The organism is Sporosarcina sp. P17b, from assembly GCF_002743115.1.
GTDB lineage: Bacteria > Bacillota > Bacilli > Bacillales_A > Planococcaceae > Sporosarcina > Sporosarcina ureae_C.
The window spans coordinates 1-115,343 of record NZ_PDYP01000007.1 but is presented as its reverse complement, the minus strand read 5'-3'; the positions used below and the strand labels follow the sequence as shown (position 1 = coordinate 115,343).

102 protein-coding genes, 2 pseudogenes and 2 riboswitches (1 of these 106 running past the window's edge) are annotated in these 115,343 nt (G+C 38.9%); of the genes and pseudogenes, 57 read left to right on the top strand and 47 right to left on the bottom strand.

Annotation, left to right across the window (positions count from 1 at the left end; translation table 11 throughout):
* The 4 genes from CSV76_RS10315 to CSV76_RS10300 all read right to left on the bottom strand — a co-directional run.
* Positions 1–471, bottom strand: the 5' portion of a protein-coding gene (locus tag CSV76_RS10315; RefSeq protein ID WP_085427200.1) for an MFS transporter. Its footprint begins 702 nt before the window's first position; the window shows 471 of its 1,173 coding nt (coding positions 1–471); the start codon lies at positions 469–471; the stop codon falls past the left edge of the window.
* A gap of 96 nt (positions 472–567) precedes the next feature.
* On the bottom strand, positions 568–1,233 hold the full coding sequence (msrA, locus tag CSV76_RS10310) for a peptide-methionine (S)-S-oxide reductase MsrA (protein WP_233192366.1): 666 nt from the start codon (positions 1,231–1,233) through the stop codon (positions 568–570).
* Positions 1,234–1,323: 90 nt separating this feature from the next.
* Positions 1,324–1,878 (bottom strand): GNAT family N-acetyltransferase, encoded by a 555-nt coding sequence (locus tag CSV76_RS10305; RefSeq protein WP_099625520.1) that lies wholly within the window; start codon positions 1,876–1,878, stop codon positions 1,324–1,326.
* Positions 1,879–2,047: 169 nt separating this feature from the next.
* Positions 2,048–2,686: a pentapeptide repeat-containing protein gene (locus CSV76_RS10300; RefSeq protein WP_085427202.1), complete on the bottom strand. Its 639-nt coding sequence runs from the start codon at positions 2,684–2,686 to the stop codon at positions 2,048–2,050.
* An 81-nt stretch (positions 2,687–2,767) separates the two neighbouring features.
* Between CSV76_RS10300 and CSV76_RS10295 the strand changes: the two genes are divergently transcribed.
* Entirely contained in the window at positions 2,768–3,256 is a 489-nt protein-coding gene (locus CSV76_RS10295; protein ID WP_099625519.1) for a DinB family protein, read from the top strand.
* Positions 3,257–3,298: 42 nt separating this feature from the next.
* On the opposite strand, the gene ytvA is transcribed toward CSV76_RS10295, so the two are convergent.
* The 6 genes from ytvA to CSV76_RS10265 form a co-directional block, all read right to left on the bottom strand.
* Positions 3,299–4,039 carry a YtvA family blue-light photoreceptor gene (ytvA, locus tag CSV76_RS10290; protein WP_099625518.1) on the bottom strand — a complete coding sequence of 247 codons (741 nt, stop codon included), beginning with the start codon at positions 4,037–4,039 and terminating at the stop codon, positions 3,299–3,301.
* A 245-nt stretch (positions 4,040–4,284) separates the two neighbouring features.
* On the bottom strand, positions 4,285–5,217 hold the full coding sequence (locus CSV76_RS10285; protein ID WP_085427205.1) for an ABC transporter ATP-binding protein: 933 nt from the start codon (positions 5,215–5,217) through the stop codon (positions 4,285–4,287).
* Complete coding sequence (locus CSV76_RS10280; RefSeq protein WP_085427206.1) at positions 5,217–6,281, bottom strand: ABC transporter ATP-binding protein; 1,065 nt, start codon at positions 6,279–6,281, stop codon at positions 5,217–5,219. The genes CSV76_RS10285 and CSV76_RS10280 overlap by 1 nt, the downstream gene beginning before the upstream one ends.
* A gap of 15 nt (positions 6,282–6,296) precedes the next feature.
* Complete coding sequence (gene opp3C / locus CSV76_RS10275) at positions 6,297–7,322, bottom strand: oligopeptide ABC transporter permease (RefSeq protein WP_085427207.1); 1,026 nt, start codon at positions 7,320–7,322, stop codon at positions 6,297–6,299.
* Positions 7,322–8,254 carry an oligopeptide ABC transporter permease gene (gene opp3b, locus CSV76_RS10270; RefSeq protein WP_099625517.1) on the bottom strand — a complete coding sequence of 311 codons (933 nt, stop codon included), beginning with the start codon at positions 8,252–8,254 and terminating at the stop codon, positions 7,322–7,324. The genes opp3C and opp3b overlap by 1 nt, the downstream gene beginning before the upstream one ends.
* Positions 8,255–8,430: 176 nt before the next feature.
* On the bottom strand, positions 8,431–10,170 hold the full coding sequence (locus CSV76_RS10265) for a peptide ABC transporter substrate-binding protein (protein ID WP_099625516.1): 1,740 nt from the start codon (positions 10,168–10,170) through the stop codon (positions 8,431–8,433).
* 190 nt (positions 10,171–10,360) lie between these two features.
* Here CSV76_RS10265 and CSV76_RS10260 point away from each other — a divergent pair, with 190 nt between their 5' ends.
* Positions 10,361–10,705 carry a DUF3899 domain-containing protein gene (locus CSV76_RS10260; protein ID WP_085427210.1) on the top strand — a complete coding sequence of 115 codons (345 nt, stop codon included), beginning with the start codon at positions 10,361–10,363 and terminating at the stop codon, positions 10,703–10,705.
* Between the two features lie 115 nt (positions 10,706–10,820).
* Here the strand turns inward: CSV76_RS10260 and CSV76_RS10255 are convergent, their stop codons facing one another.
* On the bottom strand, positions 10,821–11,378 hold the full coding sequence (locus CSV76_RS10255; protein WP_085427211.1) for a YusW family protein: 558 nt from the start codon (positions 11,376–11,378) through the stop codon (positions 10,821–10,823).
* Between the two features lie 114 nt (positions 11,379–11,492).
* On the opposite strand from CSV76_RS10255, the gene CSV76_RS10250 reads away from it, so the two are divergent.
* Positions 11,493–12,392 carry a catalase gene (locus tag CSV76_RS10250; RefSeq protein WP_085427212.1) on the top strand — a complete coding sequence of 300 codons (900 nt, stop codon included), beginning with the start codon at positions 11,493–11,495 and terminating at the stop codon, positions 12,390–12,392.
* A 315-nt stretch (positions 12,393–12,707) separates the two neighbouring features.
* A complete protein-coding gene (locus CSV76_RS10245; protein ID WP_099625515.1) occupies positions 12,708–14,114 on the top strand; it encodes a purine-cytosine permease family protein in 1,407 nt (468 codons plus the stop codon).
* Positions 14,115–14,183: 69 nt separating this feature from the next.
* On the opposite strand, the gene CSV76_RS10240 is transcribed toward CSV76_RS10245, so the two are convergent.
* From CSV76_RS10240 to CSV76_RS10225, 4 genes are all read right to left on the bottom strand, one after another.
* Positions 14,184–15,608, bottom strand: coding sequence for a glycosyltransferase family 2 protein (locus CSV76_RS10240; protein ID WP_085427214.1), 1,425 nt, complete (start codon positions 15,606–15,608; stop codon positions 14,184–14,186).
* Between the two features lie 4 nt (positions 15,609–15,612).
* Positions 15,613–16,650, bottom strand: coding sequence for a HEAT repeat domain-containing protein (locus CSV76_RS10235; protein ID WP_099625514.1), 1,038 nt, complete (start codon positions 16,648–16,650; stop codon positions 15,613–15,615).
* Positions 16,643–17,488 (bottom strand): response regulator, encoded by an 846-nt coding sequence (locus tag CSV76_RS10230; RefSeq protein ID WP_085427216.1) that lies wholly within the window; start codon positions 17,486–17,488, stop codon positions 16,643–16,645. The genes CSV76_RS10235 and CSV76_RS10230 overlap by 8 nt, the downstream gene beginning before the upstream one ends.
* Before the next feature lie 202 nt (positions 17,489–17,690).
* The gene (locus CSV76_RS10225; RefSeq protein WP_085427217.1) at positions 17,691–18,776 is read right to left on the bottom strand and encodes a hypothetical protein; all 1,086 of its coding nucleotides are present in this window, start codon (positions 18,774–18,776) and stop codon (positions 17,691–17,693) included.
* A 216-nt stretch (positions 18,777–18,992) separates the two neighbouring features.
* Here CSV76_RS10225 and CSV76_RS10220 point away from each other — a divergent pair, with 216 nt between their 5' ends.
* Complete coding sequence (locus CSV76_RS10220) at positions 18,993–19,877, top strand: amidase (protein WP_099625513.1); 885 nt, start codon at positions 18,993–18,995, stop codon at positions 19,875–19,877.
* A gap of 73 nt (positions 19,878–19,950) precedes the next feature.
* On the opposite strand, the gene CSV76_RS10215 is transcribed toward CSV76_RS10220, so the two are convergent.
* Positions 19,951–20,463, bottom strand: a complete 513-nt coding sequence (locus tag CSV76_RS10215) for a flavin reductase family protein (protein WP_085427219.1) — start codon at positions 20,461–20,463, stop codon at positions 19,951–19,953.
* Positions 20,464–20,758: 295 nt separating this feature from the next.
* On the opposite strand from CSV76_RS10215, the gene CSV76_RS10210 reads away from it, so the two are divergent.
* From CSV76_RS10210 to CSV76_RS10200, 3 genes are all read left to right on the top strand, one after another.
* Positions 20,759–20,983, top strand: a complete 225-nt coding sequence (locus tag CSV76_RS10210; protein WP_085427220.1) for a hypothetical protein — start codon at positions 20,759–20,761, stop codon at positions 20,981–20,983.
* A 219-nt stretch (positions 20,984–21,202) separates the two neighbouring features.
* On the top strand, positions 21,203–22,036 hold the full coding sequence (locus CSV76_RS10205; protein WP_099625512.1) for a gluconate 2-dehydrogenase subunit 3 family protein: 834 nt from the start codon (positions 21,203–21,205) through the stop codon (positions 22,034–22,036).
* A gap of 17 nt (positions 22,037–22,053) precedes the next feature.
* Complete coding sequence (locus CSV76_RS10200; RefSeq protein ID WP_085427222.1) at positions 22,054–23,799, top strand: GMC family oxidoreductase; 1,746 nt, start codon at positions 22,054–22,056, stop codon at positions 23,797–23,799.
* Positions 23,800–23,896: 97 nt separating this feature from the next.
* On the opposite strand, the gene CSV76_RS10195 is transcribed toward CSV76_RS10200, so the two are convergent.
* Positions 23,897–25,333, bottom strand: coding sequence for an NAD(P)H-binding protein (locus tag CSV76_RS10195; protein ID WP_099625511.1), 1,437 nt, complete (start codon positions 25,331–25,333; stop codon positions 23,897–23,899).
* Between the two features lie 199 nt (positions 25,334–25,532).
* Between CSV76_RS10195 and CSV76_RS10190 the strand changes: the two genes are divergently transcribed.
* From CSV76_RS10190 to CSV76_RS10175, 4 genes are all read left to right on the top strand, one after another.
* Positions 25,533–26,093 carry a TetR/AcrR family transcriptional regulator gene (locus CSV76_RS10190; protein WP_085427224.1) on the top strand — a complete coding sequence of 187 codons (561 nt, stop codon included), beginning with the start codon at positions 25,533–25,535 and terminating at the stop codon, positions 26,091–26,093.
* Positions 26,094–26,154: 61 nt separating this feature from the next.
* Positions 26,155–26,619, top strand: a complete 465-nt coding sequence (locus CSV76_RS10185; RefSeq protein ID WP_085427225.1) for a GNAT family N-acetyltransferase — start codon at positions 26,155–26,157, stop codon at positions 26,617–26,619.
* The gene (locus tag CSV76_RS10180) at positions 26,616–27,962 is read left to right on the top strand and encodes an MATE family efflux transporter (protein ID WP_099625510.1); all 1,347 of its coding nucleotides are present in this window, start codon (positions 26,616–26,618) and stop codon (positions 27,960–27,962) included. Before CSV76_RS10185 ends, CSV76_RS10180 begins: the two co-directional genes overlap by 4 nt.
* Positions 27,963–28,059: 97 nt before the next feature.
* Positions 28,060–28,250, top strand: a riboswitch (cobalamin riboswitch).
* A 251-nt stretch (positions 28,251–28,501) separates the two neighbouring features.
* Positions 28,502–28,723 carry a hypothetical protein gene (locus tag CSV76_RS10175; RefSeq protein WP_085427227.1) on the top strand — a complete coding sequence of 74 codons (222 nt, stop codon included), beginning with the start codon at positions 28,502–28,504 and terminating at the stop codon, positions 28,721–28,723.
* 45 nt (positions 28,724–28,768) lie between these two features.
* Here the strand turns inward: CSV76_RS10175 and CSV76_RS10170 are convergent, their stop codons facing one another.
* From CSV76_RS10170 to CSV76_RS10135, 8 genes are all read right to left on the bottom strand, one after another.
* Entirely contained in the window at positions 28,769–30,712 is a 1,944-nt protein-coding gene (locus tag CSV76_RS10170; protein WP_099625509.1) for an ABC transporter permease, read from the bottom strand.
* A complete protein-coding gene (locus CSV76_RS10165) occupies positions 30,702–31,463 on the bottom strand; it encodes an ABC transporter ATP-binding protein (protein ID WP_085427229.1) in 762 nt (253 codons plus the stop codon). The genes CSV76_RS10170 and CSV76_RS10165 overlap by 11 nt, the downstream gene beginning before the upstream one ends.
* A 236-nt stretch (positions 31,464–31,699) precedes the next feature.
* Positions 31,700–32,707: a sensor histidine kinase gene (locus CSV76_RS10160; RefSeq protein ID WP_099625508.1), complete on the bottom strand. Its 1,008-nt coding sequence runs from the start codon at positions 32,705–32,707 to the stop codon at positions 31,700–31,702.
* Positions 32,704–33,393 (bottom strand): response regulator transcription factor, encoded by a 690-nt coding sequence (locus tag CSV76_RS10155; protein WP_085427231.1) that lies wholly within the window; start codon positions 33,391–33,393, stop codon positions 32,704–32,706. Before CSV76_RS10155 ends, CSV76_RS10160 begins: the two co-directional genes overlap by 4 nt.
* Positions 33,394–33,511: 118 nt before the next feature.
* The gene (locus CSV76_RS10150; RefSeq protein ID WP_099625507.1) at positions 33,512–34,291 is read right to left on the bottom strand and encodes a YqhG family protein; all 780 of its coding nucleotides are present in this window, start codon (positions 34,289–34,291) and stop codon (positions 33,512–33,514) included.
* A 13-nt stretch (positions 34,292–34,304) separates the two neighbouring features.
* Entirely contained in the window at positions 34,305–35,837 is a 1,533-nt protein-coding gene (locus tag CSV76_RS10145) for a DEAD/DEAH box helicase (RefSeq protein ID WP_199173053.1), read from the bottom strand.
* Between the two features lie 112 nt (positions 35,838–35,949).
* On the bottom strand, positions 35,950–37,392 hold the full coding sequence (locus CSV76_RS10140; protein WP_233204449.1) for a VWA domain-containing protein: 1,443 nt from the start codon (positions 37,390–37,392) through the stop codon (positions 35,950–35,952).
* Between the two features lie 14 nt (positions 37,393–37,406).
* Entirely contained in the window at positions 37,407–38,591 is a 1,185-nt protein-coding gene (locus tag CSV76_RS10135) for an AAA family ATPase (protein WP_099625505.1), read from the bottom strand.
* A 380-nt stretch (positions 38,592–38,971) separates the two neighbouring features.
* Here CSV76_RS10135 and CSV76_RS10130 point away from each other — a divergent pair, with 380 nt between their 5' ends.
* Complete coding sequence (locus CSV76_RS10130) at positions 38,972–39,253, top strand: amphi-Trp domain-containing protein (RefSeq protein ID WP_085427235.1); 282 nt, start codon at positions 38,972–38,974, stop codon at positions 39,251–39,253.
* Positions 39,254–39,360: 107 nt separating this feature from the next.
* Here the strand turns inward: CSV76_RS10130 and nadX are convergent, their stop codons facing one another.
* The gene (gene nadX / locus CSV76_RS10125) at positions 39,361–40,143 is read right to left on the bottom strand and encodes an aspartate dehydrogenase (RefSeq protein WP_085427236.1); all 783 of its coding nucleotides are present in this window, start codon (positions 40,141–40,143) and stop codon (positions 39,361–39,363) included.
* 146 nt (positions 40,144–40,289) lie between these two features.
* Between nadX and CSV76_RS10120 the strand changes: the two genes are divergently transcribed.
* The 3 genes from CSV76_RS10120 (at position 40,290) to CSV76_RS10110 (ending at position 42,643) form a co-directional block, all read left to right on the top strand.
* Positions 40,290–41,066, top strand: coding sequence for a DUF2935 domain-containing protein (locus CSV76_RS10120; RefSeq protein ID WP_085427237.1), 777 nt, complete (start codon positions 40,290–40,292; stop codon positions 41,064–41,066).
* Positions 41,067–41,193: 127 nt separating this feature from the next.
* Complete coding sequence (locus CSV76_RS10115; protein ID WP_085427238.1) at positions 41,194–41,703, top strand: sigma-70 family RNA polymerase sigma factor; 510 nt, start codon at positions 41,194–41,196, stop codon at positions 41,701–41,703.
* The gene (locus CSV76_RS10110) at positions 41,696–42,643 is read left to right on the top strand and encodes a hypothetical protein (RefSeq protein WP_099625504.1); all 948 of its coding nucleotides are present in this window, start codon (positions 41,696–41,698) and stop codon (positions 42,641–42,643) included. Before CSV76_RS10115 ends, CSV76_RS10110 begins: the two co-directional genes overlap by 8 nt.
* Positions 42,644–42,769: 126 nt before the next feature.
* Here CSV76_RS10110 and CSV76_RS10105 read toward each other — a convergent pair whose 3' ends face one another.
* Positions 42,770–43,183 carry a universal stress protein gene (locus CSV76_RS10105; protein WP_099625503.1) on the bottom strand — a complete coding sequence of 138 codons (414 nt, stop codon included), beginning with the start codon at positions 43,181–43,183 and terminating at the stop codon, positions 42,770–42,772.
* Between the two features lie 13 nt (positions 43,184–43,196).
* Positions 43,197–44,606 (bottom strand): SulP family inorganic anion transporter, encoded by a 1,410-nt coding sequence (locus CSV76_RS10100; RefSeq protein ID WP_099625502.1) that lies wholly within the window; start codon positions 44,604–44,606, stop codon positions 43,197–43,199.
* Positions 44,607–44,711: 105 nt separating this feature from the next.
* Here CSV76_RS10100 and CSV76_RS10095 point away from each other — a divergent pair, with 105 nt between their 5' ends.
* Complete coding sequence (locus tag CSV76_RS10095) at positions 44,712–45,272, top strand: recombinase family protein (RefSeq protein ID WP_158232661.1); 561 nt, start codon at positions 44,712–44,714, stop codon at positions 45,270–45,272.
* 25 nt (positions 45,273–45,297) lie between these two features.
* Here the strand turns inward: CSV76_RS10095 and CSV76_RS10090 are convergent, their stop codons facing one another.
* Positions 45,298–46,167 (bottom strand): YitT family protein, encoded by an 870-nt coding sequence (locus CSV76_RS10090; protein WP_099625543.1) that lies wholly within the window; start codon positions 46,165–46,167, stop codon positions 45,298–45,300.
* Positions 46,168–46,405: 238 nt separating this feature from the next.
* On the opposite strand from CSV76_RS10090, the gene CSV76_RS10085 reads away from it, so the two are divergent.
* Positions 46,406–48,091: a methyl-accepting chemotaxis protein gene (locus CSV76_RS10085; RefSeq protein ID WP_099625501.1), complete on the top strand. Its 1,686-nt coding sequence runs from the start codon at positions 46,406–46,408 to the stop codon at positions 48,089–48,091.
* Between the two features lie 119 nt (positions 48,092–48,210).
* On the opposite strand, the gene CSV76_RS10080 is transcribed toward CSV76_RS10085, so the two are convergent.
* On the bottom strand, positions 48,211–49,716 hold the full coding sequence (locus CSV76_RS10080; protein ID WP_099625500.1) for a multicopper oxidase family protein: 1,506 nt from the start codon (positions 49,714–49,716) through the stop codon (positions 48,211–48,213).
* A gap of 157 nt (positions 49,717–49,873) precedes the next feature.
* The gene (locus CSV76_RS10075; protein WP_085427245.1) at positions 49,874–50,446 is read right to left on the bottom strand and encodes an exonuclease domain-containing protein; all 573 of its coding nucleotides are present in this window, start codon (positions 50,444–50,446) and stop codon (positions 49,874–49,876) included.
* 188 nt (positions 50,447–50,634) lie between these two features.
* A riboswitch (TPP riboswitch) is annotated at positions 50,635–50,746 on the top strand.
* Between the two features lie 82 nt (positions 50,747–50,828).
* On the opposite strand from CSV76_RS10075, the gene CSV76_RS10070 reads away from it, so the two are divergent.
* From CSV76_RS10070 to CSV76_RS10060, 3 genes are read left to right on the top strand one after another with little or no spacing between them, the layout of a single operon-like run.
* Positions 50,829–51,398, top strand: coding sequence for an ECF transporter S component (locus CSV76_RS10070; protein ID WP_255396880.1), 570 nt, complete (start codon positions 50,829–50,831; stop codon positions 51,396–51,398).
* 21 nt (positions 51,399–51,419) lie between these two features.
* The gene (locus CSV76_RS10065) at positions 51,420–52,886 is read left to right on the top strand and encodes an ABC transporter ATP-binding protein (RefSeq protein ID WP_099625499.1); all 1,467 of its coding nucleotides are present in this window, start codon (positions 51,420–51,422) and stop codon (positions 52,884–52,886) included.
* Positions 52,864–53,649, top strand: coding sequence for an energy-coupling factor transporter transmembrane component T family protein (locus CSV76_RS10060; RefSeq protein WP_085427247.1), 786 nt, complete (start codon positions 52,864–52,866; stop codon positions 53,647–53,649). The genes CSV76_RS10065 and CSV76_RS10060 overlap by 23 nt, the downstream gene beginning before the upstream one ends.
* 161 nt (positions 53,650–53,810) lie before the next feature.
* Here the strand turns inward: CSV76_RS10060 and CSV76_RS10055 are convergent, their stop codons facing one another.
* The 11 genes and pseudogenes from CSV76_RS10055 to CSV76_RS10005 form a co-directional block, all read right to left on the bottom strand.
* The gene (locus CSV76_RS10055) at positions 53,811–54,221 is read right to left on the bottom strand and encodes a universal stress protein (protein WP_085429013.1); all 411 of its coding nucleotides are present in this window, start codon (positions 54,219–54,221) and stop codon (positions 53,811–53,813) included.
* Between the two features lie 275 nt (positions 54,222–54,496).
* Positions 54,497–54,910, bottom strand: a complete 414-nt coding sequence (locus tag CSV76_RS10050) for a universal stress protein (RefSeq protein WP_085427248.1) — start codon at positions 54,908–54,910, stop codon at positions 54,497–54,499.
* Positions 54,911–55,120: 210 nt separating this feature from the next.
* A complete protein-coding gene (locus CSV76_RS10045; protein ID WP_085427249.1) occupies positions 55,121–55,672 on the bottom strand; it encodes a biotin transporter BioY in 552 nt (183 codons plus the stop codon).
* 121 nt (positions 55,673–55,793) lie between these two features.
* Positions 55,794–58,424 (bottom strand): annotated as a pseudogene (acnA, locus tag CSV76_RS10040) (aconitate hydratase AcnA).
* 84 nt (positions 58,425–58,508) lie between these two features.
* Complete coding sequence (locus CSV76_RS10035; protein ID WP_085429014.1) at positions 58,509–59,891, bottom strand: SLC13 family permease; 1,383 nt, start codon at positions 59,889–59,891, stop codon at positions 58,509–58,511.
* 17 nt (positions 59,892–59,908) lie between these two features.
* Complete coding sequence (locus tag CSV76_RS10030) at positions 59,909–61,423, bottom strand: tripartite tricarboxylate transporter permease (RefSeq protein WP_099625498.1); 1,515 nt, start codon at positions 61,421–61,423, stop codon at positions 59,909–59,911.
* A 13-nt stretch (positions 61,424–61,436) separates the two neighbouring features.
* Positions 61,437–61,880 carry a tripartite tricarboxylate transporter TctB family protein gene (locus tag CSV76_RS10025; RefSeq protein ID WP_085427252.1) on the bottom strand — a complete coding sequence of 148 codons (444 nt, stop codon included), beginning with the start codon at positions 61,878–61,880 and terminating at the stop codon, positions 61,437–61,439.
* Between the two features lie 76 nt (positions 61,881–61,956).
* The gene (locus CSV76_RS10020) at positions 61,957–62,943 is read right to left on the bottom strand and encodes a tripartite tricarboxylate transporter substrate binding protein (protein WP_099625497.1); all 987 of its coding nucleotides are present in this window, start codon (positions 62,941–62,943) and stop codon (positions 61,957–61,959) included.
* 216 nt (positions 62,944–63,159) lie between these two features.
* On the bottom strand, positions 63,160–63,840 hold the full coding sequence (locus CSV76_RS10015) for a response regulator (protein WP_099625496.1): 681 nt from the start codon (positions 63,838–63,840) through the stop codon (positions 63,160–63,162).
* A complete protein-coding gene (locus tag CSV76_RS10010) occupies positions 63,837–65,444 on the bottom strand; it encodes a sensor histidine kinase (protein WP_099625495.1) in 1,608 nt (535 codons plus the stop codon). The genes CSV76_RS10015 and CSV76_RS10010 overlap by 4 nt, the downstream gene beginning before the upstream one ends.
* A 401-nt stretch (positions 65,445–65,845) precedes the next feature.
* A complete protein-coding gene (locus CSV76_RS10005; protein ID WP_085427256.1) occupies positions 65,846–66,448 on the bottom strand; it encodes a TetR/AcrR family transcriptional regulator in 603 nt (200 codons plus the stop codon).
* Positions 66,449–66,766: 318 nt separating this feature from the next.
* On the opposite strand from CSV76_RS10005, the gene CSV76_RS10000 reads away from it, so the two are divergent.
* Positions 66,767–68,020: a dicarboxylate/amino acid:cation symporter gene (locus CSV76_RS10000; RefSeq protein WP_099625494.1), complete on the top strand. Its 1,254-nt coding sequence runs from the start codon at positions 66,767–66,769 to the stop codon at positions 68,018–68,020.
* A 67-nt stretch (positions 68,021–68,087) separates the two neighbouring features.
* Here CSV76_RS10000 and CSV76_RS09995 read toward each other — a convergent pair whose 3' ends face one another.
* Together CSV76_RS09995 and CSV76_RS09990 are read right to left on the bottom strand one after the other, a co-directional pair.
* Positions 68,088–69,191, bottom strand: coding sequence for a threonine synthase (locus tag CSV76_RS09995; RefSeq protein ID WP_099625493.1), 1,104 nt, complete (start codon positions 69,189–69,191; stop codon positions 68,088–68,090).
* Between the two features lie 286 nt (positions 69,192–69,477).
* Complete coding sequence (locus CSV76_RS09990) at positions 69,478–70,044, bottom strand: DUF4256 domain-containing protein (RefSeq protein WP_085427259.1); 567 nt, start codon at positions 70,042–70,044, stop codon at positions 69,478–69,480.
* Between the two features lie 476 nt (positions 70,045–70,520).
* On the opposite strand from CSV76_RS09990, the gene CSV76_RS09985 reads away from it, so the two are divergent.
* Genes CSV76_RS09985 through CSV76_RS09965 form a run of 5 tightly spaced genes read left to right on the top strand, consistent with a single transcriptional unit; the run spans position 70,521 to position 77,450 of the window.
* The gene (locus CSV76_RS09985; protein ID WP_085427260.1) at positions 70,521–71,846 is read left to right on the top strand and encodes a hypothetical protein; all 1,326 of its coding nucleotides are present in this window, start codon (positions 70,521–70,523) and stop codon (positions 71,844–71,846) included.
* A 2-nt stretch (positions 71,847–71,848) separates the two neighbouring features.
* The gene (locus CSV76_RS09980; protein ID WP_099625492.1) at positions 71,849–73,093 is read left to right on the top strand and encodes a M20 family metallo-hydrolase; all 1,245 of its coding nucleotides are present in this window, start codon (positions 71,849–71,851) and stop codon (positions 73,091–73,093) included.
* A 33-nt stretch (positions 73,094–73,126) separates the two neighbouring features.
* On the top strand, positions 73,127–74,569 hold the full coding sequence (locus tag CSV76_RS09975) for a M20 family metallopeptidase (protein WP_085427262.1): 1,443 nt from the start codon (positions 73,127–73,129) through the stop codon (positions 74,567–74,569).
* 16 nt (positions 74,570–74,585) lie between these two features.
* Positions 74,586–76,112 (top strand): AbgT family transporter, encoded by a 1,527-nt coding sequence (locus tag CSV76_RS09970; RefSeq protein ID WP_085427263.1) that lies wholly within the window; start codon positions 74,586–74,588, stop codon positions 76,110–76,112.
* 42 nt (positions 76,113–76,154) lie between these two features.
* Positions 76,155–77,450: an amidohydrolase gene (locus tag CSV76_RS09965; RefSeq protein ID WP_085427264.1), complete on the top strand. Its 1,296-nt coding sequence runs from the start codon at positions 76,155–76,157 to the stop codon at positions 77,448–77,450.
* Positions 77,451–77,653: 203 nt separating this feature from the next.
* Here CSV76_RS09965 and CSV76_RS09960 read toward each other — a convergent pair whose 3' ends face one another.
* The gene (locus CSV76_RS09960) at positions 77,654–78,697 is read right to left on the bottom strand and encodes an IS30 family transposase (protein WP_369823321.1); all 1,044 of its coding nucleotides are present in this window, start codon (positions 78,695–78,697) and stop codon (positions 77,654–77,656) included.
* Positions 78,698–78,856: 159 nt separating this feature from the next.
* On the opposite strand from CSV76_RS09960, the gene CSV76_RS17300 reads away from it, so the two are divergent.
* The 24 genes and pseudogenes from CSV76_RS17300 (at position 78,857) to CSV76_RS09835 (ending at position 104,435) form a co-directional block, all read left to right on the top strand.
* Entirely contained in the window at positions 78,857–79,102 is a 246-nt protein-coding gene (locus tag CSV76_RS17300; RefSeq protein ID WP_099625491.1) for a hypothetical protein, read from the top strand.
* Positions 79,103–79,553: 451 nt separating this feature from the next.
* Positions 79,554–79,688 carry a hypothetical protein gene (locus CSV76_RS17845; protein ID WP_255396894.1) on the top strand — a complete coding sequence of 45 codons (135 nt, stop codon included), beginning with the start codon at positions 79,554–79,556 and terminating at the stop codon, positions 79,686–79,688.
* 1,294 nt (positions 79,689–80,982) lie between these two features.
* The gene (locus CSV76_RS09940) at positions 80,983–82,200 is read left to right on the top strand and encodes an MFS transporter (RefSeq protein WP_085427027.1); all 1,218 of its coding nucleotides are present in this window, start codon (positions 80,983–80,985) and stop codon (positions 82,198–82,200) included.
* A 45-nt stretch (positions 82,201–82,245) separates the two neighbouring features.
* The gene (locus CSV76_RS09935; RefSeq protein ID WP_085427026.1) at positions 82,246–83,652 is read left to right on the top strand and encodes a M20 family metallopeptidase; all 1,407 of its coding nucleotides are present in this window, start codon (positions 82,246–82,248) and stop codon (positions 83,650–83,652) included.
* 154 nt (positions 83,653–83,806) lie between these two features.
* A complete protein-coding gene (locus CSV76_RS09930) occupies positions 83,807–85,099 on the top strand; it encodes a hypothetical protein (RefSeq protein ID WP_099625490.1) in 1,293 nt (430 codons plus the stop codon).
* A 155-nt stretch (positions 85,100–85,254) separates the two neighbouring features.
* Entirely contained in the window at positions 85,255–85,407 is a 153-nt protein-coding gene (locus CSV76_RS09925; protein ID WP_199173052.1) for a hypothetical protein, read from the top strand.
* A gap of 150 nt (positions 85,408–85,557) precedes the next feature.
* Complete coding sequence (locus CSV76_RS09920) at positions 85,558–86,763, top strand: VWA domain-containing protein (RefSeq protein ID WP_143560849.1); 1,206 nt, start codon at positions 85,558–85,560, stop codon at positions 86,761–86,763.
* A gap of 385 nt (positions 86,764–87,148) precedes the next feature.
* A complete protein-coding gene (locus CSV76_RS09915; RefSeq protein ID WP_158232786.1) occupies positions 87,149–87,493 on the top strand; it encodes a type II toxin-antitoxin system Phd/YefM family antitoxin in 345 nt (114 codons plus the stop codon).
* Positions 87,494–87,496: 3 nt separating this feature from the next.
* Positions 87,497–87,829 carry a type II toxin-antitoxin system RelE family toxin gene (locus CSV76_RS09910; protein ID WP_085427022.1) on the top strand — a complete coding sequence of 111 codons (333 nt, stop codon included), beginning with the start codon at positions 87,497–87,499 and terminating at the stop codon, positions 87,827–87,829.
* Between the two features lie 504 nt (positions 87,830–88,333).
* The gene (locus tag CSV76_RS09905; protein WP_099625488.1) at positions 88,334–88,531 is read left to right on the top strand and encodes a hypothetical protein; all 198 of its coding nucleotides are present in this window, start codon (positions 88,334–88,336) and stop codon (positions 88,529–88,531) included.
* A 483-nt stretch (positions 88,532–89,014) separates the two neighbouring features.
* Entirely contained in the window at positions 89,015–90,223 is a 1,209-nt protein-coding gene (locus CSV76_RS09900) for an ISL3 family transposase (RefSeq protein ID WP_099625487.1), read from the top strand.
* Between the two features lie 876 nt (positions 90,224–91,099).
* Positions 91,100–91,231 carry an ArsR family transcriptional regulator gene (locus tag CSV76_RS17980; protein ID WP_369823317.1) on the top strand — a complete coding sequence of 44 codons (132 nt, stop codon included), beginning with the start codon at positions 91,100–91,102 and terminating at the stop codon, positions 91,229–91,231.
* 96 nt (positions 91,232–91,327) lie between these two features.
* Positions 91,328–92,418, top strand: a pseudogene (locus CSV76_RS09890) (ArsB/NhaD family transporter).
* Positions 92,419–92,457: 39 nt separating this feature from the next.
* The gene (locus CSV76_RS09885; protein WP_099625486.1) at positions 92,458–92,790 is read left to right on the top strand and encodes an arsenate reductase/protein-tyrosine-phosphatase family protein; all 333 of its coding nucleotides are present in this window, start codon (positions 92,458–92,460) and stop codon (positions 92,788–92,790) included.
* A gap of 297 nt (positions 92,791–93,087) precedes the next feature.
* Positions 93,088–93,546 carry a VOC family protein gene (locus CSV76_RS09880; RefSeq protein ID WP_158232785.1) on the top strand — a complete coding sequence of 153 codons (459 nt, stop codon included), beginning with the start codon at positions 93,088–93,090 and terminating at the stop codon, positions 93,544–93,546.
* A gap of 173 nt (positions 93,547–93,719) precedes the next feature.
* The gene (locus CSV76_RS09875; RefSeq protein WP_233204448.1) at positions 93,720–94,370 is read left to right on the top strand and encodes a GntR family transcriptional regulator; all 651 of its coding nucleotides are present in this window, start codon (positions 93,720–93,722) and stop codon (positions 94,368–94,370) included.
* An 81-nt stretch (positions 94,371–94,451) separates the two neighbouring features.
* Entirely contained in the window at positions 94,452–95,666 is a 1,215-nt protein-coding gene (gene lhgO / locus CSV76_RS09870) for an L-2-hydroxyglutarate oxidase (protein WP_099625483.1), read from the top strand.
* Positions 95,667–95,749: 83 nt separating this feature from the next.
* Positions 95,750–96,910, top strand: a complete 1,161-nt coding sequence (locus tag CSV76_RS09865) for an iron-containing alcohol dehydrogenase (RefSeq protein WP_158232784.1) — start codon at positions 95,750–95,752, stop codon at positions 96,908–96,910.
* A gap of 73 nt (positions 96,911–96,983) precedes the next feature.
* Positions 96,984–98,450 (top strand): NAD-dependent succinate-semialdehyde dehydrogenase, encoded by a 1,467-nt coding sequence (locus CSV76_RS09860; RefSeq protein ID WP_304442266.1) that lies wholly within the window; start codon positions 96,984–96,986, stop codon positions 98,448–98,450.
* Between the two features lie 48 nt (positions 98,451–98,498).
* Entirely contained in the window at positions 98,499–99,887 is a 1,389-nt protein-coding gene (locus tag CSV76_RS09855) for an amidase (RefSeq protein WP_099625481.1), read from the top strand.
* A gap of 16 nt (positions 99,888–99,903) precedes the next feature.
* Positions 99,904–100,926 carry a zinc-dependent alcohol dehydrogenase gene (locus CSV76_RS09850; RefSeq protein ID WP_099625480.1) on the top strand — a complete coding sequence of 341 codons (1,023 nt, stop codon included), beginning with the start codon at positions 99,904–99,906 and terminating at the stop codon, positions 100,924–100,926.
* 522 nt (positions 100,927–101,448) lie between these two features.
* Positions 101,449–102,507 (top strand): TRAP transporter substrate-binding protein, encoded by a 1,059-nt coding sequence (locus tag CSV76_RS09845; RefSeq protein WP_099625479.1) that lies wholly within the window; start codon positions 101,449–101,451, stop codon positions 102,505–102,507.
* Positions 102,508–102,681: 174 nt separating this feature from the next.
* Positions 102,682–103,173 carry a TRAP transporter small permease gene (locus CSV76_RS09840; RefSeq protein WP_099625478.1) on the top strand — a complete coding sequence of 164 codons (492 nt, stop codon included), beginning with the start codon at positions 102,682–102,684 and terminating at the stop codon, positions 103,171–103,173.
* Entirely contained in the window at positions 103,170–104,435 is a 1,266-nt protein-coding gene (locus tag CSV76_RS09835) for a TRAP transporter large permease (protein WP_099625477.1), read from the top strand. Before CSV76_RS09840 ends, CSV76_RS09835 begins: the two co-directional genes overlap by 4 nt.
* A 70-nt stretch (positions 104,436–104,505) precedes the next feature.
* Here the strand turns inward: CSV76_RS09835 and CSV76_RS09830 are convergent, their stop codons facing one another.
* The gene (locus CSV76_RS09830) at positions 104,506–106,164 is read right to left on the bottom strand and encodes a sigma-54 interaction domain-containing protein (RefSeq protein WP_099625476.1); all 1,659 of its coding nucleotides are present in this window, start codon (positions 106,162–106,164) and stop codon (positions 104,506–104,508) included.
* Between the two features lie 180 nt (positions 106,165–106,344).
* Between CSV76_RS09830 and CSV76_RS09825 the strand changes: the two genes are divergently transcribed.
* The 6 genes from CSV76_RS09825 to CSV76_RS09800 are packed head-to-tail and all read left to right on the top strand — an operon-like array spanning position 106,345 to position 113,262.
* Positions 106,345–107,328: a thiamine pyrophosphate-dependent dehydrogenase E1 component subunit alpha gene (locus tag CSV76_RS09825; protein ID WP_099625475.1), complete on the top strand. Its 984-nt coding sequence runs from the start codon at positions 106,345–106,347 to the stop codon at positions 107,326–107,328.
* Between the two features lie 19 nt (positions 107,329–107,347).
* The gene (locus tag CSV76_RS09820; RefSeq protein WP_099625474.1) at positions 107,348–108,328 is read left to right on the top strand and encodes an alpha-ketoacid dehydrogenase subunit beta; all 981 of its coding nucleotides are present in this window, start codon (positions 107,348–107,350) and stop codon (positions 108,326–108,328) included.
* Between the two features lie 11 nt (positions 108,329–108,339).
* Positions 108,340–109,653 (top strand): dihydrolipoamide acetyltransferase family protein, encoded by a 1,314-nt coding sequence (locus CSV76_RS09815; RefSeq protein WP_099625473.1) that lies wholly within the window; start codon positions 108,340–108,342, stop codon positions 109,651–109,653.
* 14 nt (positions 109,654–109,667) lie between these two features.
* Positions 109,668–111,047 (top strand): dihydrolipoyl dehydrogenase, encoded by a 1,380-nt coding sequence (gene lpdA / locus CSV76_RS09810; RefSeq protein WP_099625472.1) that lies wholly within the window; start codon positions 109,668–109,670, stop codon positions 111,045–111,047.
* A gap of 22 nt (positions 111,048–111,069) precedes the next feature.
* Positions 111,070–111,822 (top strand): SDR family NAD(P)-dependent oxidoreductase, encoded by a 753-nt coding sequence (locus tag CSV76_RS09805; RefSeq protein ID WP_099625471.1) that lies wholly within the window; start codon positions 111,070–111,072, stop codon positions 111,820–111,822.
* A gap of 18 nt (positions 111,823–111,840) precedes the next feature.
* Positions 111,841–113,262, top strand: a complete 1,422-nt coding sequence (locus CSV76_RS09800; RefSeq protein WP_099625470.1) for an aldehyde dehydrogenase family protein — start codon at positions 111,841–111,843, stop codon at positions 113,260–113,262.
* Between the two features lie 219 nt (positions 113,263–113,481).
* On the opposite strand, the gene rpoN is transcribed toward CSV76_RS09800, so the two are convergent.
* Entirely contained in the window at positions 113,482–114,780 is a 1,299-nt protein-coding gene (rpoN, locus tag CSV76_RS09795) for an RNA polymerase factor sigma-54 (RefSeq protein WP_099625469.1), read from the bottom strand.
* Between the last annotated feature and the right edge of the window lie 563 nt (positions 114,781–115,343).

Below are 115,343 nucleotides of genomic sequence, written 5' to 3'. Positions count from 1 at the left end.
ACCATATCCAGCTAAAAACCCACCAATACCCGGCCCTAATATAAAGCCTGTGGAAATCGCGGCAGACATAAAACCGAGCGCTTTAGAGCGCGTTTCCATCGTCGTAATATCCGCAATAAACGCTGTAACGGCTGGCATAATGAAAGCCGCACTGATTCCACCCAAAATTCGGGAAGCAAACAGCACTGGCAATGTTTGTCCTACTCCAAATAAAAACTCTGATGAACTAAAAATGATCAAGCCAATGACAATCATCTTTTTTCGACCAAATGTATCGACCCATCTCCCTGATAAAGGAGAAACTAGCAACTGCGCCATGGCAAAGACTGCCACCATATAGCCCACCACTGTACCTGTTATATGTAATTCATTCATTAATCTAGGCATGACAGGAATGACTAATCCAATTCCTAAAAAGGCGATCAGTAAATTCGTCAACAATAGCCCTAATGTGATAGATTCCTTTTTCATTTACTCTCTCCTACGTTCATTCTATGTTGATATTGGAACATCATAGCAAGCGTGGAATGAAGTTACAAGAAGAAAAGATTCGATCTTTTATTGATTTCACCACTTTAATTGCAAAAACTGTCGAATGAGATGTTGACGTGCACTTGCCTGTAGTGGCCAGCTTTCAATTTCGGTCAAAACTTGATCTCGTGTGCTAAATCCTTTGACGAAACCATTCAATCTAGCAGCAAATGTTGAACCCTTTAACGACTCTTCAGAAGTATATAGAGGATGTAACTGCTCCAAAACATTTGGGTAGCGCTTCAAATAGTATTTCTGATGACGTGCTTCAGCTAGTGTGAATTGTTCTAATCGCGTGATTTCCGTTTCAATCTGCTCCCCAAGCTCCTTCTCCATCTCATTTTTTACTTGAATGATTATCTGTTCTTGTTGATCATTATGGTAACGCAATGAAGAGACGTATTGTTGTCCTTTATATTGATCTCGATTAGGATAGTGATTACGCCAAAAATGAAGTAGTATTTCTTCGTATGAAATAATTTTCGGATCGTAATCGATTTCAACGGTTTCAGTATGATCTCCGATTGTCTTGTAAGTGGGGGCAACCGTAGTACCGCCTGCATAACCCACCCTTGTCCTTATTACACCCTGTAAGCTACCGAAGCGAGCTTCAGGACCCCAAAAACAGCCCATTCCAAATGTTGCGGTTTCCATTTCCCTGTTCTGTATTAGTTCTTTGTCCATTTCACTGATAGTTAGCAAGTCGAACCACTCCCTCGTATTAATCTCACTATAATGAAAATATAAATATAAAAAAGAGTCCATTTAGAGGTGGACTCTGTAAGAAATGCATCAAGATTTCCTGTGCTTTTTCCAATCATCTTCAAGCATACTATATACAATTAAGTCATGATAATGATCATACAAGTACTCGCCATCACGAATGATTCCTTCCTTCTTAAGCCCTAATCGTTCAGGAATCGCTCGACTTCTTTTATTTTCCATACCACAGCGAATTTCTACGCGATGTACATTGTATTCGTCAAAAGCATAGTCAAGCAGTGAGGAGACCACGGCATGCATAATACCTTTTCCTTGATATGCCTCTGCTAGCCAAAAACCAATACTTGTTTGCTTATTTACATAGTTTACTGAATGAAATCCTGCGAAGCCAGCTAGGTTGCCTTTATACAGAATCCCCGCTTGAAATCCATCTTCTTCAGCAAACTGCTGTAACCAAGCTTCAATAATAGGACCGTACTGATCCGCATCAGTCATGGAATCCACCCACGGCAACCACTCCCGCAAATGTTCTCTTGACTCATCAACCAAGGCAAATAAAACTTCTGCGTCTTTCTGTCCTACAAGTTTTAATGAAATATCCTCTGATACTTGATGCACGAACATATCCTAACCCCTTTCACTGGCAGTTACTTTATCCCGTTCCCATCTCTTATATACCTACTTTAAGTCTGCCAGAAAAGAAAGTCAACTTAGGTATTTGTAATAATGAGAGAATGAAAGGTCCATCCTGATTAAATATTTTTACCCACTTTTAGTATTCCCTAGCAATGCATTATTCATCGCGGATATCTAACCCCAACATTGAGGCGAATTGAATTGCTTGCAAAGAAGATACAATACAACCTTCTAATTCTTTTAATGATACAGTCATACTTTCGAATTCTGAAGTCTTAATCTCCACACCTTTCAATGGGGTTTCATCAAAACTAGCAGAATCCAGATTGCTTTCTATAAAGTAGGTATGTTTCAGTTTACAATCAAAGAAATCTGCATCTTTAACGAGACATTTGTCGAACCAGACCCTTTCCCATTTTGCATGAACAAACGCAGAAAGATTGCATATACATTCCTCAAACAAGACATCTGTGAATCGAGAATTTGTAAAGTTCACGCCTAGCATTTTGCAATTATGAAAGCTTACTCGATGAATGCTTATACCGGTCAAGTCCGCATTAGAAAAATCACAGTTTTCAAACCGAACATCTGTAACAAAAAGTTCAGGTAGAGAGGCTCCTTGAAAACTTGAATTCTTAATAAGCATGCTAGTTAATTGAACACGCTCAATTTCTTGTCCATCTAGTCTTTCATCGACTATACATGCATTCTGCAAAAAGGGATCTTCATCATGTCGTACATCCTGTAGCTGTACGGATAGTAAGTGATCAGGAATTTTAGGTTGATTGCGCTTCATTTTATTTTCTCCTTTTCTTCAGGCTTTCCCAAAAGTATTATGGCCTAGTAAATGGTACTATATTAAAAAGAGGTGACGATAATGGAAATTAATGATCAAGTACGTAAAGAACTATTAGCGCAAGTAGAAAAGTTATCAGATGAAGAGATCAATAAAAAGCCTTCTGAAAACGAATGGTCTGTCAAACAACTTTTGCAACATCTGTATTTGATGGAAGGTGGAGTCACTAAAACCATTCAAAAACAGCTCGCTTCCGATGAGCAGAATATCACAACAGACAAGCCGATTCAGCTTACAGTAGATCGATCAACCAAAGTAGAAGCACCTAACTTCGCTACACCGACAGATGACTATTCTACGCTAGATGAGTTAAAATCTAAGCTTTCTGCTACTCATACCGCTTTGCGTGAAGTTGCCGATAGTGCAACAGAAGATCAATTAGCAGTGAAATCTTATCCACACCCTGTTTTTGGTGAAATGAGCCTTACACAGTGGATTCCATTTGTCGGTTATCACGAGTTGCGTCATATTGAACAAATTAAAGAAGTTAAAAATCAAATCGGTATCTGATAAAGACCCCCACTACGTATCATCAGTATAGTGGGGGTCATTTTATTTTCTATCGATATAAAAAATTGCTTGCTGAATACTTGAATATGTTTTCAACTCTTGATTCGGATCTTTAGCTGCCACCAACTTACGCGCTAGATCTGGAGAGACTCCCGTGACATATAAACTGCTGCCCATAAGCTCCAGAACTTGTTGTATTTCCAAAAGACGCTCTATAGAAGTTTCTTCATGCCAATAGAGACCCGTAATATCAACCATTACATGATCCACTGCTTGAGTGTGGACAAAACCACTTAACTTCTCGATTAGCAAATCAAATCGTTCTTCATTCATCTGACCGATCAACGAAACAGCTGCCAAATTATCGTAAATCATCATAATAGGAAGCATAAGCTGTTCAATCTCATGATCTTTGCTGTGAAGCTCTTCTATTTGTTTGTATTGTACAGAAACGTCTGTCTGTGTTCCAATAAAGAAATTCTTTCCTTCAATAGTGATAGGACGGATGCTTAAGCGATTCCAAAATAGACTACCATCCTTTTTATAGTTTTTTATCACAACTGTAAGAGGATTTCTTTCTGCTACCGCCCTTCTAATTTTCATCACAGTAGACGGATCCGTATCCTCTCCTTGTAGAAATCTGCAATTTCGCCCCAATACCTCATCTTCGGTATAGCCCGTCATAGTTTCGAACGTTTTATTCACAAAAATTATAGGATTGTCGTCTTGTGATGCATCTGTCACGATTGCTGAAACTCTACTTCCGTTAATTAACGCTTCCATTAACTGTTTTTGTATCGTGTCTGCTAAATTCTTTATTTTTCACACATCCCGTCGTTTTCAATAGATTCTTTTATTTATAGTAGCATATTCTTCTATATAAGACTTAGAAATATGAATAATCTATCTTCATCAATAGAAGTAAACTGTAAATGTCTCATTCAACACGATAATTTACTTGAAGACTTTTTCAACTGATAGAATAAAAAAACTCCCCTGACTTTTCAATAGTCAGAGGAGTTTCTATCTTATACACGTGCAACTTGCATCTCGTTAAATTCTTTTTCTGAGCACAAAACAAAGTGTTCAGGAGCAACTTCACGAAATTCCACTTTATCCTCTGGTTCGTATTGATGATCTTTCGGATTATACGGATGGCGTACACGTGACCGCTCATAAACTGGGTCCGGTAAAGGAATTGCTGACAGTAGAGACTTCGTATAAGCATGCATCGGATTTCGGTATAATTCATCCGCTGGAGCCATCTCTACCAGTTTACCAAAGTACATTACACCAATGCGATCGGAGATATATTTAACCATTGATAAATCATGGGCAATGAATAAATATGTCAAGCCTTTCTCTTCCTGTAATTCCTTCAACAAGTTTACAACTTGTGCTTGAATAGAAACGTCGAGTGCCGATATTGGCTCATCCGCAATGATGAATTCGGGATCTACGGCTAATGCACGAGCAATTCCGATACGTTGACGCTGACCACCTGAGAACTCATGGGGGTAACGTTCAGCGTGTTCACGATTCAACCCAACAGTTTCAAGCAAATCAATTACTCGTTGCTTGCGGTCTGCTTTGCCTTTTACTAGACCATGTATATCGAGTCCTTCAGCGATAATATCTAGCACTTTCATTCTCGGATTCAATGAAGCGTAAGGATCTTGGAAAATCATTTGCATCTTTCTATTCAATACGTGATTTTCCTTTTTACTTTTCGGTGCGTGTACATCTACACCATTGTAAAGAACTTGACCCGCTGTCGCGTCATATAATCGGATCATAGTACGACCTGTTGTGGACTTACCGCAACCTGACTCCCCTACTAAACCGAATGTTTCACCACGTTTAATAGTGAAGCTAATGTCATCAATCGCACGTACTTCAGTTGATTTCCCAGCGTTAAAATATTGTTTCAAATTACGTACTTCAATTAAATTATCTGACATCACACAGTACCTCCCGTCTGTTCAACATAGTACCGGCTACCCTTAAATGTTTTCATACGTTCAATAACAAGCGCTGGCGGTTCAACCTGTGGTGCTTGTGGGTGCAATAACCATGTCGCAGCATAATGTGTATCACTCACTTTAAAGAACGGAGCCCGACGTTCCATATCAATCTTCATGGCATATTCGCTCCGCAACGCGAAAGCATCACCTTTTGGAGGATTCAATAAATCAGGCGGTGTTCCCGGAATTGCATAAAGTTTTTGATCCGCTAAATCCATGGATGGCATAGAGCTTAGCAAGCCCCAAGTGTATGGGTGTTGTGGATTATAGAAGATTTCATCCACTGTGCCTATTTCAACAATTCGACCACCATACATAACAGCTACACGGTCTGCAACGTTTGCTACAACACCTAGATCATGCGTGATAAATATGATAGACGTATCTGTCTTCCTTTGGATTTCTTTCATTAACTCTAGAATCTGCGCTTGAATCGTTACATCTAGTGCCGTAGTTGGCTCATCTGCAATCAACACTTTCGGATTACATGCTAGCGCAATTGCAATAACGATACGCTGGCGTTGTCCGCCCGAAAATTGATGCGGATACATTTTATAACGATTTTCCGCATTAGGAATGCCTACAAGATTCAATAGCTCAATCGTCTGCTTGCGTGCTGCTGACTTGTTCAGCTTCTGATGTTTTAATATAGGTTCCATAATTTGTCTACCAATTGTCATAGTCGGGTTTAATGAAGTCATTGGATCCTGGAAGATCATCGAAATGTCTTTCCCACGAATCTTTTGCATATCTTTTTCAGGGATCTTCGTTAGATCTTTTCCTTCAAATAAAATTTCTCCATTTTTATATTCAGCACTCGACTCTGGAAGAAGTCGCATGATCGATTTCGTTGTTACCGATTTACCTGATCCCGACTCACCTACGATTGCGAGCGTTTCACCTTTGTGTAAATCAAAGTTTACACCACGGATAGCTTTCACTTCACCTGCAAATGTATGGAAGGAAAGCTCGAGGTCTTTTACTTCTAATATTTTTGTCAACTTGCTCTCCTCCTCTTAATCTTTCATTTTAGGATCTAGTGCATCACGCAGTCCATCACCAATCAAGTTAAATGCAATCATAAGAACACTGATAACAATAGCCGGGAACAATAAGACGTATGGTTGATTCTCCATCACTTTATATCCGTCATTGATCAATGTACCTAATGAAGCAGCTGGTGGCTGGAGTCCAATTCCGATAAAGCTTAGAAATGCCTCAAAGAAAATGGCATTTGGAATCGTGAACATTGTATTGATGATAATAATTCCAAGCATATTCGGCAACAAGTGCTTTGTAATGATTTTGCCATCTTTGGCACCTAGCGTACGTGAAGCCAAAACGAACTCCTGGGATTTATATTTTAATGTCTGTGCTCGTACAATCCGCGACATCCCTATCCAACCGGTTATGGTGATGGCGACAATTATCGCAGTTATTCCTGGGTCCATGATCATAATCATCAAAATGACGACAATTAATGTAGGTATACCGATCAATATCTCAACAATCCGTTGCATGATGTCGTCTGTCCGTCCACCAAAGTATCCGGAAATCCCACCATAAGCTACCCCTATAACCATATCAATAGCCGCGGCTACAAATGCGATGAATAGTGATACACGAGAACCTTCCCAAAGTCGTGTAAATAAATCACGACCAAGTCCATCTGTACCAAACCAATAGTACTCGTCAACTTTCTTCATTTCATATAGATTGACAGTTTTTCCAGCTAATTTACCGTCCCCATCAAATAGTCCTGTTGCTTCAATACCAGGAATTTTAGGTGGTAAGTTGGCGTGACGTAAGTTTTGCGTGTCACCCGCATGCCCATTTAAATGTGGACCGATTAATGCCATCAGTATAACTAATAGAAGAACGACCATACTGACAATAGCTGCTTTATTTTTACGGAGTCCTAACCATGCATCTTGCCAGAAACTCAAACTTGGTTTCTCTATACGTTCGGAATGATGCGCGTCAATTGTCACTCGCTCAAAATCTTCTGGTGTTAATTTTTCTTGTTCGTTTTCAATACGCATTATCCCTTACCTCCAGACACACGGATACGTGGATCGATAACCCCGTATAAAATATCCACAATAAAAATAACTACAATAAGGAATGCTGAGAACAATAATGTCGTACCCATGATCGTGGCATGGTCATTCGTCATGATAGACGATACGAATTGCTCACCAATTCCTGGAATTGCAAAAATTTGTTCTACTACTAGTGAACCTGTTACCAAACCAGCTGCAAGTGGTCCAAGAACCGTGATTAAAGGTATTAATGCATTTCGGAATGCGTGTTTGAAAGCAATTTCAAACCCATTGGCACCTTTTGCTTTTGCTAAAATAATATAATCTGAATTCAATACTTCTATCATCTCAGTCCGTATAAAGCGCGCGGATAGGGCTAGTGGCCCCATAGCGAGTGCAAGCGATGGCAGGACACTTGACTTCCAACCGTCATTCCACAAACCGACCGGTAATAGATGCCACTCTGAAGCAATCCAATATTGCAACAATGATGCAAATACAAAGGAAGGAATAGAAATACCTAGTATTGCCAAGAAGGTGCTTCCGTAATCCCAAAATGTATTATGCTTTAATGCTGCAAGCATACCAAGCAGGATACCGACAATGGTCCCGAAGACCATCGCTTGCGCTCCCAAGATTAAAGAAGGTTTCAATCTTTTAGCCAATAAGTCGTTGACACTCTTACCTTTAAATACAAAGGACGTCCCCAAGTCACCTTTAGCCAAATTTTTCATATAGATTGCATACTGCACAGGCTTAGGCTTATCGATCCCATATTTCTTTTCAACAATCGCTTTTTGTGTATCATTCAACTTATTGTAAGAAGCAATTGGTGAACCAGGCAATGTCTGCATGAGGAAAAAAGAGGCAGTTGCAATTAAAAATAGCGTTATAAACATATATACTATGCGTTTTCCAATATACTTAACCACGGTACGTTACACCTCCAAAAGAGTTTCTTACTTTACTTATTAGTAATCACTTGACAATTTTCGACAAAATACTTTTTAAATATTGCAACTATTCGCTGTTACTAAAAAGAGAGTATATGGAATACAGATCCCCATATACTCTCCCCTATTAAACTCAAGACTTTACAACGATACTATTACTTACCTGAAATATACGCCCACTTGAAGCTATAGTCCGCTCCGAATGGATGATCAACTAAGCCTTTGAAGTATGGCTTATGCAAGAAGATCAAACCGCGTTGGTAAATTGGTGCAATTGCAGCGTCATCATCAAGTAGAATTTTCTCAGCTTGTGCGAATGCTTCATAACGCTCCTCAGGCTTAAGAGCCAATTCACCTTTAGAATCTTCAATCAATTTATCGTACTCTGGATTAGAGTAAGACATCAAGTTATTTGTACCATCTGTTACAAATAGATCCAAGAATGAAATCGGATCCTGGAAGTCTGGTCCCCAACCTGATACTTGAATATCATAGTCTTGGTTGCCATCCAAATCCAAACGTACGGAGAATGGTACTTCTTTCAACGAAATTTTAAGTCCTTCTAGGTTACCTTCTAATTGAGACTTGAAGTACTCGTCCATTTTCTTAGAAAGTTCAGTGTCGCCACCAAGAATTTCTAGATCAAGAGATTCAACACCTAGTTCTTCAAGACCTTTTTTCCAATGATCTTGTGCTTCTTCCACATTGTACTCTAAGTGGTTGCCGCTTAAATCACGGAAGTCTTTTTCGTTTTCATCAAATGCAAAGTTTGTTGGTACTAAGAAGTTTGCAGCTAATGAACCGTTAGCTAGTACTACATCTACCATATCTTCCTTTTCGAAAGATTTAGCAATAGCTTTACGAATGTTCTCGTTCGCAAGTGGTGTTTCTTTACCATCACGCTCTTGGTTAAACTTGAAATAGAATACAGATGTTTCTGGTTGAATAACTGCTTCTTCATCATCACGGTATTGCATAGCTAGGTCACCAGAAACTCCGGCACGATCCAACTTACCATCTTGATAAAGTTTAATTGCAGTTGCAGAATCTTTTACAACGTTTACATGAATTTCATTAAGTTTAACGTTTTCTGCATCCCAGTAATGTTCGTTCTTAACATAAGTCCAGCTATCGCCTGTTCCATCCCATTTAGTTAAAACGAATGGTCCATTTGAAAGAAGGTTATCAGAGTTTGTTGCAAATGCATCCGCTTTAGAAGCTACAAACTCTTCTTTAAGTGGATAGAAAGTTCCGAATGACATAAGTGACAAGAAATATGGTACTGGACGCTCAAGTTTAACTTCAAACGTCTTCTCATCTATAGCTTTAACGCCAAGCTCAGATACTTCCATTTTTTCTTCAGAAATTGCTGTTGCGTTTTCTACTACACCAGACATCATGAATGGTCCGTAAGGTGAACCAGTTGCTGGATCAATTGCACGCTGCCAAGCATAAACGAAATCTTCAGCTGTTACAGGTGTTTCATCAGCCCACATTGCATCACGAAGTTTGAATGTATAAGTCAATCCATCTTCACTTACTTCTGCTTCTTCAGCAGCCATTGCAGGTTCTGCGATATTTTCTTGGTTTAAACGGTATAAACCTTCGTTGATATTATTCAACACGTTGAAGCCAACTGCGTCTTCTACGATTGATGAGTCAACAGATGGGATAGCAGCAGATTCAGCTAAGTATAATACTTGCTCAGCATCTGGCTCTCCTTCTTCATCTTTGGCATGCTGTTTTTCTTCTGGTTCTTCAGTTGCCGCATCCTTGTCCTTGTCGTCCCCATCTGCTGCCGGCTTTTCTTCGTCTTTCGAACCGCCACATGCAGCTAAGAACATACTTAGCACTAATGTTAGTGCCATTAATAAAAGCCACTTATTGCTCTTCAAATTGTTGACCTCCCCTTTGGTGTTTTTGAAGTACTAACTTTTTCATTATACAAGAAAAACTTCCGAATGTAAACGCTAACAACAATATTATCTTAATTTTAAACTATTATTGAAGATTCTACACATTCTTACTCATTTCTTGTATGATAGACAGTAGCTATCAACATTAATTAAGAAAAGAAGGACTTCTATGAAACGTAATAGTATTGTATTTCTCATATCGCAGCTGGTGATTATTATTTCTGCCTATTCAGTATACGGTAAAATCTCATTATTAGGCTATATTAATGCTTCCTTTTTCGTCAGTGGTCTTTTGTTATTCTTTGGTGGGCTTGTGTTTGTCGTCCGTACTGGCTTCTTCGACTTCTTCATGACGAGTTCACGTAAAGTGTTTGCTAGAAAAGGTCAAAGAGAAGCTATCGAATCTATGCGTGCTCCATCCGAAGTAATGTCGGCGAGTCCAGCTTGGTTCTTCATTGCAGGTATGCCAACTTTCATTTTAATGATTTTGGCGCTTATTTTATACTATCTATAAAAAAATCTCGGTACTTCCTTTATAGGAAATACCGAGATTTTTAATTTACTGATATATTTTATAACACAACGGTGATTACTTGCTATTTACTTCTATCGCATTTAAAAAAGCTTGATTATTTACGATCTTCTACCTCAAGCTTACTACCATCGTTGAATTTGATTTCCACTTCGAATTTTTCATAATCCGCTTGAAGATTAAAAGCTTCTAGTATACGATCAATTGTTTCTTGCTGCGAGCTATCTTTTGTCACATCTAGGTTTTTCACTTTTGAATATACATCATCAAATGCTTCCTGACCTTTCAAATAAATTTCATTTAGTTCATCTTCTACTTTGGCTTTAATTGGTTCATTTTCATCTTGTTCAATTTCCGCTTCATACTCTTTGTCTTTTCCGTATGAAACATCTAATTCAATTTCTTTAAATGATAGCTTGTCCATGTTGGCTTGCATATCTCCTGTTGCCGAGTCAGTCGAGGAATCTGTTGTAGTATCTGGTACAGCTCCATCAGTATTTTGATTTGTATCATCAGTAGCTGGTTCTAATGGTTGCTCTACCGGCGGATTAGCTGCATTAGAATTTTCTTCTACTTTATCATCTTTCGCATTCGTTCCACATCCCGCCAATGCAAGCGCCATGACTGATACCCCTGTTATTACTAAACGTTTCATAAAAATATTCCTCCTAGATGTCGTATTAACCCTAGTATTACCCTTTTTGCTACTTTCTAATCGGTTAGTTTTATTTAATGAAGGGTATGTTGGTAAGTAAAGGAGTGTTTTCGAATGAATAATCAGAATCCCTTAACCGCTAAAGAAGCAATTGATTCCATTGAGTCAGCTGTACATACGGAAAGTAGTTTGCGACGTGCGCACGCGACCGGAGTTGCATTTGATGCCACTTTCAAACCAACCGGAGCCGCAATGCCTTGGACAATAGCTACTCATCTACAGCAATCTGAAGTTCCTGCTGTTGTACGTTTTTCTCACAGTTCTACGAGCCCGAACCCGAATGAGCGTTTGAATCCAATTAAAGGAATGGCAGTGCGCTTTCAATTATCTGATGGTACATTTACAAACTTGACTATGGTTAATATACCAATCTTCATTAGTAAAACTCCAGAAGCCTTTATTCGTCTAATACAGGCATTTGATTCAAACAGTACATGGTCACAACGAATAGATGCTCTGATGCATGACACAGAGTACAAAGCATTTGCTTCCATTTTAAAAGAACTGAAACCGTATCGTAATTTCGAAACCCTTCATTACTATTCTATTCATGCGTACTTTTTGAAGAATATGGACTTTGATAGACAAGCCGTGCGATTTGAATGGCAACCTGTACCTCAAAATGACTTTGATACGGAAGGCAACTCTATGGAAAACGAACTCATTCATAAAGTAGAACAAGGACATCCTGTACGTTTTCGCTTACTTATGCAATTAGCTGAACAAGGAGATCAAACGAGTGACCCCACTATTGCCTGGCCGAATGACCGAAAGAAAATTGAGGCAGGAACTCTGACACTGAACTCTCTTCGTGCAGATAACGCAGAAGCCTTTGTTTTCGATCCAACAGTTACTATAGAAGGAATAGAATGTAGCGATGATCCGGTATTACTATTTCGCTCCGCTGCGTACGAGGAATCTGCCAAGCGACGTGGCGTAAATAATGAACTTTAATAAATCTCTAGAAAAACCTAAAGGAGCGGTTATAATGCTGAATTCATTTTTACTATTTTCACTAAACAAAATACATTATAAGCGTTAGCAAATTTTTTCTTGAAGAAAAGATAGGCTATAATCATCTAGAAAATCAAGTTCTTTCACTATCGCCAATACAAAGCTATGCTATCCTTGATTTTTTCATTATGTTTTTGTTAAACTATTGACGTGTCAAATCAATGGACGAATCAAACTCAATTTCCGATATGAATAAGAACGTGCTAGCTAAGCTGGCAGAAGGGGTTGACTACTTACTACAAGGAGCTGATGTGTATGACAACGGAAGAAGAAAAAACATTAAATACTATGGAAGAAGAGGAAACGGAAAAGGATTATTCCTTAGATCGTGTACCTCTAGAAGACCGTACTAAAAGTTGGCTAAGCATTACGAACATCACGTTCGGAATCGCGACTGCCATCTTTTACTTTCAAATGGGCAGCGTCATGGCTTTGCAATTCGGTGCACCAAACGCTATTGTGTCCGCAATCTATGCCATAATTGTAGCAGGCTTACTCGGTACCGTGATTGCCTACTTATCGGCTAAGTCCGGAATGAACGTGAATCTATTATCACGCGGAGGCGGGTTTGGTTATATTGGCTCATCGCTAACATCATTGATTTACGCCTCAAACTTCATTATGTATTGTGCATTTGAAGGACTAATTCTTGTATCGGCTGTGCACATTTTCATGCCTGACTTTCCAAAGTGGATTTTGATTGTCGTCTTTGGGACACTTGTCATTCCCTTGAATTGGTTCGGTATTGAGCAGCTAGACAAACTTCAAAAATGGTCTATGCCAGTTTTTCTTGTGTTTCTTGTTGCAGCTATTGTTTTATCATTTATTAAACCGGCTGTTTATACAGGTTCCGTGTTTTCGTACATGCCTGAAGGTGTCGAATTTGGTGGAACAGCATTATTGTTCTGTATCGGAATGCATAATGGAATCATGGGATTGACTGCTTTACTCGCATCAGATTATGCCCGTTTCTTAAAACCATCCGACCGAAAATTTGGTTCTATTGCAATCGGTTTCATTCCTCAAATTTTCTGTTACGGTGTAATGGGCGGACTTGGAATTTGGTTTGGCGTACGTTTCTTGGAAAAGGATCCCGGTGTATACATCGTACTATTGCTAGGTATTGGTGGAGCATTGTTTACGATGCTGACACAGTTACGAATTAATGTAACGAATATTTACAGCAGTTCCCTATCGCTATCAAATTTCTTCGAAAATGTATTCCGTTTCACACCGGGACGCAGATTCTGGGTAGTCGTCTCAGCTGTAAGTGCTATATTACTGATGCTTGGTGGAATCGTGGATCATCTAGATACAGTCATGACATTCCAGGGTGTTTTCCTATTTTCGTGGGCTGCTATTCTAGTGACGGATGCATTGGTCGTCAAAAAGTGGCTGAAAATTGGTCCGACCTATTATGTCGCTCGACAAGAGTACTTGTACAAGTGGAACCCAGTCGGTGTCGCTTCGTTACTGATAGCAAGTACATTTGGCGCCGTTGCGGCGTCTGGTTATCTAGGTATATTCCTACAATCTACAGCTGCATTTGTCGCTGCTATACTGGCTGCTATACTGACAGTAATCATTGCTAAGTATACAAAAGGTAAATACTATTTAGTGCGTGAACCGAATGATATTACCGCAGATGATAAATTAAGTTAATAACTATAGTAATTCCCTACAAAGAAAAAATGCCTGAAAGATCGGTCAAGTCGATCCTTCAGGCATTTTTCATTCACTGTCTTCAGATAATCCCCTACGTTGGATGCTCCCCCACTCACGTTTACCACGCAGTGCACGTATAATTCCTTCAGCGCGCCAAACTAACGTTAGCGGACGATACCAAAATACTTCAGTTAACGATAGCATTACTAAACGAAATAGATCTTGCACTTTCGGATAGGTGTTACGGCTCCATGCTTCCAATAATACCGATGCCATTGAAAACAGGGATCCATATAGAATAAATAATAATCCTAAAATGCCCGCGAAGATCATATACACCTCTCCCATGAATAAAGAAAGCACAATGTACGCATAGCCAGCCAATTCAATTAATGGTCCAAGTAATTCAATGAATAAGAAATACGGAATCGATATCATACCTACTGAACCATACTTCGGATTGAATGCCATCTTTTTATGCAACCAAAGACTTTCAGCCAGTCCTTGATGCCAACGTCGGCGCTGTGTGCGTAGATCCTTGAAGTTATCAGGAGCTTCCGTCCAACAAACAGGATCCGGTGTAAAGACGATTTCTTTATCTTCTTTACGATCCGATATTTCCTCATGGAGCTTAACCACAAGTTCCATGTCCTCGCCGACTGTATTCTTGGCGTAACCACCTACTTGTAACACCCATTTTTTCGAAAAAACACTGAATGCACCCGATATGATTAATACTAGATTATATTTACTAAGCGCCATACGTCCCATTAGAAACGCACGCATATACTCTACAATTTGCATCATCACAATAGTTGAGCTTGGCAAGCCTTCTTTGACAACTTGCCCCATTTGGATTTCATATCCATTGGCAATCCGGACGTTGCCGCCTGTCGCAATAACTTCTTTATTAGACTCCATGATAGGCTTCATTACACGCAAGAGTGATGTGCGATCCAATATTGAATCCCCATCAATCGAACAGAAATATGGATACTTTGACACATTGATGCCTACATTTAAAGCATCCGCTTTTCCGCCATTCACTTTCGTAATCAAAAGTAAATTGGGGTGCATATCAGATTGATAAATTGTTTCGATAGGCTGTGTTTCAATTTGCTGATTCACTACTTTTCGAATGGGTCTCATATTGAAATGCTCAATCACGATATCTTCGGTATTATCGGTAGAACCATCATTAACTACAAGTATCTCAAATTCAGGATACTGCAGTGCCAACAAAGAATAGATGTTGCCAAGCACCCCCTCCTGCTCATTATAAGCAGGGACGATTACGGTTACAGGCTGTGTGTATATAAAATCTACTGCACCTTCATCCGATAAATTCTTCTGTAACTTTCGTTCTTTTCCTAACTGAGTGAATGCGATGATTAACATCGACGTATATGAGAAAATAACAGCCAACATATATACGAGCAATATATAGCCAACAAACGCAAAAACCGAGGAAGTAATTTCAGGTAAGTTCATCTCATTACTCCTTTCCGAGCATCTCTTCAGCTACATCCACCGCGAACTCATCAGATGAAGTGGTAATGACAGAATAAAGTGCTTGTTGACCATTTTTTAATGATTTTATCGATTTTGCAGCTTGCGCGCGAACTGGATAAGTAGAATCCTTTATCAAGTGTTTAAGAACAGGCAATGCTTCTTCTGTAGGAGCAGAACGAAAAATCTTGGCAGTCATCAACCGTTCTTCCCAAACATCTGAATGTGAAAAACCTTCATATAATTTGAGCGCATCTGCGACTTCCAATTTAGCTATACTCTTTAACGCGCGGATCCGCAATTCTTGTGCCGGGCTATCCAGGCATTCATGTAACAGCGGAAGCCAATCGAGATAGTGACGAACACCTATAATTTCAATCAACGTCAATTGCAATACGTCAGGTAATTCGTTAAAGTCTTCAGCTAGTAAACTAATTTGTGTCTCATCCAATTCTAACAATAGCCTTTTATAATCAAACTCGCCTAGTGGAACTTTAGGGTGGATAAAATGTGCAATAAAATCAGTACGAGAAAACTTTATTATTATCTCGTAAATCAATAGATATTCTGCTTTTGGATAAATCTTTCTTTTGGCCAATACCTTGGAAACAGGATCCAGCATAAATGTTAAATTGAATAAACTGATCTTATTGAGTGCATTAATACGTACACCACTGCTCCGACTATGGAGATTCTTACTATAGTAGTCACTCATGTATAACGCTGCAAAAGTATTAACTTTTTTGTTGATTTCATCGGAAGAAAAATGGTAGCTAAAACGAAAAAACAATTCATCAATCGCTTCGAGTTCTAGTGGTCCGTTGGGCATAAGGACTTCAATCGGCATGCCATCTCCTAGTAAATATTCATACCAGTCATCTTTTCGAGCTTCGATATACTCTCTAATTCCTTTCTTGTTTTTCATTTCTTGCATTCTATAAAAAACGAGTAAAAAGAACATACCGAAAAGTATGATTAACAAGGCCACGATGACTAGTAACAATGAAACTAATAACTTATCCATAATAAATACGATTCAACACTTTCGTAATTTGCGCTTCAAATAAATGTGGATTAAAGGGTTTCGTTATATAATCATCTACACCATTTTCATAAGCAAAAATCATTTCTGCTTCACTTTTTCGCTTCGTCATCATAAATACATGGTATTTCTGAGAATTCGGTAATTCACGTAGTGTGTATAACACTTCTAAACCATTTTTTCTTGGAAGAATGTCATTCACAATAACTAAATGAGTGTGAGACGATTGATACCAGTCAGATTCAATAAAGAATTGGCCGTCATGAAACACGCGAATTTCCAGATCAAGTTGTTTTATCTTTACGCGCTCCACTAGTTTTTGTATAACCATCGTGACAACGGGATCTTCATCAATAATACTCACTCGCACACATTGTCTCTCCAATTTTTTAAGTGTGCGGTCTTTTATAAAAGGTGTATTCCCAGGTAGTTGTAAAGCACTGTTAACCGAATCATTCCCTATCTGTAATACTTCTTCAAGCGTGGCATCTCCATTACGAATTTCGATTACTGAAACACCTACCCGATACGAACGAGTTGATTCTGTATGGCGTAATCTATCAATAAAGACATCTGCCTCTTCTTCACCTGTATTAGCCATTAAAATAATATCCGGTTTACCTGTCGGGAAATTGAACAATAAATCAGAGTTACGTATTTGCTCGAGGAGGATCTTCTTAATTTCAGGACTTTCAGGACTTTTTACAAAGACTATAGTGAATACTTGCCGAAAACGTTTCGTATTCGCCATTTGCCAATAAAAGAGTTGCGGAAAGAGTGAAGCATCCAACATATTTAGTTCACTATTTTTGGTTTTCATACCGATTACACCTTTCTTCAGCTAATTTACTGTTAGAATTTCTTCGGGTAAGCCCATGAGTGTCAGCCGATCTTATAATGTTATTGCCCCTACTGTTATGATCCAATAACGGAATTCTTTTGCATCTTACGGACAACAAAACTTCCATTATAATGTACTTCACAACCCATTAAAACAGCGTTTTAAGGAATGATTTATAGTTTCAATTGCTTTCATTTTCACTATTTTTCCTATCATAGGTTTCATCCAAAATTTCTTCCATCATTGGGAAATATGTTAACCAGTAGAAAGCCGAGACATCTTTGGCAAAGTATTTATACACATTATGTATCCCCTGCCATTTCACAATTGGCTTTTTATCAAAATCTGCATAGTCTCCTGCAAAATAATATGTATTATTCTGTTCCTGGTGTAATACTGCAGGGAATGTTTCAGGTATGCCAGCCTCAAGTAAAACACTGCGTCCCTTTTCGGTTAAATCAAATTCATAAGTTGCCAATACATTCGTATTTTTAAACGGCTCGACTACATCAAACCAATAAAGATAATCAGATGAATACACTCTTGGAAATTTTTCTTTTCCGTCTTTTGTCAACTCAAAATGGGCAGCACTTTTATTTTCCTGTCCATCCAAGACAATCACTTCACCCGATGTATGGACAAATGTAAGGCCTGCACCCGAAAAGAACCACTCACTATTCATCTGCTCCTTATACCCATCAATAAGCCAATGGGGGACTTCTTCATTGCCCAAGTCAGTGAAATAGCGTCCAATCCAACCTGACCAGGTAATTCCTAGGTCATTTTGCATGATCGCACTCATTTCTTTACTGGTAGGTGATGCAAAACTATTAAACTCGGCAATCAATGTTGTGCTTTCATCCTTACTTGCCATTAATTCTCGCCACTCTAGCAGTTCCATTCCACCATATAAAAGTTCAGACCGTGAACCATCGGGCTTGTCCTTAAGATCGTCACTGAATACACCATAAGTATCTGCTACATAAATCATATCAAGTGGTCGGGTCCGGAACGGTTCCATAGCTATTTGATCATATGGATCAAATCCATAATAATCGAGTTCGAGATCATAGAACTCTCCATCAGGACGTACAATTTTCTTTCCTTTTAATATATGGAATAAACCGTTATGCTCGCGATAATCCTTTTTGGCAACGGACTTATCAATTACTGCTATATCCATGATCTTTTCTTCTTTGAGTGTCCAATAAATTCGTGGCGACAAGACAAGTAAGATCAATACTAGTGCTATTACTATTTTTTTCACTATCTAGTCTCTCCTTTACTCTTGTCGACTGTTGTCTTACAACCGCAATTCTAGTATTATTATATCATCTATTATTCTTGTATACAATTAACATTTACATATCTTTAGTCTTAATATACTATATTCCTTTGCAAAAATTATTGTATAATGAATATGCAGGACTATTAGATTACACCGTTCTACTTTATCTTATGTTTCTAAAGAAAGGTGACTACTATGTCGAAAAAAGTACGACTAATTTGGTTGGCAGCGATTTTATTGGTTCTATCTAACTTCATATGGTTAAAACCCATACTAACTATGCGCGTCGATCAACCAAAATCCACTTGGTTGTGGCACACATCCCAAATAGTGGATAAGTCTGATTTACTCATTGGCTTTTTAGATCAAAAGAACGTATCTACTCTATATTTACAAGTCAACGCAGATATACCAGATGATGCATATCAACACTTTATTCAAAAAGCTAGTGAACATAATATTGAAGTACACGCTCTTGACGGTGCACCCCATTGGGCAACTGACCAAGATTCTGTACAAAGTTTCTTCCGTTGGGTTGAAAAGTATCAATCCATTTCGGATAAGACTGAACAATTCGCTGGTATTCATTTGGACATAGAGCCATACATACTGCCAACGTGGAATTCTAGTTTACAAAACACTATTGAGAGCTATCAGCAAAATATTCGATTTGCTGCGGGAGAATCTGCTCTTCTTGGACTGCACTTTGGAATCGATATACCATTTTGGTTTGATCAAACCTTCTATACGACTAACATGGGTGATGGCATTCTATCTGAATGGCTAATCGACCAATCCGACAGCATAAATGTCATGGCCTACCGTAACAAGGCTAATGGCCGTAACGGAATAATCAGTTTAGCGCAAAGCGAAATGGATTATGCTAACGCTGCTGGTAAGCATGCACGCGTAGCAATAGAAACTAGTAAATCGTCTGAAGGTGATTACCTGTCGTTCTTTGGTAAGAGTAATACGTATATGGAGAATCAGTTAAAGGAAGTAGAGCGATCATTTAATCATTCTGAAGAATTCCATGGAATTGCCGTCCATTCATTAGAAAGCTGGATGAAACGAAAATAATAGTGGACTATATGAAGAAAAGCCGTCTCGTTTGGGAGACGGCTTTATATATAACGGCATATATACATTAAATTTAAGCTTTGTTATCTTGTTCATAGAAAACTGGTGGTACAGATCCAAACACTCTACGATGATATAACATAGGATCTTTGTTTTTCTCAACTTTTAGATCAACTACTTCACCAATAATAATGGTGTGGTCTCCTGCTTCAATCGTCTGGAAAGTCTTACATTCAAACACACCGAATGCGTCTTCAATAATCGGTAAACCATTATCCGACATTTCCCATTCACATGTAGAGAAACGATCCTCTACACGGCTTGCAAATGTACTACAAAGTTCCTTTTGATCTCCTGCAAGTACGTGTACAGCAAATTTACCGCCTTCAGTGAATGCTTTGATCGAAGAAACTCTGTGATCGATCGACCATAAGAGAAGCATAGGATCCAAGGATACAGAAGCAAACGAGTTTACTGTCAGTCCGACTGGTGTACCGTCTTCAGTTACTGCAGTAACCACTGTTACACCAGTGGGGTAATTCCCCATAATTTCTTTGAATAAATTCTGTTGTTCTTCTTTTTTCATAAAACATTCTCTCCTTTATTGATGAGCCATTTCGAGTAATTTATATAGTCCATTTCTCTGGAAATAGGCAAGTATATATATATCATAGCACTTCCACTATCTTTCTTCATTTTTCTCAACTTGTTATATGTTTTTCTTTCAGTTTATGCAACGTATTCATTTTGTATCATGCTACTTTAGCCAGTCACATTAAAGGTACTAAAGCTTTATTTTATATCTTACATGTTTATAAACACTAAATCCGGCTATTATAAACGTAGCAAGTCTATCAAACATTTCTAGGAGGATACGTATAATGAATTTAACTAATCTCAAGAAAAACAACTTATTCAAAGTGGGAGCAGCGGCAATTCTCTCTGTCGGCGTCCTCAGTGCATGCGGTGACGATGACCCGGTTATTGATGAAAATGATGATGTTGACGTTGAAGTAGATCAGCCAGCTGATGTTACACCAAATGATGATGCAGATATGGAGGAGCCTGAAGTAGATATGGAACCAGACGATGAAAACAAAGACTAATAAAAAACAGTAAATAATAGAAGCTCAAAACCCCTGAAATCAATTAAAGTATTTCAGAGGTTTTTTCTTCCTACTTATATTTAACTGAATATTTCGTTTGTTCAAAAGTTTTATTTACAAAAAGTTACATTATGTATAATCTCTAGACATTCATCACAACATGATATGTAGGAGTGCTATTGGTAAAATATGAAAGTCTTATACAAGGAGGAGAATAAAGTGACAGAACATAGACCGCATGAGGATACACAAAAAGGAATTAGTCGTAGAAATTTCATTAAAAATACCGGCTTAGTGGCGGGAGGTCTAGTTGGCGGATCATTATTCGGTGGTCTATTGACTAACCAGCTACAAAAACCAAATGCACCTATTAACTCAGAAAAAGAAGTCAGCCACTTATTAGAAGCACGTACATTCTTTAGTAATAGCGAAGATTTTCTTATCCTTTCTGCTGCTACTGAAAGGTTATTTCCTACCGACGATTTAGGACCAGGCGCTATTGAACTAGGTGTCCCCTACTTTATCGACCGACAGCTTGCTGGCGAATGGGGAATGAATGCAAAAGAATATATGAAAGGGCCGTTTTTGCAGACAGGTGTGGTAGACGCATATGAAAGCCAAGCAGATTCGACCCAAGACCAAGGTCCAAATGCCGAAACGCAAGTACCTACACCAGCCTTTAGATATCAGACACCTATGACAAGGGGAGATATTTTCATGGAAGGTGTACAAGCATTGGAACAAACCGCACAGGAGAAATTCAAAACGAACTTCCATAAGCTAGAGCCGAAACAGCAAGATGAGATTTTGCAGATGTTTGACGATGGTAAAGCGAAGATGAACGGTGTCGCTTCGACAACATTCTTTAATCTATTATTACAAACAACTATTGAAGGAGCTTATGCTGACCCCGTCTATGGTGGAAATCGCAATATGGAAGGCTGGAGGATGAAAGAATTCCCCGGTCCACGTATGAGCTATACCGCGGATATAGAAAAAGAAGACTTCATCGTAATGAAACCTGAAAGCTTACGAAATTATCAAGGTCATTAAAAACAGGAGGAACTCATATGGCAAAGAAATTAAAAAAGGTAGATGTAGTCGTAGTAGGAAGCGGCTGGGCAGGTGGAGTAGTTTCTGCAGAGCTGGCCAAGGCCGGATACCAGGTAGTAACACTTGAACGAGGTAAAAAACAAGATCGACAAGACTATATAGGAGTTAAAGACGAATTGCGTTATACAGATCGTTATGAAATGATGCAAAACTTATCTCCTGAAACGATTACTTCACGCGTGAAAATTGAAGATACCGCTCTCCCTGTCCGAACAAGAGCAGAAATGATGGCTGGTACCGATCTAGGTGGGGGTAGTGTTCACTGGGCAGGTGCTACATATCGCTGGAGAGCTATCGATTTTGAATTGCGTTCCAAAACTATTGAAAGGTATGGGAAAGAGAAAATTCCTGAAGGCATGACGATTCAAGACTGGGGTATTACATATGACGAAATGGAACCTTATTACGATAAGTGGGAGAAAACCGCTGGAATTTCAGGCGAGCCCGATCCACTTGGTGACAAGCGTTCAAGTGATTACCCTAACCCGCCTATGTTAGCATCACCGGCTGTAAAATTATTCAAAGAAACGACTGAGAGGATGGGTTATCACCCTTTCCAAGTCGCTGCCGGTAACTTATCACAAGCGTATACTAATCCAGATGGTGAAAAATTAAATGCATGTATGTTCTGCTCTTATTGTACGATGTACGGTTGTGATTTTACGGCTAAATCGGACCCATTGGCTACAGTTATTCCGACTGCACGCAAAACCGGAAACTGCGAAATCCGCACCAATTCTTTAGTACGTCGAGTTCTGCATAAAGACGGTAAGGCAACCGGTGTTATGTTTACTGATACACGTACAGGAATTGAATATGAGCAGCCAGCAGACGTTGTTGTATTAGGTGCATTTTCATTCACTAATAATCGTTTATTGATGCTTTCAGAAATCGGAACACAGTATGATCCAGCCACACGTAAAGGAACCATTGGTCGCAACTTTAACGGACAATTCAACATCACATTCCTTGGAGCTCGAGGCTTCTTTGAAAATAAAAAGTTTAATCTCTACATGGGGGCAGGTGCTCTGGGTGGTACGTTGAGTGACTTTGCTGGTGATAATTTTGATCACTCTAATGTAGACTTCATCAACGGTGGCGGTATCGAAATGCGTCAATACGGTGATGGGGCTATTTCTACAAACCACGTCCCAAGCGGCACACCAAAGTGGGGACCTGAGTTCAAGAAAAACTCAATCCATTATGCTAATCGTTCACTAGTCGCATGGTATACACCTGCTGTTATGTCATGGTGGCATAACTACGTAGATTTGGATCCAACATACAAAGATGAATACGGAGATCCCCTATTACGTATAACGAATCGTTACACAGACCACGATCGAAATATGGCGAAATTTGGAATCGAGAAATGTAGTGAAATCATGAAAGAAATGGGTGCCGATATCATTGACGAGGATGAAGTGCCTGAAGAGTTCGATCATATCTATTCAGGTGGACACTACGCAGGCGGAATTATTATGGGGGCGGATCCTGAAACATCTGCAGTGAATAACTACCTTCAAATGTGGGAGATGGACAACTTATTCGTAGTGGGTGGTTCCGCATTTCCTCAATTTGGTGGACATCATCCGACTTCAACCATTGGCGCATTGGCATATCGGGCAGCAGAAGGTGTAGAGAAGTATTTAAAAGAAGGTGGTCAGCTTGCAGAAGCCAAGCAAGAGACTTTAAACGCCTAACAAAACATCTGGTTCTATCGTCTATTTATGTACTTATTGAATTCAAATACTCAAAAATCCAGATTCGCAGGGCAACACTGCGAATCTGGATTTTTCTTTATCGTACATTAGAAGCCACAATTCCTAATCGATCACGTTCAATTGCACCCAACTTGTACATATGTTGTCGGAAACAAGACATGACAAATGCGTGCATATTGGCTTGTGTAACGTAATAAACAAACCACGGAATGGAAGGGAGATAATCATGAATGGCAATGATTACTTCATTCGATCCCGGAATCTTTCGAAACTCCATTCTGCCACGTTCATTGGAATCAGGATCCATTAATAATCCACCCGTTATATAGTAAAGCGAGCGATCTTTTGTACTACGATCAGCAGAATAACTAAGTTCTAATAGTGTTCGATCGCCTAGAAAACCGATGCGACAGTTTAATTGGTCGTCTACTTCCGTCTTGACCCAAGGATTAAGGAAAGTAGAAAGCCACTTGACGTAATAACGTGCAGTCTCATCAGCTGTCCAGCTATGAGGCAACGCGATTCGTTGTACAGATCGTACATCCTGTTTAAGCGGCCCCATTGGTGATTTCTTTTTCGGTGTTTCTTTTTCTTTCGTTTCTGCTTCAAGCGCTTCTCTTGCCGCTTGAATAAATGGAATTTCACCGTCACTAATACCTTCCATATAATGCTTCGGATTCACGACCATTGGATGTTTCAAGCTTTCCACCAATGGATAGACAATTTCTTTCGGTGTTTGTGTCACGAGACGCAACCAAAGCCTTGATAGACTTAGCGAGAAGAATGGAACATCCAACATTCGTGAAGATTTCCCTGCTACTTCTGCAGTTTTCTCCATCATAACTTTATACGTCATAACCTCAGGACCACCTATATCGATAGATCGTTGCGCAGGTTCAAAGTCTAGTATTAATGAACTTAATGATTTCATCACATCATCGAGTGCGACGGGCTGTGTATCGGAACGTGTCCATTTAGGTAAAATCATTATCGGAAGCCGTCTAACTAGCTTCGACAAAATTGGGAATGAAGAACCTTTTGGGCCGACAATCAACCCTGCACGTAATGCGGTGACAGGAACAGTATACGATCGCAAAATACGTTCCACTTCCAAACGGCTTTTCAAATGCCTGGATAAATCTTTTTCATCTTCATCTGGAATAATCCCACCCAAATAGACGATCTGCTTAATTCCTTGTTTTTTCGCGGCCTGTGCAAAATTATCCGCCAATATAACATCCATATCTTCAAAAGTTCCTTGAGATAGTTTTGCTGATTTCAACATAGAATGAACGAGATAAACCGCAACATCAGCACCTGCCAAACTCTTCTCAGCATCTTTCATAGAAAACAGATCACAAGAACGCCACTCTACATCTTCCGTATTCTGCCTCTGATCGCCATTGCGTGACAGACCAATAACTTTAGCTTTCCCTTTAAGTTTCTTCAATAGATTATTGCCGATATAACCACTTGCGCCAGCTACAGCTACGACCAATTTCTTCTCACCCATACAATCTCACCCTCTCTTGTACGTATACATTGAAAGTACCCATTCTAAGAGTTTTATAAGCCTATATATTTAATTAATACAACTTTTAAGCAGTAGTCTTTGCTTTTTTCATTAAAAGTATTTATAATGATATGAACGAGGAAAACTATATTTGTTTTTTAAGTTTTGTTTGATATGTATAAAGATAGGGGTACGATAAATGAAAGCACGTATTATGAAAGCTTTCCTCGAAGAAATTCATGAGAAAAGTATGAAGTTCACAATGGATGATCTAGCGAAAAGACTGGGCATCAGTAAACGGACGTTATACGAAAATTTTTCTTCAAAAACGGAAATTTTAGATGCGATTATTGACTCGACATTACGAGAGTTTGACGAAAAAACCGATATCATCATGAAAGACAATGAACTACAACTTGTAGATAAGATCAAGAAAGTCATAACAGTTATTCCAAAGTATAATGATTTTTATAACTGGCAAATCCTTGATCAGATGAGAAAAACACATCCCGTACAATGGGAACGCGTCCACTCTGCACTTCATGAATGGGATGAACTACGCGAATTGATTGAACAAGGTATTCATGAAGGTATTATTGCCGATCAAAATATAGAGTTACTAATGAAATTGATTATAGATGCAACGAACTCCACTCTTGATCGAAAATTTTTCTACGAAAATCGCATGACCGTAACCGAAGCACTGGATTCTATTGTGGATATCCTGTTGTTCGGATTTATTAAGAAAAGTGACGACTAAAAAAACTAATAAAACACTAAAAGTTTTTCTGTTTTACAAAATATGAAAGCGAGATGGAATTATGAGCCTCCACGCATGTGAGGTAACGAATGAAAATTGGCAGGATGTTGCCTATTTATCTGTACACGAAAACCAAAAGAACTTTATTGAAAGCAATTCATTTTCACTAGCACAATCTCAATTTGAACCTGAATGGAAGTCTATTGGGTTATACGATGGAGAGGAACTAGTCGGCTATGCAATGCATGGACGTGAAGCAGATGGCAATGTATGGCTGGATCGCTTTATGATAGATCAGCATCATCAAGGGAAAGGCTATGCTAGCAGATTTCTTAAACTTCTACTAACCAGAATGGAAGAAAAGTATCAATGCAATAAGATCTACTTAAGTATTTATCCAAGTAATAAAGCCGCACAGCGTTTATACGAAAAGTTCGGTTTTAAGTTAAATGGAAAAATTGATGATGTAGGTGAATTCCCTTGCCTCATCATGGAACTTGATCTTCAAAGGAGTCCTTTGCAATGAATTCTTCTTCACCCAAATTCAATCAATTAGATACTGAGCCAGTAGGACGTATCTTTTTACGTTACTTGATACCTTCAACTGTCGGTATGTTACTAATGGCAATCAATATTGTGGCAGACGGCATCATGGTCGGTAATCGATTGGGTGCAGAAGCATTAGCGGGAGTCGGAATTTCGGCTCCCGTTTATACTATCTTTTTTGCTATTTCTTTATGGATTGGTATCGGTGCTGCTACAAAATATTCGATAGCTATGGGCGCTAAGGATACGCAAAGAGCCCGGTCGATCTTTACGCACGCTATTATTTCCATATTCTTATTTACTATTGTATTAGGTTTGACTGCCTTTATCTTTAGGGATCCACTAGCATACGCGCTTGGGGCCAATGCGACCACATTCCCTTATGTATCGCAATACTTATTTGTTATTTTATTATTTGGTTTTATCTTCACTGTAGAAAACACTTTTAGTATTTTCGTGCGAAATGATGGAGCACCGAACCTCTCAATGGCTGGTTTGATTGTGACGTCTGTCGTCAATATTATTTTGAACTACGTGTTCTTATTCATTTTAGACTACGGAGTCGCTGGTGCTGCATCAGCGACAATTATTGCTTCGTTTTTGGGTATGCTCGTACTAGTAACACACTTCTTTAGGCAGACCAATAACTTGAAACTGATTCGCTTGAAATTCAATAAAAAACTATTTCTAGCGATTCTATTCATCGGATTCCCAAGTTTCTTATCCGAATTGGGTATATCCTTCTTTACCATCACACATAATATTGCGTTCGAACGAATGGCTGGTACGGAAGGTGTTGCAGCGTTCTCTATTTTGAATTATGTGCACAGCGTCATGCTGATGCTATTCCTAGGAATGGGTGGTGCAATACAACCACTGATTAGTTATTATAGAGGTTCTGGCAACCGAGAAAGAATGAAGGAAACCGTTAAAAAGGCCACCCTCACTGTCGTCATTGCAGGTGCTGTATTTTTCCTCGTGGGACAGTTCGCAGCAGGCCCTATTGTATCGATTTTCGGAGACTTCCCACAAGCCGTCAGAGATTTGGCCACTACCGGAATTAATTTATTCTTCATTGCCTATTTATTCACAGGTACGAACTTCGTGATGATGACGTATTATCAGTCAGTCGGTAATGTTCGGATGGCGACTTGGATCACCGCTTCTCGCGAAATTATTATTATGTTGATTTTCTTGATGATTTTACCACGCTTCTTTGGGCTAAATGGGATTTGGCTATCTATCCCTGCGTCTGAGTTTATCGTATTTGTTGGAGTATATTTATATCAACGAAACGCGACTCGTCATTCGCTGAGTGGGTAACGTGATTACAGACAAAAGTTATAGTGCAGATCCTAAATGGATACTGCGCTATTTTGTTCCTTTCATAAATAATAGTGATATACTGAAAGAGCAACTGAATATCGTGTTAGAGATCGGTGCGTTTATTTTTCTTAAACGCTTAAAAGGGAAATCGGTGAAAAACCGATGCTGTCCCGCAACTGTGAGTTGGAGTATAATTCGTTACCACTGTTTCACCGCAAGGGAAATGGGAAGGTGAATTATACGTTGAAGACGAGCCAGGAGACCTGCCTAGATCAGTACACACCAATAACCTACGCGGATAGGAGGTGTCAAGTGCGGCTTATGAACAATCATACACAAGCCGACGTACGAAAAAACGGGATCAGGACATTCATTAGGTGGCTTCGATACAGCTTCTATCGATCCACTATATATGAATATCCGACTGAACCGTTTAATTCGTCATGGCTTCCCACTTAACATCCTTCCAGGCATTTACTTGGACGGATGTTTTTTTGTCGACGAACCACTACAAAACACGATGAGGAGAATGAATTATGAATAACCAAACAATCGATGATTTTACAAACTTATTAAAGGATACGCTGATGTCGGACCGAGTGAGCACTCACTCTACTCCACTCCCCTTAGTACTCAATGATGTGAAAAGACAGATTTCCGAAGATACTTCAAAAGATCAAACAGAAAAAGAACAGCAGCTTTATAATTTAGATAAAGCATATAAAACAGTAGTAGAAGAATTGGTTGGTAGTAACTAATAATAAATACGCCTCTGACATTACTCTGTCAGAGGCGTTTACACTTTATAGAGAATCTTTTATCACACGTTTATAATTTATAACGGATAGTAATCCGAATATCGAGTATAATGCCGTGTAAATTAACATCACAATAATCATTGGTGTTAGCATTTCAGTACCGAATAAAAACCATCCCGATTTTACTGCGAAGTAGCTATGGAGCAATCCGACAACTAATGGAATACCAAAGTTAAATAATTGCTTTTTCTGGATCCCCTTCAACAAATCAGATTGTGTAAAGCCCAATTTACGAAGAATCGTGTAGTTTGATTTCTCGTCTTCACTTTCGTCCATTTGTTTGAAATAGAGAATGCAGCCGGATGTGATGAGAAATGCAAGACCAAGGAATCCTACGATGAACATCGTAATACCAACACTTTGTTTTAGGTTTATTCTTCCTTCATATTTTGATTCATGTCCCGCCCATATATTTATTTCCAACTTATTGAAAATGTCATTCGCTTTTTCAAGTTCATCTTTCTGAACAATATTTACTCCATGGTACACAGTGAATTCTGACGTAAAGGAAATGTCTTGATCGTCTTGCATTTGCTTGTATACTAGGTCATCAACTACGGCAACAGGAAAATTATATGTTATACGAGTTGGTAGAACAACTAAATCTTTTGTGCCTGTAAAAGTCAGATCATATGAATGTTCTCTACCTTGAAAAATAGCTTGTTGATCAGTTTGGAACTGCATGAACTTCTCCATCAATGGATCTGAATTAATAAACATCACTTCATCTTCTTCTACATCTACTTCCAATACTGTTTGTTCGCTAATTACGATCATTCGCGTATTGGCATAACTCTGATCTCCAGTAACCTCTCCTGGCATTGTCATGACTTTTGATAAATCAACAGGTGATGTTATTAAATCCGTAGCCGTCTCCGTATAGTCAATGTTCTTCTCTTCCAGCGCTTGTGTGAATTCCATAGCACGCTCACTATTTGGAATAGTAAAATCTGCGGGAATAGTCCTCTCCACTGTTTTCTCTACTGAGTAATATGATATATAACTAAGTGATAACAACGCAATGGATAGCGCGGACAATATGGTAATAATCATTAATAGTAACGAATTGGATTTCATTCGGAACATGATGGAAGAAAGGGACAGTACATCGTTAACGTTTAGATACCCACCTTTTCGTTTACGGATTAGATTGAAGATGAAGCTGACAGAACCTTTATAAAATAAGTACGTACCTATAATAACGGATGTCAGGATGACGACCATTGTAGTGAACAAATAATTGCTAAGGATTACACCCTTAAATAACTGAGTTGACAAATAATAGCCACATGCAATAAGCAAAATTCCTACTACACCAATTACTACTTGAAACATCGTCATTTTTTGTACACGTTGCTGTGTAACAGTTGTCACACTAAACAGCGACAAGATGCTTTGTCGTTTGATAAATACTGCGTTCATGATCAAAATCAAAATATAGATCAACGCAAATACTACTAACGTTTGCAGTAACGCTTCAGAAGAGAATCGTAGTGTTGCTACATCTTTTACACCTGTCACCTTGAAAAGAATAATCATCAATAGTCGAGACATTGAAAAGCCCGCGAATACCCCCACAACTAAAGAGCCAATGTACAACACGAAATTCTCGACACTCAATATGCGGAAAACTGTCCCTTTCGTCATACCGATCAATTGAAACAAGCCAATTTCCTTACTGCGGCGTTTGATGAATAAATTATTAGCATAAAGCAGGAAAACAGATACAATAGCAAGTAGTAAAATGGAACCTGACTTGATAGCCGCAGCACCTCTTATTCCACTCGTTGCATCGTCCAATGCAGGATCAAATTGCAGTGTAACGAATGAAAAGTACAGACCAACACTAAAGACTAAAGCAAAGATATACACATAATAATGCTTGAGGTTTTTCTTAATATTGCGGAAGATTAGTTGATTAAGCGTCATGTTGCACACCACCCAATACACCTTGCGTTTTTATAATGTCATTGAAAAACTCGGTCCGTGTTTGGTCTCCTTTATAGAGTTGCGTGTAGATTTGTCCGTCTTTAATGAACACGACACGCTCACTGAAACTTGCCGCCAATGGGTCATGAGTGACCATCACAATAGAGGCATTTCGCTTCGTGTTGAGCTCACTTAATTTATTCAAAAGATCAGATGCTGCTTTTGAATCGAGTGCGCCCGTTGGTTCATCCGCAAAGATGATACTTGGATCATGAATAAACGCTCGCGCAGCAGACGTCCTTTGCTTTTGACCACCTGAGATTTCATTGGGATATTTGTCTGCAATGTCTGCAATGCCTAAGTCTTCCGCCACTGCATAAAACTTTTCATTGGCTCTTTTTTTCGCTACTTTTTGTACCGATAACGGAAGTAAAATATTTTCTTTCACAGTTAACGTATCGAGTAAGTTATAGTCCTGAAAGATGAAGCCTAAGTGACGTTTACGGAATTCCGCCATTTGTTTCTCTTTCATTTGATTAATATTCTGCCCTTCTATGCTAATCGTTCCCTGACTTACCCGATCAATAGAAGAGAGAACGTTAAGCAGAGTCGTTTTACCGGATCCAGATGCACCCATAATACTGACGAATTCACCTTTATTTACTTCTAAATCAAGCGCACTGAGTACTTCTTGTTTATTAAACTTATTGCCATATGATTTATATATTTTCGTTGCTTGTAAAATTACCATTCCATCACTCCTTGTTAGTACTATCTTAATCAATCCATAGATTTTTCTCCTGTCTTTAGTATGACAATCTGAAAAAGCATGTGACAAACTCGTCACATGCTGTAAGCTCAAATCAAATTAGTTTTAACTATCTGTAACGGAATTCATAATTTACACGCTATTGACTAGTAGTATTATGCATCGCTCCACTATATAAGTAGGCTTGAAGCGTTCGTTAATTCGAGCTTCAAGCCTACTTATCTCATACTAGCAATGCGAATCATCTCGTTCTCCTTCGCAAAGATTAAATTGAACCTCGTACCTTCTCCATCTGTGGACACTACTTGGATATCAATCAGCAGTGCATCCGCCACTTGTTTCGCTAAGTACAGTCCCATTCCTGTAGCTGCATGGTCTTGGTGGTCGACAGTTCCAGTGAAGCCTTTGTCGAATATGCGGGATATGTCTTTCGGATCGATTCCACGACCAACGTCTTCTATTGATAGCGAAGTCATTTCATTCTGCCTCGTACTTCGAATACATATATCTGACGCTTCACTGTATTTCACCGCATTCGTCAACAGTTGTCGAATGATAAAGCCGCACCATTTCGCGTCGGTCAGTACTTCTTCTGTCTCCAACGATATATCAAACCCTATCCCTTTTTGCATACACCATTGTCTTAATGATTTAATCTCTTGATATAACAGCTTCTCCATTTGCACTTTTTCGATATATAAATCATTTTGAATGAATGGAATACGCTTTTGATGAAGTTGTTGATCGAGTAGCAGATGGATACGAAGCCATTCATACATTAGCTGTGAACGAAGAGCAGGATCTTCCGTACGTTCAATCATTAACTGCATTGTCGTAAGCGGTGTTTTCACCTCGTGTATCCAATTTAATATATCGTCTTTCTCTTGCTCAACACTCGTTTGTAATTCATTTAATTGAAGGTTGAACATCTGGTTTTGTTCAGCTATCCTTTCAGCTGTTACTACTTCGAAAGGGGTATTGGCTACTGGTATTTCACTATTATCAAACGTTGAATTTAATATCTTTAGATCTTTGTAAAATCGTGTTTCTCTTACATAGCGCATTACTAAAAACAGTAAGAAAAAGAGGGTAGACAGAAACACAATGTAGATAGCAGAGCTAAATGACACACTTGTATCAAGATAGCCCATTCCTATAATCAACAACTGCAAAAGAACAAAAAACAGTATCCAGCTGACCCGCTCTTTTACAAACAATCGAATCATAGCGGTTCTTCCTTCGCCATATAACCTTGACCCACTTTTGTTTCAATTACATCCACCAAGCCAATTTCCGCAATTCTTTTTCGCAAACGATTCACGTTGACTGTGAGCGTATTGTCACTAACAAACCGTTCATCATCCCAAAGACTCGTAATGATTTCTTCCCTCGATACAATTTCATTCTTCCTGTCTATCAATATTTTCAAAATATATATTTCATTTTTCGTCAACTCAATTGTACCGTTTTCATTAGTCAGTGTACCTTTTACAAAATCAACAGTTGCGTCACACCACGTTTTGACTTCAAAGATCTGCTCGGTATTGTAGTTATAAACACGTCGTAAAATAGCTTGAACCTTTGCGATCAGCACTTCAAAATGGAAAGGCTTTTGCACAAAATCATCTGCCCCTAGTTGCATAGACATGACGATATCAGTTGGATGGTCTCGTGAAGACAGAAAAATGATAGGTATATTCGAATGCGTGCGAATCATCCGACACCAATGGAATCCGTCAAATTTAGGTAACTGAATATCGATAATGACTAGATCTGGTTTGATTTCTGTAAACTCATGCAACACATTTGAAAAATCCTGGACTCCAGCCACTGTGTAAGACCACTGTGTTAGACGTTCTTTTATTTCTTCAAATAATGTCTGATCATCTTCTATCAGCATAATCGTAAACATAGGACTCACCATACTTCCCTTAATTACTTTTAGTTTATCCTATCTGAAGGTAGAGTCAAAACAACGCGCAAGTGAAAGTTGATTTCACTTGCGCGTTTATATTTGTTTGGGCTATACGTTATTTCAAATAAAACAGCCCACCATTCACAATATCCACCGTCATTCGCGGTTTAAAACGTTCTTCCATCGCACGTTTCTCGTTCTCATAACTCTCAGGTTTTTGTTCCTGTTCCTCATAAAAATAATCCAAGACAGCTAGATCCTTTTTCCATCGTTTTTCCGTTTCATCTATCCACGTTAGGTCTTCATTTTCAATTACTTGCGTGATTACAGCGTCCAACCGATCAAGTGCCCGAACAGGTGTGATGATATACGGTAAATGAAATACGTTTTCAGATTGTCGCTCGGTCATGTCCCGCAAACTAATAGCTTCCTGAAAATCTTTTACTACGGCACCCGTCATTAAATTAATGCCTAATGAATACAGCATTTCCTTTGTTTGATGACTGATGAATGATACTTTATAATTCACACCAACCCACGGGGTCAAAACCATCTGCTTGTTAACTTCAACTAACCGTTCATACATTTTTACGAACTGTCCCATTTCTTTGGTCACTCTAAAAAGTTGATGCAAGCGAGGAGAACCAAGATGAATGACCTCCCCCTTCATTCCATGTTGCACCTGCTCCATGTCCGTGATTAGCGTAAGTTGTGCGGGATTCGGTGTTTCATTGACACTTTCTATATATCGCCAATAAAAAGGACGGTTCATGATCCTTTTATCCATATCAATTGTCAGTTGTACAGTTAAATAGTGCTCGTTTCCATGAAGCACTTCACAGTTATTTTCTTTGAAAAACCGGTGAAGATACGTATGGATTTCTGTCGAATGCATGGATCTACCTCCCTCACACAGACTGTTCTTTCATCACCAATATATCATCTAGTTCACCTACCACTTGTTCAAATGTATCAATCTTACCTTGCAATACATTCATCACGTGATCATCTATCGTGTCTTTTACAGCGAGATTGTAAATCTGTACATCATGTTCCTGTCCTAATCGGTGAACCCGGCCAATTCGTTGCTCCAACTTCATTGGATTCCAAGGCAGATCATAATTGATGACGTGATGGCAAAACTGTAGGTTAATCCCTTCAGCGCCGGACTCAGTCGCAATTAGCACTTGCGCTTGCTGCTTGAACAGATGTTTAATCCATTCCCTACTACTCTTACTTAACTTTCCGTTGAAGATGACATTTGATATTCCATTCGCATATAGATAGTCGCTTAAATATAACTGTGTCATGCGATACTCTGTGAAAATAATTACTTTCTCTTTTGCTTGTATGATCAGTTCGGTTGCCTTTTTAGCTTTTGAATGAAGGGGCAAACTCTCCAATTTTCCAAGAATTGTTTCCACGTGGGTTATTTCCTCTGGCTGCTTACATTCTTGAAGTAATTTCATCAATGTACCCATTGTTGCATCTGGACTGCTACACATCTCTCTTTGCAATGTCATAGTAGAAAATGCGTTTGAGAATATTGGCGATATGTTTTTGAGATTAGAAACCGCTGCATAGACTTGTTTTTCTTTGTCAGTAAATGTTATAGGTATCGCGTGCACCTTCCGAGTGGACCATTCTACGCCCGTATCTTGTCGTCTGTTACGCACCATGACTTGACTAACTAGTTCTCTTAAATATCCATCCCGTTCTTCATCCCGATTTTTAGTGGAAAATACTGCAGAAAACTCATCATAGTTTCCTAAATGTCCCTGTTTAAGTAAAGTGACCAAATAAAACAATTCAAAAATATCATTTTGAATAGGTGTAGCTGTTAATAATAAGCAAAATTTCTTCTTCAAACTTTTCACAAACTCATAACTAATGGTTTTGTGATTTTTTAATTTATGTGCTTCATCTACAATAATTAAATCATAGTCTTGTGCAAAAATCTTTTCCTTATGTGGACTCCGCTTGGCAGTATCCATACTCATCACTACTACGTCTACATAATCAAGCTCGTAATTCTTTTTGTATAACAGAGCAGGGATGTGAAACTTTGTATACAGTTCCTCTATCCATTGATTTACGAGAGAAGCAGGAACTAAAATAAGTACTTTTTTTACCAGTCCTCGCAGCATATATTCCTTAATAATCAGGCCCGCTTCAATTGTTTTTCCAAGCCCTACTTCATCTGCTAAAATTGCTTTACCATTCATCTGTTCAATCACTCGTTCAGCAGCTTGTAATTGATGGGGCAAAGGTTTGATGTTGGGTAAATACGCAAGTGATTGTAATCCAGTAAAATTAGTAATTAAGTTATTTTTCGTGATGGCGTAGCTCATGTTATAAAGCGCAGAACTGTCCCACGGTTCATGGTTTTCAAGTCGCTTGATAAATCCTTCTTTCCAAGAAGACGATCTTTCAATTAGCATTCCAATCACCTCAACTAGCTTGTATGTTTTGATTAGAATACCCAAAAAAGAAGATATTATGATAAAACATAAAAAACCTTCCGCATACAGGAAGGTTTAAATGATTCTTCGATTAGATTTCAAAAGCGACAAAACTACCTTCGTCGTCAAAATCGGTTACATGTATTACACGATCAGAAAATGATTCTGCAATGGTAGTATCTTTCCCTAGCACTAGAGTAAGTACATTGAATTCCTTTTGCTTTTTCTTCTCATTAAATTGATTTAGGAACGATTCACTAATTTCATCTTCTCCATCACTGACAAAAATAACATCGGCGTTTTTGAATGTACTTTCTTCTATTACTTCTAATGCTCCTTGTAGCGATAACGAAAAGTCTGTCCCACCGCCCAAGTAAGTTCGTGCTAACCTTGCAAGTTCATTAGATGTAATTTTGCCTTTCACATAAATATCCTTCTGGATCACTGTGGAAAATAATAAAACGCATAAGTCACGACGTTGTTTTTTGGCTATCGATAGAAGTGCCAGAATAAATCCCTTTGACTGATTATCGAGCAATTTCATACTTCCCGACTGATCGAGACAAAAAACGATTGGTCCCTTTCCAAGGTTTTCTCTTTTCTTCTGTTCAAACTGCATAGTTTCGCCTTCAGCAAAACGACGAAGAAAGTCTTTTTTTGTTTTTTTATTTGAATAAAGTCCTAACTCCATAGGCAAGAGCCGTTCCAGTTCACTTCCCATAGTCACTCCACGTCTTTCCATCGCTTCTATATAATTCGTTTTCTGTTTCTCTCGCGCTACTTCTTGAAAACGCCCTGCCCATTCCGCAATTTCTTGCATCTTGGGATCCATCGCGACTTGATCAGCTATCGCTAATTGTTCACGCAACGGCACTTTCTTTAATTCTGCATCTCCTTTACCTGCGGTGCTGCCACCCATGAGGGAAATCAAACTGTCCTTTACTTTGATCGTTTCATCAACCGCTTCGTCTATCGCTTGTAAAAACCGCTCGCCATTCGTTTCTAGTGTTAATTCGAGCTTATCATTTAATTTATCCGTAGCATCGGCAAGTTCTTGGATAGGGCCGTCTTCTATTTCACCCTGTTCCTCATCTGCTTGCTCAAACGGCACATCATCTTGTAGAGATTCTACGGCTTCCATTTGTTTCAGCAAGTCTTCATCGAGAGCTTTTGCCTCAGCAAGCCAAACATTGATCTTCTCACCGAATTTCACTGTACAGACCGTGGCTGCCAAATCATCCAGTTTTGTGAAGCTTCTATATTCTTCAAAATGCTCGTCACTCATTATTTTTTCTAAAATCGTCCGATTCGGTTTCAGCGCAGGGTTTATTCCCTCTTTTAAGATCCTAGGTTTCATTTTATATAGCGCCGCCCAAATATCCCCGAGCAATGATTCCGTAGTGGGTAATTGACCTTCTTCTCTAACCTTTTGCAAACCTTCTGACATCTCGAACAGCTCTTTAAAGCGCCTCTTATCGTATGCATCAGTATTCAATACGGAGCGATGATCTCTAACTATTTTGCTGCGTTTCATAGAAATCACTCCTTTTACATTCTAAAAAAGACTCCAGTCTGGTCGCCATTTCCATCTTTTTTTTCATTCGTTTCACCATAGTAAGCAGTATCTAAACGACTGCTTTCCACTTCATTTTTTAATGAAACGAGCTGATTTTGTAAGTGATCAATTTCTGTCACTCGGCTTTCATTTTCCTCTTTCAACTTATTTACTTCTGTTGATAAAGCTGAAATTTTCTGGACTGCCTCCATACCTGCTTCCGTCGACTGATCACGTACTGCGGAATCATAGATTTCATTCGCTTCATTTTCAATCGCCGAAAGTCTTTGTGCTAATCCATCTTGTGAATGTCGGCGAACGATGGTGCACACTGCTTCTTTCTGATCAAGTGTTTCCCACAATGCATTCTCAAGTATGGCAATATCCTCTATTTGTACTGACTCCCTTTGATTGATTAGCGCCCTAGCTTGCAAGATACTTAAAGATTGTTTGAATCGACGGTCGGACGGCTGAATTCCTTCATCCTGTAGTTCTCTACGAATAGTAGACAATGTTTCATATACTTCATCAGGAATTTTCACTTTATCCGCCATGTTTTGAAGTTGTATTAATTCTTCCAAATGCATTTTGGGAGTTTCAACTTCTTCTCCCTCGTCTTTCATCATCGATACAAAATTCGATTCGTCGGCAATGAAGTCTATTTCAAAACGCAATAAAAATCGGTCAAATAAGGCTTCAAGTCCTTCCCCCTCTTCGGGATATTCGTTGGATGCGCCAATAACTGATATTAACGGTACTTCAATGGGATGACCGTCATTATAGAATAATCGTTCATTAATTAATGTCAATAAACTGTTAAGTATTGCAGAGTTTGCTTTGAAAATTTCGTCCAAAAATACAAGATGCGCTTCCGGCATTTTAGAAGTAGTATTTCGCTTGTACACGCCTTCTTCTAAATCTTTTAATGAAAGGGGACCAAACACTTCTTCCGGTGTACTAAATCTTGTCAGTAGCCATTGAAAGTAAGAAGTGCCTTCAACGATTTTTGTTAATTCTACCGCCAGTGCAGATTTCGCAGTTCCTGCCGGTCCAATCATTAACATATGTTGTCTAGACAGAATCGCTACTAAAATTCCCTCTACTTCATTTTCTCTTTCGAAAAACTTTTTATTCAACGCGCTTTTGATTTCATGTAACTTCTGTAAATTAATATCCATATAGGCAACTCCTCAATTTATAGTAATGATCTACTGTTGGCTTTATACAGTGTGACTGAAATAGCATGTTTTTAACCTTTAAAGGATTAATTCTTTCATGTTGTATCGGAGTTAGTATGATTACACTTTTGTCTAACCTTAGACTTAAGGTTTAAGTTCAATACGTACTACGTTCATCCAAGACACTCTACTCTATTACTACCCCCTTTGCGCTATATAAACTCTTCTATACTATATATTTTTGTAATAATTTATTGATAGTAAGTCATAAGTTTTCACTAATAGGTTGTACAATGATTATACAATTATGTATTTTGCAATTTTTTTAATGAAAATTGATATGCTATGATGAATGTATAATTTAGGGAGGTGAGTGTTAGATGTCGATCGAAAAGAAGAATACAAAGGTCGTCCTAGTGGATTATGAAGAAAAAATGTCACTTACGCACGCTGCAGAATTCCTTGAAACACTCGCAAAGAAATTGAGAGAAGATGGCACATTTACATTGACTCACGATGGAGTACATCATGGAGTTACACCCGCTTCTGAGGTAGAGCTCGAAATAAAGTTAGAAAAAGAACAGAATAAGTATTCATTCGAAGTAGAACTTGAGTGGCGTGATGGGAATAAAAGTAATGATTCCAATATTTCCATTAGTTAAAAGGATGAGACGGAAAAAGGCTATCCATCATATATAAACGATGGATAGCCTTTTGTATTTTACTTGCTATTTAATCTGTAGTTAACAAATAATTATTTACTTTTATGTCAGCTACCTATCGTAATCGCATTGCCTTTATTTTGTAGAGTAGACAAAATACTTAATGCGGCAAGATAGCTTGTTTTGGGGTTATTTGGCATTGGTTCATTTTCAATCGTCAAATTCATTTTGCCGAAATCACCCTTCGCTTCAATACTATGTGTATTACGTCGAATTTTCGGGTCCGCAATGACACGGACTGTCGTATGTTGCGCACCAAGTCCGGCAATTGAAAGTAACAACGCCACATTAACATTTTTGGGAAACTTATCAATGGCATCCAGTGCGACACCATCAAAAATACATTCTTCTACACTTTGAACTTCAAGCCCCAATGATTCGTAGGTTTTTCTAGTTGTAATATGGACTTCTTTCAAGCCACCCATTGAATTTGCTGACTGAAGAAGATCCAGACCGCCTATCGCACCTGAAGGCAAATAGATGTGTTGCTCATATGATTTTGCAACTTCTTTCATTTCATTTAAAAAATCTATATTTTTAAACGCGCCAATACTGCTGAGAATCAAATCTTTCTTGTTCTTCAATACTTCTTCCATGTGCTCTATCGCTACACCGATCGTTGCTGCTTCCACAATCACGTCGACCGGAGATTCAATGAACTGTTGGAAATCCGTATAGAATTTCGCTCCATACTGTGACTCTAGCCTTGGCCCCACTTCCTGGTTTCGTCCAAATAAGGAGACGACCTCCCCATCCACTTTTTTGTTTTCATTTATACTTTCCAATAAATACTGCGTGATATTTCCAGTTCCTATTACACCAATTTTCATTTCATAACACCTCTTCCTCTAGTATATACACTTCCACAAGAAATAGATGAGTTTCTATTTAGATACCCTGTCTATACATAATCAACACCCACATCGAATAAGATGATGTTGATGGAAGACAATAGATAGTAGGGGGAATGTACAAAATGGCTGGGTATACGGACAATTATGAACGCGATACGTATGGTATTATCGACTTTTGGGTGCGTAACAACTTTGAGCATGGGGAATTTTTCGATCGAGAAATCAGCCATCATGAGCTAGAATTAGCACGCGCCAATCAGGAAATGGTCGATCGTATGGGGAAAATTTTCAAGAAAACTGAATCCAAAACAGGTGATATTGGATTAATCATCGATGAAGCGAAGAGTTCGACGAAAGAGTTTTCTGATTTGCTAATTCATACAATGGACCGTGCACTTCATTGTGATGTAATCATTTCTACCCCGACTTCCCTTCTTGATCATATGATACGAGAAGCCGAAGAAGCAGAGCGAGTGTTCAAATTGATCGAAACGAATTCCTACATTACTCCAGCTGATGCGACGTTGCATGAAAGCAATTTCTGGCTTCGCCAAATGCTCGATCACTTAATCTTCATTAGTCACTACGTGGATGCCTCTAACTATGAATTGCATGATCAAGTGCGTGCCATGACAAGAAAGTTTGAAAATCTTTTGTTGCAGGCGCAAGCTCTGAAGACCATTATTCGTAGACCACGCAATGAAGTTTCACCTGTATTGAATACGTTCAATCAAATGGTAATCAAAGAAGCCAAAGCGCTAGAAGCCTTTAAGCTAGAATTAAGCGAACTGATCAAAGCTTGTGCTGCAGTTACGACTGCTCCACCTGATTTACTTGAACACATTGCGAGAGAAGCGCATCATCTGTGGAAAAACCTTGAAGATCAAGTGGTTAACTAAATTACACGAAAACATGACAAGATCTATTTCCTTGTTATGTTTTTTTGTGTTTATTACGTGAAATTATACAAGAGCAAAACTATTCTTCTCCGAGCTTCGTTATAGTAATAGAGAGGCGGTGGTGGGAATGGATTCCGTGGAACTGGAACAGGTCATGGATCAATACGGGGAACATTTATTGAAAATGGCCTACTTCTATTTACGTGACCATGAACTGGCGAAGGATATCGTCCAGGAGGTGTTCATTTCATTTTACGAGAAATCGAACTATCAAGAACGAGGAAAGTTACGCGCTTATTTAACGAAACTAACAGTGAACCGCTGTAAAGATCATTTGCGAAGCTGGTCTTTCCGACATTTGAAATTTAATAAAGAATGGGCAGAAACTATACATACTGAACATGATCGATTGATTCTGCAGGAAGAAAAGTCTGCGATTGCTTCTGCTATATTGACATTACCTATAAAGTATCGAGAAATTATACTGTTTTATTATTACGAAGAACTAACTATGCGAGAGGTTGCTGCGTTTCTTGATCTATCGGAAAACACCGTAAAAACGAGAATGACCAAAGCACGTATTTTGTTAAAAGATAAACTGTCAGCTGATTATTGGGAGGTGCTTTCCATTGAATAAGGTGAAAAAAAGTTTAGATGCTGCGGCGGGAGACGTTTTCAATGATAAAGAAGAATTAAAGCAACGAGTCCTTTACGGTAGACGTAAACGTAAAAGAAGAAATCCATTTCCCGTTGTTGCTTCAGCTATCGTTTTAGCTGCTATAGTATTTATCACGTTCAATGTCTTACAAAACGGTTCTACTAGCACAAATGGTAGCACATATAAAATAGACGAGACATTATATGATCTCATGCTACAGAATGAAAAGAATGACCAAGGGGATTCAGATGATTTACGCTACCGTATATTCCAGGACATACTTGAAATCGACTCCATTATTGATTATGCCCTTTCTTTAGGCTATGAGGAAGACATGGAGAAAATTGATACACTTATCGCCGAACAACAAAAAACATTTTTTGATGACTTTACCGAAGAACAAGCAAAGAATATGAAAAAAACTCAAGTAGACACATTCGGATATAGCTATGATCAATATTTCAAAGTTATTTTGACATACACTCAACGTCATACACTCGTCATGGACTGGCTCGAACGTAATAAAGCAGAAGACAAAACAACCCAACGACAAATACTAGACGCTTTCCAAAAAGAGCATCAACAAGTCATCACAGCGTTCATGGAGAAGAAATCTATTCCAGATTTAACGGAAAAGTTTCGAACTCAGAAGTTAGATGGCGTGGTAGCATCTGCAGATCAAGGACAAGTATTGCTTGTGTCAGGGCTTGAACCAAAAGATTATGAGGGTCTATCTACGGATGAAATAATAGAGGCAGCTTATGAATCGGCCTGGTTCGACTCCAGCGAATCCTTTGATGGTATTCAACCTGATATGCATATTGAAATTACTTTTGATCCACTTTCATACGCAATCACTAAGCAAGAGCGTCCGACAAGATTCCATGACATAATCAAATGGAATGAATATAAAAAGTAAAAGAAACGGTAGACCCATTTTAAAGGGCTACCGCTTCTTCACGTAACGCATTACTTCACTAGATATATATTAAAAATCAATGTGCTTAAAAATGATCTATATTTATCTGAGTAAAGTAAGTGATTTTTATTTTACCACCGTCACAGGACAATCAACATGTTTCATTACTTTATGACTGACACTACCAAGTACCATTTCCTGAATAGTATTCAATCCACGACTGCCGATCACTAGTTTATCAATTTTCTTTTCATTGACATACTGAATGATTTCTTGACTCGGATTGCCTTTTAGTATGATCACTTTAGCATCGACCGCGGCTTCCTTAGCCATCGCTAAAATCGGATGCAATTTTTGCTCACGTTTTAATGATAGACTTTCAGGGCTTTGCGATAATAATCGTTCATCTTTTGCTTTGTTATAATCCTGTACATAAATAATCTCTAACGTAACTTTAGGTAAATACTCCGCCAGCATAATCGCATGTTTTGCAGCACGCATTGCATTTTCTGATCCATCAATTGCTACAGCTATCTTCATACTATTCACTCCTTCACAATAATTTTTCATACAGTTGTTGGCTCGAGGAATTTAACCCTCGCATCGTGACGTTGATCCCCCTGCTTTCTAATTTGCCCACAACTTTAAAAATCGCACCTACAGCAGATTCATCCCATAGCTGACTATTTTCAAAATCGATCGTGATCCTCTTTTCATTTACATGATCAAAAGCTTGAATAAATTTCGTTGTGGAAGCAAAGAACAGCGGTCCTTGGATTTTATAGACTCCATCGTGAGTAGTTACAGTTACACGAGAAATTTTCGCTACAAAGAATAATGCACTCAGAATAACTCCAATAACCACGCCGATTGCCAAGTTATGCGTATATAAAATAATCGCTACTGTAACAAGCATCACTACAGACTCTGAACGTGGTGCAGACCGCAAGAACTTAAATGAGCCCCAATTAAATGTTGTCGCAGCTACCATAACCATGACCCCAGCGAGAACTGGCATCGGAATTTTAACGACTATATCTCCCAGTACAATAATCAAGAACATCAAGAATACTCCTGCGGTCAGCGTGGACAAACGCCCTCTGCCTCCCGACTTCATATTGATCACCGATTGGCCAATCAATGCACAACCTGCCATACCCCCGAAGAACCCAGTGATGAAGTTGGCAATACCCTGTCCGCGTGCTTCACGGTTTTTATTACTTGGAGTATCCGTTATATCATCAAGAACTTGAGATGTAAGTAAGGACTCAAGCAATCCTACAATAGATAATGCTACTGAATACGGTAAAATAATCTTCAATGTTTCAAAGTTTAATGGAATGTCAGGGAAAAAGAATGTCGGCAATGAGCTCGGCATCGTCCCTAAATCACCGATTGACTGCAACTTCACACCACTAAATAATGCAATTGCGGTCATGACGACAATGGCGATCAGTGGAGCGGGTATAGCTGTGAAAAAACGTGGTACCGCATATACCAATATTAGTGTCGCAATAGCGAATACATATGTCATCGTACCAGCACCTACTAAGTACGGTAATTGCGTAATGAAGATCATTATTCCAAGCGCATTGACGAATCCAAGCATGACAGAATTCGGAATGAAGCGCATTAGATTCGCAACTCCTAATGAGCCTAGAATTAATTGTATTATACCTGTTAAAATCGTTGCTGCCAGTACGTATTCAAGACCATGATTGGCCATTAAACTGACGAGTACTAGAGCCATTGCACCTGTTGCGGCAGATATCAGACCTGGACGACCGCCCACAAACGCAGTTATAACCGCAATAGTAAATGATGCATATAACGCTACACGCGGATCGACTCCCACGATAAACGCAAAAGCCAATGCTTCCGGAATGAGCGCTAATCCTACGACAATCCCTGCCAATATATCCGCTCGCACATTCCCGAACCATTGTTGTTGTAAAGTTCGCATATTGTTCCCCTCTCATGATGTCAGCCATTTTCCATGTTAGAATGTAAACAGCATAACATTTGCAGTCCCATAAGTGAATGGTTTTGGGAGGAAAGGAATGAAAAGATGAAGTATGGATATATTCGGCCGACCGTATCTGATCAACAAGCAACTAGTCAGTTAACCAGTCTAATAACAGATGAAGTTTATATAGAGGCACATGGCTTAGCCAAAAAAAGAACAGAACTTGAACGCTTATTTATGCAAATACAAAATGGGGATGAATTGTACGTTCAAAACATTGAAGTATTAGCCGACTCGCTTCAACAGTTTCTTGATATTTTACGATTAGCAGAACGAGATCAGCTGATGATTTATTTTGTCGAAGATGAATTAACTAATCAATCGATGATGAATGCTACACTACTACAAAATATTGAGTTTTTCACTAGTTTACAATCTATATTCTTAAGTCATTCTTCCACTTTCACCTTGCAAGCTGCTAAGCAGGAAGGTAAATCGATCGGTCGTCCACGAAAATCTGATGTGAATTTACAACTCGCTTTTGAGATGTATGATAGTAAAGATTTTTCGTTGTACGAGATCAAAGAAGCGACTGGGATCAGTAAGTCAACGCTTTATCGTTACTTGGATGATCGCACCGCAACAACGTCGGATGATAAATAACATTTACATCCGACTACTTTTGTTATCATGACTGGCTCCCACCAAAGTCCCCTCTTTTAATTTCTGACACATCGTAAACTGCGACAAATGCCCGTTTATCCACGTCACGTATTACTTCCTTCATTTTATTATCTTCTAACCGGTGCACGATACATGTGATTTCTACGTATTGCTTACTTGTATGACTACCTCTCACCACTTGATACGTAGCCGTGCGACCAATATCCTCATGTATTGCTTTTACCATTTCTTCGGGTCTATCCGTTACAATTTTAAAAGATTTTGATCCACTAAACCCTACCTCCATTATAGAGATCACTTTAGAAGCAATAAAATAAGCGATAGCCGACATAATAGCACCCGTTAAACCAAATACTGTAGATACGATAATAAAGACAAATACATTAAGAAATAAAATTAAGTCACTCGTTCCAAAAGGTAACTTTCTAGATAGTAGTACTGCCAGCATATCGATGCCATCTAGTGCTCCTCCATTACGCAAAGCCATTCCTATACCTACTCCGATAATGATGCCCCCAACAACTGTCACTAGTAACGTATCACCCTCTACAATAGTAGGTATGTGATGCATTAAGCTTGTACTAGTACTAAGTGATACGATACCAACTACCGATAGTACCGCAAAACGCTTACCTATCTGCTTATAGCCGAGAAAAATAAACGGTATATTTAAAATCGCAATTAGAAGCCCTAACGAAAGTCCAAAAACCTTGGAACCAACGATGCTTAATCCAGTTACACCGCCATCAGATACATTATTGGGTATTAGAACCGACTCAAGTCCGTACGCTGTGATTAATGCACCCAACATAACGAAAAAGGCTTGGAATACAAAACGCAACTTATTATGCGTTTGTTTAGTAATTACTTTCATCTTCTCACTTCTTTCATTATGAATGAACACCATTATCCATGTTTACTATACCCTTTTCTCCACCTAATCTATTCCGCTAATTATAATTTTTCTGCACCTACTCTCCTTTCTAAAACTTTCCTACGATAACATTTATATAAATAATAGTCTAAATAACTATTAGTAGACTACAAGCACAATAGCGGTTATAGTTAAAAGTATCTACACTCAATTAAATTATTAGGAGGCGTGATAGATTATGTTTACGTTTAAAAGCATTCGCGGAAAACTATTGACCGGTTTTTCCATAGTAGTAGTACTAATTATATTACTCGGCTTATTTATTTTCTCTACACTTCGTGCGAATAACGAAGCAACGAGAAATATTCTGGAGAAAGAATTGCCATTATTGATTGCAGATGAGCAGCTATCGCTTGATATGGCAAATCGGATTTCTAGTTCGAGAGGATTTATTCTGACAGGGGAAGCGAGTTATAAAGATTTATTTGATACATACACAGAAGATAGTGAAAAGCATCAAGCCACTATTAAAAAAATAGGAACTTCCGATGAAACAATGGATTTAATGCGAAGAACTGTTGAATGGCGTGAGTACGTCTTAGAGAATGTATTCGCTGAACATGCACGCGGTAACAAAGAGCTAGCAGAACGTAATCTATTGGCAGTTAATGATGACGCACGCGAATTAATGACATCGTATGAAGAAGCTGCACAAAATCGAGAAATGATTATTATTGATATTGAAAAGAATTTACTTTCTAGTGGAAACAACACATTGGTTTTAGTTACTACTATCGTTTTACTAGTCATTCTTTTAAGCATGGCGGTTGCTTTATTCACCGCAAACTCAATATCTAAACCGCTTCACACGGTAATGGAGCGCATGAGATTAATTGCAATGGGAGATTTAAGTAGTCCTCCTTTAGAGACGAAGTTACAGGATGAAATTGGACAACTAATCAAATCTACAAATGAAATGAGTAGCAACACACATAATCTGTTGGACGAAATTCACATCGTGGCTCAAACAGTTTCTTCTCAAAGTGAAGAATTGACACAGTCTGCAGGTGAAATTAAAGCAGGTACGGCACAAATCGCTACAACTATGGAAGATCTGGCATACGGCACAGAATCGCAAGCTACCAATGCAAGTAGCTTATCAACCTCAATGGAAAACTTTGTTGCAAGAATAATGGATGCCAATGAAAACGGCACTTACATTCACCAGTCATCAAATGAAGTACTTTCGATGACAAATACGGGAAGCGAAGCGATGAATACATCTTCTAAGCAGATGAAAGTTATCGATCAGATTGTTCATGATGCAGTTGTAAACGTAGAAGGATTGGACAAGCATACTCAGAATATTTCCCAACTCGTAGCTGTGATCCAAAGTATTGCAGCGCAAACTAACTTATTAGCATTGAATGCAGCAATCGAAGCTGCACGTGCTGGTGAACATGGTAAAGGGTTTGCAGTCGTAGCGGATGAAGTACGAACTCTTGCAGAACAGTCCTCTGAATCTGTTACGAACATCACTGAAATCGTCAATAAAATTCAAAGCGAATCCAGTTCAGTAACAAATTCTTTACGTGAAGGTTATAAAGAAGTAGAAGAAGGCACAAATCAAATTGAACGTACGGGCGAAACATTCCACAAGATTAGTGCTTCTGTAACTGAAATGGTCACACGTATCCAGACTATTTCTAATGACTTGCAAAATATTTCTGAAACAAGTCAGGAAATGAGCGGTTCGATCGAAGAGATTGCTGCCATTACTGAGGAATCTGCTGCGGGAGTTGAACAAACATCAGCGTCTTCCCAACAAGCAAGCAGCGCTATGGAGGAAATAGCAAGTAATTCTAATGAATTGGCTCAATTGGCTGAAGAACTTAATAATCTTGTCCGCAAGTTTACCTTATAACAAGAAAAAGCGTCTGCTATTGTGCAGATGCTTTTTCTTCATGTATTTTATTTCAGATAGTTTGCTTTCCATGAGATGCATATTAATCAATTAAACCACGAAAAGTCTGTCTTTTACTTTTACTTTACTTCTATTTGTCCCATCATTCCATTGTCTTCATGTTCTAAAATATGACAATGGAACATATAGACACCTTTATGTTTGAATTGTATAGCGATTTTCACTTTTTCTCCCGGATGAACCGAAATAGTGTCTTTCCAACCTCTTTCGTTTTCGTTAGGTTCCACACCATCTCTTGAGAGTATTTTAAATTGTGTACCGTGAATATGGAATGGATGAATCATTCCACCCATCATATCTTTCTTATTGTAGATTTCCCACACCTCAGTGACACCTTGCTCTTGTGTGAAATCAATTCTTTGGGGATCGAACTTCTTTCCGTTGATTGTTACATGATCCATCATGCCAAACAGTTCAATATTTTTTGTGACCGGCATAGCTTTTTCTTCATCTGTCACAGAAAACTCATTCAACTGTTTCACTGCTTGTGTACTTGCTACTTCTTGATCTGATACTTCAAACGGTAGAAGGATAGATCCATCTTCATTCATTAATGATAAATCCTTTAGCGAATTCAGCTGTGAAAAGTCAATAATAATTTCTGCCCGTTCTGATGGTGTCAAGGTAACTTCGTTCAATGTGACGGGTTCATTCAAAAAGCCGCCATCTGTCGCGATTTGAACAAACGATTCACCCGTATTTAGCTTGAATGTGAAGTTCCTCGCATTCGATCCGTTCAGCAAGCGAAGACGCACTTGTTCTTTCCCTACTTTTAATACGGGATTTACTGTGCCGTTAACTAATAATGTATCACCTATCATCCCATCTTCATTCATCACTGCTTTATAATTTAATTGATGGTGATCATCGAAAATCCGGTCTTGGAAAACTAAAGGTATGTCATTCTCTCCATATTGTTTAGGAATTTCTAATTTGGCCGAATTAGGATCTTCAATATAAATCAGTCCTGCTAAGCCTTTATATACTTGTTCAGATGTCTTGCCCTCTGGGTGGGGATGAAACCATAAAGTAGCCGCCTCTTGTGTGACTTCAAATTCTATTGTCTCTTCTTCACCTGGACTGAGTGTTTTATGTGGTCCGCCATCTGCTTCGCCAGACACTTCTAAACCATGCCAATGAAATGTTGTTTCTTCATCTAATTCATTTATCGTATTTATTTTTACAGTTTCACCCTTTCTAAATTGTAGAACGGGCCCTAATAAATCTCCGTTATATCCAAAAGTTTCTGTAGTCACATTATCAAATATGTTCACGCTTCCCTTTTGCGCCTTAACAGTATATTCGGTGCCTACTGTCGTTTCACTAGTTAATAAGGGTGGGATGTTTATTTCATTCTCACCAGTCGAATCTTTTAATCTCACTACATTATTATGGCTCATATGTCCGTTACCCATTGTCGAACCATCCATCATAGAATGCTGTTCATTGCTCGTCTGGTTCATCATATGTTCATTACTCTGTTCATTCGATTGCGCATCACTACTGCATCCACTGATCAATAATGCACACAATGAGAATATAACAACTTGCGTTTTTCTACTCATTTAAATATCCCCTTTATCTATTGTCATCAAGGGTAGTATAGCTGATACATGTGGAAAAACTATGCACATTTCATACATATGGTCGTGAAAATGAAACTTTCTCAATACAAAAAGGATACCCGGGTATATTACTATCCTGGTATCCCTCACTTTGTAATTAAAATCTAGATCTAGATGGTTTTTTCATCGGTGCTTTATTCATTAGGTAGGATATAAAGGTATCATCCTCAAGGTTCGGATTCGACGAGTTCAGTAGCAATGCTAAGTTTTTCGCATCATCAAGTGCCCTGTGTGCGTTCTGTACTTGAATCCGATGCGCTCTCAGTAATTGTTGAAGCTTACCATTCTCAAAGCCATAGTTTTTCCATTTAATTTGTCTAACAGAACAATACCAGTCCATGTCAAGAGTTTCCGGTAATAGTCTACTGACAAAGCCCCTGTCAAATGAAGCATTATGCGCCACAATGCCATCTGCCCGATCGAGTATCGATAGAATTCTGTCCATGTCGAGCGACTTCCCTCTTACCATCTGATCAGTGATGCCCGTTAGGTTTGTAATCATTGGCGTTATAGAGTAGAACGGCTCTTGAAACTCACAATATTCATCTGCTACCCGAACAATCCGGTTATTATCGTATTCGCCAAGCATAACACCGAGTTCAATTACATCGCTTGCCTCTGCTCTCATACCTGTAGTTTCTACGTCAATGAACGCTATATGTTTCGTCATGTAAAAACTCCTTTAAATCTATTTAAATTCGTATATGGCATGCAATTAGGATTAATTTGTATCCTATTAGTATAACAGGATTTCAACACACTGTAACGAAATTAACCTACTTCGGGATTCGCACTTCATCCAACTTTTGAAGTGGTTGCCAGACAAATTGATGTGCTGTATACTAGGATTGCTTACATAAATGTCCGTACGGGTGCTTGAGTGAATCAGGCTGAGATAGCAGAGGAATCCACTGCTGACCGTTAATCTGATCTGGGTAATGCCAGCGTAGAGAGCGTAATCGATGGAATTATACAGGAATCTCTTTCCTTCCTCGGCCGTCTGCTCTTCAGACGGCTTTTTTGTATAGACAAATAAGAAGGAGTGGAAGAGTTTGAAGAAATTAAAGTTTACCGATATTTTGATCACGATCATGATCGGGGTAGTATTTGGTGTATTGATGAAGTTTTGGGACGATTTATATACCGTCGTCAAACCGATTCTCCCCGTTGCACGTCAATTGATTTACGGCATGTGGTTCATGGTGGGACCGTTCGCCTTTTTACTATTACGTAAGCCCGGTACCGCATTGATCGCAAGCATTGCAGGCGCTTCCTTGTCTGCATTCGCAGGACATGGGATTGAAGTATTGATGTACGGGTTCATGCAAGGTCTTGCTGCAGAATTACTATTCGCCGCATTCCGATACAAGCGCTACACGATAGTAGTCGCTGGAATGGCTGGTATTGCTTCTTGCCTCGCGAGTTTCGGACTCGATTTGGTTTACGGCTATGCAGCACTTGAAACATGGGCACTTATAGTGAAATACGGGTTACGTGCAATTAGCGCATTCATCTTCACAGGTATTTTTGCTGTATTAATTGTTAAAGCGATTGAAGCAACCGGCGTGACATCTTTAATCCGCCCTGTTGATAAGAAAGAATATACTTTGCTCGATCAGTAAACACGGAGGAATGATTCAACTATGCCTAACATCAGTGTTACCGATTTACGACTGAAGTTTCCAGGAGAGAATTCACTGGTTTTTAAAGATCTTTCTTTTTCCGTTCAGCCTGGTGAAAAAGTGCTCATGCTTGGACCAAGCGGCTGTGGTAAATCTACTTTACTGCAAGTACTGAGCGGAATTATCCCGCATTCCATCGAATTACCAATGAAAACAAAAGACATCCAACTGCCTGACTCATGGGGATTCGTTTTTCAAGATCCTGAAACGCAGTTTTGCATGACCTATGTCGATGAAGAACTTGCATTTGTTTTGGAAAACCTTCAAGTACCGCGTGAAGAGATGGCCACTCTTATAGAGGAAGTGTTGAAACGCGTGGACTTGAATTTAGAAAACGTTCATACACCCATCAATGAAATGTCTCAAGGCATGAAACAACGACTAGCATTGGCTACAGTGTTATTACTTGAACCCGACGTATTATTTCTGGACGAACCTTCTGCTTTACTTGATCCAGAAGGCACGCAGCAAATTTGGTCTGCTATCAAAGCAGCAGCTACAAATAAAACCGTACTCATTGTCGAGCATAAAATTGATTTGATTGCCGATTGGGTCGATCGCGTGGTGCTATTTAATGATCAAGGAGTCATTATAGCGGATGGACCTCCAGACACGATCTTTACAAACAATCAAGAAGAACTGAAGCGCTATGGCATTTGGTATCCGGGGGTTTGGGAAGAATATAAAACGTCCGAAGCATTTCAATCGATGATGAAAAACCGTCAAGCAGTTGCATCTCAAGAAAAAATTCAGATTCAAGACTTTCACGGCTATCGCGGTCAAGCGGAGAAGATTTCTGTCAAACAGGCGACCGTACAGGCTGGTGACTGGATTTCGATTGTTGGAGAAAATGGCTCTGGTAAAAGCACATTGCTTCTATCTCTCATGCAACTACTTCGCACTGACGGTGTCTATGAAGTTAACGGTGTACCGATTGTGTGGAAAAAGAAGAAGCGACAACTTCCTAAAGGTCTGTCGCTCGTTTTCCAAAATCCTGAACTGCAATTCGTGACCAATTCTATTATGGAAGAGTTGACCGTTTCGTTGCACAGTATGCCAAAAACAGAGGCAGATCGTTATGCTAAAGAAATGATACAATTATTCAACTTGCCTGATTCTGTTTCACGCCATCCCTATCAACTATCTACGGGTCAAAAGCGGCGTTTAAGTGTAGCGACTGCTCTTACTCCAGATACAAATATATTGCTACTTGATGAACCTACTTTCGGGCAAGATGCGCGAAATACTTTTGCCATTCTTGAGAAAATAGAGCAATTGCGCACCGAAGGAATGACGATTCTAATGGTGACGCATGATGAGGAAATCGTAGAAAGTTTCGCTACTGCAGTCTGGACAGTAGTTGATGAAGTATTACAAACAACTATGTTTTCTGGAGGTGCGCCACATGCTGAATTGGTTCACACCTGAACGGCAAACTTGGTTGTTTCGCGTTAACCCTGCGCTAAAATTCGTAGTGTTTTTCACATTCATGATCATCACACTTATAAATCAAAACTTACAGTTCGCCCTTTGGCAAACAATATTGTATGGGCTGTTATTTTATGTATTCAGTGGCTATTCACTAAAGAAATTAGCAGTGCTGTCAATTCCGTTAGTCATATCATTTCTATCTACTGGATTGACGATGTTGCTGTTCGGCAAGGGGGAGTCCGTTCTTTGGCAGTTTGGAATTTTCAAGATATCTGAGGAGAGTATCCAACATGCGCTTTTGCTCGGAAGTAAATCCCTATCATTCGGCCTCGTCGGCTTTACGTTTATCTTGACGATCCAACCTATATTATTCTTCTATGCGATGATGCAACAGTTTCGCATGCCATCCAAATACGCGTACAGCTTTATTGCGGCATTTCGTTTAATACCAGCTGTTACTGAAGAACTGCAAATACGCCGAAACGCGTTAAAGGTGCGCAACGTCCAATTTTCAAGGGGAAGTAAAGGGCTATATGAGCGATTGCAAAGTTACACTGTCCCCTTGTTTGCACAAAGCATTCGCCGTGCACAACGGATTGCTGTGGCAATGGAAGCAAAGCAGTATCAAATGGGAGCCGCCAGGACATATTTTTATCCTACTCGGTATACGCATATGGATGTGGTGTTTGTAGCTGTAATGATTCTTGGCTTTGCTGTCACTCTATTTTTATCGAGCAGTGGGTTGTTAACGCCTAGATGACATCTATTGATGATGAGTTATTATAGTAAAAGGAACATGATTACTCGATCAATGGTAAGAAAAATCATCAACTTCCTACAGAAAAGCGCAGATCTGAGAACGCGAAGAGTACTAAAAAACTGCTACAGCGTAAAGATTTGCTGTAGCAGTTTTTATATAATTTATTTAATTATCGTGACTGAGCTATTCACATGCTTAATTACCTTTTGACTAGTACTGCCCATAACTAATTTCTGCAGTGTATTCAAACCACGACTACTGAGTATGAGATGATCAATTTCATTTGTATTTACATATTTAATGATTTGCTGTTGCGGATTTCCTTTTAACATCGTAACTTCGGCATCTATTCCTTTATCCTTTACTAACTTCAATGCAGATTGTATCTTCTTCTTTTGATACATAGCAAGACTGTTAGGACTCTGTTTTAATAACCGTTCATCTTCTTTGTTATAATCAATAACATGGATCAACTCAAGTTTCGCTTCAGAAAATTGTTGCATTAACATCAACGCATAATCCGTTGCACGCAATGCATTTTCTGAGCCGTCTACCGCCACAGCAATCTTCATGATAAAACCTCCCAAAACTACTTTTCTAAATTCTTCAATTGAGATTTTCTTTTGAATTCTTTCACCAGCATAAGACTCCATTGCCATGTTATATACCCATTTTACTGACGATGTAGTCCAGTAAATAAGAAGTATCTATACTCAACAATTCAAAACCCATTCTACCAATTACATAATAAAAAGCCAACTATCTGCTACTAATACAATACAAAATTGTAAATGAAGTGAAAAAAGCCATATGAATCCAGTAATCCAGACCTTTATGGCGACTCCATTTATTTTACGATCGTCACTGGACAATTCGCCTGTTCCATTACACTGCGGCTCACACTGCCTAATGCCATTTCCTGCATTAAATTCATTCCACGGCTACCAAGCACTAATTGTTCAACTTCTTCTGTTTGTAAATGTTTAATGATTTCCACATCTGGCTTTCCCCGTAAAAGCTTGACAGTCGTTTTTACTCCGGCCTCTTCTGCCATTTCCACTACAGGTCTAACTAGTCGATCTTGGTATAGGGATAAACTTTTAAGATTTTGTAGCAGAAGTTGTTCTTCTTCTACTTTGTTATAATCTGTTACGGAGATCACTTCCAGTTCTCCATCAGGCGTATTTTCTAATAGTGTTAGCGCATACTCAGCTGCACGAATCGAATGATCAGAACCATCTATAGCTACAGCAATTTTCATTTAACTCACTCCCTACTATTTCGTATACTTTCTACTATTAGTATATATCAAAAGTTCCAATTATTCAGTGTTCATGTCGTTCATCTTATTTAACTACACTAGAAGGATATGCTTACCACTATCGAATTTCCCTATACGATAATAAATTTATAAAACGCCAAAAACGTTAACTCTCATTATAAGAGTTAACGTTTAGTATCTTAGATTACATTACGCGAGCAACAAACGATTGGCCAATAATCGACCCCGTACTGTAATTCCAGCCCAAGCTGCAAGAAATGCTTTGATAAAGCCACCAATTAAAAATGGAACAAAACCGGCCATAACAGCAGCAGTCCATGATAGCTCAGCTATAAACTTCAACCACACTGTACCAAATGCCAATGCAACGAACATCCCAATAATATTGGCGATGACTGCGTTAGGCAGCTTAAAACTTGTACGTTCCATATAATAACCCGTAATGAAAGCTGTTGGAATAAAGCCAATGAGGAATCCGCCAGTCGGTCCAAAAATCACACCTAATCCTGAAGACATGCCTGAGAATACCGGCATCCCTACTGCTCCCATTGCTAAATATACTAATACAGAAATCGTTCCATAACGTGAACCTAAAATCGTTGCCGCTAAACCAACTGCAAGTGTTTGTCCTGTAATCGGAACTAATGGTAACGGAATAGTTAACTGCGCCATGATCCCGATAATGGCTGCGAATAATGCTGTTACAATCATCATCTTCAATCTGTTTCTCGTATCTAACATATCTGAATTCCCCTTTATGTAAACACTCTTTTTTATTATGTTGACTCTAATTTTATCGTACGTCATTCTCTACGTCAACACATTTCTAAAAGGTGTTTACTCAAAGAGTCTATCTTTACATCTATCGTTTATTCTGCAACATATTTTTTGCCACAGACGGTAATAGACCGCCATGCAAGTAAGCATCTTTTTCCATAACATTATCGATTCTTACTGTAACAGGAAAACAAACTATTTCTCCGTTTGTCCGAACAGCGTGCATATCACAACGTTGTCCCGGTATGAATGCATGATCATCTATTTTAAGCGTGTAGATTTCCGTTCCTTCTAAACTAAGGGTAGATGCAGTGAAGCCTTCTGCAAACTGAATTGGCAATACGCCCATACCAACAAGATTACTGCGATGGATTCTTTCAAAACTTTCAGCAAGAACAACTTTCACTCCGAGTAATGACGTACCTTTCGCAGCCCAATCTCTTGAGCTTCCTGTTCCATATTCTTTTCCTGCCAGCACAATCAGGTTTCTATTCTCTGCTTTATAACGTCGTGCCGCTTCAAATATACTCACTTGTTCATTCGTCGCTTTATGAATAGTAAAACCGCCTTCCACGCCAGGAACAAGTTGATTGCGAAGACGGATATTCGCAAACGTACCACGCATCATAACATGATGATTCCCCCGACGTGCACCGTAATTATTATAATTACGCGGGCTAACCCCATGTTCAGATAAATACTTACCTGCTTCACTATTCAATGATATGTGACCAGCAGGTGAGATATGGTCTGTCGTAATAGAGTCTCCTAACATCAGAAGCGGAAGCATCTCTTTTGTGTTTTTTTCAATAGACAATTCATCAGCTTGATCAAAATACGGCGCGCGTTGAATATAGGTTGACGATGCATCCCAATCATACAATAAACCTTCTGCAGCAGAAATTGATTCCCATGTTTGATTCGAATAAATACTAGCATACTCTTCACGGAACAGAGAAGCCGTCACAGTTTCTGATATTATATTTTCTATAGATTCTGCTTTAGGCCATAGATCTGCTAAGTAGATAAGTTGATCATTCTTCCCAACACCAATTGGCTCCCGATTGAAATCAATATCAATACGGCCTGCCAATGCAAAAGCTACTACAAGAGGCGGTGAAGCTAAATAATTTGCACGGATCTGTGGATGGACCCTACCTTCAAAGTTGCGATTGCCACTTAAAATGGATGCTACTACGAGATCATCTTCAGTAATGGCTTTTTCAGCTTCCTCCAGTAACGAACCACTATTCCCACAACACGTGGCGCAACCATATCCATCAACAAAAAATCCGAGCTTTTCAAAAGAAGATAGTAAATCTGCTTTTTCCAAGTAATTTGTGACCACACGCGAACCTGGAGTTAGCGTGGTTTTAACGTAAGACGGAACACGCAACCCCAAATCTGTAGCTGCCTTTGCTAGTAAACCTGCCGCCACCATAACAGATGGATTCGATGTGTTCGTACAACTCGTAATGGAAGCCAAAACAATGGAACCATCTTGTATAGCTCTTGTTTCAATACGTTGTTTACCATAGCCACCTTCATTTACTGGTCTCTTTAAAACATCTTCAAATGAATGCTTCATATCAGCAAGAGCTACTGTATCTTGCGGTCTTTTCGGTCCACTGACAGTTGGAATAATCGTACCTAAATCTATCTCGATAACTTCTGAAAAAGTTGGCGGTGTGGTCGTTTCCTCCATGAATAGACCTTGGGCACGTAAATAATTTTCAATCAATGGCACCTTATCCTCACGACCCGTTTGACGGAAGTAATCCATAGTTTGTTTATCTGTCGGGAAAAAACTCATAGTCGCACCATATTCCGGTGCCATATTGGATATTGTTGCTCGATCGGTTACAGGGATATGACGCAATCCTTCTCCGTAAAACTCCACGAACTTTCCAACAACACCGTGCGCACGTAATCTGTTCGTCATCGTGAGCGCAAGGTCTGTGGCCGTTACCCCGTCAGTCAATGAACCCATTAACTTCACGCCAACTACATCAGGTATCGTGAAATAAAGAGGTTACCCTAACATAGCAGACTCTGCTTCAATTCCCCCAACACCCCATCCAACCGTTCCAATTCCATTAATCATCGGAGTATGCGAGTCTGTTCCAACTAATGAATCCGGATAAATCCATTCCACTTCATTTACTAATTCCGTTCCGATACCTGTCGCTAAATATTCAAGGTTCACTTGATGAACGATGCCATTAGCAGGTGGTACGACATGAAAATTTTCAAAGCTTTTCTGCGCCCATCGCACAAATTCATAACGCTCTTGATTGCGCTCATATTCTATGGACAAGTTTTTCTCATATGCCAATTCATCCCCAGAATGTTCGATGATAACAGAATGATCAATTACCAAGTCAACTGGAATCTGTGGATTGACAAGGCTAGGATCACCGCCTTTTGAAGCTACCGCATCACGCATTGAAGCCAAGTCAACAATAGCGGGAATTCCTGTGAAGTCTTGAAATACAATACGGGCTGGTTTGAAGGGCACTTCTTGTCCTACACTACCTCCACGCCAATTGGCCAAGGCAACTATATGTTCATCGGTTATGTACTGGCCATCTTCATGACGTACTGCTGATTCAAGCAGTAAGCGAATAGTGAATGGGAGTTGCTTGATAGTGGAAAATCCTTGTTCTTCTAGCTTGTTCAATGATATATACTGATATCGTTTTCCATTGATTGTCATTTCATCTCGAGTTGATTCACGATACCCACTATTTTTTTGTTCCATTATGATTTCCTCCTAGACATGGTTTCTTATATTTCTAGTTCATGAATAAAACATCATCCAATATCCATAAATCGAAGCAAGTACAACGAGGAACCAAATAATAAAAGCCCCTGACCCAAGACGCAATAAATCTCGCTTATTGAAATACCCGTACTCATAACTGATTAAATGAATCGGTGATTGCGTAATCAAAGTAAATCCTGGTATTCCAATTAAAAATACGCCCATTGTTAAAAACAATGGATCATGGGTAGGGAATGCTTCGCCGATTGCAAGAGTTACAGGTAACATGATTGTTAAAAACCCCAGTACGTTAACGAAAAACAAACGTAATAATGCAGTCATTAGCAATAGTAACAGCGTCACCGTAAAATAAGAGTCCATGGATAATAGCTCGATTAATTGTTCAGCAAACCATTTAACAGCTCCTGTCTTGATGAGCAGATTGGATAACATCAAAGTTGCAGCGAAGAATAGCAATAGATCCCAGCCAATGCGCTTCTTCGCCTGTTCCCATTGCCAAATTCCCGTTACCGGAAGCACTGTCAAAATCGCCCCGAATAATGCCACAAGTGAAACAGAAAACCCATGTAAGCTGCCGGTCATCCAAAGCACGACCGTAGTGCCAATTATCGCTAACACTTTCCATTCATTCACAGACATTTTTCCAAGTCCAAGTAGTTTCTCTTCAATCAACCCTTCTAATTCCGGACCATCGATTCGTTCTGGAGGGAAGACTATAAGAAAGAGTAAGAACAAAAAGAACATAAAAATCACTATGGGGGGCCCCATGTATAAGAGCCACTGTACATAATCAAGTCCTACCGTTACATCGCCGAGTAAACCGTATGCGTATAATGTTGAACTCGCCCCAGTCGCAACGACAGCACCTGATATAGGAACAATTAGCGTCAAGCCAATAAATAAAGACTTCGCTAGTCGCTCCACGGATCCCATCTTCTGCAGATGCTTGATAATACTATCTAGCACTGAAGACACTAAACTTGCCTTCCCGACATTGGATGGAATGAATAAAGACAAAATGAACATCAGTACAAATGAAAAGAATACTAGCAAGCGACTCGAACCTTTAGATAAAGAAAGCAGTTTGAGCGAGAGCCTACTAGCTAGGCCAGATTCAATAAATGCACCTGCTAAAATAAATGTTGAAAATAACAACCATACAATCTCAGATGCAAAGTAACTCAGCGTTTCTTCATAGGTAAAGAAATGGACAGAAAGCAATAACATCAATAACAAAGAACTGAATGCTAATGGAAAGACCCCACCAATCCAAAGAACTTGGATAATGATGAGGCACGCAATAGCACGTATTATTTCCGATGTTTCCGTGACAGGAAGAAACGTCACGATATAAAGTAAGACACTAAAGCCAAATAACAGTCGTTTTTTATTAGTCATCGTTTTCATATACTCTCTTACATCATTTCGCTACTGTTTTTTTCAGCTTTACGATTCTTCATCCATGAAGACAAGAACGGGAAGCCTAGCGATACGATCGTCATGATGACAAGCGCAATTGTAATAGGTGATGCTGTGAAAATGCCCACCACATCCGGATAAGAAATTAAACTCATTCTAAAGTTTTGTTCCATATCGGATCCGACAATTACTGCCAAGATCAATGGAGCCACAGGGAATTTCAGCAACTTCATGAACAAACCAACAAAACCAAAGATGATTAGAATGAGGAAATCTACTGTGCTGTAACCTAGTGTATAGGTACCGATAAATGCCAGCATCATAATGACAGGATATAGGACACGTGGCGGTGTATCCAAGATCTTCACCAAAATCCCAACAAGCGCAATGTTCAAGATGACTAGGAATAGATTTCCAATGAACATACTGTTGATAAACGTCCAGACCATATCTGGATTGTTTTCAAACAATAACGGTCCCGGCTTTAAACCTAGCATAACAATTGCACCGAGGATAACAGCAGTCGTCCCTGAACCTGGGATTCCCATTGCTAGCATTGGAATAAATGCTCCAACAGCCGCTGCGTTATTAGATGATTCAGGTGCAGCCAATCCTTCAATTGCTCCTTCGCCAAACTCTTCAGGATGTTTAGAGATTTGTTTTTCCATTGAATAACTTAGCATAGACGCAATTGCGCCACCTGCCCCTGGAAGTACACCGATTAAGAAACCAACCGGACCGTTACGGATAATCGGCCACTTTGATCGTTTCCATTGTTCTTTCGTAATCCAGATTTTACCGACTGACTTTTTCTTTCCTACCGGTTTATTAATGGATAAGAAGTTATACAACACTTCTCCAACCGCGTAAATTCCAATAATGACTACGAGGAAATCTACTCCTTCACTTAGATGGACATTCCCCATCGTGAAACGGTAAACGCCGGTCTGTAAATCGATCCCGACTGTACTGATCATTAATCCAATACACATCGAAATAAAACCTTTCACCATTTGCCCTTTTGCTAGCGCAACAATCGCTGATAGTGTAAATACCATCAATAAGAAATATTCTGCTGGACCAAAACGCAGAGCAAAACTGGCCAGTGGCTTAGCTAAAATAATAAATCCAACAACTGCAATCAAACCACCAATTAACGAAGCAATCGCGGAAATCGCAAGCGCTTGACCCGCTTGACCTTTTTGGGCCATCGGATAGCCGTCAAACGTAGCAGCAATTGCTGACCCGTCTCCTGGCGTGTTCAATAAGATCGAGCTTCTCGAGCCACCGTACATCGCACCGTAATAAATTGCGGCCATTAAAATTAACGCACTCGTTGGCTCCATTCCAAATGTAATCGGAATCAGCAAAGCGATCGCGGTAGCAGGTCCAAGACCCGGTAACATTCCAACGACTGTTCCGAGGAACCCGCCTAGTGCAATCCAGAATAAATTCATCGGTTGAATTGTTGTCATAAAGCCATCTAAAATGGCTTGTACATCTATTCCCATATCGGTTCCTCCTTTAAGGTAAACTTACCTGCAACAGCGTTCCAAATGCATACCATGTAATAAACGAAAATGCTACAGCGATAATAATGTTTGACATCCATTTCTTTCGTCCATTCAATAAGAATAGAAGTCCGCCGAGGAACAGTATTGTTGAAAACAAAAACCCAATCCGTTCAAAAAGAACTGTGTAAATCAGCATTAAAACTAATGACGCTAGCAAATACATGGGTGACTTGCCTAAACGTAATGCACGAAAGTCTAGGAAGTCATTGCCGCGTGCTTTGAATTCTTGAAAGAAATAGACGATCCCTGAAAGGATTAATATAATAGCAATCATTAATGGAAAATACATGGGACCATTCGGATTTCCAAGGTTGGACTTAGGTAAATTAATCGCACTGATCAGCATGATAATACCAATAACAGTTGAAAGTATCGGGGTTATGTAACGAACCATACGGCCGTTCCTCCTTCTTATAGTGAATCAAAAAAGGGAGCCCACCAAAGTGGGACTCAACCTATTTTTGAATTACTTATTTTTGTAATCCAGACTCCTCAATTAAATCCGTGTACATATCTGTTTGCTCTTTTAAAAACTCAGTTGTTGCATCGCTATCTTGATAAAATTCTTCCCAGCCATTGTTTTCTAATAGTTGCTTCCAAGAATCCGTACCAACCATTTTACCAAATGCTTCATTCCAGAACGCAATTTCTTCTTCTGTCATGTCCGGTGGTCCAAGAATACCTCTCCAGTGAGGGAATACCATGTCTACGCCTTCTTCAGTCCAAGTGGGTACATCAGGTAGTTCTTCTAGGCGCTCGTCCGCTGTAATCGCAACAATCTTGAATTTACCTGCGAGATGTTGTTCAGATGACTCGGAAACCGCCATTGTTGCAGCATCTACGTGGCCACCAAGCAAGCTTGTCATAACATCGCCGCCGCTTTCATATACAAGGAAGTTCAATTTTGTAACATCTACACCAAATGTTTTTGCTGCTTGTACGAATGACAAGTGGTCATTGTTACCGAGACCCGGTGCAATACCGATCTTGACTGAAGCTGGGTCTTTCTTCAATTGCTCCATCAACTCTGTGGCTGTTTCGTATGGAGAGTCATTTTTGACTGCTACAGAAATCCACTCTGTCGTTAATGTTGCAAGCGGTGTGAAGTTTTCATACGTTAGGTCACTTTGTCCAAGTAAGTTATTCGTCACTAATAGACTAGAATCGATTGCTAACGTGTGTGCATCTTTCTTAGACAGATACTGCCAACCTACTTCGCCATTCCCCCCTGGTTTGTTGATGACTGTCATGCTCTGATCCACAATGTCTTCCTCTTTTAAAATCTTTTGAATCGCACGTGCTGTTGCATCCCATCCGCCACCTGGTGTTGCAGGTGCAATGAACTCAAGATTCTTTTTTGGGAAATCAGCCTCGTCTTTCCCCCCCGCATTATCTGATGAACAAGCCCCGAGAATTAATGCAAACGAAAGTGTTGCTGCACCTAATATTCTTTTCATACTATTTCTCCCCTTTTTCTGATTTACTATCTACAAGTAGTGTACTTGGATACTCTCTATATGTAACCGTTTACAATTTTAACAATTCAAAAGACTTTAACTTCATTTTGTTCATAAAGTTCATAGAAAAAGAGCACCCCGCTAAGGAATGCTCTTGAATGGATATGGAGAATATAGATCTGCAAAACTATAGGGATCAGTATGGACTCTGAACGTTTACAATCCAAAGTATTTCCGTTCAGGCCTTCCGACAATACCATATTCAAGCTCTGCACGCATTTTGCCTTCCGCAATTAGATACTCTAAGTATCTCCTAGCGGTAGTACGGGATGCTCCAAGTCTTTCTCCCATCTCCTCTGCAGTTGTGCCTTCCGTCAAAGAACCCGCTATGTCTATCACTTTTTGCAATGTTAACGGATGAATTCCCTTTGGAAGGTCCGTATTTGTAGCCATTTCTTTAGTTACTGCACCGTGGACAAAAAGTTTATCTATTTCATTTTGGTTCACGTGTTGGCTTTCCTGAAGAAATGCACGTCTTTGTTGATAACGTTCGATGACTTCCTTTAACTTGCTTAACTCGACAGGCTTAACCAAATAATGAAACGCTCCTGCCGCTACGCTACTCGCCACCAATTCCCGTTCAGTAGCGGCCGTAATAATGATAAAATCAAGCGCAGGATACTGTACTTTCAACTCGCGCACTAGATCGATCCCTAACTGGTCAGGCATATAGATATCTACTAATAATAAATCTACATACTGGGTTTCAAGCATCTGCCACGTATCTTTTGCACGCAATGCTTGTCCAACGACCGTTACATCCTCTATACTTTCTAGAAACTGTTGATGTATAGAAGCAATGCGAAAATCATCTTCTACAATTCCTACATGAATCATCTCATTTCACGCTCCTCGTTGTCTGGATATTTTGGAATATATACAGAAAATATAGTATCTTCTTCTGTGCTTGTTACTTGAATCGTCCCTCCAAGTACCCGAATAGCTCCATCTACATTCGCTAAACCAATCCCGCTTCCTGTTGAAGACTTCGTGGAGTAACCTTTTTTAAATAGCTCATCTTGTAATTCTGGTGGAATACCTTTGCCGTTATCGGATACTTCAAAAATTACATCTTCTCCAAAATCAAGTGCAAAGAATGATACTTGGCCATCCGGGTAATTCGCCACTTCTTCAAGTGCATTATCTATCAAATTCCCAAGAATTACAGTCAATGCCCCTGTACCAAACCATTCAGGCAATTGTTCTAGACTACTGTTTTCATCAATTTCAAAATCTACTTTCATTTCAGAAGCCTTGCCGACCTTACCAAATAGAATAGCTTGTACATGTGCGTCTTTTATATTTTCAAATATGAATTGGTTTGTATCATCACTGATACTGATTTCTGTTTGAATCGTACGTATCGCTTCTTCATACTTTCCAAGTTGGAGCAAACCAGAAATTAAATATAATTTATTCGTATATTCATGCGCCTGCGCCCTTAAGTCATCAGAATACTTTCGTACTTCATATAAAGTATTCACAACTTCCATCATTTCTGTCGTGTCGCGGAAAGTGATCAATGCACCCTTTTGTTCACCTTCAAATTGAAGCGGCATGGAGCTCACAACTAATCGTTTTTTTCCATAAACTACTTCAAATGATCTAGATACTGATTTATCGAGTTTAGTGAGCACCGGCAAGTTAGGGAATATTGATTCTATGGGGTCTCCTTTTCGACGATTAGATATGCTTAGGATTGAACGAGCCGCTGTATTAATTAATGTAATCTTACCTAGCTGATCAACTGCAATAATCCCTTCGTCAATGGACGCTAATATCGCTTTACGCTCCATATAAAAACTAGCTATCTGTTCGGGTTCTAAGCCGAATGTATCTTTCCTAATGGATTTCGCTAACAGGTAGCTGATTAAAATCCCCAAGACTAATATGATTAAAGATATTAACAAAAGTTTTTCGACTCGATGTTGAACGATTTTCTGCAGATCTGAAATAAGGTAGCCCACTGTTACGACTCCGATAATTTGGTTTTCCTCTTTATTATAAATAGGCGCCTTACTACTGACAGACGGACCAATAATTTCGTTCGACAGCATGGAGTAATTCGCTCCAAAAACAACTGCTTTAAAGCCGTCCTCAAAAGGAATGACATCTCCTATTTGCAATTCATCAGGCGATGCTAAGATGCGACCTGATTTATCTTGAATCACAATAAATGTAGCATCTACTTGATGTGAGTAATGCTCAATCACCGCTTCCAAATCACCTACTTTTTCTACATCTGTCCGTTCTTCCAAACCATCTTTGACAGTATCCATATAAGAAAGCATCTTAGCCGTTTGTAAACCGACAGTATGACTGCGATCAAATAAATTTATATAATCCGTAACTACAAAAACCGTCAGCATCAGTAGCATCAAAAATAAAATAAGTGAGGTTACCATGAGTAATATTTTCTTTTGTAGTTTTGACTTCAGCATAAGACTTCACTTCCAGCTTAACATTTTTTTCTGTAGCGTCTGTAAAACTTAAATACTTATCGGATGTTTCTTTGAGTGTTCTCACTCAAGGAAAGATTCTACTATCTACTGATGCGAATTTCATTTCTGTTTTTTTCAAACACCTCTAAAATCGCACGTTGCAAATCCGTCTTCGTACTAGTTCCCTGTTTATAGTTCACCATGAATAAACGATTGAACAATATATTTACTAATAAACCTACCAAGATGATTGTAGCAGTTAAAGCAATCTTGTTTAAGTAAGTAAAGATTAAAACCCCTTAGCTACAACGTATATACTGTATACCAGACAACAGATCTAAATAATGCCTTGAAAATCAAAAAGCATAAACCCTATCGATGGGTTTATGCTTCTCTACACATTAGTTATTTTTCAAACCGCACAAAAACAGACTTGTAAAATCCTGAGCGAGTTCTTCAGGACTGTGAACACCAGTCCAAAGTTTTGTTATAGACAGATGTTCAATAGCACCAACCATAGTCGTTGCGACTAAGTTCAGGTTTATATCCGTAGTGAAATATCCGTTTTCCACTTCTTCTATAAGATTCTCTTCTATCTTTAACGCCATTTGAACTTTGATATCCTTCGCTTCTTCCGAGACAACAAAACCGATTCTTGCTACATTTTCATTTTGCTTGAAAAATTCAAACAGCCTACTTAACCCATAAGCAATTCTTGACAACAAACCTTCTTTAGCCACATCAGTGGGAAGTTTACTCTGAGCTACATGATTATATAGTTTTTCTTTAAAGACCTGGATTAATTCTTGGAATACAGCATCTTTACTTTTAAAATACAAGTAGAACGTGGGCTGTGTGACGTTTGCTTCCTTCACAATTTCACTGATCTTCGTCTTATGAAAACCATGAAGGGCAAATTGCTGTGCAGCAATTTCTAAAAGCAGTTTCCGACTTTTTTCGCCATCAGCGCCTACTTGTCTACCTCTTTTATTCAGTTGACACACTTCCTATCTTAATATAAAGATTTATTCATAGATAAATCTAATTATACAGTGAAGTGACAGAAAAGCCAAATTATATTTAGATTGTTGAAATAATTTCATCAAATTTTAAGAATAATCTCTGTTCCCTTTCAGCTAAATATTAGCTACTTTATCTCTTTCTTCGCTAACTTTCGTTTCTTTCCCTCTTGCATTTATTACTAGTTAGCTAAGTCGGTAACTAGTTAAGTTGACAAACTGCGAAATATATCGAATAATACTTAGTAAGCGCTTTCATTTCGTCTTAATCAATTGAATATACTATGTAAAGGAGGGGTTTTTATGAAGTTGGCTAGAAATATTGTTATTGCACTTATTGCAGGGGTCATCGCAGGGTTGTTATTGAACATTTTTTCACCTGACATTTTTTCAAAGGTTGATGCATTTTTATTTAAACCGCTTGGTACAATCTTCTTAAATCTTATGAAGATGCTAGTTGTACCTGTCGTTTTCATTTCCATCGCACTTGGAACGGTTGGTATTGGTGATCCGAAAAAATTAGGAAGGATCGGCGGAAAGACCATTGGATATTTCTTAATTACAACGGCTATTGCCATTGTCATCGCAATTTCTCTTGGATTATTAGTAAAGCCTGGTGAAGGAGGTAACTTCGAGACAGCCAACGCCGTGTATGAAGCTCAAGAAGCTCCACCAGTCGCTGAAACTTTACTAGGAATTATCCCGACAAACCCTATTAGTGCTATGGCAGAAGGCAATATGCTTCAGATTATCTTCTTTGCAGCATTGGTAGGTTTTGGTATGGCCATGCTAGGTAATAAAGTGGAAAGAGTGAAAGAGTTATTTGAACAAGTCAATGAACTTATCATGTATCTGATTACGTTTGTTATGAAGTTCGCCCCATATGGAGCATTCGGTTTAATTGCATCTGCTGTAGGGAGTCAAGGTATTGATGCGCTAAAGGTAATGGGGATGTACATGGGAGTCGTTCTGGGAGCGCTCCTAATCCACACCATTGTTGTCTATGGCGGATCTGTCGCATTAATCGGTAAGCGTAATCCTATATGGTTCTTCAAGAACTTTTTCCCAGCGCAGGTTGTAGCGTTTAGTACCGCTAGTTCTGCGGCGACACTGCCTATTTCAATGAAAACTGCACAGGAGAAGTTAAAAGTTCCTGAGTCCATCTCTTCGTTCACTCAGTCACTTGGAGCCACTATCAATATGGATGGTACCGCGATTATGCAAGGTGCAGCTGTTATTTTCATTGCGCAGGCTTATGATATCCAGTTATCTTTAGGTCAGTTGCTGACGGTTGTGTTGACTGCTGTGCTTGCCAGCATTGGAACAGCCGCTGTACCTGGTGCTGGTTTGATTATGCTGGCAATGGTTCTGACATCAGTCGGTTTACCAGTTGAAGGAATTGCGCTCGTTCTAGGTGTAGATCGTCTACTTGATATGGTGCGAACAGCTGTTAATATTACGGGTGACGCTGCTTGTGCAGTTGTCGTTGCGAAAACAGAAGGTGTTTTAGGCGAACCGGAAATCGAAGACGTTCACAGAGCTACAGAAACAGCATAATTTTTACAACTTCCTGTACGGAGACCTTCGTGTTTAACAAGCACGATAGATTTCCATGCAGGTTTTTTTATGTTGGCGACTTGATGCCTGCCCCACATAACGGTATAACAATCACTTCGTCTTTAGTAGTCGCGTACTTTATGTACCCCGCATAATTAATTGCTGAAGTTATTTCTACGTAGAATCCTTTGGCAGCAAGCATTTTGCGAGCTACCAGAATCTCATCTTCGGCAATTGTGATAAACGTACCTTTTGTATCACGTACTGCTTCTAGTATTTGTTTTGATCTGGCTGGTGCTGCAATGGCAATGCCTTCTGCAAAAGTTCCTTCATTCACGACCGATTTTGCTATTAGCTCTTGTTTCTCAAATGCCTTTGCGAGCGGTGCACATTTCTCGGCTTGGATAGCAATGATCTTCGGCATATGATTAATTAACTTCGCTTCCAATAATGCTTTAAAACCGTAGTAAGCCCCTAATAATAGTGTTCCATTTCCTACTGGAATAAGTACAGCGTCCGGTGCCTTACCTAATTGTTCATACACTTCAAAAGCATATGTTTTAGTACCTTCAAAAAAGTATGGATTGTAGACATGGCTCGCATAAAACACTTGCTCTTCTGCGACCGCTAACTGGGCTGCAGCCGCTACTTCTTCTCTAGTTCCTTTTATTGCTTTTATATTCGCGCCATGCGCTTCTATCTGTGCCATTTTACCTGGAGATGTATCAGCACTTACATACACATCGCAGTCTATACCTGCTCTAGCACTATAAGCAGCAAGAGCGGTTCCGGCATTACCGCTGCTATCTGCAATCATCTTTTTTACTCCTAATTGTTTCGCTAGAGCAACTAGTACCACAGCGCCTCGGTCTTTAAAAGAAAGTGTAGGCATCATAAAATCTACTTTTACAAATGTATTTGGCTCTGCTTCATCTAATTTAAGTAAGGGCGTTTGACCTTCGCCTAAAGTAATAGACTGCCAACCTTTTAAATTTTCTCGACCAACCATCGATGAAACATAACGCCATATAGATCTATCGCTTGTCCAGCGATCATTCTCTTGTTTAGATTGGGATGGTAATAAGTTTAGTAGACCACCGCAATCACACTTCCATCTTGTCACTTGAATCACATAGGTTTTATTACAATTTACGCAACTATATTTTGTCATATCTTTAATCTCCTTTACTAAGATGAATAATAACTTCCCTACATTATACTTGAAAGTTATTGCTCAATTCTTGCTAACTGGAAGATCTTTTAATTTTGGTAATAAAAAAACTTTGCAAGGTCTACTTACAAACCTCGCAAAGATTGGATTATATTCAATCATTCTTCATCTGATACATTGATACACCAAAACGGATCTCCCTTTAGATGATCGAATGTATCATTCACACTCAATAAAAAGCGCAAGGCTAGCTTAGGTTGTGATCACGACATGTTCTTATACCAACTCAAACTCTTAACATCCCTCTAAATCCCCTAGCAGCATAATAGGATTCCGCACCGTTATGGTACACAAAAACCGTATTATACCGACGATCACAAAATAAGGCTCCTCCTAGTTTTCTGATGTCTTCAGGTGTTTGCACCCAGCTAGACGTCTTTTTATCAAATTCTTCTAACTGCTGAATTTTTCTATACTGATCTTCCGTTAAAAGTTCAATGCCGATGTTTGCTGCGAGATCCACTGCAGAATTCTCTGGTTTGTTTTTCTTTCTTGAATCCAACGCTTGACGATCATAACAAAGACTTCTGCGTCCGACAGGTGATTCAATAGAACAATCAACAAAGCAATAATCTTCTGATGTCGTATCAAACACCACGACATCTGGTTCTCCACCAGTATTCTCCATCTCATTTAGAGACCATAACTTTTGCATGTTAGCTAGGAGCTTGTCTTGAACCCCCTTCCATTCTATACCTATATGGCGATGTCTATTTTCTTCAAAACGTGTTTGTAGTGTGTTGAGTAAATATTCTTGTTGTTCAATCGTTAAGCGATTAGAATCGTTTGTCATTCTTTATTCCTCCTAAGGATTTATGCACTTTGCTTAAGTATATAGCATACGAAAGAACTTAAACCATTTTAATGTTAGCAGAAACAAACATAGGTCCCCTCATATCTTAGAATTCTTCTAATAAATTTATCATAACTTTTCACATACATACATTTTATCAATACTGGCATTTCAATTTAATTCAGACTGGATTCTATTTTGTTTTAGGAAGTTTATGAATTATCAAAACCATTAATTGATGTTCAATTTATAGTCACTTAGATACAACTTGCAATCTATTTCTGTTAAATAAATAAGTCCTATCTCCCTCTCTATACATTAATATCTTAATATAATTAATTTAACCAAATATTTTCAATAAAAAATCATAGACAATGAAAGCGCTCTATAGTAATGTAGAAAACAACATAAGGGAAACATAAAGGAATATGTCCTTATATAGTTTCTTATTAAGAAAAGTAAAAGGAGGTGGTCCATTGCAAGTTACGATAGGTGTTATCGGGCCGTCTGAGTCAGTTGGAAAGATCTTGAAAGTAGCAGAAGAGTTTCCAAATACGCAATGTATTCCTTATATTTATGAAAATGTGACGGAGTTACCGGCCCTGATTGAGCAAGGTAGACCCATAGTTGATCAATGGCTTTTCTCCGGCATAATGAACCATATGTACGCATTGGAAAATGATTTAGTTCAAGAAGAACAATCGAGTTTCCCTTATTTGCATGGATCAAGCTTCTTTGGAAAGCTATTGGAAATCCAACAAAAAGAAGAACGAATCATTCAATCTGTAAGTATTGACTATATTACTGCTGAAGAAGTACAAAAAGCGTTATCTTTCTACGACTTGGACAAACTTCAGTTTGAAACTGTTTCATCTGCCTTAAACGGCAATGCTGAACAACTTTCTCTCGTTCATGAAAAATTATTTATAGAAGGTAAATCTGAAGTGGCGATCACAGCTATGAAAGATGTTTATGACAGATTAAGAAAAAGAAATATACCTGTCTATAGACTGACCCCTTCTTATATAGCTATTAAATTAGCTATTGAGTTACTTATTGAAAAGGCAAATTCTAAGCGCTTTGAAAACTTACAAATGGCTGTTATTGGATGCCAAGCGTTGAATTCAAGTAACGTCATCGATCAATCGCTCTTTGAATGGAAGCATCAGGATTTAGATCTTAAGAAAAATTTACTGACTTTTACACAAAAGTTAAATGGTTCATTCGTTGAAGTGGCAGATGGACTCTACTATATCTATACTACTAAAGGCGAAATTGATGAAGATGTAGAAGCTTCACTGCTAACTACCATTGAATCTTTCAAATTAAACAATCAGTTGGAGATCGGGTTTTCTATCGGTTATGGACAAACTGTTTTAGCTGCTGAACAACATGTACGGTATGGACTTAATCACTTAAAAACCGGTGCGGAACCTTCCCTATTGGTCGTTAAGACGAAAAACGACATTACACAGAAAGTACAAAGTGATTTTAGAAGTATGCTAAACACTGCGGCTATACGTACTGTTCTGCAAGAGAAATTTCATTTAACGGAAAACAATGCTCGAGATGTACTCCGAATTGCACTTAATTCGCGAAGAGACAATAAACAAGAGTTCACAGCTGATGATGTTGCACAGTGGTTTGATAATACAAAGCGAAATGCACGTCGCATTCTCGTGGAATTACAACAAGCCGACATTATTGAGCTGTACAATAAAACACAAACTACTCCAAGAGGACGTCCAAGTAACGTCTATCGCTTTAAAGATACAGAACTACTCTTCGGAAAGGAGGAGTAAGCATGAATGATTATATTAATTGGATAGAAGAGAAACTCCTCCAAATAAACCTTGTAAAAAGTATGGATCAAGCGGAAGGTTTTTCACGTCTGGGCTATACAAAAGAAGAGAAAGCATCACAAGAGCAGTTCCGTTTAATTAGTCAGAGCCTTGGTTTGAAAACCTATGAGGATGCAGCGGGTAATCAATGGGCCTTGTGGGAAGTAGACAAGCAAGCAGGTTGGATTGCGACTGGTTCACACGTAGATACTGTCTATAATGGCGGAGGTTATGACGGTTCTGCTGGCGTAGTAGCAAGTCTCGCAGCAGTAAAGATGCTAAAAGATGAATCCTTCCAACCACGAAAAAACATTGCGATTATTGCATTTGCTTGCGAAGAGTCTGCACGTTTTAGCGTTTCAACCATCGGAAGTAAAGCAATTAGCGGCTTATTGGATAAAGAGAAAGTTGCTTCCTATGAGGATGTTAATGGTGTGACTCTTGAGAAAGCGTTTACAAAAAGAGGTCTAGATTGGCAGAGGATTCAGGATGCACAATTAGAGGATGATCAGCTGGAACAATTTATTGAATTGCACATTGAGCAAGCAAGCAAACTTGAGAAATCTGGTAAAGAAATTGGCATAGTACGATCCATCGCTCAACCTACCCGACTTCATATAACATGCACAGGCAAAACAAATCATACGGGTACAACTCCCATGAATGAACGCCAAGATGCACTTGTTGCTATTGCTCCACTTATAACCTTTATTGAAGAAGCTACTATTGAAATTAACCAGGAGCAAGCCGTTGCATTAGTAGCCACGGTCAGCACCATACAAAACACTCCAAATTCTATGAGCATGATACCTGGAGAAGTTGTAGTAGGCATTGACATCCGAAGCACCAAAGCTGATTTAAAGCATCGTCTTGTAGAAAAGGTTAATCGGTTCGTTCAACAAATCGAAATGAACAAACCCGTTTCGTTCACTATTAAAACACTTGTCGATGATGAACCTACTGATCTTGATCCCGGCATACAAGAAACTCTCACTAATATATGCGAAAAGTTCGGATTGTCTTCGATGTCACTCGACAGCGGTGCTGGTCATGATGTAATGAACATGAGCAAAAGATGGCCTTGTGGACTTATATTCATCCCTTGTCGTGACGGGATTAGCCATCACCCTTTAGAACATGCCAATATGGAAGATTTATTGAAAGGTACAAAAGTGATTGCTGAATATTTAAAGAAAACATCTTGTTAAAAATTCTAACGAACATAAATAGGAGGACTTCAAATGAATACATTCATCAAAGAATATATGGAAGAGCATAAAGATTACTTTAATCAAGTGTCTGAACATATTTTCCATACCCCAGAAACGCGTTTCGAAGAATTTAAATCTGCTGAATTTTTATCAGCAGAATGTGAAAAACAAGGTTTTGAGGTCAAGCGTAATATTGCAAATATACCTACTGCTTTCAAAGCTACATATGGTACAGGAAAACCCGTCATCGCCTTTTTAGGTGAATACGATGCCCTTCCCGGTCTAAGTCAAACCCCAGGTAAATCGGAAGCAGAACAAGTCAAGGAATCACCTGACTTCGGACACGGCTGCGGTCATAATCTACTTGGCACTGGAGCATTTGCCGCTGCATGTGCAGCGAAAGCATACCTTGAAGAGAATAATCAAGAAGGTACAGTCGTTTTCTACGGATGTCCTGGCGAAGAAGGCGGTTCCGGAAAAACATTCATGGTACGGGATGGAGAATTTGAAGGTGTGGATGCAGCCCTAACATGGCACCCATCACCAGGTAACTCCATTATGAGCAAGCCAACATTAGCCAATTACCAAATCTCCTTTAAATTTAAAGGTGTAGCGGCACATGCAGCAAACTCTCCACATTTAGGTCGAAGCGCTTTGGATGCTGTCGAATTAATGAATGTCGGTGTCAATTACTTGCGCGAACATATCATTCAGGATGCCCGCGTTCATTATGCAGTAACTGATACAGGCGGTCTTTCACCTGCAGTAGTGCAGCCACGTGCGGAAGTTCTGTATCTAATCCGTGCTCCAAAGAACAACCAGGTAGAAGGTATTTATCAACGTATTTGTAAAATAGCCGAAGGTGCTGCTTTGATGACTGAGACACAACTTGAAATTGAATTCGTTAAAGCTTGCTCAAATTATGTACCCAATAGAAGTTTGGAAAAAGTTTTATATAAGAATCTAATAGATGTTGGTGTCGAAGAGTCTTCCGATCAAGAAATAGCCTATGCCAAAGAAATTTGGGAAACATTCTCGCCAGATGAACAGGAATTCTATTTGGACGTAATGAGAGGTTTCGGCTATGTAGGTGACGGAAGTGAATTCGAAGGTAAATACTTAAATGAGGGTATTTCGGATTATCAAGAAACTGAAGAAATATTCTATGGTTCTACGGACGTAGCTGATGTGAGCTGGGTGGTACCTACTGCACAATTAACTGCAGCAACTAGTACGCTCGGCACTGCATTGCATACATGGCAGATGACTGCTCAAGGAATCTCTGACTTTGCTCACAAAGGTATGATGCGCGCTGCATCCGCAATGGCATTGACAGGTATCAATCTCCTATCTTCAGAAGAGCAGCTTAAGCAAATAAAAGAAGAACATGCAAAGTTCCAAAGTAAAAATCCATATATCGCTCCCATACCAAAAGATGTTAGACCATCTACTCTAGGCGGCAAACGAATCTAATTTAAGAGGTGACAACATGAAAGAGAAAAACGGCGTAGCAAAGAAAAGTTTGTTTCAAAGGTTTTTAGATATTGTTGAACGTTTAGGAAATAAACTGCCAGATCCCTTCGCTTTATTTGTCGGTTTAGCAGTTGTGATGATTATCGTTTCATGGATCTTTAGTTTATTTAACGCTTCTGTTGTACATCCGGGCAATGGTGATGTATTGCCTATCAAGAGCTTAATTTCTGGGGAAGGTTTGCAGTTCATCTTAACTTCCATGCTTGATAACTTCACCGGTTTCGCGCCGCTAGGCTTAGTATTGGTTATGATGCTAGGTATCGGTTTAGCGGAGAAGGTTGGCTTATTGGATTATGCAGTACGGAAGACCATCCTAAAATCACCACCATATTTATTAACTTACACAGTAGTATTCGTAGGAATCATGGGTAACCTTGCTTCCGATGCTGCAGTCGTTTTAATTCCGCCATTGGCAGCACTTGTCTTCTATAAAGTGGGACGACACCCACTTGCAGGTTTGGCTGCAGGTTTCGCCGGTGCAGGCGCAGGATTCACTGCTAACTTATTCATTGCAGGTACAGATGCTTTACTTGCAGGTATTACAACGGAAGCGGCGCGCTTTTTAGATGAATCGTTCACTGTTACTCCAGTGGATAACTGGTTCTTTAACATTGCTTCTGTTTTCGCCTTAACTATCGTAGGTGGATTATTGACTACTAAATTTATCGAGCCTCGTCTTGGTAAGTACACAGGAGACGCGCTAGAGGAAGAGAATACAACTGAATTACCAAATGCCAAAAGAGCATTTATTAACTCTATGATTGCTGGTCTAGTCTATATTGCCATTGTTGTGGGTACAATTCTAGCTCCTAACAGTCCACTAGCTAATGAAGACGGCGGACTCATCCCCTCTCCATTCCTAGATGGGATTATTCCGATCATTCTATTCTTCTTCATCATTATTGGTGTAACATTCGGTATTACGGTTGGTAAAATCAAATCAAGTAAAGACGTCAGTAAATACATGGCTGACTCGATTCGAGACATGTCCAGTTATATCGTACTTGTTTTCGCTATCGCTCAGTTTACAGCTTACTTCAACTGGTCTAACCTCGGTACTTGGGTTGCAGTAAACGGTGCAGAATTCCTGACGAGTGTCAACTTTACAGGAATGCCACTCATCGTAGGTTATATTATTTTCACATCACTAATGAACTTCCTGATCACTTCAGGTTCAGCAAAGTGGGCAATCGAGGCGCCGATATTTGTCCCAATGTTCATGCAACTCGGCTACCATCCGGCATTTACTCAAGTCGCTTACCGTGTAGCAGATTCTTCAACAAACATTGTTACGCCTTTGTTCCCGTATATGGTTATCATCTTAGCATTCATGCAAAAATATGATAAAAAAGCCAGTATCGGAACATATATGTCTCTAATGATTCCATATACAATTGTGTTCTTGATCACATGGATTATATTAATCATGGTATTCTTCTATCTTGGTATTCCATTTGGACCTGGTATTCATGCTCGCTTGTAATTCATCAGTTAGATACGATCGATTTATATAGGAGGTAACACTATGCAATTAGAACAACAGATCATTAGCTGGAGAAGAGATTTTCATCGCTTTCCTGAACAAGGTTTTCTAGAAATGCGCACAGCTTCCATCGTAGCAAACATATTGGATAGCTTAGGCTACGACTTAAAATTAGGAAAAGAAGTCATGAAAGAAGACGAATGTATGGGGAAACCTACTGCAGAAAAGACCCGTCAACACGTGGAGTGGGCAAGAGAAAATGGAGCCGTGGAACGTTTCCTTCCTCATTTCGAGGAAGGTTTCACAGGAATCGTTGCAACAATGGATACGAAGCGACCTGGACCTACCGTCGCTTTCCGCGTTGACATGGACGCTCTACCTATTCTAGAATCTGACACTGAACAGCATGCACCTATGAGTTTAGATTTCCGCTCTACTGCTGAAGGTTCTATGCATGCATGCGGACACGATGCGCATACTTCTATCGGTCTTGGACTGGCTACTATGTTAGCTGGAAATCAGGATAAGTTAAATGGTGTCATCAAGTTGATTTTCCAACCAGCTGAAGAAGGAACACGTGGAGCAAAGGCAATGGCTCGTGCTGGAGTAGTAGACGACGTAGATTACTTCGTTGCTTCTCATATTGGAACAGGCGTGCCACAGCACCATTTTGTCGCAGCAAATAATGGTTTTCTAGCTACGACAAAGCTTAATATTACGTTTACTGGTAAAGCTGCACACGCTGGTAGTGAACCTGAAGTGGGTAAAAATGCGTTACTAGCAGCGGCAAGCGCAACATTGAATATGCACGCTATTTGTCGCCACTCTGGCGGAGATTCACGGATAAACGTCGGTGAACTACATGCTGGATCAGGAAGAAATGTCATAGCCAACCATGCAACTTTGATTGCCGAGACGCGCGGAGAGACTAGTGAAGTAAACGACTATATGAAGGAACAAGTAAAGAATATCGTTGCAGGTGCTGCACAGATGTATGGAATCGACTATACAATCGAAACTGCTGGAGAAGCCGTCAGCGCTAAATGTTCTGAAGACTTAGCTAAAAGATTGGGTGAAATTGCTGAGCAACATTCCTTTATCGAAAAAGTCATGATCACTAGTGAAGATAGTGCCGGTTCAGAAGATGCAACTTACTTCCTCGAATCTGTTCATCAGCATGGCGGTCAAGCAACTTACTGTATTTTTGGTACAGATTTGGCTGCAGGACATCACCATGAATGTTTCGATATCAATGAAGATACCCTTCTTCCAGCGGTGGAAATTTTATTCGAAACTGCAGTAGAATTAAGTCATTCAAATCGTAACGAAGTACAATAACATTTCACTGTTCGATTTATGACTAGACGATATTAAAATCCCCTTACCATTTTGAGATCAAAACTGGTAAGGGGATTTTTTCCTTCTATTAAATAACCTTTATAATGCCTAAATTGCAATATTAAGTTAGCCACTTAGATAAAATCCAGTGTATGTATGAAGGGGGCTGTTATCCCTCTATCGATAATCTCTTTTTGAAAATACTAAGCTAACCTAGCTAACTCTTGTTCAAACAAAACGGATGGCTGTCGATAGTTCAAAATCTTCCTGGGCAACTGATTCAATGTCTGATAAATATGTTGAATAGACGCTGTAGAGTAATCAGAAATCGCTTTTCCTTTGGGAATATATCGTCTGAGAAGTCCGTTGTGTCGCTCGTTGGACCCTCTTTCATACGGTGCGTATGGACGAGCGAAATAGACGTCCGTGACCCCTTGAAGACTCGTTGTTAGATTAGAAAACTCGCTGCCGTTATCTGACGTAATCGTTTTAAATACTTGAGGAAACAGCTCGCCGAAATCCTGTCGTAATTGGTTCATCGCATAGTCCACTGAATCGTGATCTTGATCGTCTAGTAGAATCGCATAATAGTTTCTCGTTTTACGTTCAACGAGTGTCAGTAACGCGTTGTCATCAGACTTCTGTCCTTCTACCGTATCAATTTCCCAATGACCGAATTCTTGACGGTTATCAATTTCAACGGGACGTTCAGCGATACTCATGCCCAGAATACGACGGTTTCTACGGATGCGTTTCACTTTGGTGTTCCGTCTTAGTTTCATCGGCAAGTCTATGTTTCGAACGCGTAATATGTCTAAATCAATGTAGTTATAAAGGGTTTTCGTGGACACTGTAGGTCGGTCTATCCATTCGTTTTGAAGGCTTATAAATCCAACAACCGCATCTGGCGACCAGTCCTCATCTAGGATCTTCTCACATGCGAAATCGATAAATTCACTCGCGATAAGCAACTTACTTTTCGCCCCGCACTGAAGTCGATTTCGTTCATAGATCGCCTGTCCCGTTTCAGCGAAATAGGCTGTATAGGGCGTGCGTCCAGTTTGAAGTTGAGTCGTGGTTCCACGCTCTAATTCATTGGCAATGGTTTGATGAACGCGTCCTAAGCGTCTGCCAATCTCTCGGTTGGTGTGCCCGTCCTTGTGAAGCGCCTCGATTTGACCGCGCTCAAAAGCTGACAGGTGTTTATTTTTACGGTTTTGTATGGTATTCTCAAGTTGTGCCACTATAAAACTTCCTCTCATTGTTTGTCTCGTAACTTCAATGATACACGAAATTTTATAGTGGCATTTTTTTATTTGAATTTAGATGGCTAACTTGATTGTACAATTGGCCCAAATTTAACTTTTGATAATCAAAGTATATCTAACTATACATTGATAGTAAGTTTGTTACTCGAGGAAGAAAATGCACAACTTCATGAGTTAGCATTTTCTCTTTTATCTCAACCGCTTTGTCACACGGAAGGTGCTTATTTTGCATCTTTATACCATGCAAGAAAAGCTGTAGAATTAACTGATTATAAAAATGTTAAATACATGGAAAACCTGCTTTTTCTGAACATAGTTCCTGATAAAGTAATTAGCGATGAAGAAACTCATGAAATTGCTAAAAAAATTATTTTATTTTATTAGAACCTAAGAATGAAGTCGCTAGGGAAATATTAGATTAAAGCGTGATTAAAAAACTTCCGAATCTAACACAATCTAAATATGTTAGATTCAAAAAAGAGCCTAACCCCATTCAATCAAAGGGTTAGGATCCTTTATTTTGATTACTATTTTTATTTGAAATATGAATCTAACATAGCGCGTGGTATTAGGATAGTTATGTTAGATTGATTGTATTAACTGGGCAGTTTAGTACAGAAAGAATGGTTTTCATGAAGGAATAGAAATATATGAAGTTAAAAAAATATGTGATATCGAGATTGTCCAGACTAAAATAGTTTGGGCTTTTTTGATTCTTTCGATTGAAACCATTATTATGGAAGGAACAGAACAAGTCGGAAGAGGTGGCAAAATGGCGAAAATAATACCATTCAAAAATAGGCGGCAACTATAAACAGAAAAGGAAGTTAAAGTTATGCGTGAGTGGGAAACCCACCTAGAATGGGAAGAAGCAAATTGCCACCATGTAATAGAAAGAGAAACGGAAGAACAGGGATTGTCACAGGAGGAAATCGAGTGGCTGAATGAATGGCTGGGCGAAGAAAAATGATTACCATAGAAGTTGAGCTAGAAAAGATGAAAGAGCTTTATCTTCAGAAAATAGATGAGCATTTACAAGAACTTGAATCAGAGGTATTTTTCATGAATTCAACTAGCTACATATTTAAACATGTCGTGGAATACGATTGTAACCCATCTTTTATATGATGAAGAATTTCCGAAGATATGTCTAGGGAGCAAGTGGGCGTTTCATAAAAAAGAGATCGGTAAATATATGGAGAAGTATAGAACAGAATACTAGCATGCGTGTGTCTTAATCCGTGAACAGTAATATATCTTATCTCCAATTCATCCAACATTATTTTTAAACTTTTATTTACTGTTGCATTTGTTAGCACGTTTGATTTATTATATGGACTGCAGAAAAACAAGTCATGTAAATTAGGCGAAGTTTCATCAAATAAATCCTGAAAGACATTCATGGTATCTTGGTCTATTAAGATTACGCACTCCGAAGAATTGTTTTTTTGTGGTTGAAAATCCAAATCCTTCTTTATAATCCCAAGTCCTTTTTATATGTAACAAATTGTTCTTGAAATCGAAATCATCTCTGGTTAGGCCTACACGATCCCCAAAACGCATTCCAGATGTTAATGCAAGTAGAAGTAGGGAAAAAGCTAAGTGACCAATCTAAACGTTTGTATAGGTCTTTCATGAGTTTACAGCTATACGTATGTAGAGATTTTCTTATCACTCGCTGCTAAATATCGGGTAGCGAGTATTTTTGCGACACAATCTCTTGGCCAACTTGAAATCGAGTCGGGAAGTCTTGGTCCAAAGGCGATGAAACAAGCGATTCTTACGTCATGTCGAAACAAGATCTGTTTTGGTGGCATTTCCGCGCAGGATGCTCAAGATTTTGTGGATGAGTACTATTGAAATATTGGTTAGGGAATTGAATACCTCCTAACCCAATGGGTTTTTCTGATAAACGGATCTCAACGATTTATTCATACAATGGGTGACCAAGCTTATATGTGGGAAATAGATTATTAGTTTTGCTATGTTAGTAAATTTCATAATTCAATCTCTTTTCTGCGTCGGGTTTAAGTAATTATGAAATCGACTCACGTAAATTTTTGTCTATTTATCAGTTGGTCAATGAAATTTCTAGAGTATCTACAGTAACAACGGGTATCCATGTATTGTTCACTTCGTTTTCGTAAAAATAAATATTGCATTAATTTCAATTCCTGTTTATAGTATTTAATATAGCGACAATTTCGTTAAGTCTACGTTAAATAGAAAATGGGGGAAAATTTTTCCGAAAAGGAGGGTTACATATGGTTTCTAAGAAACAAAGAAACTTGATTTTGTTATTACTATTTATAGGTTGGGCCATTGGTAACTTCGATCGTTATTTTATAAACTATGCAATATTGTCCATCACTGAAGATTTACAATTGAGTCCTACAAGTACTGGACTTATCCTTAGTAGTTTTTTTGCGGGATATGCGCTTATGCAAATACCAGGTGGTTGGTTGGCAGATAAATTCGGTTCTAGGAGAGTCTTAATTGTATCCGTCCTGATGTGGTCGATCTTTACAGCGGCGACGGGGGCAGTATGGTCACTGACTTCGATGATTATAATCCGTTTCTTATTCGGGATTGGAGAAGGTGGATTTCAACCTTCAAGTTCAAAACTGATTTCGCAAACGTTTCCAAGTTCAAAAAGAGCTTGGGCCATGTCTATTATGCTTTCAACTGGCGGTATTGTGTCGCTGATTGTACCGGTACTTTCAGTTTATTTGCTGACAACAATTGGTTGGCGAGTGTCTTTTCTAGTACTGGGCGGTATCGGGCTTATTATTACTGTTCTTTACTGGGCTTTCATCAGGCTGCCCGAGGGCTTTAAAGAGGAAGAATTCAAACCGGTTGGCGAGAATCAGGAGGGCGTTTTCAAGCAATTGATAAAAACTCCGTTGATGTTGAATCTATTTATCGCCTATTATAGTATTTACGCGATTAACTGGGGTTTAGCGACTTGGTTGCCGACTTATCTCGTCAATGTACGTGGACTTGATTTAATTTCACTTGGATGGGTGCAAACAATTCCAGGTTTAGCAATGGTCTTAGCGATTTTCTTATCTGGATATGTGATTGATAGGCTTCCGGAAGAACGAGAGAAAGTGATGGGAGCAATTGCATGTGTCCTCATTGGGATTATTTTATATCTCATGTTTAATGCGCCGAACGTAACGATGTTCATCACTTACCAAACAATAGTGATTATGTTCATTTCATTTATAATACTTTTATTACCATCTATTATTTTGAAAAGGTTTCCATCTACTGTAGTAGGTACAAGTATGGGAATCGCGAACACGGGTGGCCAGTTAGCAGGCTTTATTACGCCACTTGCCATCGGGTTTATTGTACAGATGTTTAATGGATCGTATAATGCTGCTTTTTGGATGTTAATTATTTTTGCTGTCATTTGTACGGTTTCATTATTGACGTTGAATTACCGAAAAGGCGAGTTGCTTCAAGCTGAGCAATGAAAGTGATGCTATGTAACGGCAATTTATATAGAGGAGAGATAAGTGATGGATTTACTGAAAACGGTTTCAAGGCTAATCGAGCAAAAAAGAGAAAAGTTCATTGCACTAAGCGATAAAATCTGGGAAGTACCGGAATTGTGTTTCGAGGAACATCAATCTTCTGCTTATTTAATAGGGGCTTTGGAAGAGGAAGGTTTTAAGGTCGAGCGTGGCGTAGCAGGACTGGAAACCGCTTTTATTGGAAATTACGGAAGCGGGAAGCCTGTTGTCGCGATTTTGGGTGAATATGATGCATTGGCGGGGCTTAGTCAGAAAAAAGGACTTACCCATCACGATCCAGTTGTCAATGGTGGAAATGGCCATGGCTGTGGTCATAATTTGCTGGGAACAGGTGCATTTGCCGCGGCTGTTGCAATTAAAGAGTATATGGAGTTAAATCAGTTAAAAGGAACAGTCCGCTTCTATGGCTGTCCCGCTGAAGAAGCCGGTTCTGGTAAAGCATTCATGGCTCGTGCTGGTCTTTTTGACGATGTGGATGCTGCGTTTTCATGGCACCCTTGGGATGTTCCCGGTCTTATGGACGTGAAGACGCTCGCTAATTACTCTGCTCGTTTTAAGTTTAAAGGGAAAAGTGCCCACGCAGCGGCGGCGCCTCATTTAGGTAGGAGTGCACTGGATGCGGTGGAATTGATGAATGTCGGTGTGAATTATTTGAGAGAGCATATGGTTCAGGATGCCCGTATCCATTACGCAGTTACAGATACAGGCGGCATCTCACCGAATGTGGTCCAAGCGAATGCCGAAGTCGTCTATTTGATACGAGCTCTGGAGAAGGATGAAGTTCAATCGCTTTACGAAAGAGTCTATGACATTGCACGCGGAGCAGCCTTAATGACAGGCACGACGTTTGAAGTGGAATTCGAAGGGACTGCTTCTAACTTAATCCCAAATACTGTGCTTGCGGATGTGATGTACGAGAATTTAACGAAAGTCGAGATTCCTACTTATGATGAAGCGGATCAAAAATTCGCCAAAGAGATTCGAAGTACGCTTTCACAGGATGATTTAAACAATGCGTACGTGGGACGCGACAGGGAAACAGTGAAAAAGTTGAAAGAACTGGACATTGCAGACTTTGTTCCCTCACATAATCCCTCGGATGCTGTATTATCAGGCTCTACAGATGTAGGGGATGTTAGTTGGATTGTTCCGACGATGCAATGTCTGACAACTTGTTTTGCACTCGGCACCCCACTTCATACATGGCAAGTCGTTTCGCAGGGAGTTACACCGATTGCGCATAAAGGGATGCTACAGGCAGGGAAAGTGATTGCGGCGACAGCCATCCAAGCGATGGAAAACCCGGAAATTATTGAACAAGCCAAAGCTGAGTTGCAGGAACGTTTGGATGGTAAGACATACACCTCATTAATCCCCGACTCGGTGAAATGAAAACTTCATATTTTATTTGGAGGCTGAATTGATTCAGCCTCTTTTGGAATTCTATTACTTGTGTGAAAGGTGATAAGTTGGAAATTCACTGGATTTCAATGGGATTTAACAGTAAAATTAAGTAACATACGCGTTCAGAAAGTAGGTATTCGTCATGTACAAAGTTGGGGTTGTCGGTCCTAGTCAATCCGTGAACAGGATTCTTACATTGGCAAGAGAAATTGAACAAGAGTTGGAATTCGTCCCTTATATTTATAAAAAAACAAGCGAAGTGAAAGATTTTGTGTCGAACCCTGAGTCACCAGTAGATTATTGGCTTTTTTCAGGCTATATCCCGTATAAGATTGCGGTGAATACTGTGGGAAAAAATGAAACCTTTCTCTATATAGATTCTGGTGAATTAGATATTTATAAAGGAATTGTGACTCTTTCAAATGAAAGTAGAAAACTGCCGGAACGGATTAGCATAGATATGATTGCGTCATATTGCCCTGATGAGTTGTCCCAGTTAGAAGGAACGATGGCGGAAGTATATATTAAAAGATTCGATGTTGAGGTTGAAACGGCAGAATTATTTGATTTTCATTATGAGTTATGGGAACAAAATAAAATAGAAGCGGTTTTAACTTGTTATCCAACCGTTTATGAAGATTTACAAGAAGCGGGTATTCCAGCATTTTGGTTATCTCCAACACGAAATGAAGTTTTCCATACCATTCGGATGTTTTTCGAGAAAATTAAAACCTCATATTATAAGGATACACAAATCAGTGTAGAAATGATTGAGATTTTAGATTACGACACGATTAAAGAGAAAATGAGAGAATCCTATCAATTGGATTATTTGGAATTGCATTTGAAGAAGACACTTATCCAGCTTTGTGAAAGATTGGATGGTTCGCTTTTTGAACAAGGTAATGGGCGCTATGCAATTTTTAGCACAAGGGGAGCAGTCGAAAGAGAAATCGGTACGTTGAAAGAAAAAGTGAATTACCTTTCAGTTGAAGCAGGTTCTGGCATTGCGGTCGGGATTGGTTTCGGACAGACGGTCTTCACGGCAGAGACGAATGCCTATCGTGCGATTCGGGAATCCAAGAGAAAAGAGAAGCAGGATATCGTCATTATTCAAGAAGATGGAGCGATGATTGATGCAGTTGGTGCGGAAGAGGAACTAGCCTATGACTACCGGACAGATGATAAAGAATTTTTGGCGAAATTAAAAGAAGGTAAAGTTAGCATCAAAACGTATAAGCGAATTGAATCTTTAATCAGAAAAATGGATTGGACGAATTTCACGACGAAAGATTTAGCCATTCATTTAAAAATGAGTGAACGCAATGCTCAGCGAATTGTATCTAATTTGGATAAAGTAAGTTTAATAGAATATGTTGGAGAAGAATCACATTATGCAAGAGGGAGACCTGTGAAAGTATATCAACTGAATTGAACTATCAACACGTTAGCTTCGTTTGACAGTAGGAGATTCTTAGGAATAAGTTATAGTAGCGGCCTACTCCAAGTTCGGAGCTGGCTTTGTAATAGCTTTGAAATATCTTCTTAACTAATGGAAGTTCCGAAGATACACACTATTGGATTTTACAGATGCCAAACAACCTACGCCAGCCAGGGATGATGACAGGCCGGTCTGTTGCGTTTAAAGTTCTGAACCATGACCGTGAAGCAGAAGTTTTCACTGAATCACGTATTGCTGCGTTGGAACAAATGTGGAAATTCAGAGGGGGTGGGTCAAAATGACCTGGACCCCTTATTTCTATTATAAGGAGGAGAAATTCATGTCAATCAGTCCATTTTCTTTATCTCATGAATGGAGCTTGTATTAGACAAAAATACCATTAAGCATAAAGCGTTCAGACCTTGTTAACGGTGCAAGTTAACAAATTATTTATGGAGAATATCATGAAAGATGATTCGTTTGAAAACTACCGAAACTTTACTCGATTGGATGACTTATCTTCAGCCATCGGAACTGTGAAATTTGGGGAGAAAACGAATGAATGGTTAATTGAACAAAAAGAAAGGGACAAAGGCTTACAAAAACAAATGCAAGAGGTTCAGGCGATGAAAAGGCAACTTCAAAAGCAGGAACAAAAAAATGGGGCTGGAAATGGTAGTGAGGAGTTACAAGAGGACTTAATAGAAGCAATGTCAGACTTGGGGGATCAACTTCAACAGACGTTACAGAATAACAGTCATAGCTTTTCAGAAGCGATGTCACCAGCTATACAGGAAATGAAACAGACGAAAGACAGCTTGAAATCATTACTTGGAGGCACGAGTGCAGGAAGTGGTGACGCAGAACTGAAAAAAGTTCCTTTACGAGACCAAATTTCATTAGCTGAAAAGATCGCGTCTAATAAACAGATGAAAGAAATTGCGGATTGGGCGGGTCGATTCAAACAGATAGCCCGTAAAAAGCAAAAATCTAAGCATAGTGATTCAATGGAAAGAAGTGGGGTTACCCTAGGCAACGATATTGAGAGAATGCTACCAATGGAATTGGGTTTGTATACACATCCAATAACGAAGAACGACTTCCTACGTCGCTTTGTGGAAGGCCAAACGATGCAATATGAACTGAAAGGACATGAGGTACTAGGGAAAGGTCCAATTGTGCTTTGTCTGGATCAATCAGGCAGCATGCACAAGCTCGATACCCAATCAAAAGGTTTTACGTTAGCGCTCATGTCGATTGCAAGAAAACAGAAAAGGGATTTTTGTTTAATCCTGTTTTCTACTCGAACAAAAATCTTTAAATATGAAAGAGGGAAAATAAAAAGTTCAGATATGATCAATTTAGCTCAAACTTTCTTAGGTGGAGGCACGGACTTTGCGCTTCCTCTTGAAAGAGCGATGAATGTAATAAACGAAAGTCGTTTCAAGCAGGCGGATGTTGTGTTTGTTACGGACGGGGAAGACCGAGTGAAGGATTCATTCTTAGAAGTATTCAATAAAAAGAAGAAAAAAAAAGAGTTTAATGTGCTATCCCTAACGATAGGAAGCAATGCAAAAATGGTCAGGCAGTTTTTAGATAAGGTAGTACAAGTTAAAGATTTTGATGATACTGGAAGTTTTACTGCTTTTGAAATATAAACTAAGATAAGAGTAGTTATACAGGGCTTCAAGTAATAGTTGATTTGTCTACTGAATCCTATGACAAGATATTCCGTGCATTGGATTTAACAGTGAAATATGTTGGAGAAAATTTGATTCAAATAGGTTTTGATTAAGCGGTTGTCTCATTGGTCGGTTTCGACTGTGGGATAACCTTTTTGTGTTGTAAACTTTTTTCAGCATTCTTTAAGAATTACAACAACTTCATAGGGGATTACAGATAACATTCTATCCCTATACATCCCCAATATATGACGTAATATTTAGCCCCTATATAAAGGTGTACATTATCTTCGTGATATTGTATAATTTTAAGTAACAGAAGCATACTATGGAGGAGAAGATAAAAATGGGGATGAATGTTATGGAGAAACCACAATTTAATGTTGATCAAGTTATTTCTGCTTCAAATGCTGCTAAAAGATTTGCAGAAGTACGTAGAAATGCAAAAACGAGTCCACAATTTATTTCTCAAAATAACAGCATTGATTCAGTTGTACAAAGCTATGAGGATTACGAAAAAATGTATATGGAATTGGAAACTTTGCGGGAGTTGTTTTTTGATTTGAATCTTTCTGATCGAATTGAACAAGCAGACTTAAAACCCGAACTTAGATTCACTATTAAAGATGTAATGGGTGAAGAAGGATATACTGAGTTTCAAAAGATTGATCCGAATTCTATTTCAGATGAAGAGTTATTTGGGTAATGTATGGAAAATAAATTCGAGATAGTATTTATAGAAGACGCAAAAGAAGATTATCGAAAATTAGATGGTTCTGAGAAAAAATATGTTGATATCGCACTTGCGAAGATTAGATTACGAGCAGATGAGCTTGGTGAAGAACTAACAAAAAAAGGTGACTCCAATTTAATTGGCTGTAAAAAGATTAAGTTCAGAAAAATAGGTATTCGAATAGTCTTTAGGGTTATTGGTGGTCAAGTTGAAATAGCTGAGATTATTTCAATTGGAAAACGAAGGAATGATGAGGTTTATAAAAATGCTGCTAAACGTCTCAGAAATATAAAGAAAAAGCATCAATGAAATCGATTATTATTTCATTGATGCTTTTTTATGTAAGTATAAAGCTTGGCTTACTTCACAAACGCCCCAGATAGCGGTACAACTTCTAATCAACCTTATAGATTTCAACCCATTCTATTCATCATCTTTCTTAACGAGCTTTTTTAGGGTTGTGTTGATATTAATAAGAGCGATGAGGATAAAACCAAGCATTATAAAAGTTACAATCTCACCTGTAAAAAAAGCAACAATACCCAAAATCAACGCATATAACGAGTACATCCAGTTGTTCATAAAATCCTATCTTTCCTACAAAATGGCCCGTTTGCGGCACATTGATTTCATTATACCTTACATTCATCAGTATATAAACACTTCAATATATTCGAATTAATTAGCCGGACTAGAAAAAGGGTAATTTACTGAAATATCGACATTGAACTATTTTATTTCCAAGACTTTTGATACTTTCAAAATAAACTCTTATAATACAGGGAACACGTTTAATCGAAAGAGGTCGGGAATATGGTCATTATAATTCCTTTTAAAACTAGACACCAATTAGAAACAGAAAAAGCAGTTAAAGTTATGCGTGATTGGGAAGCACATTTGGAATGGGAGGAAGCGAATTGGCATAATGTAATTGCTAAAGAAGAAAAAGAAAAGTCCTTGTCACAGGAAGAAATCAACTGGCTTAATAATTGGCTAAGTGAAGAAAAATAATAATCGTGGAAGTTATTCAATAAAAGCTGAACTATTTCTGTGTTTTAACATGTTTTGGAAAACTTCAAAACAAAGAATGCAATTTGAAACCATATTTATTTAGCAGCTGATTGCCGAATTTTTTAGGAAGATATTAGCATAAAAAAGCGTTTACTCTGTCAAAAGAGTAAACGGCTAAAATGCACAATAAAATGATTATGCACAAATTATACACAAGCATTGCCGGAAGTGTTGTACCTAAAGTATCTATAGGCGATAAAAGAAACCGGCCTCGGGTATTTCCTAGTCTTTTTCGGTTAAGTTGAGTAAGACCTAAAACATCCACAAACGTTGATATAACAACGTTTGTGGATGTTTTTTGTTTGGTTCTATAATAAATGTTGGGGTTCTCAAACAATTGAACAAAAAAATGCACGTGATCACCAATTTCTTTTATACTTGAATTGTCGAGAAACAAGTCAAAGAGAAAGGTGATACGTGCATATGAATTTTATCATGAATATTCCTGGATTAAAAGATGTACTCATTGAAAAGATAGAGGAACATGGAGAGCGAATCGTTCTATATGTATCGCTACCCAAAAAACTTCATCGTTGTCCGAGTTGTGGTGCGCGTACCAAGAAAGTACATGATTATCGGCTCCAAAAGATTAAGCATCTTAAGTGGTTTGAACGACTGACGTGTCTATTTTATAAACGTCGTCGATACGCGTGTGCTTGTGGAAAACGTTTTTCTGAAAAGGCTTCTTTTATTGATAAGTATCAACGGTTTTCGAAAGAATGGAATCTAGTAGCACAAGTCCGATGCATCAAAGCCAAGACGTTTAAAGAAGCTGGGGAGACGTTAGGAACTTCCAGTTCTACAATCATCCGTCGCTTTCAACAAGTGGCAAAGCAACACATGGTATCGGGGGTCCGGCTTCCTAAAGCGATTACTATCGATGAATATAAAGGCGATACAGACGCAGGTACCTATCAACTTATCGTTGCGAATGCAGATACGCATGAACCACTCGACATCTTGCCTAATCGTAGAAAAGATACGATCAAAGACTATTTATATCAGTATGGAGCGGATGTAGAGTTGGTGGTAATGGATATGAATCCGAGCTTCAAAGCAGCGGTAAGGGAAGCTTTAGGTCGTACTGTCATCGTCGCAGATCGCTTTCATTTTTGTCGCTATATTTACTGGGCCATTGACGAGGTGCGACGCAAAGTGCAGAAAGAACGGCATGCGTATGATCGTAAGAAGTGTAAACGGATGCGGTATGTGCTCTATAAGCGAAGTAGGAAACTTCATGACAAATCCAAATGGTACCGCGATCGATATATAGGCATGTCTGAAGAATTGAAAACAGCTTATGAATTGAAAGAAGCGTATTGTGAATGGTTTGATTGGGCGAAGACGACAGATGATGTCGTAGAAGTGAAAAGAAGATTAGAAGCGTTTTACCGTAAGGTGGGAGAAGCACGGATTCCTGACTTTTTAAAGGCGATTCAAACATTGAAGAACTGGCAAGTCGAGATCTTGAATAGTTTCGCTTTTAATTATTCAAATGGATTTCTTGAAGTAATTAATAATAAAACAAAAGTGATGAAACGTAATGCCTATGGCTTTAGACGTTTCGATCGCTTTAGGGCGAAGATTTTATTAAATATACAGTATAAAGAGATTGGTGTTCATTTAGGTTGAGGGATGGATTTAAATTCACTCCACCCCAACATTTGATTTAGAACCTTTTGTTTTTGGTGAATATGATAGGTTTTGAAAAAAATCACACAAATTTCACACAAGGATTACACAAGCATGCTCTCAAAGATTGAAATAGTTTCTTCTTCATCTTATTCTCACATCTCGTCCAAGATGTGAGAATAGGTCTTCCACGTTGCCTCTACATCCTTATGTCCAAGTCGTTCGCTGCCATAGTTCATAGAAACCTTTTGATTGGATTCACCGCCGTACACAAGCACACTTGCGTGCTTGTGACGTAAACCGTACAAATTATTTTTGTAATTTCTAATTCGTCTAAAAGTTTGTTTAATAACTTATTTACATTGGCATTGCTGATCACTTTATATTTTGAGGTTTGGCTACAGAAAACAAGGTCGAAGGAATTTGTGGGAGTCCTTATAAATAGTTGTTCGAAAGTATCCATAGTAAATTTATTAACTTTAATAACACGTATAGACTCATCATTTTTGTTGACCCAAATCCTTCAGGCGGGTTCTTTGCATAGCCCCAAGTCTTCTCGACATGCAAGTTTTATATGAATTGCTCACTACTAAAGGATTCAATACCATTTAATCTGGAATTGACATTTACGAGTAATCATAGAGTTATCATTAGGAAGATCTTTAATTTAGAAGAAGTAGAATTTCTTGAAAAAATAAACACACTTCCGTATATAATCATATGCTTATATACGGTTGGTGAAGATGATAGATCAAGAAAACCGTAACGATTGATCTGCAACGGGTATCACAATTATTAAGATTGCTCGGACTTCCAACACGTTTAACGATTTTGAAGTTACTCAAGTCACATGAATGTTGTGTATGTTAATTTGTTATGATTTTAAAAATGAGTCAGTCGACGATAAGCCAGCACTTACGAAAACTTAGTGATATTGAGTTAGTTAAAGAAGAACGCAAAGGTCAGTCGGTTTTCTTCTCGATTATTGAAAATTACCAGTATATTTAAAGCATTCTTGAACATCTTTCGGAACAGAATAAATCAATCGCTGAACTGAAAGAACAAGCGCTTCGGGTTTATTGTTAATAAGAATAAGAAAGTACGTTGGTTTCAGTAATTACAGCATCATTGATTTACATAAATACACTAATATTTATCAATTGCCAGCCTATTGTAAACTTATCGATTGGATGGTCTGCCCTTCATATGCCAGATTAGCTAAATGTAGCGGTATTAGCATGTTTGTTTACGTAAGCCAGTCGCTGCTGCTTTGTTCGCAAACGATGGGGCAGTCCTTATGCTAACGCCAATTGTGCTTGCAATGGTGCGAAAGTTGAATTTCAATGAAAAAATGATTTACCTATTTATTATAGCCAGCCGTTTTATAACCGACATCACCTCGTTATCTTTGGTATTGAGTAACTTAGTCATTATTTTTCCAGTAGAATTTTTGGCTATTGGCTTTGTGGAATACGCATTATGTATGATTATCCTGAATTTATTCGCATTAGTTGCAAGTATTTTAGTTCTGTAGTTATTCTTCTGTAAAAGTATGCGTAAAGGCTATAAATTTTCAGATTTAAAAGAACCGAAGGATGCAATCAAAGATATAAAATTGTTTCGACTAGCTTGGATGACCTTAAGCGTGTTACCTGTAGGCTATTTCTATTGTGGACTTACGGGATTGCCTGTCACTATTATTGCCAGTCTTACTGCGATATTCTTTATGGCCATGGCACAAATGAGTCCCGCTAGTCAGACAATTGGAGTACTTAAAGGTGCGTTGTGGACCACCGTTTTCATCTCTGTTGGAATTGTACGTGGTCGGTTACGGCTTGCACAATGCGGGTCTGACAAGCGTCTTGGGCATATGTAATTCAAATGGTAACCAATCAATGAATATTTGTCGCGACGATATTTTAGTCCATTATGAATAATATACCTGCGGGCATGATTAATGCATGGCCATTTCAGAAACGAACACAACGGGATGCAATCGTGAAGCTTTAATTTATGAAAATATTATCGGAGCAGATTTAGGTCCGGTAATTACGCCAATCGGTTCGTTAGCCACATTATTATGGCTGCATGTATTATTTCAAAAAGGTGTGAAAATTTCCTGGGGTAGCTATTTTAAAATCGGTATAATTTTTACAGTACCACTGTGCTCATTGCATTATCGGATAGTATATTAGGCTGTAATTCAGTAATAAATGTAAATAGAGGTATTTATTATGACTAATAATACAATTTATTTCTTATGTAAAGGGAACTCGTGTCGCAGCCAAATAGCTGAAAGGTGGGGGGGAAATATATTCGGTGAAGAATGGCATGTTCTTAGTGCGGGAATTGAAGCACACGGCGTCGATATTTCGGATCAAACTTCAGGTATTGTTGATCAGCAAATCTTAAATAATGCAGACTTTGTCCTTACGCTTTGTGGATTCGATGATCTAGCCAATGCAGAAGGAACAAAGGAAGAGAAATGGGCGTTCTTCCAGCGTGTGCGCGATGAAATTGGCGCAAATATTGAACGTTCATCAAAAGTCAGCGGAAAAGCACAATAAGTGTGACATCTGGGGTATGACATATATATAGATAGAACAAGCCGGTTATTCCTACGTTAGGGAAATGACCAGCTTGTTACGTGATGAAATATTTAACTTTCTGAAGGGCATGTAAAGTTATTTGATGAGCACAACTAGTTTTCGGGATCATTATTACATCGTTTGATGCAGTATTGCATCGAAAAGTGTGTAGAAAAATAAAGTTTTGTGTAACCTACCATGAATGGAAGTTGGCACAGGACTTGCATTAATCATAATAATGACGAAAGACAGAATGAAAAAACAAAGGGGATCAAAATGAAGCAAGGTAAAGTAGTCGGATTTATCCATAGCGGGATCACAGTAAAAAAATTAGAGGACTCACTCAAGTTTTATGTAGAACTATTAGGGTTTGAACTTTTATCTACACAAGTTACAAAAAGTGATTATATTTACGATATTGTTCAGATTCCTGGATTGCAGGAAATTAAAATAGCATATGTACAAATTCCAGGTGGACAAAAGATTGAAATCCTGGAGTATGTAGGCGTCGATACATACTCGGGAAGCGCAAGATCGTGCGATTACGGGACTGGCCATATTTGTTTACTAGTTGAAAATTTGGAAGAAATGTTTGAACAATTTAAATTGAAAGGCGTTAAATTTAAATCTGAAAATGTCGTTCAAATAACAGCAGGTGCAAATAAGGGTTCAAAAGCAGTTTATATGTTTGATCCAGATGGATATATTTTAGAGCTGAAAGAAAATATCGGATAGTTAACATTTCATAGGAAGGGAATTGTTGCTTTCATCGATGATTGGATACAATCTCAGACAAAAAAGCATTGAAAAGGTTAAAACTATCTGATATAGTTGTTTTTTTGTATCCAATCTAAAAGGGTGAAGAAAATTTGGCTCAGGGAAATAAAAAATCTACAGTAGTGTCCGTTGTGAAAAAAGAACTAAGAAAGGCAATTTTGGATGGCACCTTCAAAAAAGGAGACCGTGTAATACAATCCGAATGGGCGAAAAAATTGAATGTGAGTCGAATGCCCATACGTGAAGCGCTTACTCAATTGGAAGCTGAGGGGCTTGTTGAAATTGTTTTACACAAAGGGGCGGTAGTCACCCCGATTACCCGTGACGACATTGAGGAAATTTATCAGGCAAGGGCAATGTTGGAGGGTTTGGTTGTCGAAAAATCTTTACCGTTTCTAACAAAGGAAGATAAAGAAGAACTAGGGCGGCTTCTTAAGAAAATGGAATCACTGAAACTAACCGATGCGACAAGTGAACAATACGTTGCATTGAATGCAAAGTTTCATGGAAAACTTCGAAAAGGTTGTCCATGGATGCGCGTTCATAAAATGGTCGAAATGCTTGGCATTTCACCACTTGCTCCTACTTTACTAATTGACTATTACGACAGAACTCAACAGGAACACCGAAGGATCTATGAAGCAGTTATTAGAGAAGATTCGGAAGAACTAAGATTAGCAGTTGAATATCATATATTGCGCACGAAAAATAATTTGATTGAGTGTATGAACCAATTGAATAATGCAAAGCGCCTTGATTCGAGCGAAGACGGACAAAATTAGTAGATGTGTATAATTTAGGAATAATTTAATTGTGTTTAAGTGCAATTTGAATTCATAGAAATACTGATTAGGGGGATCAATATGTATGATTTTGCAGTAGTTGGTGGCGGTATTGTCGGTTTATCAACGGGAATGGCACTTTACAAGCGATTTCCGAATGCCAAGATCGTTATTTTTGAAAAGGAAAATATATTAGCATTTCATCAAACTGGACATAATAGCGGCGTCATCCATTCGGGGATTTACTATAAGCCTGGCAGTTATAAAGCGCGTTTTGCCCGACAAGGGAATAAATCGATGACTGAATTTTGTGCGGAGCATAATATTATGCATGATATATGCGGAAAAGTCATTGTTGCGACAAAAGAAGAAGAGTTACCTTTATTAGAAGATTTGTATGAACGTGGCATTCAAAATGAATTGTTAATTGAAAAACTTACGAGAGAGCAAATAAAAGAAGTTGAACCGCATGTAAATTGCTTGGCGGCTATTCGTGTACCAACGGCGGGCATTGTGAATTATCGGGAAGTAAGTGAGAAATTCGCTGAAATTATTCAAGAACAGGGTGGAGAAATCCGATTGGGAACTAAAGTAGAAAAAATGGTAGAGCAAGATGATGGGGTAACGATAGAAACGAGTAAAGGAACTGAGAAAGCACGTATTGCTATAAATTGCGGCGGACTACAGAGTGATGAAATTGCCAAGGCGACAGGGTATCTAACAGACATGAAGATTGTTCCTTTCAGGGGAGAGTACTTCAAGCTGAAGCCGGAAAAAAGATATCTTGTAAAGAATTTAATTTATCCGGTTCCAGATCCTAACTTTCCATTTTTAGGTGTTCACTTCACGAGGATGATTGACGGGGAAGTGGATGCAGGGCCAAACGCAGTGTTGAGTTTTAAGCGGGAAGGTTATAAAAAAACGGACTTGAATGTTAAAGAGTTAATGGAAGTCTTAACGTATGGAGGGTTCTGGAAACTTGCGAGAAAGTTCGTGAAGGAAGGGATTGGGGAATATAGCCGTTCATTTAGCAAGTCCCGTTTTACGGCAAGTCTGCAAGAGTTGATTCCTGAAATACAGGAAGATGATTTAATTGTTGCGCCAGCCGGAGTGCGTGCACAAGCGGTTAGAGATGATGGAACTATTGTAGATGACTTTCAAATCATTACCGGAAAGAAAACAATCCATGTTTGTAATGCGCCTTCGCCAGCAGCAACCGCTTCCATTGAAATTGGAAAGGAAATTGTCAATCGGATTCCTGTTCAAGAACATTTGACGGACCAACTTCATTCATAGAAAGTATAAGTATATTTTGATATAGGAGAATGGAGAAATAATAGCTGCTTTGTGATAATGCCTAAATTTCAGGAGGGAAAATGATGACCAGCTTTGGAAATTTTAGAAATCCCACTCAAATTACATATGGGATGGAAGCAATTAATCAAATTGAAAACATCGTCAATGGACAGCAATTCAAAAACGTACTTATAATTACGGATCCGGGGATTTTACAAACGGAATTAATTAGTAAAATTCAATCGCAGTTACAGAACGTCAATTACAAGATATACGGCGAGACGCAACCGAATCCTACTGTTGCAAACTGCAATGACGCATTAGAAATGTTAAAGGAAATCTGGGCGGATGTTGTCATAGCGATTGGCGGAGGGAGCTCCATTGACGTTGCTAAAGCAGTTGCTTTACTTGCAACGAATGGGGGCACGATTGAAGAGTACGAAGGAATTGATAAATTCAAACAGGACTTATTGCCACTGATTGCAATACCAACTACTGCCGGAACAGCGAGTGAAGTGACGACTTTTACGGTCATAACAAATGAAGAGAAACAATATAAACTGACTGTCGGAGGGATTCGGCTTGCACCAAAATGGGCGCTTGTAGATCCACTGGTCACCAAAACGTTGCCACCTTCAATCACCGCTGCAACAGGGTTGGACGCACTCGTACATGCAATCGAATCCTACACATCAAAAGCGGCGAATCCAATTACTCAAACACTTGCAAGGGAAGCAATACGAAAAATAAGTGCGAACTTGAGACAAGCAGTTTACGGCGGGGACAATCTTGTTGCTCGGGACAATATGATGATGGGTAGTTTACTGGCAGGACTAGCCTTTAATAATACAAGACTTGGGAACTGTCATGCACTCAGTCATCCAATCAGTGCGATTTACGGCGTTCCACATGGGGTAGCTAACGCAATCATTATACCACACGTTATGGAATTCAATGCCCTTGCTGTTCCAGAACTTTTCGGTGATATTGCAGAAGACATGGGGGAGAATCTTGAAGGGCTAACATTAATGGAAAGAGCGGAAGCAGCTGTAAATGCAGTGAAAAAACTATCAAAAGATATCGGAATAAATGAAAGCTTCGCTGAATTTAATATTGGTTTAGAACATTTGGATCAAATGACTAAAGATGCTTTGTTAAGCGGAAATATCGAGGTCAATCCAAGAATTACGAAGTACGCAGATGTAGAGGAACTTTATAAGAAATCTATAATAAACACAAAGTGAGACGATTTGGTTAGACGATAGACATTAATGTAGAAATCTTATATTATAATAAAAAAATTCAGGGGGAATAAAAATGATGACAACTATAAAAGAATTCACTTTAATAGACTTAGAAAACGTTGGATTATTTGTAAACGGGGAATGGCTCACATCGTTAAAAGAAGGGACCTTTTCTGTTGAAAATCCATCGACGAAAAAAATAGTCGCACACGTTCCAAAAGGTGGTCAGAAAGAAACAGAGAAAGCGATTGCAGCCGCACATGACGCCTTTCAAACGTGGTCAAAATTGACAGCACAAGAGCGGGCAGATTATCTGTTGAAACTACGTGATTTAATGCACGACCATAAGGAAGAATTGGCTACAATTATGAGCCTTGAGATGGGGAAAGCCTTTCTGGAAGCTGTCGGTGAGGTAACATACGCTGCGAGTTTCCTGACATGGTATGCGGAAGAAGCCCGTCGAATTTATGGGGAGACAATCCCAGCATCTTCACCGAACAAGCGTCTATTTGTAGTTAAACAGCCGGTTGGCGTTGTTGCTGCAATTACTCCTTGGAATTTCCCGGTTGCGATGATGACACGGAAACTAGGACCAGCACTGGCAGCAGGCTGTACAGGAATTGTAAAACCGGCAAGTCAATCACCATTAACAGCTCTTGCCTTCGCTAAATTAGTCGAGATGTCTGGAATACCAAATGGCGTTGTAAACATTGTTGCTGGCTCCACGAAAGAAATTTCAGATGAGATTTTTAACAATCCAATTGTAAAGAAGATTTCCTTTACTGGTTCGACTGAAGTTGGAAAGGAACTGGTCGTACAGTCTGCAAATCAATTGAAAAAGTTATCATTGGAACTTGGCGGACATGCTCCGTTCATCGTGTTTGAGGATGCAGATTTGGAAAAAGCGGCTGAAGGAGCACTTGCAAGTAAATTTAGAAATGCAGGTCAGACATGTGTTTGTGCGAATAGAATCTATGTTCATAAAAATATTAAAGATGAGTTCGCAAAAATATTTGTTGAAAAAGTTAAACAGTTGAAAATGGGCGATAGCTTGGCAAAGAATGTCGAAATTGGACCACTTGTCAATGAAGAGGGCGTAATTAAGGTGAAAGCGCAAGTTGAAGATGCGGTCAATAAAGGTGCGAAAATTTTAATTGGCGGTACGAATGGGAATCTGAAAAACGGTTATTTCTTTGAACCTACTGTATTGGACAACGTTACAAATGATATGGATATTATGAAGGAAGAAACGTTTGGGCCAGTTGCGCCATTGACAATATTTGAAAGTGATGAAGAAGTCATTCAGGAAGCGAATAATACAAAATACGGATTAGCTGCCTATCTTTACACGGCTGATCTTAAAAGAGCAATAACAGTGTCCGAAGCTTTAAATTTCGGCATTATTGGACTCAATGATGCGCTTCCAGGGGTCGCTCAAGCTCCATTTGGCGGCATGAATGAAAGTGGTTATGGACGTGAAGGCGGTCACCAAGGAATTAGGGATTACTTAGAAGAGAAGTATATTTCTTTGGAACTTTAAGTAGCCAGGTAAAAGTCGGATTGATAAGACGATGAAAGGAGTAAAAAAATGGGCACTGAAAACTTTTTGAAATGGGATATCGAGACACTGTCCAAAGCTTTTGCAAATAAAACGCTTTCTCCTGTTGATGTAATGGAGAAACTGTTGATGAACATAGAGAAGGACAACGAACAATCAAATACCTATATTACGGTGTTAAAAGAAGAAGCACGAAGTGCCGCTAAACAAGCAGAGTTGGAAATAGGGCAAGGACATATAAAAAGCATATTTCATGGTGTGCCGATTGCTGTAAAAGATATGATTGATACGAAAGACAGCCGGACAACAATGGGTTCACAAATTTTTAAAGATCGGATTCCAGATGAGGATGCAACTGTTGTGACGAAACTGAAAGAGGCTGGTGCGATTATCATTGGGAAGACAAATACACATGAATTTGCTTACGGAGCTAGTGGAGATCGGTCGTACTTCGGTCCACCCGTTAATCCATTTAACGATAGAAAAATGGCCGGGGGTTCTAGTAGTGGCTCAGGGACAGCTTTAGCTAACAATCTTTGCTATGCAGCGTTGGGTACAGATACGGGAGGGTCGGTTAGAATTCCCGCCTCCTATATGGGAATTGTAGGTATGAAACCGTCTTTTGGCAGAGTGAGTAAATATGGTGTATTTCCTTTAGCGTGGACATTAGATCATGTGGGTCCAATGACGCGAAATGTGAAAGATAATGCCTTATTGTTAAAACTTTTGGTTGGTCAAGATAAACAGGATCCATTTACATTGCCAAGCGAAGCCGAAGATTTCACACGTATGTTAAATGCAGGGATAGAAGGTACTCGTATAGGAGTTCTTGAACTGTCTGATTTTGTAGCGGATGAAGTACGTAAGGAGTTTGAGCAAGCAATCCAACACTTTCAACAATTAGGAGCAACTATTCATGTTATAAAAGTAGAAGAGTATGACAAATTATTAGCAGCGTTTAGAACGACGATGCAAGCAGAAGCGTATGCTGTTCATGCAGAAAACATTAATAATTATCCCGATGGCTGGGATGAAGAGGTAAAAAATCGAATCGTCAGTGGTGAGATGGTGACAGCGAAAGCTTATATCGAGGCACAACTTATTAAAGGACAAATGACGCAAAACTACATCAATATTTTGAAAGATGTGGATGTTGTCATTTCGCCGACAGTCCCAATTGTAGCTGCGGATGTGAACGAGCGAATCGTGAAGGTGAATGGCAAAGAATATCCTATAGGTATAGTGCTTAATCATTACACTGGTCCACTAAATTTAACTGGTCTCCCTGCGCTTTCGTTGCCAATAGGCGTATCTGAATCAGGATTACCAATTGGACTACAAATCATTGGACGTCCATTATCAGAGGCAACTATATATCGTTTTGCAAGTGCATTGGAATCAGTTCTGAATAATTGTTGAGAAAGAAGGGTATAAAATGAAAGGGCTAGTAAAGTTTGAAAAGGGTTTTTCAGGTGTTAAATTAACGGAAATAAAGTCAAAGGCATTAAGTGAAAAGGAATTATTAGTAAAGATACATGCTGCTGGTATTTGTGGGACAGATCTTCACATTATGGCGGATGAATATCCATATACCCCACCAGTTGTTCTTGGGCATGAATATTCCGGAATTGTTGTTGAAGTGGGAAGCGAAGTATTGGATTTCGCTATAGGGGATCGGGTTGTTTCCCTAACGGCCGCTTCTACGTGTGGAAAGTGTGTGTATTGTGACCAAGGTTTACTTATGCTTTGTAAGGAAAAACAATCGATTGGTTCGCAAATAGATGGTGCATTCGCAGAGTATATTACAATACCTGAGAAAATCGCATTTAAAATACCAGATGAGGTCTCACTTGATGAGGCAGCATTGACGGAACCTTTGGCGTGTGCAGTTCGCTGTATAATGGAACGTGGAAATGTGCAAGGCGGCGATTTAGTATTAGTATCGGGTCCTGGAACAATTGGGATGCTTGCTTTACTAGTTGCGAAAGCAAATGGTGGTCGTGTCATTGTTGCAGGAACAAAAGCGGATCATGAGCGGCTAGCGTTTGCGAAAAAATTAGGCGCTATTGAAACGGTTGTCATAGACGGTGAGGAAAGTATGCAGCGGGTGATGGAGAACTATTCAATTGATGTCGCCATTGAATGTGCTGGTCATGAAAATTCTTTGGATAATTGCATTCATTTACTAAAGAAGCAAGGAAATTTAATTCAAATGGGTTTATTCGGAAAAGACATTAAATTTAACTCTGATTTGGTGCTGATGAAAGAACTTCACTATTCAAATGGTTTTGCTACTGAACCGACATCATGGCGAATTGCATTGAACTTGTTGGAGAATAAATTAGTAGATGTCGGACCATTAATCTCGAATAGGGTAGAACTGAGTGATTGGGAAAGAGGTATTCAATTAGTAAAGGACAAGGTAGGTTATAAAACGTTGCTTATTCCGAATAAGTAGTAATGAAGCGATGTTATTTTACATCGCTTCATTGCATAAAGGCATCATCTTTTATAAAAGTTACTTGATAAAGAAAGTGAATAAAGTGAATTAGTCGAAATTGAATTATTTATGTACAAGCCCTTATCCCGCTCGTACCTACATTTGAATAAAGAAAAGTTGAATTAATAAATAGAGAATTAAAAGTTGGCACGATATTTGCATTAGTAATTAGGCAACAGGGATTGTAGAAGGAGGAAAAGTATTAACGGAATAGATTATAAAGTGTTACCGATAAAAGTAAAAGACGAATAACAAAAAGTGTATGCCTAGTTAAGTCTTTGGATCGCGGAAGGCACATAGGGATGTAGCTAGAAATATTCTACTTTATGCCAAAAGGGAAAGCGTTTACAATTACTTTTTGTTTCTAGTTAAGGTTTCAGAAGACGTTATTTTAGTATGTTTAATAGCCCCTGTAAAAGTGGTACTATCCGATTAAACAGCAAGATTACAAACATAAAATTTTAGAAAAGAGGAATGAAAATGAAAAAAGTATTATTCTTAGCAATGTTATCACTCGTATTAGTATTGGCGGCATGTGGACTAGGTGGAAACAATGATGGTGATGCTGAATCAACAGAAAGCAAAGAACCAAAGAAGGAAAGTAAAGAAGGAAGCATCGTGTTAAACATGAGTTTACCTGAAGGACAAGGTACGAAAAATGATGCAGGTGCGCAAGCGTTCAAATTAAAACTAGAAGAACTAACAAACGACGAATTAGAAGTGAAAATCCATTATAGTAATGCTTTCGGTGGAGAACGTGAAGTGTATGAAATGATGGGGCAAAACACATTAGACCTAGCACTTCAATCAAGCGGTCCAATGGGCGTCTTTGATGAAAAAATGTATATGTTTGACTTACCATACTTGTTTAAAAACTCAGCTCATGCACGAGCTATGTTAGATGGTGAAGTAGGAGACGAGTTGGCGCAAGTTTTTGAAGAAGCAGCGAATGTTAAAATTTTATCTTGGGTTGAAAATGGTTTTGTTGTTATAGGTAGTACAGGTAAAGAAATCAAAACTGTTGAAGATTTAAAAGGCTATAAAATTCGTGTACAAGAAAGTGAAGTTCAAATCGATACTTGGAAAGCGGTTGGTGCTATTCCAACGCCAATGGCTTGGCCGGAAGTATACACAAGCTTGCAACAAGGGGTTATTGATGGTCACGACCAAGCGCTTATGGTTCTAGAAACAGGTGGCTTTGATGATATTCAAGATTCTGTAACGATTTTGGATGCACGTTTTGTAGCGGCACCAATTTCAATGAGTTTAGACAAATTTAATTCATTATCAGAAGAGCATCAGGCAGCTCTTTTAGAAGCAGCTGAATACGGTAAGGAACAAGGTAGAATAAGAATTGACGAAATGTACGCTTCTTCTAAAGAATATTTAGGAACTGAAGGCGGTATGGAAATTATTGAATTCTCGGATGAAGAAAAGCAAAAGTATTTGGATAAAGTTGAAGGCGTTTACGAAAAATGGTCATCGACTATTGGTGAAGATCTAATTAAGAAAGTACAAGATGCGAAAAGCGATTACTAATTAAGTAGTCATCTAATAGATATGAAAATCAGCTAAAAATATTAAAGGGAGAATATGAGGGTAAGTGAGTCATTTCAAATCTGTCTCCCTTTTTATTTTTATATTGAAGTATTTTGAGTAACGAAATCATTAGGCTTTCGTTTCATATATTTATGGTAGAAAGAAGGCGTATTCATGGGTAAAGCATACACAATTTGTAATAATGCAATGGAAAAACTGAACAAGTTTATCGGCTATGTACTTGCGCTTTTTTTATCTGTCATGGTAATCGTTATCTTTTATCAAGTTTTTAGTAGGTTCGTGATGGGCAGTTCAACGTCGTGGTCAGAGGAGCTAGCCAGGATATTAATGGTTTACATTATTTTAATGGGTTCTGCGATTGCGCTAGGACGTGGGCAATTATTAGCAATCGAAGTACTTCCAGACATACTAAAAGGTAATGCAAAGCTCATGTTAAGTATAATAACGAATGGTTTTTCAGCTATATTTTGTGTGATTTTGGTCTTTTACGGATATGGACTAGCCTTAAATGTAGCTGACCAAACATTACCAGGGTTAGGTGTCTCCATGTTCTGGATGTACTTTGCAATGCCTTTTGGTGGTTTGTTAATTTTAATGAACGCTGGATTTAATATTTGGGGCATATTGCGGGAGGTGAAGAAATGATTATATTGTTCTTTCTCTCACTCGTTGTATTATTATTTTTAAGTGTGCCAGTTGCATTTGCCTTGGGTCTTTCCTCGGTATTTGGTATTCTGTTGCATCCGTCATTGGACTTAGCAGTTGTACCACAACGTGTTTTAATTGCAGTTAACTCATTTCCGTTAATGGCTATCCCATTTTTCATTTTAGCGGGTGGTTTAATGCAATCGAGTGGTATAGCGAAAAGACTTGTAAATTTTGCAATGACATTAGTCGGGCATTTAACGGGCGGCTTAGCTGTAGTTGCTATTATTACAGCAATGTTCTTCGCTGCAATTTCAGGTTCTGGTACAGCAACAGTTATCACAATAGGAACAATTTTAATACCTACTATGATTGCTAAAGGTTATCCAAAAGGTTTTACAAGTAGTACGTTAGCTGCTTCGGGTGCTTTGGGTATTATCATCCCGCCGAGTATACCTCTGATTTTATATGGTATTTCAGCACAAGTATCTGTAAGCGATATGTTCTTAGCTGGTATTATCCCAGGAACGATTATTACTTCTTTCTTAATTATTTTATCTTATTTCTACTCAAAGAAAAACAAATTATTTAAGAGTGAAAAAAGTTCGTTTAAGGACATTTTAAAAGCATTCGTGGAAGCAATCCCAGCTTTGATTATGCCAGTAATTGTTTTGGGGGGAATTTACAGCGGGATTTTCACACCGACAGAAGCGTCTGTAATAGCGGTTGTATATGCTTTACTAGCAGGTTTTATTTACCGCGAGTTAAGCATTGCGAATATAATTAAAACATTAATAGACTCTTCAGTAACTACTTCAATCATTATGGTCATAATCGCGACATCTGGCTTATTTAGTTTCTTTATTCAAATTAACTACATTCCGGATTTAATCGCTGATCTATTATCAAACGTAACGGGCAATCCATATGTATTCCTGATTGTCATTAACTTGATTTTACTCGTTGTTGGTATGTTCATGGAAGGTTCCGCTGCGATTTTAATATTAACACCATTACTTTTACCGTTAGCAGTAACTGCTGGAATCGATCCAATCCATTTCGGAATTATAATGGTTGTAAACTTGGCAATTGGGTTAATTACACCGCCTGTAGGTCTGAATTTATTTGCTTCTGCACAAATCTCAGGGATTTCGATAAAGGATATTAGTATATCCATCATTCCGTTTGTTGTCGTCATGTTCATTGCGACGTTACTTATCAGTTTCATGCCTATATTCTCTATATGGTTTAAATTCTTTTAGGGTTATTAAAAAGGAAGAAGAATTTCCTCTTCCTTTTTAAATTATTCTTATTAAGTAATTTTTAACTTTACTATCTTTCAATCTCGTATTTCTGCATTTTTCTCACAAGTGTTGATTGGTCGACTTTTAAAGCAGTAGCGGCCTGCCGAATGCTTGGAAAGTTACCAATAGCATCTTTAATAATTTGCGCTTCAAAAGATTCCATGCGCGATTTTAGTGGTTCAATCTCACCATTTTCGTTATCTAACGTTTGCTCTGTGAAATTAAATTGTACACCTTTGTTAAATTGCAGTTCTTTTTGTAAATCATTTAAACTAATCTCTGAATTTGAACTCATTAAAGTAATTCTTTCGACTAGGTTTTGTAATTCTCGAACGTTTCCTGGCCAATCGTGGTTCGTGAAGGCGTGCAAAGCCTCGTTTGAAAATGTTCGATTAAGTCCATATTTATGGTTAATTCCATTTAGGAAATGATAAATGAGTGGAATAATATCATCTGTTCTATCTTTTAAAGGTGGTATTGTAATCGGAATGATATTGAGACGGTAATATAAATCTTCCCTGAATCCACCTTCGACTATCATTTCAGGTAAATTACGATGTGTTGCAGCAATAATACGAATATCGACGGGGATAGGTGTTGTTCCACCTACCCTAGTAATTTCATATTCCTGTAATACGCGCAGTAATTTAACTTGAAGTTGTCGGGGCATTTCACCGATTTCATCTAAAAATATTGTTCCACCATTTGCGACTTCAAAGAGCCCAGCCTTTCCTTTTTGATTGGCACCAGTGAAGGAACCAGATTCGTAACCAAATAGTTCGGACTCCAATAATGACTCGGGTATCGCCCCACAATTAATTTTAATTAAAGGAGAATCTCTTCTAAGACTGTGACGGTGGATTAATTCAACAAATTTTTCTTTCCCTACACCTGTATCTCCTTGAATAAGAACACCTGAATCAATATGTGCGACCCTTAGTGCTCGACTTAGTACGTCTTTCATCATATCCGAATGTGCAATTATGGAAGACTGTGGATCATTTTGCTCTTTTAGAAATTCCAATTCCTCGTGAATTTGTTGATTTTGTTGCTCTAATTGCTGTATCTCTGATTCAAGAGTATTCAAGTGAGTTAAGTCTCTAACGTTATTAACAACTTTTTCAATTCCGCCATTCTTATTTCTGATTGGTACAGCAGAAACAAGAACAGTGGGTCCAGTACTAATTTTTTGGATAATCGTTACATCTTTATTTTCCGCGAGTGCTTTTAGGGAGGCTGAAGCATCAATTACACCTTCTTCTTCAAGCTCTTTCAAACTTCGTCCTATACAATCTTTGGTTGATAAGCCGGTAATTTTTTCATAGGACGGATTTTGATGAACGATAATGCCATCACTATCACAAATGACGATTCCGTCAAAAGAGGAATTAATAACTTCGTTTAATTCGTTTCTTACGTTTTGTAAAGATTCAATTTCCTTTTTTAATTTAACCAAGTCGATCTTGGGGTTAATTAAAATAACGGTTTTTTTATTATCTGCGTAAGAGGTTATTTCTGCAGGATAGTTTACCAGGCAATAGGATTCAGTGTCATTTAAAGCAAAATCTATAATGCTTTCAAAATAATAGTTATATCTTTTTGCAATCGAATTGGAATAAAGCAGTTCCCCCTTTTTGTTAATAATAAGAACCCCAATGAGTCTAATTTTTCGCGCTAAATCGTCCATTATAATTCCTCCTTGCATCACCGAATTTTAAGTGATGATTATATACATCAGTATATCTAATAATACATCACATTGTAATTAAAAGGTAGGGGAATTGGGAGTTAAAAGTTGGCACGGAAATTGCATTATAATATAGATGACAGAAACTTTAAAGAAAAAGAAAATCCAGGAGGTAATATAATGTCTAACTTAATTAAAGAGACTTCACATTCACCTGAGCAACTCAAAACCATGTTATACGACATGATGGTAATTAGAAGCTTTGAAGAAACAGTAGAAAAACTATTCCAACAAGGCAAGATTCACGGAACAATGCATTTATGTATCGGGCAGGAAGCAACGGCAGTCGGTGCTTGTGTACCGTTAACGAAAGGAGATAAAATCACGAGTAATCACCGCGGTCATGGGCATAGTCTTGCAAAAGGCACTGGCGTAAAAGGAATGATGGCCGAGTTACTTGGAAAAGAAACGGGTTATTGTAAAGGTAAGGGCGGTTCGATGCATATCGCTGACTTGGATGTAGGTAATTTAGGTGCGAACGGAATTGTTGCAGCAGGTTTACCTTTGGCGACAGGTGCAGCTTTAACATCAAAAATGAAAGATTTAGGTTACGTTGTGGTGTCATTCTTTGGTGATGGTGCGACAAATGAAGGCGCTTTCCATGAAGCTCTCAACCTAGCATCTGTTTGGGATTTGCCTGTTGTGTTCTTTTGTGAAAACAATTTATACGGAATGTCAGGATCTATCAAAGAAATGACCAATATCGAAAACATCTCAGAGCGTGGTGCATCTTACGGCATTCCAAGTGAAACAATTGACGGGAATGATGTACTAGCAGTTGTAGAAGCGACAGAAAGAGCAGTTGAACGTGCGAGAAATGGTGAAGGTCCAACTTTAATTGAAGCTAAAACGTATAGATGGAGAGGGCATTCACGAAGTGATGCAAGGAAATACCGTACGCGGGATGAAGAGAAAGAGTGGAGACAAATGAAAGATCCAATTGCGTCTTTCAAAGATAATCTGCTTGCACAGGACATCCTAACAGATGACGAGTACGAAGAGTTCGTTAAAAAGGTTCAAGCGGAAATGGATGAAGCGGTAGAATTCGCTGAGAATAGTAAAGAACCAGGTCTGGATACATTAATGGATGATATTTTCGCATAATTGAAAGGTGATGAATGGTATGAGAGAAATTACGTACTTAGAAGCAATTAGAGAATCGATGAGTCAAGAGATGCGCAAAGATGAAGATGTTTTCATTCTAGGTGAAGATATCGGTATTTATGGAGGCGCTTTCGGTTTAACAAATGGTATGATTGAAGAATTTGGCCCAGAGCGGGTACGAAATACGCCTATTTCCGAAGCGGCAATTAGTGGATGTGCAGTTGGCGCGGCTATGACAGGCATGCGTCCTATTTTGGAACTTCAGTTTTCAGACTTTATTATGATTGCGATGGATAACATTGTGAATCAGGCGGCTAAAACGCGTTATATGTACGGAGGGAAGGCTCAAGTTCCTGTCGTTATTAGACTCCCAGGTGGCTCGGGTGCTGGGTTTGCGGCACAGCACTCACAAAGTTTAGAAGCATGGATGACGCATGTGCCAGGCTTGAAAGTGGTACAGCCATCGAATGCTTATGATGCTAAAGGATTAATGAAAGCGGCGATTAGAGATAATAACCCGGTTTTATTTTACGAGCATAAACTTCTTTATGGGACTAAATGCGAGGTGCCAGAAGAAGACTATGAGATTCCATTGGGACAAGCAGATATAAAAAAAGAAGGTTCAGATATTACAATTGTAGCGACAGCAATTATGGTCAATAAAGCACTTGAAGCAGCAGAAGAACTTGAAAAAGAAGGAATTAGTGTAGAAGTCATTGATCCACGAACATTAGTGCCGTTGGATACAGAAACTATTTTACAATCGGTTAAGAAAACAAGCCGAGTACTCGTAGTCTATGAAGCGGTAAAAAGAGGCGGATATGGTGCTGAAATCGTTAGCATGATTGCGGAAAGTGATGTGTTTGACTACTTAGATGCACCAATCAGACGTTTAGGTGGGTTGGCTACTCCAATTCCGTATAACCCGACATTAGAAAAAGCAGCGATTCCACAAATGGATGATATTATTGCAGAATGTAGAAAATTAATGAATAAGTAAGGGGTGTCAAGATGGCAATAGAAGTAGTTATGCCTAAATTAGGTGCCACAATGGAAGAAGGTACGATTGTCTCCTGGTTAGTTCAAGTTGGCGAGTTAATAGAAGAAGGTGATCCGATTGCTGAAATTCAAACCGATAAAATTGTTATGGAGATTGAAGCGGAGACAACGGGTTACTTATTGAAAACAATATATGATGCGGGAGCAACAGTAAACGTGCATGAAGTCGTCGCTTATATGGGCGAAGAAGGTGAAAATGTCGAAGGTTTGGGAAGTGACTCGTTGAATCCTTCTGCAACAGCTGAAGAAACACCTGTACAATCAGCGGCTGAACCGCAAGTAGTACGCGAACCAGGAGAAAAGATTAGAAGAACGCCGGCTGCGCGAAAATTGGCAGAAAATAATGAGGTCGGTTTAAGAGACATTGTGGGCACAGGACCACTCGGTCGAACTCAAAAAAAGGATGTTGAAAGCTATATAGAAGCGAATGCGAAGCGCATTACGCCACTTGCGAAGAAAATTGCTAATGACCAAGGTATAGATTATAAAAACATTGCTGGAACGGGTCCTAATGGAAAAGTGCTTAAAGGAGACCTTGTATCCAATCCTGTTGCGAATAACGAGGTCGAGGAACAGGCGGGCAAACGAGTACCTTTCAAAGGAATGCGCAAAGTAATCGCGAACAGAATTTCCGAGAGTGCTTACACTGCACCGCATGTAACCCTCTTATCGGAAATCGATATGACTAATTGTGTGTCTCTCCGACAAGACTTACTGCCAGTCATTGAGAAGGTTGAAGGTCTAAGAATATCATTCAATGATATTTTGATGAAAGCGACAGCGTTTGCGTTGAAGCAACATCCAAACATGAATGTTTCACTCGAAGGAAATGAAATTGTCTATCATCCGAATGTTCATATTGGTATGGCTGTGGCAGTTCCTGATGGCTTGGTCGTTCCGGTTCTTCAAAACGTAGATGAAAAAGGTTTAGCGGCACTTACAAGGGAAACGAAAAGCATTGGTATGAAGGCCCGCGAAGGAAAACTGTCTCCAGATCAAATGCAAGGTAGCACATTTACGATTAGTAACTTGGGTATGTATGCCGTAGATGGATTCACACCGATTATTAACAGTCCGAATGCCGCGATTTTAGGTGTAGGACGCATTCAGAAAAAATCGGTCGTCGTGAATGATGATTTAGCGATTCGTTCGATGATGAGTTTAAGCTTGTCGTTCGATCACCGAATCGTAGATGGTGCTCCAGCAGCGGCATTTTTAACAGAATTAAAAGAAGTCTTGGAAAATCCCTTCAAATTAATGATATAAGGTGGTGACAGTAAATGTCGTATGATGTAATTATTGTCGGCGGTGGCCCGGGCGGATACGTTGCTGCCCTTAGAGCTGCGAATAATGGAAAGCGAACTGCACTTGTCGAAGCGGATCATTTAGGCGGTACATGTTTAAATAGAGGATGTATTCCGTCCAAAACATTACTGAGACATGCTGAGATTATAGAGGATATTAAAAAAGCCGAAAACTGGGGAATCAAGGCGGATAACTTAACCTTTTCCTTGAAAGATATGTTTGCGCGTAAAGATAACGTCATTGCCACTTTAAGAGGTGGGATTGCTTATTTATTAAGCAAAGGGAAAATTGATGTCTATAACGGCTTTGGAACGATTCATGCCGATAAAAAAGTAACCGTCCAAACCGAAAATGAAACGAAACAGATTACCGGAGAGAAAATCATCATCGCGACAGGCAGTCAGCCTGTCGTCCCACCGATTGATGGCCTTAGTGCCGTCAATTACCATACAACAGATACGGTTTTCGATATAACGGAAATACCTAAATCGATTGTTATTGTAGGGGGTGGTGTCATCGGAGTCGAATTCGCGAATATTTTTACCAGCTTGGAGACGAAAGTTACGATTGTCGAACTCGGTGATAGAATTATTCCGACAGAAGATGAGGATGCTTCGAAAGTATTGCTGAAAAGCTTGAAGGAAAAGGGTGTAAATATATTGACGAAATGTCAAGTGACATCTGTTCAAGAAATTAATGGTGGAAAAACAATTAGTCTCTTTACTACAGAAGGAAAATCCGAAACACTCGTTGCGGATGAGGTACTTTTGGCGGTTGGACGTAAGCCAAATCTTGCTGCTGTTTCTGAATTGAATTTTAAAATGGACGGCGCGCATATTGCGGTCAATGATTATTTGGAAACGAGTGAAAAAGGTTATTTTGCCGTAGGTGACGTAATCGGTGGATTGCAATTGGCGCATGTTGCAAGTGCTGAAGGGTTAACGGCCGTCAGCAACTTAGACGGGAATAAAGAAAAGATGAATTATAACGTCATGCCCCGCTGTATATATACAAACCCGCAAGTCGCTAGTGTTGGAATGAGCGAGGCGGAATTGAAAGGAAAAGGAATTAAGTATAAAGTGAATGTCTATTCTTTTTCAGGGAATGGAAAAGCGTTAGCGATGGGTGAAGCAACGGGTTTTTCTAAAGTAATGATTGACGAAAAGTATGGTGAAGTATTAGGCACTGTCATGATTGGCGCCCACGTCACTGAAATGATTGGCCAATCATCGGCTTATATGTATTTGGAAGGCACTGTCGATGAGCTTGCGCAAATGGTACAGCCTCATCCGTCACTTTCTGAAGTATTACTAGAATCTGCAAATGCGCTTGTCGGTAAAGGAATTCATTCTTAATAACTTATGAGAAGGTGCGTTTATGTTTAAGTTAAACGGTAAAAAAGCCATTATTACTGGTGGTTCTCAAGGATTAGGATTTTCAATGGTGAAGGCTTTTCACGAGGCCGGTGTCGAGGTTGCGGTAATAGATATTTCAGGCGACATAGTGAACATGCCAAGTAAATTTAAAACCAATGATGTAAAAGTGCACGCCGTTAAAGGGAACTTATTGGATATGACTAGTTTAAAACAGTCCTTTGAAGAAGCGTTGGAGAAGCTAGGGGGCACTGTTGATATTTTAGTGAACTGTGCGGGTTTAATGGATAGAAACCCCGCGTTTGAGGTTTCCTTAGGAAGCTGGCATAGAATTATGGGGCTAAATGTCACTGCAGTTTTTGAATTATCACGTCTGGCCGCAACAGAAATGAAAAAGCAAGGTTCCGGTAAAATTATTAATATGGGGTCCATTCTTTCCGTGTTAGGTGGTTTTAACGCGGTTGCTTATTCAACGAGTAAAGGTGCGGTGTTACAATTGACGAAGTCATTATCAAATGAATGGGCTGGGTATGGGATTCAGGTGAATGCCATTGCGCCGGGCTATATGTTAACGACAATGAACGATGACCTTGTGAATGACCCGGTGAGGGCACCTCAAGTAGAAGCTAGAATTCCATCTAAAAGATGGGGGACACCTGAAGATGTTGCTGGTGTGGCTTTATTTTTGGCCGCGCCAGCTTCGGACTACGTGACTGGTACGTTAATTCCTGTAGACGGCGGTGTACTCGGAAGATAAGAGTGGAGGGAAAATCAAGTGAAGAAAAAGTTGTTTATTAATGGGGAATGGATTGAATCTGAAGCATATGCGGATTTGTTATCTCCTTACTCCGAAGAGATAATTGCCGAAATTCCTCAAGCTTCAGAAGAACAAGTAAATGCAGCGATTGATGCCGCTTATAATAACCGAGAAGTAATGGCGAATTTAACAGCTTATGAAAAAGCTGGAATACTTGAAAAGTTAGCTAGGTTATTGGAAGAGAATAGAACGAAAGCCGCTGAAATTATTTCTTTAGAATCCGCAAAACCGATGAAGTTTTCTTTAGGGGAAGTGGATCGGACGGTAGAAACATATAAATTTGCAGCGGAAGAAGCGAAGCGTATTCAAGGAGAAATGATTCCGTTGGATGCCGCTGAAAATGGTGCGAATCGTTTAGGCTACACATTAAGAGAACCAATAGGCGTTGTCGCCGCGATTACGCCTTTTAATTTCCCGATGAATTTAGTTGCCCATAAAGTAGGACCTGCCATTGCAGCGGGGAATACGATTGTCTTAAAACCAGCGTCTCAAACACCGTTGTCAGCTTATTTTCTTGCGGATTTACTGGAAGAGGCCGGCGTCCCAAAAGGTGCAGTGAACGTAGTGACTGGAAGCGGTCGATTAGTCGGGGATCAGCTTGTCAAGAGTGATAAAGTGAGCATGGTCACGTTTACAGGGAGTCCTGAAGTAGGAATCGGAATCCGTAACAAAGCAGGTTTGAAAAAAGTAGCTTTGGAACTTGGCTCAAATGCTGGTCTCATTATTGACGATGGCGTAGATCTGGATAAAATCATCCCCAAATGCGTCATGGGAGCTTTTTCTAACCAAGGTCAAGTGTGTATTTCTCTCCAAAGGATTTATATACACGAAAATTTATTGAAGTCATTTACAGAGAAATTTAAAGAAGCGACAGAGAAATTGGTGTTAGGTGATCCGATGGATGAAAATACGGACGTGTCGACGCTTATTGCTGGAGAAGAACTAGAACGGGCGAAGGCGTGGATTGACGAAGCGGTTGCAGGTGGCGGACGAGTAATTACTGGTGGGACAATCGACAAAAATATTTTATTGCCGACTGCAATTGTCGGCGTAGCATCTGATTTGAAAGTATCTTGCCGAGAGGTATTTGCACCAGTTGTGATCATTAATCCCGTTAAAAATGTAGACGAAGGTATTAACTACGTCAATGATTCAAAATACGGATTGCAAGCGGGAATCTTCACGAAAGATATTTCGACGGCAATGAATGCGGCCAAGAAGCTTGAGGTTGGCGGTGTTATGATTAATGACATTCCGACCTATCGCGTTGACCAAATGCCATACGGCGGTGTGAAAGAAAGCGGAAATGCTCGTGAAGGGTTGAAATATACGATTGAAGAAATGACCGAAATGAAATTAGTCGTGTGGAATCAAGAGTGACAAATAATGATAGGGGATTTGAATGAGTGCGTTATTTGGAATAATTGGAAAACCAATCGCGCACTCGCTGTCACGCTTGCTGCAAAATGAAGATTTAACTTAAAACGAGGACTAGGTATAAAGGTGAGAAAGTGAACGGAATATAATGAAAAATACCAAGGGATTTTTAGCCTCCCTTGGTATTTTTTCATTATAAACATAGATTGCTATCTCTACAAACTACACTTGGATTTCTTTTCGTTGACTTGAAGATGGGATGTTCAATTCTTTTCGATACTTGTTAACTGTCCTTCTTGAAATTGAGATTCCTTTTTCAGTTTTAAAATGATCCGCTATTATTTGATCTGAATAAGGTTTGTGCTTATTCTCTCGGGCAATAAGGCTTTGAAGAAGCACTTTTACTTTTGTTTGTGAAACGCTATCTCCAGTGCCCATTTCCAGTTTCGAAGTGAATAGTAGCCGAAGGTCGAAAGAACCGAAAGAAGTCTGAATCACTTTATTCGTCGTGGCACGGCTTACAGTGGACTCATGCATCCCAATCTCATCAGCAACTTCTTTAAGGGTAAGTGGCTTCATGGAAGGAAAGCCACTTTTAAAGAAACCTTCTTGTTTTTCCAACAGAACTTTTACAATCTTAATGATTGTATTTCTGCGCTGTTCGATACTGCTAAGAAGCCATTGATAACCTTTGTATTGGGAGTTGATATATTTTGACATATCATTTTTGGTGTTAAGATAATGTGTATAGTCATTGTTCAAACCAATAGTAGGTAAATAGCCGTCATTCAATCGAAAAACAAATGCATCTTTCTTAAATTCAACGATGATATCAGGAGTGACATATTTTGTTGAAAAATCAGAAATGAAAGCACACGGTTTCGGGTTAAGCGTTTGGATGAAATCATACAGCGCTTTCACTTGGGCCATCGAGATATTCATCCGTGCAGCGATTTGATCCCACTTACGCTCAGCCACCAAATCTAAGTGACACTTCACTAAGAGTTCCGCCAATTCGTACTTTGGAGAAGCATAGGTTATTTGCAGAAGCAGGCACTCTCTTAAATTCCTAGCACCAATCCCAATTGGGCCAATATCTTGGAGAAAGTGGATTCCTTGTTCGATTTCATGTTCATCAAACTGAACATAATCATGTAGGCTTAAATAGCCATTATCATCGAGATTGTGAATTATGTATTTCAACAAGCTTTGTACTTGTTCGTCGGGATATATGAACTTGGCTTGTTCACATAACTCATCCCTCATATTCCTTTGTCCGCCTTGGATTGCATCCATTGATATCCCGGGGGTCCGTGTTGAAGCGGAACGATGTTGTGATCTTTCCTCGTACAAATTATTATCTTCTTTTTCTTTTAGTTCTATTAAAGGGTTTTCGATTTCTTGCTCTCTTATATATTGTTCTAACTCATAAGTGGAGTACTGTAAAAGTTCGATGGCTTGCCTTAACTCAGTTGTCATAGAAAGATTGAGTGTTTGTTTTTGTTGGAGTACAAGCTCCATAGAGATACCCCCCTTTAATGTCGTATGTGTTTGTGAACGCTTACAGTAATGTACTATTATTATAGCATATACTCTTCGTAAGAGTGCGAACTTTTAGATAATAGTTTATAAATTCCTCTTGAAAACTTTTTTAAATTACCGAAACAAATCACCTAATACAATCGTCATATTATTAAATAGTGCTATTTTGTGGAAATTAATAGGCAGAGATATTAGGGAAGTCGTATTATTAAAAAAGCTTACTCTATCGAAAGAGTAAGTAGATAAAAATATGCACTTAAATTATTTTGCACAAGTTTTTCACAAGGGTTGTCCGAAGTGTTGGTTTAACAGTATCCAAGGACGCAAGTCGAAACCGGCCTCAGGTATCATCAAAGAGGCTGGGACATAACTAGCCAGAAGTGAGCCAAAAAAGGGTTCGATCATCGTTTTTTGATGATCGAACCCTTTTTGTATAGAAATCCTTGTACGACTTCTATACATTTACCTCCCTGGCAGTGTACTTTCTCAAGTTCACTGCCAATAAACCGAAGGCTAATTCATTTTTCACCTTTTCCTTTCCT

Bases quoted from the DNA above. Each gene is read 5' to 3' on its own strand.
- CSV76_RS10305 (WP_099625520.1), bottom strand. From the start codon at position 1,878: ATGTTCGTGCATCAAGTATCAGAGGATATTTCATTAAAACTTGTAGGA.
- CSV76_RS10300 (WP_085427202.1), bottom strand. From the start codon at position 2,686: ATGAAGCGCAATCAACCTAAAATTCCTGATCACTTACTATCCGTACAG.
- CSV76_RS10295 (WP_099625519.1), top strand. From the start codon at position 2,768: ATGGAAATTAATGATCAAGTACGTAAAGAACTATTAGCGCAAGTAGAA.
- ytvA (WP_099625518.1), bottom strand. From the start codon at position 4,039: ATGGAAGCGTTAATTAACGGAAGTAGAGTTTCAGCAATCGTGACAGAT.
- CSV76_RS10285 (WP_085427205.1), bottom strand. From the start codon at position 5,217: ATGTCAGATAATTTAATTGAAGTACGTAATTTGAAACAATATTTTAAC.
- opp3C (WP_085427207.1), bottom strand. From the start codon at position 7,322: ATGCGTATTGAAAACGAACAAGAAAAATTAACACCAGAAGATTTTGAG.
- CSV76_RS10260 (WP_085427210.1), top strand. From the start codon at position 10,361: ATGAAACGTAATAGTATTGTATTTCTCATATCGCAGCTGGTGATTATT.
- CSV76_RS10255 (WP_085427211.1), bottom strand. From the start codon at position 11,378: ATGAAACGTTTAGTAATAACAGGGGTATCAGTCATGGCGCTTGCATTG.
- CSV76_RS10250 (WP_085427212.1), top strand. From the start codon at position 11,493: ATGAATAATCAGAATCCCTTAACCGCTAAAGAAGCAATTGATTCCATT.
- CSV76_RS10245 (WP_099625515.1), top strand. From the start codon at position 12,708: ATGACAACGGAAGAAGAAAAAACATTAAATACTATGGAAGAAGAGGAA.
- CSV76_RS10240 (WP_085427214.1), bottom strand. From the start codon at position 15,608: ATGAACTTACCTGAAATTACTTCCTCGGTTTTTGCGTTTGTTGGCTAT.
- CSV76_RS10235 (WP_099625514.1), bottom strand. From the start codon at position 16,650: ATGGATAAGTTATTAGTTTCATTGTTACTAGTCATCGTGGCCTTGTTA.
- CSV76_RS10230 (WP_085427216.1), bottom strand. From the start codon at position 17,488: ATGAAAACCAAAAATAGTGAACTAAATATGTTGGATGCTTCACTCTTT.
- CSV76_RS10220 (WP_099625513.1), top strand. From the start codon at position 18,993: ATGTCGAAAAAAGTACGACTAATTTGGTTGGCAGCGATTTTATTGGTT.
- CSV76_RS10215 (WP_085427219.1), bottom strand. From the start codon at position 20,463: ATGAAAAAAGAAGAACAACAGAATTTATTCAAAGAAATTATGGGGAAT.
- CSV76_RS10210 (WP_085427220.1), top strand. From the start codon at position 20,759: ATGAATTTAACTAATCTCAAGAAAAACAACTTATTCAAAGTGGGAGCA.
- CSV76_RS10200 (WP_085427222.1), top strand. From the start codon at position 22,054: ATGGCAAAGAAATTAAAAAAGGTAGATGTAGTCGTAGTAGGAAGCGGC.
- CSV76_RS10195 (WP_099625511.1), bottom strand. From the start codon at position 25,333: ATGGGTGAGAAGAAATTGGTCGTAGCTGTAGCTGGCGCAAGTGGTTAT.
- CSV76_RS10190 (WP_085427224.1), top strand. From the start codon at position 25,533: ATGAAAGCACGTATTATGAAAGCTTTCCTCGAAGAAATTCATGAGAAA.
- CSV76_RS10185 (WP_085427225.1), top strand. From the start codon at position 26,155: ATGAGCCTCCACGCATGTGAGGTAACGAATGAAAATTGGCAGGATGTT.
- CSV76_RS10180 (WP_099625510.1), top strand. From the start codon at position 26,616: ATGAATTCTTCTTCACCCAAATTCAATCAATTAGATACTGAGCCAGTA.
- CSV76_RS10175 (WP_085427227.1), top strand. From the start codon at position 28,502: ATGAATAACCAAACAATCGATGATTTTACAAACTTATTAAAGGATACG.
- CSV76_RS10170 (WP_099625509.1), bottom strand. From the start codon at position 30,712: ATGACGCTTAATCAACTAATCTTCCGCAATATTAAGAAAAACCTCAAG.
- CSV76_RS10165 (WP_085427229.1), bottom strand. From the start codon at position 31,463: ATGGTAATTTTACAAGCAACGAAAATATATAAATCATATGGCAATAAG.
- CSV76_RS10160 (WP_099625508.1), bottom strand. From the start codon at position 32,707: ATGATTCGATTGTTTGTAAAAGAGCGGGTCAGCTGGATACTGTTTTTT.
- CSV76_RS10155 (WP_085427231.1), bottom strand. From the start codon at position 33,393: ATGTTTACGATTATGCTGATAGAAGATGATCAGACATTATTTGAAGAA.
- CSV76_RS10150 (WP_099625507.1), bottom strand. From the start codon at position 34,291: ATGCATTCGACAGAAATCCATACGTATCTTCACCGGTTTTTCAAAGAA.
- CSV76_RS10145 (WP_199173053.1), bottom strand. From the start codon at position 35,837: ATGCTAATTGAAAGATCGTCTTCTTGGAAAGAAGGATTTATCAAGCGA.
- CSV76_RS10140 (WP_233204449.1), bottom strand. From the start codon at position 37,392: ATGAAACGCAGCAAAATAGTTAGAGATCATCGCTCCGTATTGAATACT.
- CSV76_RS10135 (WP_099625505.1), bottom strand. From the start codon at position 38,591: ATGGATATTAATTTACAGAAGTTACATGAAATCAAAAGCGCGTTGAAT.
- CSV76_RS10130 (WP_085427235.1), top strand. From the start codon at position 38,972: ATGTCGATCGAAAAGAAGAATACAAAGGTCGTCCTAGTGGATTATGAA.
- nadX (WP_085427236.1), bottom strand. From the start codon at position 40,143: ATGAAAATTGGTGTAATAGGAACTGGAAATATCACGCAGTATTTATTG.
- CSV76_RS10120 (WP_085427237.1), top strand. From the start codon at position 40,290: ATGGCTGGGTATACGGACAATTATGAACGCGATACGTATGGTATTATC.
- CSV76_RS10115 (WP_085427238.1), top strand. From the start codon at position 41,194: ATGGATTCCGTGGAACTGGAACAGGTCATGGATCAATACGGGGAACAT.
- CSV76_RS10105 (WP_099625503.1), bottom strand. From the start codon at position 43,183: ATGAAGATAGCTGTAGCAATTGATGGATCAGAAAATGCAATGCGTGCT.
- CSV76_RS10100 (WP_099625502.1), bottom strand. From the start codon at position 44,606: ATGCGAACTTTACAACAACAATGGTTCGGGAATGTGCGAGCGGATATA.
- CSV76_RS10095 (WP_158232661.1), top strand. From the start codon at position 44,712: ATGAAGTATGGATATATTCGGCCGACCGTATCTGATCAACAAGCAACT.
- CSV76_RS10090 (WP_099625543.1), bottom strand. From the start codon at position 46,167: ATGAAAGTAATTACTAAACAAACGCATAATAAGTTGCGTTTTGTATTC.
- CSV76_RS10085 (WP_099625501.1), top strand. From the start codon at position 46,406: ATGTTTACGTTTAAAAGCATTCGCGGAAAACTATTGACCGGTTTTTCC.
- CSV76_RS10080 (WP_099625500.1), bottom strand. From the start codon at position 49,716: ATGAGTAGAAAAACGCAAGTTGTTATATTCTCATTGTGTGCATTATTG.
- CSV76_RS10075 (WP_085427245.1), bottom strand. From the start codon at position 50,446: ATGACGAAACATATAGCGTTCATTGACGTAGAAACTACAGGTATGAGA.
- CSV76_RS10065 (WP_099625499.1), top strand. From the start codon at position 51,420: ATGCCTAACATCAGTGTTACCGATTTACGACTGAAGTTTCCAGGAGAG.
- CSV76_RS10060 (WP_085427247.1), top strand. From the start codon at position 52,864: ATGCTGAATTGGTTCACACCTGAACGGCAAACTTGGTTGTTTCGCGTT.
- CSV76_RS10055 (WP_085429013.1), bottom strand. From the start codon at position 54,221: ATGAAGATTGCTGTGGCGGTAGACGGCTCAGAAAATGCATTGCGTGCA.
- CSV76_RS10050 (WP_085427248.1), bottom strand. From the start codon at position 54,910: ATGAAAATTGCTGTAGCTATAGATGGTTCTGATCATTCGATTCGTGCA.
- CSV76_RS10045 (WP_085427249.1), bottom strand. From the start codon at position 55,672: ATGTTAGATACGAGAAACAGATTGAAGATGATGATTGTAACAGCATTA.
- CSV76_RS10035 (WP_085429014.1), bottom strand. From the start codon at position 59,891: ATGACTAATAAAAAACGACTGTTATTTGGCTTTAGTGTCTTACTTTAT.
- CSV76_RS10030 (WP_099625498.1), bottom strand. From the start codon at position 61,423: ATGGGAATAGATGTACAAGCCATTTTAGATGGCTTTATGACAACAATT.
- CSV76_RS10025 (WP_085427252.1), bottom strand. From the start codon at position 61,880: ATGGTTCGTTACATAACCCCGATACTTTCAACTGTTATTGGTATTATC.
- CSV76_RS10020 (WP_099625497.1), bottom strand. From the start codon at position 62,943: ATGAAAAGAATATTAGGTGCAGCAACACTTTCGTTTGCATTAATTCTC.
- CSV76_RS10015 (WP_099625496.1), bottom strand. From the start codon at position 63,840: ATGATTCATGTAGGAATTGTAGAAGATGATTTTCGCATTGCTTCTATA.
- CSV76_RS10010 (WP_099625495.1), bottom strand. From the start codon at position 65,444: ATGCTGAAGTCAAAACTACAAAAGAAAATATTACTCATGGTAACCTCA.
- CSV76_RS10000 (WP_099625494.1), top strand. From the start codon at position 66,767: ATGAAGTTGGCTAGAAATATTGTTATTGCACTTATTGCAGGGGTCATC.
- CSV76_RS09995 (WP_099625493.1), bottom strand. From the start codon at position 69,191: ATGACAAAATATAGTTGCGTAAATTGTAATAAAACCTATGTGATTCAA.
- CSV76_RS09990 (WP_085427259.1), bottom strand. From the start codon at position 70,044: ATGACAAACGATTCTAATCGCTTAACGATTGAACAACAAGAATATTTA.
- CSV76_RS09980 (WP_099625492.1), top strand. From the start codon at position 71,849: ATGAATGATTATATTAATTGGATAGAAGAGAAACTCCTCCAAATAAAC.
- CSV76_RS09975 (WP_085427262.1), top strand. From the start codon at position 73,127: ATGAATACATTCATCAAAGAATATATGGAAGAGCATAAAGATTACTTT.
- CSV76_RS09970 (WP_085427263.1), top strand. From the start codon at position 74,586: ATGAAAGAGAAAAACGGCGTAGCAAAGAAAAGTTTGTTTCAAAGGTTT.
- CSV76_RS09965 (WP_085427264.1), top strand. From the start codon at position 76,155: ATGCAATTAGAACAACAGATCATTAGCTGGAGAAGAGATTTTCATCGC.
- CSV76_RS17845 (WP_255396894.1), top strand. From the start codon at position 79,554: ATGCGTGAGTGGGAAACCCACCTAGAATGGGAAGAAGCAAATTGCCAC.
- CSV76_RS09940 (WP_085427027.1), top strand. From the start codon at position 80,983: ATGGTTTCTAAGAAACAAAGAAACTTGATTTTGTTATTACTATTTATA.
- CSV76_RS09935 (WP_085427026.1), top strand. From the start codon at position 82,246: ATGGATTTACTGAAAACGGTTTCAAGGCTAATCGAGCAAAAAAGAGAA.
- CSV76_RS09930 (WP_099625490.1), top strand. From the start codon at position 83,807: ATGTACAAAGTTGGGGTTGTCGGTCCTAGTCAATCCGTGAACAGGATT.
- CSV76_RS09925 (WP_199173052.1), top strand. From the start codon at position 85,255: ATGCCAAACAACCTACGCCAGCCAGGGATGATGACAGGCCGGTCTGTT.
- CSV76_RS09920 (WP_143560849.1), top strand. From the start codon at position 85,558: ATGGAGAATATCATGAAAGATGATTCGTTTGAAAACTACCGAAACTTT.
- CSV76_RS09915 (WP_158232786.1), top strand. From the start codon at position 87,149: ATGGAGAAACCACAATTTAATGTTGATCAAGTTATTTCTGCTTCAAAT.
- CSV76_RS09910 (WP_085427022.1), top strand. From the start codon at position 87,497: ATGGAAAATAAATTCGAGATAGTATTTATAGAAGACGCAAAAGAAGAT.
- CSV76_RS09905 (WP_099625488.1), top strand. From the start codon at position 88,334: ATGGTCATTATAATTCCTTTTAAAACTAGACACCAATTAGAAACAGAA.
- CSV76_RS09900 (WP_099625487.1), top strand. From the start codon at position 89,015: ATGAATTTTATCATGAATATTCCTGGATTAAAAGATGTACTCATTGAA.
- CSV76_RS17980 (WP_369823317.1), top strand. From the start codon at position 91,100: ATGATTTTAAAAATGAGTCAGTCGACGATAAGCCAGCACTTACGAAAA.
- CSV76_RS09885 (WP_099625486.1), top strand. From the start codon at position 92,458: ATGACTAATAATACAATTTATTTCTTATGTAAAGGGAACTCGTGTCGC.
- CSV76_RS09880 (WP_158232785.1), top strand. From the start codon at position 93,088: ATGAAGCAAGGTAAAGTAGTCGGATTTATCCATAGCGGGATCACAGTA.
- lhgO (WP_099625483.1), top strand. From the start codon at position 94,452: ATGTATGATTTTGCAGTAGTTGGTGGCGGTATTGTCGGTTTATCAACG.
- CSV76_RS09865 (WP_158232784.1), top strand. From the start codon at position 95,750: ATGACCAGCTTTGGAAATTTTAGAAATCCCACTCAAATTACATATGGG.
- CSV76_RS09860 (WP_304442266.1), top strand. From the start codon at position 96,984: ATGATGACAACTATAAAAGAATTCACTTTAATAGACTTAGAAAACGTT.
- CSV76_RS09855 (WP_099625481.1), top strand. From the start codon at position 98,499: ATGGGCACTGAAAACTTTTTGAAATGGGATATCGAGACACTGTCCAAA.
- CSV76_RS09850 (WP_099625480.1), top strand. From the start codon at position 99,904: ATGAAAGGGCTAGTAAAGTTTGAAAAGGGTTTTTCAGGTGTTAAATTA.
- CSV76_RS09845 (WP_099625479.1), top strand. From the start codon at position 101,449: ATGAAAAAAGTATTATTCTTAGCAATGTTATCACTCGTATTAGTATTG.
- CSV76_RS09840 (WP_099625478.1), top strand. From the start codon at position 102,682: ATGGGTAAAGCATACACAATTTGTAATAATGCAATGGAAAAACTGAAC.
- CSV76_RS09835 (WP_099625477.1), top strand. From the start codon at position 103,170: ATGATTATATTGTTCTTTCTCTCACTCGTTGTATTATTATTTTTAAGT.
- CSV76_RS09830 (WP_099625476.1), bottom strand. From the start codon at position 106,164: ATGGACGATTTAGCGCGAAAAATTAGACTCATTGGGGTTCTTATTATT.
- CSV76_RS09825 (WP_099625475.1), top strand. From the start codon at position 106,345: ATGTCTAACTTAATTAAAGAGACTTCACATTCACCTGAGCAACTCAAA.
- CSV76_RS09820 (WP_099625474.1), top strand. From the start codon at position 107,348: ATGAGAGAAATTACGTACTTAGAAGCAATTAGAGAATCGATGAGTCAA.
- CSV76_RS09815 (WP_099625473.1), top strand. From the start codon at position 108,340: ATGGCAATAGAAGTAGTTATGCCTAAATTAGGTGCCACAATGGAAGAA.
- lpdA (WP_099625472.1), top strand. From the start codon at position 109,668: ATGTCGTATGATGTAATTATTGTCGGCGGTGGCCCGGGCGGATACGTT.
- CSV76_RS09805 (WP_099625471.1), top strand. From the start codon at position 111,070: ATGTTTAAGTTAAACGGTAAAAAAGCCATTATTACTGGTGGTTCTCAA.
- rpoN (WP_099625469.1), bottom strand. From the start codon at position 114,780: ATGGAGCTTGTACTCCAACAAAAACAAACACTCAATCTTTCTATGACA.